General features: G+C 30.6%; 119 protein-coding genes. 22 read left to right on the top strand and 97 right to left on the bottom strand.

Annotated elements, in window-relative coordinates; genetic code table 11:
- Both CAMP5121_RS05610 and CAMP5121_RS05605 read right to left on the bottom strand, forming a co-directional pair.
- The coding region (locus tag CAMP5121_RS05610) for a cache domain-containing protein (RefSeq protein WP_337215016.1) at positions 1-1022 on the bottom strand (1022 nt) is incomplete at its 3' end.
- A 173-nt stretch (positions 1023-1195) separates the two neighbouring features.
- A complete protein-coding gene (locus CAMP5121_RS05605) occupies positions 1196-1792 on the bottom strand; it encodes a peroxiredoxin (RefSeq protein ID WP_263725135.1) in 597 nt (198 codons plus the stop codon).
- A 184-nt stretch (positions 1793-1976) separates the two neighbouring features.
- Between CAMP5121_RS05605 and CAMP5121_RS05600 the strand changes: the two genes are divergently transcribed.
- From CAMP5121_RS05600 to CAMP5121_RS05575, 6 genes are all read left to right on the top strand, one after another.
- Entirely contained in the window at positions 1977-2261 is a 285-nt protein-coding gene (locus CAMP5121_RS05600) for a DUF362 domain-containing protein (RefSeq protein ID WP_173786825.1), read from the top strand.
- 141 nt (positions 2262-2402) lie between these two features.
- Complete coding sequence (gene ndk / locus CAMP5121_RS05595) at positions 2403-2816, top strand: nucleoside-diphosphate kinase (protein ID WP_173786824.1); 414 nt, start codon at positions 2403-2405, stop codon at positions 2814-2816.
- The gene (locus tag CAMP5121_RS05590) at positions 2816-3169 is read left to right on the top strand and encodes a hypothetical protein (protein ID WP_173786823.1); all 354 of its coding nucleotides are present in this window, start codon (positions 2816-2818) and stop codon (positions 3167-3169) included. The genes ndk and CAMP5121_RS05590 overlap by 1 nt, the downstream gene beginning before the upstream one ends.
- A 14-nt stretch (positions 3170-3183) precedes the next feature.
- Positions 3184-3330, top strand: coding sequence for a 50S ribosomal protein L32 (rpmF, locus tag CAMP5121_RS05585; RefSeq protein ID WP_012662034.1), 147 nt, complete (start codon positions 3184-3186; stop codon positions 3328-3330).
- A 5-nt stretch (positions 3331-3335) separates the two neighbouring features.
- Entirely contained in the window at positions 3336-4325 is a 990-nt protein-coding gene (plsX, locus tag CAMP5121_RS05580) for a phosphate acyltransferase PlsX (RefSeq protein ID WP_173786822.1), read from the top strand.
- On the top strand, positions 4312-5295 hold the full coding sequence (locus tag CAMP5121_RS05575; RefSeq protein WP_337215015.1) for a beta-ketoacyl-ACP synthase III: 984 nt from the start codon (positions 4312-4314) through the stop codon (positions 5293-5295). The genes plsX and CAMP5121_RS05575 overlap by 14 nt, the downstream gene beginning before the upstream one ends.
- Positions 5296-5303: 8 nt before the next feature.
- Here CAMP5121_RS05575 and motB read toward each other — a convergent pair whose 3' ends face one another.
- The 3 genes from motB to polA are packed head-to-tail and all read right to left on the bottom strand — an operon-like array spanning position 5304 to position 9480.
- Entirely contained in the window at positions 5304-6044 is a 741-nt protein-coding gene (motB, locus tag CAMP5121_RS05570; protein WP_263679464.1) for a flagellar motor protein MotB, read from the bottom strand.
- Positions 6045-6054: 10 nt separating this feature from the next.
- Positions 6055-6828, bottom strand: a complete 774-nt coding sequence (gene motA / locus CAMP5121_RS05565) for a flagellar motor stator protein MotA (RefSeq protein ID WP_039619177.1) — start codon at positions 6826-6828, stop codon at positions 6055-6057.
- 12 nt (positions 6829-6840) lie between these two features.
- Positions 6841-9480 carry a DNA polymerase I gene (gene polA / locus CAMP5121_RS05560; RefSeq protein WP_337215014.1) on the bottom strand — a complete coding sequence of 880 codons (2640 nt, stop codon included), beginning with the start codon at positions 9478-9480 and terminating at the stop codon, positions 6841-6843.
- Between the two features lie 136 nt (positions 9481-9616).
- Here polA and CAMP5121_RS05555 point away from each other — a divergent pair, with 136 nt between their 5' ends.
- Together CAMP5121_RS05555 and CAMP5121_RS05550 are read left to right on the top strand one after the other, a co-directional pair.
- Positions 9617-10969, top strand: a complete 1353-nt coding sequence (locus tag CAMP5121_RS05555; protein WP_263702346.1) for an MFS transporter — start codon at positions 9617-9619, stop codon at positions 10967-10969.
- The gene (locus CAMP5121_RS05550) at positions 10969-11973 is read left to right on the top strand and encodes a nucleoside hydrolase (protein WP_337215019.1); all 1005 of its coding nucleotides are present in this window, start codon (positions 10969-10971) and stop codon (positions 11971-11973) included. The genes CAMP5121_RS05555 and CAMP5121_RS05550 overlap by 1 nt, the downstream gene beginning before the upstream one ends.
- Here the strand turns inward: CAMP5121_RS05550 and CAMP5121_RS05545 are convergent.
- Positions 11929-12372 carry a YqaA family protein gene (locus CAMP5121_RS05545; protein WP_263727662.1) on the bottom strand — a complete coding sequence of 148 codons (444 nt, stop codon included), beginning with the start codon at positions 12370-12372 and terminating at the stop codon, positions 11929-11931. The two genes, CAMP5121_RS05550 and CAMP5121_RS05545, sit on opposite strands and share 45 nt — an antisense overlap.
- Before the next feature lie 275 nt (positions 12373-12647).
- Here CAMP5121_RS05545 and trpB point away from each other — a divergent pair, with 275 nt between their 5' ends.
- Entirely contained in the window at positions 12648-13823 is a 1176-nt protein-coding gene (gene trpB, locus CAMP5121_RS05540; RefSeq protein ID WP_337215013.1) for a tryptophan synthase subunit beta, read from the top strand.
- A gap of 18 nt (positions 13824-13841) precedes the next feature.
- Here the strand turns inward: trpB and uvrA are convergent, their stop codons facing one another.
- The 28 genes from uvrA to CAMP5121_RS05400 form a co-directional block, all read right to left on the bottom strand.
- The gene (gene uvrA / locus CAMP5121_RS05535) at positions 13842-16667 is read right to left on the bottom strand and encodes an excinuclease ABC subunit UvrA (RefSeq protein WP_337215012.1); all 2826 of its coding nucleotides are present in this window, start codon (positions 16665-16667) and stop codon (positions 13842-13844) included.
- Between the two features lie 21 nt (positions 16668-16688).
- Positions 16689-17765 carry a phosphoserine transaminase gene (gene serC, locus CAMP5121_RS05530; protein ID WP_337215011.1) on the bottom strand — a complete coding sequence of 359 codons (1077 nt, stop codon included), beginning with the start codon at positions 17763-17765 and terminating at the stop codon, positions 16689-16691.
- 12 nt (positions 17766-17777) lie between these two features.
- Complete coding sequence (xseA, locus tag CAMP5121_RS05525) at positions 17778-18941, bottom strand: exodeoxyribonuclease VII large subunit (protein WP_337215010.1); 1164 nt, start codon at positions 18939-18941, stop codon at positions 17778-17780.
- On the bottom strand, positions 18938-19639 hold the full coding sequence (ubiE, locus tag CAMP5121_RS05520) for a bifunctional demethylmenaquinone methyltransferase/2-methoxy-6-polyprenyl-1,4-benzoquinol methylase UbiE (protein ID WP_337215009.1): 702 nt from the start codon (positions 19637-19639) through the stop codon (positions 18938-18940). The genes xseA and ubiE overlap by 4 nt, the downstream gene beginning before the upstream one ends.
- Positions 19640-19646: 7 nt before the next feature.
- Positions 19647-20855, bottom strand: coding sequence for a hypothetical protein (locus tag CAMP5121_RS05515; protein ID WP_337215008.1), 1209 nt, complete (start codon positions 20853-20855; stop codon positions 19647-19649).
- Positions 20833-21243: a peroxide-responsive transcriptional repressor PerR gene (perR, locus tag CAMP5121_RS05510; RefSeq protein ID WP_263663926.1), complete on the bottom strand. Its 411-nt coding sequence runs from the start codon at positions 21241-21243 to the stop codon at positions 20833-20835. The genes CAMP5121_RS05515 and perR overlap by 23 nt, the downstream gene beginning before the upstream one ends.
- A gap of 83 nt (positions 21244-21326) precedes the next feature.
- Positions 21327-23156 (bottom strand): 1-deoxy-D-xylulose-5-phosphate synthase, encoded by a 1830-nt coding sequence (gene dxs / locus CAMP5121_RS05505; protein ID WP_337215007.1) that lies wholly within the window; start codon positions 23154-23156, stop codon positions 21327-21329.
- On the bottom strand, positions 23153-23971 hold the full coding sequence (gene fliH / locus CAMP5121_RS05500; RefSeq protein ID WP_337215006.1) for a flagellar assembly protein FliH: 819 nt from the start codon (positions 23969-23971) through the stop codon (positions 23153-23155). The genes dxs and fliH overlap by 4 nt, the downstream gene beginning before the upstream one ends.
- Positions 23972-23975: 4 nt before the next feature.
- Positions 23976-25004, bottom strand: coding sequence for a flagellar motor switch protein FliG (fliG, locus tag CAMP5121_RS05495; RefSeq protein WP_012662055.1), 1029 nt, complete (start codon positions 25002-25004; stop codon positions 23976-23978).
- Positions 25004-26689: a flagellar basal-body MS-ring/collar protein FliF gene (gene fliF / locus CAMP5121_RS05490; protein ID WP_337215005.1), complete on the bottom strand. Its 1686-nt coding sequence runs from the start codon at positions 26687-26689 to the stop codon at positions 25004-25006. The genes fliG and fliF overlap by 1 nt, the downstream gene beginning before the upstream one ends.
- 14 nt (positions 26690-26703) lie before the next feature.
- Entirely contained in the window at positions 26704-27795 is a 1092-nt protein-coding gene (gene hisC / locus CAMP5121_RS05485) for a histidinol-phosphate transaminase (RefSeq protein ID WP_337215004.1), read from the bottom strand.
- Positions 27785-28858, bottom strand: coding sequence for a prephenate dehydratase (gene pheA / locus CAMP5121_RS05480; protein WP_070255253.1), 1074 nt, complete (start codon positions 28856-28858; stop codon positions 27785-27787). Before pheA ends, hisC begins: the two co-directional genes overlap by 11 nt.
- Positions 28855-29616 (bottom strand): HAD-IIA family hydrolase, encoded by a 762-nt coding sequence (locus CAMP5121_RS05475; RefSeq protein ID WP_337215003.1) that lies wholly within the window; start codon positions 29614-29616, stop codon positions 28855-28857. The genes pheA and CAMP5121_RS05475 overlap by 4 nt, the downstream gene beginning before the upstream one ends.
- 1 nt (position 29617) lies before the next feature.
- Positions 29618-30823, bottom strand: coding sequence for a diaminopimelate decarboxylase (gene lysA, locus CAMP5121_RS05470; RefSeq protein ID WP_337215002.1), 1206 nt, complete (start codon positions 30821-30823; stop codon positions 29618-29620).
- 17 nt (positions 30824-30840) lie between these two features.
- Positions 30841-31902 carry an LptF/LptG family permease gene (locus tag CAMP5121_RS05465; protein WP_337215001.1) on the bottom strand — a complete coding sequence of 354 codons (1062 nt, stop codon included), beginning with the start codon at positions 31900-31902 and terminating at the stop codon, positions 30841-30843.
- Between the two features lie 3 nt (positions 31903-31905).
- On the bottom strand, positions 31906-32445 hold the full coding sequence (pth, locus tag CAMP5121_RS05460) for an aminoacyl-tRNA hydrolase (protein ID WP_263736585.1): 540 nt from the start codon (positions 32443-32445) through the stop codon (positions 31906-31908).
- 1 nt (position 32446) lies between these two features.
- On the bottom strand, positions 32447-32983 hold the full coding sequence (locus tag CAMP5121_RS05455; RefSeq protein ID WP_133319540.1) for a 50S ribosomal protein L25/general stress protein Ctc: 537 nt from the start codon (positions 32981-32983) through the stop codon (positions 32447-32449).
- Between the two features lie 46 nt (positions 32984-33029).
- Positions 33030-34001: a transaldolase gene (locus CAMP5121_RS05450; protein WP_337215000.1), complete on the bottom strand. Its 972-nt coding sequence runs from the start codon at positions 33999-34001 to the stop codon at positions 33030-33032.
- Positions 33998-34624 (bottom strand): phosphoserine phosphatase SerB, encoded by a 627-nt coding sequence (serB, locus tag CAMP5121_RS05445; protein WP_263706718.1) that lies wholly within the window; start codon positions 34622-34624, stop codon positions 33998-34000. Before serB ends, CAMP5121_RS05450 begins: the two co-directional genes overlap by 4 nt.
- Positions 34624-35142, bottom strand: coding sequence for a chemotaxis protein CheW (locus CAMP5121_RS05440; protein ID WP_039668837.1), 519 nt, complete (start codon positions 35140-35142; stop codon positions 34624-34626). Before CAMP5121_RS05440 ends, serB begins: the two co-directional genes overlap by 1 nt.
- A gap of 4 nt (positions 35143-35146) precedes the next feature.
- Positions 35147-37453, bottom strand: a complete 2307-nt coding sequence (locus tag CAMP5121_RS05435) for a hybrid sensor histidine kinase/response regulator (protein WP_337214999.1) — start codon at positions 37451-37453, stop codon at positions 35147-35149.
- Between the two features lie 2 nt (positions 37454-37455).
- Positions 37456-38409: a chemotaxis protein gene (locus tag CAMP5121_RS05430; RefSeq protein ID WP_337214998.1), complete on the bottom strand. Its 954-nt coding sequence runs from the start codon at positions 38407-38409 to the stop codon at positions 37456-37458.
- Positions 38409-39137 carry a UDP-2,3-diacylglucosamine diphosphatase gene (locus CAMP5121_RS05425; protein WP_337214997.1) on the bottom strand — a complete coding sequence of 243 codons (729 nt, stop codon included), beginning with the start codon at positions 39135-39137 and terminating at the stop codon, positions 38409-38411. The genes CAMP5121_RS05430 and CAMP5121_RS05425 overlap by 1 nt, the downstream gene beginning before the upstream one ends.
- 3 nt (positions 39138-39140) lie before the next feature.
- Positions 39141-39626, bottom strand: coding sequence for a transcription elongation factor GreA (greA, locus tag CAMP5121_RS05420; protein ID WP_039619215.1), 486 nt, complete (start codon positions 39624-39626; stop codon positions 39141-39143).
- Positions 39627-39635: 9 nt separating this feature from the next.
- On the bottom strand, positions 39636-40733 hold the full coding sequence (gene lpxB / locus CAMP5121_RS05415) for a lipid-A-disaccharide synthase (protein ID WP_337214996.1): 1098 nt from the start codon (positions 40731-40733) through the stop codon (positions 39636-39638).
- Positions 40734-40812: 79 nt separating this feature from the next.
- Positions 40813-41385, bottom strand: coding sequence for a cytolethal distending toxin subunit A (locus CAMP5121_RS05410; protein ID WP_337214995.1), 573 nt, complete (start codon positions 41383-41385; stop codon positions 40813-40815).
- A 9-nt stretch (positions 41386-41394) separates the two neighbouring features.
- On the bottom strand, positions 41395-42198 hold the full coding sequence (locus tag CAMP5121_RS05405) for a cytolethal distending toxin subunit B family protein (protein ID WP_337214994.1): 804 nt from the start codon (positions 42196-42198) through the stop codon (positions 41395-41397).
- Positions 42195-43007 carry a cytolethal distending toxin subunit A/C gene (locus CAMP5121_RS05400; RefSeq protein ID WP_337214993.1) on the bottom strand — a complete coding sequence of 271 codons (813 nt, stop codon included), beginning with the start codon at positions 43005-43007 and terminating at the stop codon, positions 42195-42197. The genes CAMP5121_RS05405 and CAMP5121_RS05400 overlap by 4 nt, the downstream gene beginning before the upstream one ends.
- A 135-nt stretch (positions 43008-43142) precedes the next feature.
- Between CAMP5121_RS05400 and surE the strand changes: the two genes are divergently transcribed.
- Genes surE through blaOXA form a run of 4 tightly spaced genes read left to right on the top strand, consistent with a single transcriptional unit; the run spans position 43143 to position 45759 of the window.
- A complete protein-coding gene (gene surE / locus CAMP5121_RS05395; RefSeq protein ID WP_047208632.1) occupies positions 43143-43916 on the top strand; it encodes a 5'/3'-nucleotidase SurE in 774 nt (257 codons plus the stop codon).
- A complete protein-coding gene (locus CAMP5121_RS05390; protein ID WP_214099256.1) occupies positions 43909-44562 on the top strand; it encodes a ThiF family adenylyltransferase in 654 nt (217 codons plus the stop codon). The genes surE and CAMP5121_RS05390 overlap by 8 nt, the downstream gene beginning before the upstream one ends.
- Positions 44546-44995 carry a GNAT family N-acetyltransferase gene (locus CAMP5121_RS05385; RefSeq protein WP_263725155.1) on the top strand — a complete coding sequence of 150 codons (450 nt, stop codon included), beginning with the start codon at positions 44546-44548 and terminating at the stop codon, positions 44993-44995. Before CAMP5121_RS05390 ends, CAMP5121_RS05385 begins: the two co-directional genes overlap by 17 nt.
- Positions 44992-45759: an OXA-493 family class D beta-lactamase gene (gene blaOXA / locus CAMP5121_RS05380; protein WP_337214992.1), complete on the top strand. Its 768-nt coding sequence runs from the start codon at positions 44992-44994 to the stop codon at positions 45757-45759. The genes CAMP5121_RS05385 and blaOXA overlap by 4 nt, the downstream gene beginning before the upstream one ends.
- On the opposite strand, the gene bioC is transcribed toward blaOXA, so the two are convergent.
- The 4 genes from bioC to CAMP5121_RS05360 are packed head-to-tail and all read right to left on the bottom strand — an operon-like array spanning position 45733 to position 48783.
- Positions 45733-46431, bottom strand: a complete 699-nt coding sequence (gene bioC, locus CAMP5121_RS05375) for a malonyl-ACP O-methyltransferase BioC (RefSeq protein WP_337214991.1) — start codon at positions 46429-46431, stop codon at positions 45733-45735. The genes blaOXA and bioC overlap by 27 nt on opposite strands.
- A complete protein-coding gene (locus CAMP5121_RS05370; RefSeq protein WP_337214990.1) occupies positions 46416-47042 on the bottom strand; it encodes a pimeloyl-ACP methyl esterase BioG family protein in 627 nt (208 codons plus the stop codon). The genes bioC and CAMP5121_RS05370 overlap by 16 nt, the downstream gene beginning before the upstream one ends.
- Entirely contained in the window at positions 47039-48163 is a 1125-nt protein-coding gene (locus tag CAMP5121_RS05365; RefSeq protein WP_337214989.1) for an aminotransferase class I/II-fold pyridoxal phosphate-dependent enzyme, read from the bottom strand. Before CAMP5121_RS05365 ends, CAMP5121_RS05370 begins: the two co-directional genes overlap by 4 nt.
- Positions 48163-48783 (bottom strand): tetratricopeptide repeat protein, encoded by a 621-nt coding sequence (locus CAMP5121_RS05360; RefSeq protein ID WP_337214988.1) that lies wholly within the window; start codon positions 48781-48783, stop codon positions 48163-48165. Before CAMP5121_RS05360 ends, CAMP5121_RS05365 begins: the two co-directional genes overlap by 1 nt.
- A 128-nt stretch (positions 48784-48911) precedes the next feature.
- On the opposite strand from CAMP5121_RS05360, the gene CAMP5121_RS05355 reads away from it, so the two are divergent.
- The gene (locus CAMP5121_RS05355) at positions 48912-50180 is read left to right on the top strand and encodes an adenosylmethionine--8-amino-7-oxononanoate transaminase (RefSeq protein WP_337214987.1); all 1269 of its coding nucleotides are present in this window, start codon (positions 48912-48914) and stop codon (positions 50178-50180) included.
- On the opposite strand, the gene bioD is transcribed toward CAMP5121_RS05355, so the two are convergent.
- From bioD to CAMP5121_RS05340, 3 genes are read right to left on the bottom strand one after another with little or no spacing between them, the layout of a single operon-like run.
- A complete protein-coding gene (gene bioD, locus CAMP5121_RS05350) occupies positions 50154-50726 on the bottom strand; it encodes a dethiobiotin synthase (RefSeq protein ID WP_337214986.1) in 573 nt (190 codons plus the stop codon). The genes CAMP5121_RS05355 and bioD overlap by 27 nt on opposite strands.
- Before the next feature lie 7 nt (positions 50727-50733).
- Positions 50734-51048: a DMT family transporter gene (locus CAMP5121_RS05345; RefSeq protein WP_039619256.1), complete on the bottom strand. Its 315-nt coding sequence runs from the start codon at positions 51046-51048 to the stop codon at positions 50734-50736.
- The gene (locus CAMP5121_RS05340; RefSeq protein WP_087699708.1) at positions 51048-51395 is read right to left on the bottom strand and encodes a DMT family transporter; all 348 of its coding nucleotides are present in this window, start codon (positions 51393-51395) and stop codon (positions 51048-51050) included. The genes CAMP5121_RS05345 and CAMP5121_RS05340 overlap by 1 nt, the downstream gene beginning before the upstream one ends.
- Positions 51396-51569: 174 nt before the next feature.
- Between CAMP5121_RS05340 and CAMP5121_RS05335 the strand changes: the two genes are divergently transcribed.
- Positions 51570-52604 (top strand): isoaspartyl peptidase/L-asparaginase family protein, encoded by a 1035-nt coding sequence (locus tag CAMP5121_RS05335; RefSeq protein ID WP_263736597.1) that lies wholly within the window; start codon positions 51570-51572, stop codon positions 52602-52604.
- On the opposite strand, the gene CAMP5121_RS05330 is transcribed toward CAMP5121_RS05335, so the two are convergent.
- The 11 genes from CAMP5121_RS05330 to CAMP5121_RS05280 all read right to left on the bottom strand — a co-directional run bounded on the left by CAMP5121_RS05330 (position 52605) and on the right by CAMP5121_RS05280 (position 63469).
- Complete coding sequence (locus CAMP5121_RS05330; RefSeq protein ID WP_337214985.1) at positions 52605-53027, bottom strand: Sua5 YciO YrdC YwlC family protein; 423 nt, start codon at positions 53025-53027, stop codon at positions 52605-52607. It abuts the gene before it with no gap.
- The gene (carB, locus tag CAMP5121_RS05325; protein ID WP_337214984.1) at positions 53024-56287 is read right to left on the bottom strand and encodes a carbamoyl-phosphate synthase large subunit; all 3264 of its coding nucleotides are present in this window, start codon (positions 56285-56287) and stop codon (positions 53024-53026) included. Before carB ends, CAMP5121_RS05330 begins: the two co-directional genes overlap by 4 nt.
- 97 nt (positions 56288-56384) lie before the next feature.
- On the bottom strand, positions 56385-57356 hold the full coding sequence (locus CAMP5121_RS05320) for a catalase (RefSeq protein ID WP_337214983.1): 972 nt from the start codon (positions 57354-57356) through the stop codon (positions 56385-56387).
- A gap of 86 nt (positions 57357-57442) precedes the next feature.
- A complete protein-coding gene (gene mreC, locus CAMP5121_RS05315) occupies positions 57443-58186 on the bottom strand; it encodes a rod shape-determining protein MreC (protein ID WP_337214982.1) in 744 nt (247 codons plus the stop codon).
- Positions 58176-59213, bottom strand: coding sequence for a rod shape-determining protein (locus tag CAMP5121_RS05310; protein ID WP_012662095.1), 1038 nt, complete (start codon positions 59211-59213; stop codon positions 58176-58178). The genes mreC and CAMP5121_RS05310 overlap by 11 nt, the downstream gene beginning before the upstream one ends.
- Positions 59214-59215: 2 nt before the next feature.
- Positions 59216-60445: an ATP-dependent Clp protease ATP-binding subunit ClpX gene (gene clpX / locus CAMP5121_RS05305; RefSeq protein ID WP_039619273.1), complete on the bottom strand. Its 1230-nt coding sequence runs from the start codon at positions 60443-60445 to the stop codon at positions 59216-59218.
- Positions 60438-61229, bottom strand: coding sequence for an acyl-ACP--UDP-N-acetylglucosamine O-acyltransferase (gene lpxA, locus CAMP5121_RS05300; protein ID WP_337215018.1), 792 nt, complete (start codon positions 61227-61229; stop codon positions 60438-60440). The genes clpX and lpxA overlap by 8 nt, the downstream gene beginning before the upstream one ends.
- Positions 61229-61669, bottom strand: coding sequence for a 3-hydroxyacyl-ACP dehydratase FabZ (fabZ, locus tag CAMP5121_RS05295; RefSeq protein ID WP_039619275.1), 441 nt, complete (start codon positions 61667-61669; stop codon positions 61229-61231). Before fabZ ends, lpxA begins: the two co-directional genes overlap by 1 nt.
- Positions 61670-61737: 68 nt before the next feature.
- Positions 61738-62811 (bottom strand): epoxyqueuosine reductase QueH, encoded by a 1074-nt coding sequence (locus CAMP5121_RS05290; RefSeq protein ID WP_337214981.1) that lies wholly within the window; start codon positions 62809-62811, stop codon positions 61738-61740.
- Positions 62805-63266 carry a thioredoxin-dependent thiol peroxidase gene (gene bcp, locus CAMP5121_RS05285; RefSeq protein WP_337214980.1) on the bottom strand — a complete coding sequence of 154 codons (462 nt, stop codon included), beginning with the start codon at positions 63264-63266 and terminating at the stop codon, positions 62805-62807. Before bcp ends, CAMP5121_RS05290 begins: the two co-directional genes overlap by 7 nt.
- Positions 63263-63469, bottom strand: a complete 207-nt coding sequence (locus tag CAMP5121_RS05280; RefSeq protein WP_263679503.1) for a tautomerase family protein — start codon at positions 63467-63469, stop codon at positions 63263-63265. The genes bcp and CAMP5121_RS05280 overlap by 4 nt, the downstream gene beginning before the upstream one ends.
- A 97-nt stretch (positions 63470-63566) precedes the next feature.
- Between CAMP5121_RS05280 and ilvE the strand changes: the two genes are divergently transcribed.
- Genes ilvE through CAMP5121_RS05260 form a run of 4 tightly spaced genes read left to right on the top strand, consistent with a single transcriptional unit; the run spans position 63567 to position 66648 of the window.
- Entirely contained in the window at positions 63567-64481 is a 915-nt protein-coding gene (gene ilvE / locus CAMP5121_RS05275; RefSeq protein WP_337214979.1) for a branched-chain-amino-acid transaminase, read from the top strand.
- 12 nt (positions 64482-64493) lie between these two features.
- The gene (locus tag CAMP5121_RS05270) at positions 64494-65564 is read left to right on the top strand and encodes a prohibitin family protein (protein ID WP_263663891.1); all 1071 of its coding nucleotides are present in this window, start codon (positions 64494-64496) and stop codon (positions 65562-65564) included.
- 17 nt (positions 65565-65581) lie between these two features.
- On the top strand, positions 65582-66118 hold the full coding sequence (locus tag CAMP5121_RS05265; protein WP_263663890.1) for a DUF2393 domain-containing protein: 537 nt from the start codon (positions 65582-65584) through the stop codon (positions 66116-66118).
- The gene (locus CAMP5121_RS05260) at positions 66118-66648 is read left to right on the top strand and encodes a DUF2393 domain-containing protein (RefSeq protein ID WP_263663889.1); all 531 of its coding nucleotides are present in this window, start codon (positions 66118-66120) and stop codon (positions 66646-66648) included. Before CAMP5121_RS05265 ends, CAMP5121_RS05260 begins: the two co-directional genes overlap by 1 nt.
- 3 nt (positions 66649-66651) lie before the next feature.
- On the opposite strand, the gene purF is transcribed toward CAMP5121_RS05260, so the two are convergent.
- The 22 genes from purF to mqnP form a co-directional block, all read right to left on the bottom strand.
- A complete protein-coding gene (gene purF / locus CAMP5121_RS05255; protein WP_337214978.1) occupies positions 66652-67992 on the bottom strand; it encodes an amidophosphoribosyltransferase in 1341 nt (446 codons plus the stop codon).
- Positions 67993-68721: a 4-hydroxy-tetrahydrodipicolinate reductase gene (gene dapB, locus CAMP5121_RS05250; protein WP_263706762.1), complete on the bottom strand. Its 729-nt coding sequence runs from the start codon at positions 68719-68721 to the stop codon at positions 67993-67995.
- A 70-nt stretch (positions 68722-68791) separates the two neighbouring features.
- Complete coding sequence (locus tag CAMP5121_RS05245) at positions 68792-69091, bottom strand: PepSY-like domain-containing protein (RefSeq protein WP_070255351.1); 300 nt, start codon at positions 69089-69091, stop codon at positions 68792-68794.
- Positions 69092-69155: 64 nt separating this feature from the next.
- Entirely contained in the window at positions 69156-70094 is a 939-nt protein-coding gene (gene trxB, locus CAMP5121_RS05240) for a thioredoxin-disulfide reductase (RefSeq protein WP_149062791.1), read from the bottom strand.
- A gap of 118 nt (positions 70095-70212) precedes the next feature.
- The gene (gene trxA / locus CAMP5121_RS05235) at positions 70213-70527 is read right to left on the bottom strand and encodes a thioredoxin (RefSeq protein WP_012662110.1); all 315 of its coding nucleotides are present in this window, start codon (positions 70525-70527) and stop codon (positions 70213-70215) included.
- Between the two features lie 51 nt (positions 70528-70578).
- Positions 70579-70917 carry a YraN family protein gene (locus CAMP5121_RS05230; RefSeq protein ID WP_263702305.1) on the bottom strand — a complete coding sequence of 113 codons (339 nt, stop codon included), beginning with the start codon at positions 70915-70917 and terminating at the stop codon, positions 70579-70581.
- Complete coding sequence (locus CAMP5121_RS05225; protein WP_263725171.1) at positions 70918-72171, bottom strand: homoserine dehydrogenase; 1254 nt, start codon at positions 72169-72171, stop codon at positions 70918-70920.
- 1 nt (position 72172) lies between these two features.
- The gene (locus tag CAMP5121_RS05220) at positions 72173-73375 is read right to left on the bottom strand and encodes an LL-diaminopimelate aminotransferase (protein WP_337214977.1); all 1203 of its coding nucleotides are present in this window, start codon (positions 73373-73375) and stop codon (positions 72173-72175) included.
- A 12-nt stretch (positions 73376-73387) separates the two neighbouring features.
- Positions 73388-74194: a hypothetical protein gene (locus tag CAMP5121_RS05215; protein ID WP_263663884.1), complete on the bottom strand. Its 807-nt coding sequence runs from the start codon at positions 74192-74194 to the stop codon at positions 73388-73390.
- A complete protein-coding gene (locus tag CAMP5121_RS05210) occupies positions 74188-75066 on the bottom strand; it encodes a hypothetical protein (RefSeq protein ID WP_263727632.1) in 879 nt (292 codons plus the stop codon). Before CAMP5121_RS05210 ends, CAMP5121_RS05215 begins: the two co-directional genes overlap by 7 nt.
- Complete coding sequence (rlmB, locus tag CAMP5121_RS05205; RefSeq protein WP_263727631.1) at positions 75059-75739, bottom strand: 23S rRNA (guanosine(2251)-2'-O)-methyltransferase RlmB; 681 nt, start codon at positions 75737-75739, stop codon at positions 75059-75061. The genes CAMP5121_RS05210 and rlmB overlap by 8 nt, the downstream gene beginning before the upstream one ends.
- Positions 75740-75758: 19 nt before the next feature.
- The gene (rsmI, locus tag CAMP5121_RS05200; protein ID WP_263679514.1) at positions 75759-76577 is read right to left on the bottom strand and encodes a 16S rRNA (cytidine(1402)-2'-O)-methyltransferase; all 819 of its coding nucleotides are present in this window, start codon (positions 76575-76577) and stop codon (positions 75759-75761) included.
- Positions 76577-76777, bottom strand: coding sequence for a 50S ribosomal protein L31 (gene rpmE, locus CAMP5121_RS05195; protein WP_012662118.1), 201 nt, complete (start codon positions 76775-76777; stop codon positions 76577-76579). The genes rsmI and rpmE overlap by 1 nt, the downstream gene beginning before the upstream one ends.
- Positions 76778-76854: 77 nt before the next feature.
- Positions 76855-77517 carry a 16S rRNA (uracil(1498)-N(3))-methyltransferase gene (locus tag CAMP5121_RS05190; RefSeq protein WP_337206015.1) on the bottom strand — a complete coding sequence of 221 codons (663 nt, stop codon included), beginning with the start codon at positions 77515-77517 and terminating at the stop codon, positions 76855-76857.
- A complete protein-coding gene (locus CAMP5121_RS05185; RefSeq protein WP_263679516.1) occupies positions 77517-77927 on the bottom strand; it encodes a hypothetical protein in 411 nt (136 codons plus the stop codon). The genes CAMP5121_RS05190 and CAMP5121_RS05185 overlap by 1 nt, the downstream gene beginning before the upstream one ends.
- Positions 77927-78127, bottom strand: a complete 201-nt coding sequence (locus tag CAMP5121_RS05180; protein WP_039668882.1) for a hypothetical protein — start codon at positions 78125-78127, stop codon at positions 77927-77929. Before CAMP5121_RS05180 ends, CAMP5121_RS05185 begins: the two co-directional genes overlap by 1 nt.
- The gene (locus tag CAMP5121_RS05175; RefSeq protein WP_337214976.1) at positions 78127-78711 is read right to left on the bottom strand and encodes a 6-pyruvoyl trahydropterin synthase family protein; all 585 of its coding nucleotides are present in this window, start codon (positions 78709-78711) and stop codon (positions 78127-78129) included. Before CAMP5121_RS05175 ends, CAMP5121_RS05180 begins: the two co-directional genes overlap by 1 nt.
- Positions 78708-79457: a 7-carboxy-7-deazaguanine synthase QueE gene (locus tag CAMP5121_RS05170; RefSeq protein WP_337214975.1), complete on the bottom strand. Its 750-nt coding sequence runs from the start codon at positions 79455-79457 to the stop codon at positions 78708-78710. Before CAMP5121_RS05170 ends, CAMP5121_RS05175 begins: the two co-directional genes overlap by 4 nt.
- Positions 79457-80425 (bottom strand): GTP 3',8-cyclase MoaA, encoded by a 969-nt coding sequence (gene moaA, locus CAMP5121_RS05165; RefSeq protein WP_337214974.1) that lies wholly within the window; start codon positions 80423-80425, stop codon positions 79457-79459. Before moaA ends, CAMP5121_RS05170 begins: the two co-directional genes overlap by 1 nt.
- A gap of 9 nt (positions 80426-80434) precedes the next feature.
- Complete coding sequence (locus CAMP5121_RS05160; RefSeq protein ID WP_263663878.1) at positions 80435-80956, bottom strand: hypothetical protein; 522 nt, start codon at positions 80954-80956, stop codon at positions 80435-80437.
- Positions 80949-81452: a hypothetical protein gene (locus CAMP5121_RS05155; protein WP_263663877.1), complete on the bottom strand. Its 504-nt coding sequence runs from the start codon at positions 81450-81452 to the stop codon at positions 80949-80951. Before CAMP5121_RS05155 ends, CAMP5121_RS05160 begins: the two co-directional genes overlap by 8 nt.
- Complete coding sequence (gene mqnP / locus CAMP5121_RS05150) at positions 81443-82318, bottom strand: menaquinone biosynthesis prenyltransferase MqnP (RefSeq protein ID WP_263663876.1); 876 nt, start codon at positions 82316-82318, stop codon at positions 81443-81445. Before mqnP ends, CAMP5121_RS05155 begins: the two co-directional genes overlap by 10 nt.
- Before the next feature lie 69 nt (positions 82319-82387).
- On the opposite strand from mqnP, the gene miaA reads away from it, so the two are divergent.
- Positions 82388-83263 carry a tRNA (adenosine(37)-N6)-dimethylallyltransferase MiaA gene (miaA, locus tag CAMP5121_RS05145; protein ID WP_263679521.1) on the top strand — a complete coding sequence of 292 codons (876 nt, stop codon included), beginning with the start codon at positions 82388-82390 and terminating at the stop codon, positions 83261-83263.
- Here the strand turns inward: miaA and CAMP5121_RS05140 are convergent.
- From CAMP5121_RS05140 to CAMP5121_RS05030, 23 genes are all read right to left on the bottom strand, one after another.
- On the bottom strand, positions 83254-85617 hold the full coding sequence (locus CAMP5121_RS05140; RefSeq protein ID WP_337214973.1) for a tetratricopeptide repeat protein: 2364 nt from the start codon (positions 85615-85617) through the stop codon (positions 83254-83256). The two genes, miaA and CAMP5121_RS05140, sit on opposite strands and share 10 nt — an antisense overlap.
- A 24-nt stretch (positions 85618-85641) precedes the next feature.
- On the bottom strand, positions 85642-87039 hold the full coding sequence (locus tag CAMP5121_RS05135) for an NADH-quinone oxidoreductase subunit N (RefSeq protein ID WP_337214972.1): 1398 nt from the start codon (positions 87037-87039) through the stop codon (positions 85642-85644).
- A complete protein-coding gene (locus CAMP5121_RS05130) occupies positions 87039-88508 on the bottom strand; it encodes a complex I subunit 4 family protein (protein ID WP_337214971.1) in 1470 nt (489 codons plus the stop codon). Before CAMP5121_RS05130 ends, CAMP5121_RS05135 begins: the two co-directional genes overlap by 1 nt.
- A gap of 1 nt (position 88509) precedes the next feature.
- Positions 88510-90312, bottom strand: coding sequence for an NADH-quinone oxidoreductase subunit L (gene nuoL / locus CAMP5121_RS05125; protein WP_337214970.1), 1803 nt, complete (start codon positions 90310-90312; stop codon positions 88510-88512).
- Complete coding sequence (gene nuoK, locus CAMP5121_RS05120) at positions 90300-90611, bottom strand: NADH-quinone oxidoreductase subunit NuoK (protein WP_039667768.1); 312 nt, start codon at positions 90609-90611, stop codon at positions 90300-90302. Before nuoK ends, nuoL begins: the two co-directional genes overlap by 13 nt.
- Positions 90611-91117: an NADH-quinone oxidoreductase subunit J gene (locus CAMP5121_RS05115; protein WP_337214969.1), complete on the bottom strand. Its 507-nt coding sequence runs from the start codon at positions 91115-91117 to the stop codon at positions 90611-90613. The genes nuoK and CAMP5121_RS05115 overlap by 1 nt, the downstream gene beginning before the upstream one ends.
- Positions 91110-91742, bottom strand: coding sequence for an NADH-quinone oxidoreductase subunit NuoI (gene nuoI, locus CAMP5121_RS05110; protein WP_039629100.1), 633 nt, complete (start codon positions 91740-91742; stop codon positions 91110-91112). Before nuoI ends, CAMP5121_RS05115 begins: the two co-directional genes overlap by 8 nt.
- 8 nt (positions 91743-91750) lie before the next feature.
- Positions 91751-92749, bottom strand: a complete 999-nt coding sequence (gene nuoH, locus CAMP5121_RS05105) for an NADH-quinone oxidoreductase subunit NuoH (protein ID WP_039619340.1) — start codon at positions 92747-92749, stop codon at positions 91751-91753.
- The gene (locus tag CAMP5121_RS05100) at positions 92746-95199 is read right to left on the bottom strand and encodes an NADH-quinone oxidoreductase subunit G (protein WP_337214968.1); all 2454 of its coding nucleotides are present in this window, start codon (positions 95197-95199) and stop codon (positions 92746-92748) included. Before CAMP5121_RS05100 ends, nuoH begins: the two co-directional genes overlap by 4 nt.
- The gene (locus CAMP5121_RS05095; protein WP_337214967.1) at positions 95196-95912 is read right to left on the bottom strand and encodes a hypothetical protein; all 717 of its coding nucleotides are present in this window, start codon (positions 95910-95912) and stop codon (positions 95196-95198) included. The genes CAMP5121_RS05100 and CAMP5121_RS05095 overlap by 4 nt, the downstream gene beginning before the upstream one ends.
- Positions 95909-96136 carry an NADH-ubiquinone oxidoreductase subunit E family protein gene (locus CAMP5121_RS05090; RefSeq protein WP_263702290.1) on the bottom strand — a complete coding sequence of 76 codons (228 nt, stop codon included), beginning with the start codon at positions 96134-96136 and terminating at the stop codon, positions 95909-95911. The genes CAMP5121_RS05095 and CAMP5121_RS05090 overlap by 4 nt, the downstream gene beginning before the upstream one ends.
- The gene (gene nuoD, locus CAMP5121_RS05085; protein WP_039619347.1) at positions 96133-97359 is read right to left on the bottom strand and encodes an NADH dehydrogenase (quinone) subunit D; all 1227 of its coding nucleotides are present in this window, start codon (positions 97357-97359) and stop codon (positions 96133-96135) included. The genes CAMP5121_RS05090 and nuoD overlap by 4 nt, the downstream gene beginning before the upstream one ends.
- 1 nt (position 97360) lies before the next feature.
- Positions 97361-98152: an NADH-quinone oxidoreductase subunit C gene (locus CAMP5121_RS05080; RefSeq protein ID WP_337214966.1), complete on the bottom strand. Its 792-nt coding sequence runs from the start codon at positions 98150-98152 to the stop codon at positions 97361-97363.
- On the bottom strand, positions 98152-98649 hold the full coding sequence (locus CAMP5121_RS05075; protein ID WP_039619352.1) for a NuoB/complex I 20 kDa subunit family protein: 498 nt from the start codon (positions 98647-98649) through the stop codon (positions 98152-98154). Before CAMP5121_RS05075 ends, CAMP5121_RS05080 begins: the two co-directional genes overlap by 1 nt.
- Positions 98628-99047: an NAD(P)H-quinone oxidoreductase subunit 3 gene (locus CAMP5121_RS05070; RefSeq protein ID WP_263725186.1), complete on the bottom strand. Its 420-nt coding sequence runs from the start codon at positions 99045-99047 to the stop codon at positions 98628-98630. The genes CAMP5121_RS05075 and CAMP5121_RS05070 overlap by 22 nt, the downstream gene beginning before the upstream one ends.
- A 119-nt stretch (positions 99048-99166) precedes the next feature.
- Complete coding sequence (locus CAMP5121_RS05065) at positions 99167-99835, bottom strand: ATP-binding cassette domain-containing protein (RefSeq protein ID WP_337214965.1); 669 nt, start codon at positions 99833-99835, stop codon at positions 99167-99169.
- Positions 99819-100592, bottom strand: a complete 774-nt coding sequence (locus CAMP5121_RS05060; RefSeq protein WP_337214964.1) for an ATP-binding cassette domain-containing protein — start codon at positions 100590-100592, stop codon at positions 99819-99821. The genes CAMP5121_RS05065 and CAMP5121_RS05060 overlap by 17 nt, the downstream gene beginning before the upstream one ends.
- Positions 100589-101365 (bottom strand): ABC transporter permease, encoded by a 777-nt coding sequence (locus CAMP5121_RS05055; protein ID WP_337214963.1) that lies wholly within the window; start codon positions 101363-101365, stop codon positions 100589-100591. Before CAMP5121_RS05055 ends, CAMP5121_RS05060 begins: the two co-directional genes overlap by 4 nt.
- Entirely contained in the window at positions 101358-102296 is a 939-nt protein-coding gene (locus CAMP5121_RS05050; protein ID WP_337215017.1) for an ABC transporter permease, read from the bottom strand. The genes CAMP5121_RS05055 and CAMP5121_RS05050 overlap by 8 nt, the downstream gene beginning before the upstream one ends.
- Positions 102297-102307: 11 nt before the next feature.
- Positions 102308-103843, bottom strand: coding sequence for an ABC transporter substrate-binding protein (locus CAMP5121_RS05045; protein ID WP_337214962.1), 1536 nt, complete (start codon positions 103841-103843; stop codon positions 102308-102310).
- Between the two features lie 42 nt (positions 103844-103885).
- Positions 103886-105829, bottom strand: a complete 1944-nt coding sequence (locus tag CAMP5121_RS05040) for a BCCT family transporter (RefSeq protein ID WP_337214961.1) — start codon at positions 105827-105829, stop codon at positions 103886-103888.
- 98 nt (positions 105830-105927) lie between these two features.
- On the bottom strand, positions 105928-107499 hold the full coding sequence (locus tag CAMP5121_RS05035; RefSeq protein ID WP_337214960.1) for a hypothetical protein: 1572 nt from the start codon (positions 107497-107499) through the stop codon (positions 105928-105930).
- Positions 107499-111293 carry a type IIG restriction enzyme/methyltransferase gene (locus CAMP5121_RS05030; protein ID WP_337214959.1) on the bottom strand — a complete coding sequence of 1265 codons (3795 nt, stop codon included), beginning with the start codon at positions 111291-111293 and terminating at the stop codon, positions 107499-107501. Before CAMP5121_RS05030 ends, CAMP5121_RS05035 begins: the two co-directional genes overlap by 1 nt.
- Before the next feature lie 206 nt (positions 111294-111499).
- Between CAMP5121_RS05030 and CAMP5121_RS05025 the strand changes: the two genes are divergently transcribed.
- Positions 111500-112078, top strand: a complete 579-nt coding sequence (locus tag CAMP5121_RS05025; protein ID WP_337214958.1) for a cytochrome C — start codon at positions 111500-111502, stop codon at positions 112076-112078.
- A gap of 1 nt (position 112079) precedes the next feature.
- The gene (locus tag CAMP5121_RS05020; protein WP_337214957.1) at positions 112080-114599 is read left to right on the top strand and encodes a molybdopterin guanine dinucleotide-containing S/N-oxide reductase; all 2520 of its coding nucleotides are present in this window, start codon (positions 112080-112082) and stop codon (positions 114597-114599) included.
- The last annotated feature ends 593 nt before the right edge of the window (positions 114600-115192 follow it).

Genomic DNA, 115192 nt, shown 5'->3' with positions numbered 1-115192 from the left:
TTTTGTATAGCTTGTAAAGGTGATAACAATCTTGATGAAATAAAATAAACAATAAGACATGATAAAATTAAAATCACAATAGATGTTATAATTTGATCAAATACATCTTCAATAACTAATTTATCTAAATCATCTTGTTTTTGAATTGCACACGCTACATAGTTAACATGAGCATTTGAATTATTAATATTTGCACAAACTCCAAATCTTTTTTCTCTACTATTTATCCCAGTATATTCAAAAGTCTTATAATCACCTACTATTTTATGGTGATTTTTAATCTCATCGATGTTTGGGTATGATTTTAATATTAAAGACTTATCGTTAGATGCAAAAGGTATTGAACTAGTATTGTCAAAAACAAATACACTTCCTGGTAATTTTTCAAATGTTTTTTGTAGAGATGTTAAAAGTAAATCAACACCCAAAACAGCTATAAGTTTTCCATTTTTTTCAATAGGTACAGAATAAGTAAAACTAGGGAATTTTGTTACTGAATCTTCGTACACATCACTTACAAAAACACCTTTATTTTTTAATGCTCCCTTGTACCAATCTCGCGTAGTCGCATTATATTGAGGATCATCATAATAACTTATACCACCACCTCTTTTTCTAAAAGGTATTCCTTTCTTATCTGATTCTGCATCACTAACAAGCATGGTTCCATCAGGAAAACCAAGATATACTGCTAAAGTATTTGAACCGTCTTTAAATACTTTCAAATCCTTAGCAAAATATTCCCCTAATTTATCAAAATTTTCTGTCTGATATTTTGGTAATGAATCTATATATTTTTTTATAGATAATAGAATTTCAACATAACTTTCAATATAAGTTTCCACTTGAGCAGTAGTTACTAATAAATAATCTTTATTTGCATTTTTACTATTTATAATAAGATTTTCTCTACTTGAATAAAAAGCCATTGCCGTTACTATAAACAAAGCTAAAGCAACTATAATCCCTGTAGTATAAGAAAGTTTATTTTTTACACTAATAAAACTATTTTTAAAAAGCATTTATTTTCCTTGAATTTTATTATCATTATATTAATAATTCTATCAAAAAATTATAATAATAATTTTAAAAATTCATAAAAAAACAAAATATTTTTTAAAAATGTAAAATAAAGTGATAGATGTAGAAATTTTTTAGTAAAATAGCAGTGAAGTAAGACTTCACTGCTATAAAATTATAGTTTACTTTCGTTTTTGCTTAGATAATCAGCAACACCTTTAGGGTCAGCTTTCATACCTTCATCACCTTTGTTCCAGCCAGCTGGGCAAACTTCACCATGTTCATTAGTAAATAACATAGTATCAACCATTCTAATCATCTCATCAATGTTTCTTCCAAGTGGTAAGTCATTGATCACTGCATGACGAATTGTTCCATCAGCATCAAGTAAGAAAGAACCTCTTAAAGCAACTGCCTCTTCAAATAAAACATCAAAATTTCTAGCAATTTGTTTAGTTAAATCAGCTACTAAAGGAAATTTAACTTGACCTATACCACCTTGATTTACTGGCATATTTTTCCATGCAAAGTGAGAAAATTCATTATCGCAAGATACGCCGATTACTTCAATACCTCTATCTTTAAAATCTTGATATCTTTTATCAAAAGCAATGATTTCAGACGGGCAAACAAAAGTAAAGTCTTTTGGATAGAAAAATACTACCGCGCCTTTTGGTCCTATATTTTTATAAAGATTAAAATCTTCAACTATTTGGTTATTTCCTAATACAGCTGGTGCTGTAAAATCAATAGCTTTTTTAGTAACTATCATTTTTTATCTCCTAATTAATAAATTTTATTTGTAACAAAATAATATCATTTGTAAATTTAAAAATTTATTAATTGTGTAAAATTATCCATAATTTAATTTTATTATCAAAATTAATAGATTTTAAGAATAAAATTAACACAATTTTGATAATCTTGCATTCAACATTAATATTAAGGAGTAAAAAATGGCAGTTAAAATTACTGATATTTGTATAGCATGTGGTTCTTGTATAGATGAATGCCCAGTAAGTGCGATCGTAGATGATGCAAATAATCCTGAGGGCGAAGACAGATATTATGTTTATGCAGATAAATGTGTTGAGTGTGTAGGACACAATGATCAACCAGCCTGTGCAAGTGCTTGCCCAACCGATGGTTGTATTGTATGGAGTGATGTAGTAGGTGGTCAACCAAGTCGTGATAACATCGGTAGTGATTTAAGAGACGGTTCAACTCCAGTATTTGCTTAATAAATTTTAATGTAAGTATCTTGATTTCAAGTTACTTACAAACCCTTCAATAACTCTAAACTTTTATATAAATTTAAAGCATTTTTTGGTATAATTAGCTCTTTTATAAATATAAAACTTATTTAAATTAAGGGGACGATTTTGGAAAAAACACTTTCTATTATTAAACCTGATGCAGTAAAAAAAGGTGTTATTGGTCAAATTTTAACACGCTTTGAAAACAATGGTCTAAGAATAGCAGCAACAAAAAAAATACAGCTTTCAGAAAAAGAAGCGCAAGAATTTTATGCTGTACACAAAGACAGACCTTTTTTTAAAGATTTAGTTGAATTTATGATCAGCGGTCCGGTTGTGGTTTCTGTTTTAGAAGGCGAAAATGCAGTATTAAAAAACAGAGAATTAATGGGTGCTACAAATCCAAAAGAAGCAGCTCCTGGTACTATTAGAGCAGATTTTGCAGATAGTATTGATGCAAATGCAGTTCATGGAAGTGATAGCTTAGAAAATGCAAAAATTGAAATAGAATTTTTCTTTTCAAAAACTGAAATTTTATAATGAAAATTGCCTTTGCAAAACTTAGCTCTGTGGCTTATCCTTTTAAGCTAGATCTTGATAATATAGTTTTTGAAGGAACTATTACAAAAGTTAATCCAAAATTAGCAAAAATAAAAGCTAATTTCAAAGGATTTACTTATAGAAACTGTGATCGATGTGGCGATGAAATGGAGCTTGAAATCGATCAAAATATAGAGCTTTTTGCAAGCGATGGAATTTTTAAAGATGAAAATAATACTTTAAGTGATACTATGGAGTTTTTTGACTCTCATATAGATTTAATAGAACTTGCCACAAGTGAGTTACAATCTTATTTAAGTGATTATTTTTATTGTAATAAATGTTTAAATTAATAAAGGAGTAAAAAATGGCAGTACCTAAGAGAAGAGTAAGTAAAACTCGTGCAGCAAAACGCAGAACTCATTATAAAGTTACCTTACCTATGCCTATAAAAGACAAAGATGGTAGCTATAAAATGCCTCACCGTGTAAATCCAGTAACTAAGGAATATTAATAACGATGACAAGCATTGCTATTGATGCAATGGGTGGTGATTTTGGGGAAAAACCTATTATAGAAGGTGTGATTCAAGCTCTAAAAGAGCGTGAATTTAAAGCTATCTTGGTAGGGGATCCTCAAAAACTAAAAACCTTGATTCCTCAAGAATTAAACTCATACATAGAATACGAAGAAGCTTTTGATGTGTTTGCTATGGATGAAAATTCCACAGATGCACTAAAAAGAAAAGATAGTACTATTTACAAAGCCATTGATTTAGTAAGAAATCAAAAAGCAAAAGCTGTTGTTTCTGCTGGGCATAGTGGAGCTACTATGAGTTTAGCTACATTAAGGCTTGGAAGATTAGCAAATATTGCTAGACCTGCAATTGCTACTTTAATGCCAAATATCCATTCAAGAACACTTGTACTAGATGTTGGAGCAAATGTTGATTGTAAAAGTGAGCATTTATTTCAATTTGCTATTATGGGTGAAGCCTATGCTAAAGAGATTTTAAAAATTACCAAACCTAGAGTTGCTTTGCTATCAAATGGCGAAGAAGAATGTAAGGGAAATGAGCTTACCAAAGAAACTCATCAACTCTTAAAGCAACTTCCAAATTTTGTCGGGAATGCCGAAGGTAGAGATATCTTTAATGGTACTATAGATGTATTAGTATGTGATGGATTTAATGGGAATATTTTACTTAAAACCGGCGAAGGTGTAGCAAGTGTTATCACAAAGCTTCTAAAACAAGAAATTCAAAAATCTTTTTTAGCAAAACTAGGCTATCTTTTAGCAAAACCAGCTTTTAATGAACTAAAAACTCATATTGACTATGAAGAATACGGTGGAGCTCCGCTTTTGGGTGTAAAAGAATGTGTCATTATAAGTCATGGAAAAAGTGGTCCAAAAGCTATAAAAAATGCTATTTTTCAAGCATTAAATTTCACACAATCAAATATAAATCAAACTATAGAAAAAGAACTTTCTAATTATGAAATCAACTAAAGCTTCCTTAAAAAGTATAGCTTCTTATATCCCTACAAAAACTCTGAGTAATTTTGACTTAGAAAAAATGGTTCAAACTAGTAATGAATGGATATTAAGAAGAACTGGTATAGAACAAAGACACATAGCAAATGATGATGAGAATACAAGCGATCTTGGTACTAAAGCAGCTATTAAAGCCATACAAAGAGCTAATTTAAATCCTCAAGATATAGATGCGATCATCGTAGCTACTTTAAGCCCTGATTATTTTACCATGCCATCAACTGCATGTAAAATCGCTCATAATTTGGGCTTAAAAAATATCACCGCTTTTGATATTTCTGCCGCATGCTCGGGATTTATTTATCTTTTAGAGCTTGCAAAATCTATGGTTGAAAGTGGTACTAAAAAAAATGTATTAATCATAGGGGCTGAAAAAATTAGTTCTATTATGGATTATACTGATAGAAGCATTTGCGTGCTATTTGGTGATGGAGCTGGGGCTGGAGTTGTGTCATTAGATGATAATTTTCCTATTATAGATACTCATACTGCAAGTGATGGGGAATTTGGAGATTTATTAATGACTCAAAGAGCTCAAAAAAGTAGTATCTGCTCTCCACTTTCCATGCAAATGAAAGGAAATGAAGTATTTAAAATCGCGGTGAATACTCTAAGTAATGATGTTATTGAAATTCTTGCAAAAAATAATATAAAAAGCAAAGAAATTGATCTTTTTATACCTCATCAAGCTAATTTAAGAATTATCAAGGCTGTACAAGAAAAATTAAATTTTACAGATGAACAATGCGTAGTTACTGTCCAAAAATATGGCAATACCTCAGCTGCTTCAATTCCTATGGCAATGAATGATGCTTACGAGCAAGGTCGCTTAAAACAAGGCTCACTAATATTGCTTGATGCTTTTGGCGGAGGCTTTACTTGGGGTTCAGTATTACTTCGTTTTGGTGGAGAAAATAACAAATAAGTAAAAACTTATTTGTTATTAAAAGCTCCAATTTGATCTAACACTGACTTTCTAGTTTGATTATCTGAAGAATCTACGCGGATATAAAATTCAACTCTATTGTTTATTTCATCTTCTTTGTTTGCACTCAAAGGATAATTTTCACCAAAACTAACCACTATAAGTTGAGCTGGATTAATTCCTCTAGCAATCAAATAATCAGCCACAACTTGAGCTCTTTTACTTGCTAAATCAAAATTTCTTTTAGGATCTTTATCACTTGCATCAGTATAACCTCTAAGTTCTATTTGAGCTTGTTTTGGCATTCTTTTTAAAACTTCGCTAATACGTTTTAGAAAATCTTGCACATCAGCTGAATCAATTTGTGTACTACCCCTAGCAAATTCAACCCTTGCAGGCAAATTTAAAACTATATTATTTTCTCTTTGATCTAATGCTGCTTTTAATTTTTCTATATTTTCTTGTTGGGTGATACTTAATTTTTTAAGCTTTTCAAGCTCTTCAACATTTGCATTAGATGGCGCACTATATTTATTATGCACTTCACTTTCTTTTTCCAAAGGATTTGAAGCAGTAAATTCAAAAATTTTAACAAATTCAGTTTTTAAAGCCTCAGTTTTAGCGGGGTTACTTTCAGAAATCGCCCAAAGAGCAATAAAAAGCGCCAAAAGCAAACTTAAAAAGTCTGCATAAGGCACAGCCCATTTTTCACCTGCTGGACATTCTGGACATTTATGTTTTTTTCCCATTTTTTAACTCTTACTTATCAAATTGAGAAATTCTAGGCTCACCTTGTCCAAGGTAATTAAACAATTTAGCCTCTAAATCTCTAGGGTTAGCTCCCTCTGCAATACTTACTATAGCATGCGAGATAACTATCCTTTCTTTAATGAGCTCATGAGCATTAGCTTTGATTTTATGACCCCAAGGTCCAAATAAAGCATAAGCACCAAAAATTCCAGTTACCGTTGCAGTAAATGCTCCTGCAATACCTGCTGCCATAGCTTGAGGATCATCTAAAAGTTGCAAAGCAAGCATAAGCCCCATAACCGCACCAACAAGACCCATAGTAGGACAAGTCTCACCAAAGCGTATCCAATATTCAGCAGTTTCTTTATAGTATTCTTCCATTTCTTCTATTTGGATTTCCATGCTTTCTTTAATCTCTTCTACACTCTTACCATCAACCATCATCATCATGGTTTCTTTTAAAAACTCATTATCAATTTCATTAGTTTTTGATTCTAAAGCCAAAAGCCCATCTCTTCTTGCTATGATAGAGTATTCTACAAGCTCAGCTATCCTTTGACTTAAATTTACCCCTGCACCTTTAAAGGCAAGTTTTAATTCTTTATAAGCTGCTTTAACAAATTTTTTATGCGTTGCTGTCATCGCACAAAAAGCCGCAGTTGGAACCACGATCAAAAACGAACTTAAGTGCAAAACATGTAAAGGGTTACCACCCTCTAAAATATCCCCCACAGAAATACTAACAACAGCTAATACCATCCCAAGTATGGTTGAAAGATCCATTAATTATTCTCCTTATTTTAATGCGCCCCAATTTTTGGCAATACTTGATGAAGTTTTTAATTTAACTTTTAATTTTACAATATTTTCCATAATATCACTAGCATTTTTTGCAAATTCCTCACAAAGTTCATCTTTTACTTCAAAAATAAGCTCATCATGGATTTGTAAAATCAAGCGTTTATTTTCATCTAAATCTTTTGCAATTTCTATCATTGCAAGTTTTATTATATCGGCAGCAGAACCTTGAAGTGTAGAGTTAATGCTCTCTCTTTCATACATTGCCACATGCATAGGCTTTGCATTTTCAAAGTCAAAATAACGCTTACGGCCTAGTAAAGTCTTTATAAAACCATTTTGCTTAGCTTCATTTTTTACCTTTTCAAAATAAGTTTTTATACTAGTAAAATTCTCAAAATATTTTTCAATATATTCTTTAGCTAACTTTGCTTCTATTTTTAAATTTTGACTCAAAGTCTTATAACCCATACCATAAATAAGACCAAAATTTATGCTTTTCGCAATACTTCTTGTCTCATAATCACTACGGTTAAAAATCATAATAGCAGTTTTTGCATGAATATCCTCATTGTTTGAAAACGCTTCTAATAATTTCTCATCTTCACTAAAATGCGCTAGCATTCTAAGCTCAATTTGTGAATAATCAAGTGAGATAAAACTAAATCCTTCTTTTGCTACAAAACAGGATTTATAATCTTTAGCATATTGACCATGTGCAGGGATATTTTGCAAATTTGGATCTTTTGATGAAAGGCGTCCCGTGGCTGTTCCTGTTTGTAAAAAGCTAGAATAAATTCTTGAGTTTTCATCTTTTTTAGCTAATTTTAACAAAGGTTCGCAATAAGTAGAAACTAATTTTGCAAGCTCTCTATAAGCTAAAATTTCTTTCACAATCGGATGTTCATCTAAAATAGCATTTAAAACCTTTTCATCAGTAGAATACCCTGTTTTGCTTTTTTTACCACTTGGTAGCTTTAGTTTTTCAAATAAAATATCCCCTACTTGTTTAGGAGAGTTAATATTAAATTTTTCACCCGCTAAATCATATATTTTTTCACTAAGTATTTTTATATCTTGATTAAAACTTTGCATTAGGCTTTCAAGCTTTTGAGTATCAAGTTTAATGCCATTATTTTCCATCATAATAAGCACTTTGATAAATTCAAACTCACTTTTTTGCGCAAGCTCAAACAAAGGCTTTTCTAAATTTTTTAAAAAATACAAATAAAATCTTAAAGTAACATAAGCATCCTCGGCTGCATATTTACAAGCTTTTTCTACATCCACTCCTGCAAAGCTTTCTCCTTTTTTTACCAAGTCTTCAAAATGCAAAGTCTCATAATCAAACAATCTTTTTGCTAAATCATCCATATTTACACGCAAACTTGGCTCTTTAAGCCATGCAAGTATCATAGTATCAGCATAGTTTTTTGGAGGAAGTAAATTAAAATTGTTTTTTATAATCTCAAAATCATATTTAAGATTATGACCTATAACCATGCTTTGATAGATTTTTTCTATACCCTTTTTAGCCACTTGCATAGAAATTTGCTTACAAACACCTAAATAATCATGTGCAAGTGGTACATAAAAGGCTTCACTTTCATGAAAACAAAAACTAAACCCTACTATCTTAGCTTCTTTAGTATCTAAGCCCGTAGTTTCAGTGTCAAAAGCAACAATGCTTTGATCATCAATTTTTTCTAAAATTTCAAATAATTCTTTCTCATCTAAAATTAATCTTGCATTAAATCCTAAATTTTTATCTTTATTAGTAGGATTAGTGCGTAGTTTTTTTAACAAAGCATTTAATTCATAATACTCTAAAATATCCATAATCTTAAGCAAAGGTTCATCTTTTGGATACTCACAGTTTAAAAGCATATTTTTCACATCTAAATCTTCGTACAAAGAAGCAAGTTTTTTGCTCAAAAAGGCATTTTCTTTACCTTCAAGAAGCAAATTTCTGTTTCTTTCATTACGCACTAGTGTTAAGTTTTCATAAATTCCTTCAATACTTTCAAACTCATCAAGTAAATTCTTAGCACCCTTAGCACCAATTCCTTTTACACCTGGGATATTATCTGAGCTATCTCCACATAGAGCTAAAAAATCTCTTATTTGGCTAGGTTTTACCCCATATTTTTCTAAACACCCTGCTTCATTATAATCATTTTTTGAAATAGGACTATAAATACTAACTTTATCATCTTTTATAAGTTGATATAAATCTTTATCTTGAGTAATAATTCTTATAAAAATATCCTTATTTTCACACTCTTTAACCAAAGATGCGATGATATCATCAGCCTCATATCCTTCGCAAGAAAAACTTGAAAAACCCATTTTTTCTATCATTTGAATGCAAATTGGAATTTGAGCTAATAAATCAGGTGGAGGTGGAGTGCGGTTGATTTTATAATTTGGATCAATTTCACTTCTAAAAGTTTTTCCTTTACTATCAAGAGCAAAAATAATCATATCACTAGGATGATCATTTTTCAAACTATAAATAAAATTAGCAAAACCGCTTATCATATTACTAGGTTCGCCTTTTGAATTTTTCAAACCCTTTAAAGCATAAAAAAGCCTAAAGAAAAAGCCAAAAGTATCAATTATGGTTAAAGTTTTCATTTTTTTCCTATATTAAAAAATAATAATAATAATTATCGCCCAAAATTATTTAAAAGTCGGTAAAAAGTATTAAATTTCCATTTTAAGCATTTTAGATAAAATTATCATTTTGAAATTTCAAAATAAAGGTTTAATCTTGCAAACAAAATCAATCGCGGATGAAAATTTTCAAACTCCACAAGGAAAAAAGGCCTTTAAAAAGGCTGTGTTTTCATGTTGGCTAGGAACTGCTATGGAATATGCAGATTTTGCACTTTATGGCTTAGCTGCAGCTACTGTTTTTTCAGAAGTTTTCTTTCCTGAGCAAACTCCTGTTATAGCATTATTGCTTAGTTTTGTTACTTATGGTATAGGTTTTATTGCTAGACCTATTGGAGCTTTATTTTTTGGATATTTAGGAGATAAATACGGAAGAAAAAATGTATTGATGAGCACCATTGCATTAATGGGTATTTCAACTACTTTAATTGGTTTTATACCAAGTTATGCAGTAATTGGAATTTGGGCTCCTATATGTTTGGTTATTTTGCGTTTTATGCAAGGCTTTGGCGCAGGCGCTGAGCTTTCAGGTGGAACTGTCATGCTTGGAGAATATGCTCCTAGTAAGCATAGAGGTTTAATCTCTTCTATCATCGCTCTTGGATCAAATAGTGGAACCTTACTTGCAGCTTTTGTATGGCTTTTAGTTACAAGCATGGATGATGATAGTTTTAAAGAATGGGGATGGAGAATTCCTTTTATAGGAAGTATCTTCATAGCACTTTTTGCTGTTTATATGCGTTTAAATGTAAAAGAAACTCCTGTTTTTGAAAAACAAAAAGAATTAATGCTAAAAATTCGTCATGAAAATGAAGTACATATGAAAAAAGATGAAAGAACTTTTTGGCAAAAAAGTCGCGCATTTTGGACTATGGTGGGTATAAGGATAGGAGAAAATGGGCCATCTTATCTTGCACAAGGCTTTATAGTAGGCTATGTAACTAAAATTTTACTTCTTGATAAATCAGTAGCCACAACTGCTGTTGTTATCGCTTCTTTGGTGGGATTTTTAGTTATACCTTTAGCAGGATATTTAAGTGATAAATTTGGAAGACGTATTACTTATAGAACCTTTTGCTTACTTTTAATGCTTTATGCCTTCCCTGCTTTTATGTTACTTGATAGTAAAAATGAAATTATCGTGATTTTAACTATCATCGTAGGTATGTCTTTGGCATCTTTAGGAATTTTTGGTGTGCAAGCTGCGTGGGGTGTAGAACTTTTTGGAGCAAAAAATCGCTATACCAAAATGGCACTAGCAAAAGAATTTGGCTCTATACTTTCAGGAGGAACTGCTCCCATGATAGCTTCAGCTTTGCTTGCTTATTATGGCACTTGGTGGCCAATAGCCTTGTATTTTGTTATCACCGCAGGAATTGGTTTTATCACAACTTTCTTTGCACCAGAAACTAGAGGTAGGGATTTAAATTTAATAGAAGATGCGATATGATACGCCTTATTTTAGATACTGATATAGGTAATGGAATAGCAGGGGCTAATACCGATGATGGTTTAGCCCTTGGGCTTATTTTAGCCTCTAAAGAAATCAAACTTGAAATGATTAGCACTTTAAGTGGTAATGTACAAGCTTTAACCGCTTATAGCGTTGCTAAAGATTTATTAAATAAGCTTAATCTAGACATACCTTTGTATCTAGGTGCTCATGAAGCTTTATGTGAAGATAGTCATTTTTGGAGACAAAGGCTAGATAAAAGCGTAGAAGAGTTTAAGCTTACTCATCTTTGGGATCATATAAAACCTATAAAAATCTTAGAAAACATAAGCCCAAATGCTTGTATGAAAATGGGCGAACTTGTTATGCAAAACCCAGGTGAAATTTCAATTTGCGCTATAGGACCTTTAACAAATATAGCCATAGCGATGAAGCTTTTTAAAGACTTTGATAAAAATGTGAAAGAAATTTTTATCATGGGTGGAAGTTTTGATATGCCTTATCATATCAAAGATACAAATTTTGGTTTTGATCCTGAAGCTGCTAGTATAGTTTTAAACTCAAGAGCTAAAATCACACTTGTTCCTTATAATGCAACAATGCAAACTATGCTCACACATGAAGATTTAAATGCTTTAGAAAATCAAAATCCTCTTTGTGATTTTTTAGTACAGACTTTAAGAGTTTGGATTGATTATGCAAGCAAAACAAGAGGTACAAATGGCACATGGATACATGATGCATTAACTATTGCTTATATGCTTGATCCTAATTTAGCAAATTTTGATGAGTATTTAGTAGATGTCATTTGTGATAGTACTTTTGCTAGAGGAAGCACGATAAGGTGTTTTAAAGATGCTAAAATGCCTATGAAAAATCATGAATTAAAAAACACTATAAAAGTTTTAAAAGATATTGATAATGCTAGACTTTTAAATCTTTTAAAATCAAGACTTTTAAATGGAATTTGCTATGAAAATTACAAAAGCATAACGGCTTAATTTACCCAAGGCTATAAAAATACTTGCTTTTAAAAAAGAATACTTAGCAAATCCAAGCCCTAGCGCAAAAATATCTCCCGCTATGGGTAAAAAAGTAAAAAAAGCATACAAAGAGCCAAATTTTTTAAAGTTTGCATTGATTTTTTCTAATTTACGCAAAGAGCCTTTAAAATATTTTTCTAAAATTTGACTCTCTCCAAAATAAGCTAATGCATAAGTACTTAAACTACCCAAAGTATTTCCCAAACTTGCGACAAATAAAACCATATAAGCATTAAAATCTAATTTCACAAAAGCAAGCACAAAAGCCTCACTTGCCATAGGCAAAAGTGTGCTAGAGAGAAAACATACTATAAAAAGCCCTATATAGCTTATGTCATTATATAAAAAATCAAACATTACAAATTTTCTTAGTATTTATTTTCCAAATTATCATTTTAAAGAATTTTTAATAATAATTATCTTAGAATGTAAAGTCATTTGGCAATTTTTTAAAAGGAAAAACTATGGAAAGGAAAAAATTTTCTAAACTAAATTTAGAATACTCATTTAACAAAGCTTCTTTTTCTTGGCGTTAAGCCTACTACTACATTTTCAATCATTTTTTATTTTACATTTTTAGTTTTAGTTGATCATTTTTGATTTTATATTATTAATTATTTTAAGGAAATACTATGAAAAAATATTATGGAAAATTTGGTGGGCAATTTGTACCAAATGAAGTAAAAATAGCATTAGATGAAGTAGAAAAAGCTTTTTTAAAACTCAAAAAAGATAAAGATTTTAACACAGAATTAAAAGAACTCTTAGTTAATTATGTAGGAAGACCTACACCTTTATACCATGCTAAAAATTTAAGCAAGCTTTATAATCATGAAATTTATTTAAAAAGAGAAGACTTAACTCACACAGGAGCTCATAAGATCAACAATGCCATAGCTCAAGCCTTAATGGCAAAGAAAATGAATAAGAAAAAAATTATTGCAGAAACCGGAGCAGGACAACACGGGCTTGCAACCGCTACTGCAGCAGCACTTTTAGGACTTGAATGTGAGATATTTATGGGAGCTATTGATGTAAAAAGACAAGCCTTAAATGTCTATAAAATGGAGCTTTTAGGAGCAAAAGTTCACGCAGTAGAAAGTGGAAGTAAAACTTTAAGTGATGCGGTAGATGAGGCTTTAAATTTTTGGGTTAAAAATACTAAAGAAGTATTTTATGTAGTAGGAAGTGCAGTGGGGCCTTATCCTTATCCGCAAATTGTTACGCATTTTCAAAGTATTATAGGTAAAGAATGCAAAATGCAACTTAGAAAATTAAATAAAAAAGTAGATTACATCATAGCAGCAGCTGGAGGTGGTAGCAATGCTGCTGGAATTTTTCATGCATTTTTAAAAGATGAAAAAGTTAAGCTCATAGGTGTTGAAGCAGCAGGTTTAGGAAAAGATACACCTTATCATGCAGCTACACTTACTAAAGGTAAAGAGGGTATTATCCATGGTATGAAAACTAAGGTTTTACAAGATGATAAAGGCAATATTGCTCATACTTTTAGCATCTCTGCTGGGCTTGATTACCCTGGCATAGGTCCTTTGCACGCATATTTACAAGAAAGTAAAAGAGCAAGTTATCATGCTATTAGCGATGATGAGTGTATTAATGCTTTAAAATTATTATGTAAAGAAGAAGGTATTATACCCGCTATTGAAAGCTCACATGCATTAGCTTATCTAGAAAAACTTTGCCCTACTTTAAAGAAAAAAAGTGTGATAGTTGTAAATCTTTCAGGAAGAGGCGATAAAGATATGCAAAGTATTTATGAGTATAAAAAAGGTGAAATTTATGGTTGAAGGATAACTTCAACCAATTTATTTTTTTGTGCTTTTTAGCTCTAAATTTAGATAATACCCCGTATAAGAACCACTTTTTTCATGATTCTTAGCAAGCTCTTCAACGCTACCTTTAGCTATAACCTTACCACCTTTAACTCCACCTTCAGGTCCCATATCGATGATATAATCAGCATTTTTAATCACATCTAAATTATGCTCTATCACAAACACACTATTTCCAAGATCAACTAAATGTTGCAAAACTAAAATAAGCTTATTAACATCTTCAAAATGAAGTCCTGTTGTAGGCTCATCTAAAATATAAAGAGTTTTTCCTGTATCGCTTCTGCTTAATTCTTTAGCTAGCTTAATACGCTGAGCCTCCCCACCACTTAAAGTAGTTGCATTTTGTCCTAAGGTAAGATAATCAAGCCCAACTTTTACCAAAGTATCAAGCTTTTGCTTTATCTTTGGCACAGAAGTAAAAAACTCGCTTGCCTCAATAATACTCATATTTAAAACATCGGCTATGCTTTTACCTTTATATTTAATCTCTAAAGTTGCATCATTGTATCTTTTGCCATTACAAACATCACAAGTTACCATCACATCAGGCAAAAAGTGCATTTCGATTTTAATCTCACCATCGCCGCTACACTTTTCACATCTTCCACCTTTAACATTAAAAGAAAAACGTCCTGCTTTATAACCTCGTATTTTAGCTTCTTTAGTAGCTGCAAAAAGATTACGAATTTCATCCATAGCGCCTGTATAAGTAGCAGGATTTGAACGCGGGGTACGACCTATAGGACTTTGATCAAGATAAATCACCTTATCAAGTTTTTCTAAACCTTCTATTTTAGCCCCGCTTAGTTTTTTAACTTTTTTAGCACGGTTAAGCTCTTCTTTTGCAAATGGAAGCAAAGTTTGTAAAATTAATGAGCTTTTACCACTTCCTGAAACGCCTGTAATTGCCACAAGGTTACGTAATGGAAAATCTACACTTAAATTTTGAATATTATTAATACTCACATCTTTTAAACTAATAAAATCTTTTTGTTCTCTATTTTTTTGATGAGCAATTTGCTTTTTGCCACTCATATAAAGGGCGGTTTGGCTTTTGCTTTTTAACAATTCTTTATAAGTTCCACTAAATACAACCTCACCACCAAATTTACCAGCATTTGGACCAATATCTACGATAAAATCTGCTTCTTCTATAGTCATTTTATCATGCTCAACTACGATTAAAGTATTACCCTTTTGCTGAAGATTTCTTAAAGTTTTAATGAGTTTTGCCGTATCTCGCTCATGTAAACCAATGCTAGGCTCGTCCAAAACATACATCACTCCACTTAAACCACTACCAATTTGAGATGCTATACGAATTCTTTGAGCCTCACCCCCACTAATGGTTCTTGCATCACGCCCTAAAGATAAATACCCAAGTCCTACATCATAAAGAAAAAATAATCTTTCATTAATTTCTTTAAAAATAGGTTTAGCTATCAATCTTTCTTGCTCACTTAAATACGCAAAATTAGCTTCTTTTGAAAAAAATGCAGTGGTATTTTCTATGCTCATATCTAAAATTTCACCCAAATTTTTTTCAGCTACTTTTACAGCTAAACTTTCAGCTCTTAAACGATGACCATTGCAATCTTTGCAAGTTTTTTCGCTCATATACTCGCTTAAATCTTTTTCATCTTTTAGCATTTCATAGGCATATTTAACCGCACCTTCAAATTTGCGATTTAAACGATGTCTTTTCCATAAAAAGTTAATTTCCTTGGCATTACCATAAAGCACTAGACGCTTTTCTTCTTCACTTAACTCATTATATGGAATTTTTACCCTGATATCATTTTGCTCGCAAAAGGCCATTAAAAACTTATAATAATAACTTTTATTAAACCCATATAAAAGCTTTATAGCTCCTGCTTCTAAGCTTAATTCTTCATTGATAAGCTTTTTCATATCAAGTGTGTATCTTATACCAAGACCATCACAACTTGGACAAGCGCCTTTTGGAGAATTAAAAGAAAAACTCAAAGGCTCAAGCAAAGGAAAAGAAATTTTACAATCAAAACAAGCATTATGCTCACTATAATGAAAATGTTTTGCTATGTTTAATTCTTCATTATTTAAAACTTCGATTTCCACCTCACCAAAGCTCTCGCTAAGCCCTTTTTCTATATCGCTTGCAAGTCTTGCTAGCATATCATCTTGCACTTGGAGTCTATCTATTACAAGTTTTATTGTATGTTTTTTGGTTTTAGCAAGCTCAATATCCTCATCAAGACGCGTTAAAACCCCATCAATTTGTGCTCTAACATAGCCTTTTGCGACTAAATTTTCCAAAAGATCTGCAAAAGTTCCTTTTTTTTCTTTAATCAACGGCGCATAAATGATGATTTTTGCCCCTTTTGGAAGCTTTAAGATTTCACCTACGATATCTGCTGCACTCATAGATGAAATTTTTTGACCACATTGATGACAGTGTTGTGAGCCAATCCTTGCATATAAAAGTCTTAAATAATCATAAATTTCAGTAATAGTCCCAACAGTTGATCGAGGATTTTTAGAAGTTGTTTTTTGATCAATAGCAATAGCAGGAGTTAAACCTTCTATTTTATCAACATTTGGTTTACCCACTTTATCTAAAAACTGCCTTGCATAAGCACTTAAACTCTCAATATAGCGACGTTGTCCTTCTGCATAAAGCGTACCAAAAGCTAAAGTGGATTTACCACTTCCACTAAGTCCTGTAAAAACTATGAGTTTATTTTTAGGAATTTCTAGGTTGATATTTTTAAGGTTATTCTCTTTAGCACCAATGATACTTATTTTGTCATTATTCATAAAAATCCTCTTTTTACCTAATCAAGCATGTTTTTTAGCAAAATCTTTCATGAATTCACTTAACTTTTGAACCTTTTCAATGCTGATAGAATTATAAATACTAGCGCGAATTCCACCTAAAATTTTATGCCCCTTAAGACCTATCATACCATTTTCTTCAGCTTCTTTTACAAAAACTGGTTCTAAGTTTTTATCACAAGCTATATTAAAACTGACATTCATTAACGATCTATCTTCTTTTTTAGCATGACCTTTATAAAAACCATTACTCTCATCAATCACATCGTATAAAATTTTAGCCTTTTGTATGTTTTGCTCATTGATTTTATCTAAGCCACCTTGATTTAAAAGCCATTTCATTTCAAGATTAAACATATATATAGCAAAGGTTGCTGGAGTATTAAATAAAGAATTATTTTCAGCATAAACACTGTATTTTAACATACTAGGTATATTTTTGTTTTTACTACGCTCTATCATATCTTTGCGGATAAATGCACAAGCAAGTCCGGAAATTCCTGCATTTTTTTGCACTCCACCAAAAAGCATAGCAACATTAGAAAAATCTATCTTTTTAGAGAAAAAATCACTAGAAGCATCAATTATCAAAGGACTTTTAGTCTTTGGATAGCTTTTATACTGAGTTCCATAAATGGTATTATTAGAGCATATATAAGCATAATCTGCATTATCACTAAATTCAAATTGTGGGATATGATCAAACTCACTTTCTTGGCTACTTGCTACTATTTTTGTATTTACTCCTAAAATTTCAGCCTCTTTAATAGCTTTTTTAGTCCAAACACCAGTATTAGCAAATTCACAAACTCCACCCATATATAAATTCATAGGTATCATAGCAAATTGCAAACTAGCCCCACCTTGCATTAAAAGCACTTCATAATCATCATTTACACCATAAAGCTCTTTTGCCATTTTAATAGCTTCAAAATGCACTTCTTCAAAAACCTTTCCACGATGAGAAACTTCCATAATAGAAAAGCCTTTACCATGATAATCAAACAAATGCTCCTGTGCTTCTTTTAAAACCTCATCAGGCAGATTTGAAGGACCTGCACTAAAATTCATTACTCTCATTTTGTCTCCTTTTTATAGTATTTGGGCTTCTTTACTCTCATTTATTGAGCAAAGTTTTATAATATCTCCTTTTTTTAGTTTTTCAAGAGAGATATTTTTGCCATCTTTTTGTAAATTTATCAAATTTTTACTTTTATCAAAGAAATTTTTATGCTGAGTTAAAAGCTCTTCAAAATTATTAAGTTTGTTTTCATAATTTAATAATTTTAAATTTAAAACGCTCTTTAGTTGACTTTGTAAAAAATCAAGCTTTTGTTTTCTAAGAAAAAAAGCATTTTCTAAAGATTTCGCTTTGGCTAAATTTTGTAAATGATCGATTTTATTTTGATAAAACTTAAGATGATTTAACATTTGGTTTTTAAAACGCATAGCAAGTTCATCAAGTCCTTGTTCTAAGCTTAGTTTATTTGGAAAAATCATATCAATAGCCGCACTTGGAGTTGGTGCTCTTAAATCTGCTACAAAGTCACTAATAACATAATCAATCTCATGTCCAATAGCAGAAACAATAGGCGTTTTTAAAGAAAAAATACATCTTGCAAGTTCTTCATCATTAAAACAAAACAAATCTTCTCTGCTTCCACCACCTCTTGCTAAAATAATCGCATCTAAATTAAACTCATCAGCTTTTTTTAAAGCATTTATCAAAGAATTTGGAGCGCTTTGTCCTTGAGTGAGGGCATTAAAAATAGTTATTTTGCAAAGATTGTATTCTTTTTGTGAAATTAACTTTAACATATCTTGCAAAGCAGCTGAAGTAAAAGAAGTGATTATGCCTATTTTTTTAGGAAATTTAACAATGCTTTTTTTAGCATTTGTATCAAACAAACCTTCTTTTTCAAGCTTTTCTTTTAGGGCTAAAAATTTAGCTTCTAAATCCCCAAGGCTTGTTTTTTGCATACTTTTAGCGATAAATTGATACCTACCACTTGCTTCATACAAACTCACATAACCTCTTAGATCAAGCATATCGCCAACCTTAGGTTTAGCTTGAACAAATTGATTAAAGCCTTTAAACATCACGCAAGCTATGCTTGATTTTTCATCTTTTAAATCAAAATACCAATGTCCTGAACTATGAATGGTAATTTTAGAAATTTCTCCACTAAGCTCTATATCATCAAGATGAAATTCTAATAAGCTTTTAGCTTTTAGATTAAGTTCTGAAACTTTCATTTTTTTCTTGCAATAAACATAGAACAAACACCAAAGCTAAAGCTTTTATACTCTAACATTTCAAAGTGCACACTCAATTCTTTAATAAATTCTTCTTTGCTTAAAAAATCTTCTATAGAATTTGGTAAATACTCATAAGCACTATAATTTTTACTAATAAATCCACCCACTTTTGGCAAAATATTTTTTAAGTAAAAATCTCTACAAGCAGCTATAAAACCACCCTGCTCTCTTTTGGTAAATTCAAGCACAAGTAAAATCCCATCCTTTTTTAACACTCTTGCAAATTCTTTTATAGCTTCTTTCCTATCTACCACATTGCGTATGCCATAACTTATACTTATGATGTCTGCACTTTCATTTTCGAGTGGAAGTACTTGTGCTTTTGCTTGTACAAAAGTCGCATCAGGAATTTTTTTCCTAGCCACTTCAAGCATGCCCGCACTTGGATCAACCCCTTTTATACTAATGATATTTTTATTTGCTCTTAAGGCTTGATTTTGCCATTCTACAATCATATCGCCCGTACCACAAGCTACATCGATAATATCAAGTTCATCATTAGAAAATTTAAAAACATCCAAACAAGCTTTTTTTCTCCAACTCACATCACTTCCAAAACTTAAAATTCTATTAGCCTTATCATAAGTTGGTGCTATATCATCAAACATTTTAACTATTTTTTCTTGTTTTTGCATGTTTTTCCTAACTATATATTTTTAATTTTTTGATGCTTTTTTCAATTTGTTTTATTATATTTTCATCATAAGAATTTTGATCTAAATGCTTATACTTAAAATAATTTTTCAACTTTTTAATGCTTTTTTCTTCAAACATAGTTGCAAAATAGCATAATAAAAATTTTATTTTTTCTAATTCTTCTTCAAGATTTGTTTGAGATTTTACAATTTTTTTCTTTAAAAAAACTAATTCTTTTCTTAGTTTAAAAGCTATTAAAGACTTTAAAATTTGATTTTTTCCTTGATAAAATTCATAATCATTTTTTAAAATAAAATCCATATCAAGAAAAATATCATTAATTTTTTCATCGCTTAAAATAAAAATATATTTTTCTAATTCAAACTCATGGTATTTTTTCATATTAATTTGATTTATCAAAAATGAAAATTGTTGTTTTAGCTTATTTTGAATATTTTTTTCAAAAAGAGAATCAAAAACATCAAGACAAAAACAAATTTGTTTAAGGCTTATAAAACATTGTTCCAAGTTTTTTTCACTTGAATTTTTTAAAAAATTTAATCTGTCATTTTTTAAGTTTTTTAAAAGAACAAAAAGTAAAATTTTACCAGCTGAAAAACTTTGAATTTGATTTGGAAAATGCAAGTTGATATCTTTTTGTTTATCTAAAATTTTAATACATCTAGCACTATCAAAAATTTTAGAAAGATCCCCATATAATGCTAAATTTTTACTATAAAAATTCTCATCATCTGTAATTTCTTTATAATTTTTAAAAAAATGAGGTAAATTAAACTGCTTTGCTTCTTCAACGGTGGAAAAAATCACTTTTAAAATGACCAAATTTTTTAAATTGTTTTTAAATTTATAAAGGAAAAATTGGGTATTATCAATCTCAAAACTAATTCTTGTTTTTTTTATTATATTGGCTATAGCATTTTTACTTTTTTGATGTTTAAATTCTTTTTTAGATATTTTATGAGTTTTTTTATCTAAAATATCATGTAATTTATAAAATGTAAATTGATAATAATCTTGATTGATTTTTTTATATTTGATATCACAAAAAGGATTTATACGTGTAAAAAATACACGTATTTTATCCTTAGAATAAGCAAGTTTTTCTTCTTTTAAAATTTTGATAAAATCATCGTTTTCAATTAAAAAGCGTCTTTGTACTGCACAAATCATTTTACTTGCAAAATTTACAACCATTCACATAAGCAAACACGCCAAGATAGTCAATAATATTACCAATCTTTTTCTCAAGATCTTCTTGGTATTTGTTAATCCCGCTATCTTCATAGCGCACATCTTCTATGTGATTGCATTTACTACAAATTACATGAATATGTGGATATTCATAAATATCATAACAAGTTTTTTGATTTGGAGTATTAATTTCTACTACCAAACCTTGTTCTTTTAAGGTATTTAAATTTTTATATACCGTAGCTAATGAGATAGAAGGATATTCTTCTTTAATACTTTCATACAAAGATTCTATATTAGGATGCTCGTGGCGTTTTAAAATTTTTAAAATACAAAGTCTTTGTGGAGTAGCTTTTAAATCACAGTTTTTAAGCATTTGAATAAGTTCCATAGTCTATTCTCCAAATATTTTTACTTATAGTATAACTCTTTTTTTATAAAAAAATGATTATATTAAAAGATATTTTTTATCTTTTAATAAATTTTAACTTTTTGACACAATGAATCAATATCAAGCTCTAAAAATTTTTCCACTTCACTTGTTTTGCCATGGGCTATAAATTGATCTTCAAATTCAAAACTTACTAGTTTTATATGATAAAGATTTTCTTTTTGTAAAAAATTTGCAATCAAACTTCCCACTCCACCTATTTTAGCACTATCTGAAAAAACAAACCAAGTTTTTGTATCTTTTGCCAACTCTTTTAAAAGCTCTTCATCTAAAGGCTTTGCAAAAATCAAATCTATTAAGCTCGCATAATCTAGTCCAAGTTTATCTAAAGCTAATTTTGCCTTAGCCACACCTTGACCAAAACCTAAAAATACTTTATCGCTTTGTACTTTAGATAAAATTTGAGCTTTAGCAAGTTTTATCTCACATGGATTAAAATCATCATTTAATAAAAAATTACCCCTAGGATAGCGAAAAGCAAAAACTCCTTGATGAAAATATGCATATTCCATAATATTTTCCATCATAGCCTCATCTCTTGGAGCTGCTAGAGTAATATTTGGTATAGCACTTAAAAAGCTAACATCAAAAACACCTTGATGAGTTTCTCCATCTTCTCCTACAATTCCTGCTCTATCCATAGCTATAACTACATTTAAATTCATAATAGCACAATCATGAATTACTTGATCATAAGCTCTTTGCATAAAAGTGCTATAAATTGCTATAAAAGGTTTAAAACCTTCTTTTGCCATAGCAGCCATAGAAGTAACTGCATGTTGTTCTGCAATTGCGACATCCCAAAAACGTTCAGGATATTTTTCTATTAATTTATCAAGTCCAGTACCACTTGGCATAGCAGCAGTTACACCCACTATATTTTCATATTTTTGAGCTAAATTCAATAGGGTATTTGAAAAAATTTCTGTGGCGCTTTTTTTGCTTATATTTGCCTTTAAACTCTCCCCGCTACTTCTATCAAAAGCACCTACTCCATGCCATTTAGCATTTTTTCCCTCGGCTAATGTATAACCTTTACCTTTGATAGTTTGCGCATGCACAACGCAAGGTTTTTTCATAGCTTTTGCTTGATTGAGCGCATTAATAACCTCATTTAAATTATGTCCATCAATGGGACCAATATACTCAAGCCCTAATTCCTCAAACAAAAGTCCAGGTGTGATAAGCCTTAAACCCTCTTCAAAACGCTTTGCCATATAAGAAGCGCCTTGAGGAAAGTATTCTAAAAGATTTTCTATGCGTTTTTTAAATTTTTGATAAAACTGCGTTGCCATTGCCTGAGAAAGGTATTTTGAAATAGCTCCAATTGGCCTTGATATACTCATTTCATTATCATTTAAAATGATCACACAAGGGTATTCTCTATCACCAAGTTCATTTAAAGCTTCATAAGCCATACCTGCACTTAGCGCTCCATCGCCTATTAATACAACAGGTAAACGATCTTCGTTTTTTAATCTTATAGCCTTGCAAGCTCCAACTGCTAAAGATATAGAAGTGCTTGAATGTCCTGCTACAAAATAATCTCCCTCATCAGGCTTTGTATAACCACTTAAACCATTAAATTGCCTTAGAGTTTGAAAATTATTTATTTTACCACTTAAAAGCTTGTGTGGATAAGATTGGTGTGAAACATCAAAAATAAAAGGATCTTTTTTTACATCAAAAACATAATGCATGGCTATACTAAGCTCAACTACACCTAAATTTGAACTTAAATGTCCACCATTTTTACTCACTGTGTCTATAATAACTTCACGCAAATTGTTAGCTAAATTTTCTAACTCTTTAATTTGCATATTTTTAATATTTAAGTTATTTAAGTCTATCATTCATTAACCATATTTTTGATTTTTTGCAAACGATTATTAAGGTTTGATTCTATATTGCCTGCATCACTTAATATTAAAATACTCCCCTTATTAATCGCATCATCAAGACTAAATTTGATATTACTTTGCTCTTGTTCTAAATGTGATTTTACATATTCAAAATCATCAGGGCTAAGTTTTAATTCTATTTTAGTAGCATTTTTAAGCTCATTCATAAGCTCTTTTGCTAAATTTAATGCTATAAGTGAGGAATTTTCCTCAAGTTCTTTTGCAATCACTTCTTTTGCGATAATTACAGCTGTATCGGCTAATTCTTTTTCATTTTTAGATAAAAACTCATTTAAATTTTGCACTGTATTTTCAAGTTTTTCTACACTTTTTAAGTATTTTTCTTTTAAAGCTTCTAATTCACTTTCAAAATTTTTTTGAGCTTGCTCATAACCTTCTTTGGTAAATTTTTCTTTTGCATGTTCTAATTCTGTATTTAAGCGATTGTTAAATTCAGCCTCTTGGCTTTCTATTTGCATTTGTAATTTAATAATATTTCCTGACATTTCATCAGTTTTTTTAAGCAAATCTTCTACAAAGTCAGGTTGGATTTGTGGTTGTGGGACTTGTGGGGTAGTTTCTACTGTTTGATTTTCCACTGCTTGCTGAGTAGCATTTTGAGCCAGAGGAGTTTGATTTATAGTTTGAGTTTCTTCTTGTTTTTGCTCTTCATTAGAAAACATTTCACTCATAACTTTAAAATGATATCCCTCAACTACATGAGCAGAAATGTTTTCAGGTGAAATTACATTAGTTAATTTAGCCATAATCTTACTCTATCATCTCATCGGCCTCACCCACTTGGATAAGACCTTGTTCTGCAAGTTTTTGCACCACTTCTACAACTTTTCTTTGAGCCTCTTCAACATCTTTTACACGTACAGCACCCAAAAAGCCCATTTCTTCTACAAAAGCTTCAGCAGCACGCGTTGACATATTTGCCATAAATTTTTGTTTTAAATCCTCACTTGCACCCTTTAAACCTATCATCAAATCACGTTTATCAGCAGCTTTTAAAACTTCTCTAATCGCATTAGTACTAAGCTGAGAAATATCATCAAAAGTAAACATTAAATCTTTAATGGTTGTAGCAAGTTTTTCATCACTTTGCTCAATATAAGAAAGTGTTGTTTTGGATGCTTTTTGACCCAAGCGATTAAGCACTTCAGCAACCGCTCTTGGACCACCCACTTCAACTTTATAAGAAGTAAGACTTTCAAGTTTACTTTCAAGTACAGCAGATACTCTTTTGATAATTGAAGGTGAAATATCCCCAAGATTTGCCATTCTTATTACAACCTCAGCCCTTAATTCATCACTAAAATACTCCAAAGTTTCAGCAGCTTGAGTAGTATCCATATGAGCTAAAATCAAAGCTATAGTTTGAGGGTGCTCTTTAATGATAAAGTCAGCAAGCTGTTGTGGTTTGATTTGAGAAAGATAAGCAAAATTTTGGTTATTTTCCATACTTTTGGTAAGTTTTTCCAAAATTTTATTGGCAATTTCAGGACCAAAAGTTCTAAATAAAATTTCTTTTGCATATTCCAAACCGCCACTTTTTAGATATTGGTTTGATTGTAATAAAGTATAAAATTCTTCTAAAACTGCAGTAGCAACTGGTTTGTCAACATTTTTTGCTAAAGCGATATAGCGAGAAATTTCAGTGATGACATTAATATCCATATGAGAAAATAAAACTGTCGTTACATCTTCTCCAAGTTGAATTAAAAAAATTGCGACCTTTTCTGGCATAGAAAGGTCATCATAGACCATTTTTTGTTCTTCACTAAGCTTTATCATCAGATATCCTTCTCACCAAATTCAGCTTCATTTTCAACAAGTTTTTGTAACAATAATGCCACTTCTTCACCTTTTTCATTAGCCACTGCTCTTAATTTTTCGAGCAAGACATCATATTGAAGCGCATCTTCATCAAAATTATCCCCAAAGCCAAGTTGTTCTTCAACTTTCTTACGTGCTGCGTTGAATTTTTCAATAGCATCTTCAGCCTCGTCAATGATTTGCCCGTCTTTTCCTTCCATCTCTTCTTCAAGCTTAATATCTGCAAGCATTTTTTGAGAAAATGGCACAATAACTTTTTTGTAAAAGATAAAAAGCAAAATCGCGGCAAATACATACTTAACAGGTGGAATAAAAGGCTCAACAAATCTTGAATAAAAAGTTTGAACCTTATTTTCAACTTTAGCTGTTCTATGAAATTCCAAATTATTTACTTCAACCGCATCACCTCTAGCAAGATTAAATCCTATGGCACCTTTAGTAAGATTTTCAATCGCTTTAATTTCTTTATCACTCAAAGGAATATATTCATTAGTAATATTTCCCTGATCATCAGTAATTACTTTATACTTTCCATCTACCACAACAGCTGCAGAAATTCTTTTAATGGTTGCAAATTGCTTAGTGGTGTTGGTAATTTTTTTAGAAATTTCATTATTAGTTGTAGTTTGATTTTTAGTATAAACCTCGCGCGCACCTTTATCATCCAAACCTTCCACAGGACCGATGTTTGAAACAGCACCTGGTACACCTTGAATTTCTTTATCTTTATAGCCTTCTCTATGCTCTTCCAAGGTTTGCTCACTACGCACAACGGTATTTGGATCATATACTTCACTTTGTGATTCTTCTTTAGAAAAATCATAATCAATACTAACCTTTGCTACTACCCTATCATAGCCACCTGCAAATGGAGCAATAGAAGCAACAATTTTTTGCTCTAATTCATATTCTTGATCTCTTTTATATTTAATTTGAGCAGCAATTAAATCACTTTCAAAAGCACCCTCATCATCTAAAGGAATACCTTTTTGATCCATGATTTTTACATTTTCAGGGGTAAGTTTTGTCACTGAAGAAGCAATTAAGTTTTTAATCCCCATAATTTGCTTTTTATTAAGCTTTAAGCCTTCTTTTATCGTCAAAGCTACTGAAGCAGTTGGTGGGACTTGTTGTTGAGTAAAAAGTGTATCTTTAGCAAAAGCAATATGCACTGTGGCGCTATGAATAGGCTCTAAACTTTCAATTGTTCTAGCAAGTTCACCTTCTAATGCTCTTTGGTATTTTACCTTTTGCTCAGCTTCTGTTGCGCCAAATTCTTGTTTATCAAAAAGCTCAAAACCTACTTTATTATCTTTTGGCAATAACCCTGCAGAAGCAATAGCCAAACGCTGTTTATACACTTGTTCATTAGGTACTAAAATAGTTCCCTCATCACGCAAAATATAAGGAACCCCGCTTTTTTCAAGTTGCGTTACTATCATCGCTGAATCACTAGTATTAGCATTTTCAAACAATACTGAATATCCAGCCTCACTAGCTACTGTAGAACCACTTCTAAAAAGGGTTAAAAATACTAAAAATCCAACTACAACAACAATAGAAGCAGCAATGATAATACGCTGTCTTAAACTTAAATTTTGATAAAGCTGACCTACTTGGTGCAGTATAGTTTTATAATCCATTTATTTCCTACAAACTAAAAATTTTTAGAAAACTCTTCAAAAAACCTTGAATTTTCATACTCTGTACCTATACTTATACGCACAGCATTTAAACCATAACTTTGTAAATTTCTTATTATTATACCGTTTTTAAGCAATTTTTCAGATAAATCTGTGCTATTTTTTTCATCAAAAAAATAAGTAATAAAATTTGTATAGCTTGGAATGTATCGAATTTTATAATTTTTAGCAAAATCTTCATAAAGTTTCATTTGTGAAAAATTATTTTCCAAAGTTTTTTGCACAAACTCATCATCATCTAATGCAGCAACAGCAGCTTTTAAACTCAAATTAGTCACATTAAAAGGTGCTCTTAATTTATAAAACGCATTGATAATTTCCTTGCAAGCTATACCATAACCTACTCTCATGCCACCCAAACCATAAAGCTTAGAAAAGGTTCCTAGATATACTGTATTTTGAAATTTATGGATTAATTCCTTAGGATTGATATGTTTTTTGCTATCTTTAAATGAAGCAAATTCATTATAAGCTCCATCAATGGCTACCAAACAATCCTCATCAATTTTTTCTAAAAACTCAAAAACCTCACTTGCGTCTAAACACTCACCTAAAGGATTATTAGGCAAGCATAAAAAAATTACTTTGATTTTATTTTTATGCTTTTGATATAACTCATACAACTCATTTAAATCATGGGTTAAGCTTGGGGTTTTATAAACCTTAACTCCTAGTTGTTTTGCATAAATTTCATACATAGCAAAGCTAACCCCGCATTGCAAATAAGCCTTAGAATGATCAAGTTTTGCATGCACTATATATTCTATGATTTGATCACTCCCACTACCTATGATGAGATTTTCTTTTAAGATATCATATTTTTGTGCTAAAGCTTGTTTTAATTCACTCATAGTATCATCAGGATACAAATGAGCTAAATGCGCATTATTTATAATGGCTTCTTTAGCTTTTTTGCTTGTACCATAAGGATTTTCATTACTCGCTAGTTTAATAACTTCTTTTAAACCATATTCTTTAGCAATTAAATCCATATCCTTGCCACTTTCATAAGTTTTAATAGCTTCTAAAAAAGGATTAAATTTCATTACTTTCTCCTGATAAATACGATCCAAGCCATTTTATATGCTCAGCTTTTTTTAATACTCTTTGGACATTTTCATCATCAATATGTCCTTCAAAATCTATATAAAAACTATGTACAAATTCTCTTGTTTTTATAGGGCGTGATTCAAGTTTTGTTAAATTTATCCCCTCTTTTTTAAACTCATATAATAAATCACTAAGCCCACCTGGTTTATGTGCAGCAAGTGCTAAAATAGAAGTTTTACAATGAGGCATTTGAGGTATTTTTATATCACTTAAAATCAAAAACCTAGTGCGATTTGCCAAATTATCCTCAATCGTTTCAAATAATATAGGCACATTATAAAGTTTTGCTGCAATCTTAGAGCAAATCGCAGCTGAAGTAACATCTTGCGAAGCTAAATAAGCTGCATGAGCTGTGGATTTGCTTGCTACAAATTCTACTTCACTTAAATCATGACTTTCTAAAAAATTTCTACATTGATTATAGCCTTGTGGATGAGAATATATGCGTTTAATATCTTTTAAATTTTCACTCATACTTACAAAAGAATGATGAATATCCATATAAATTTCAGCAAAAATCTTTACATCTTCATATTTTCCAAGACAATCAAGCGTCACACCCACTGCACCTGCTGTATTATTTTCTATAGGTACTACTCCATATTTTGCTTCTTTGTGAGCTAATTCTTTAAAAACATCTTCTATATTTGCAAGTGGAGTATAACGACTCATAGCACCAAAACGCGTTCTTGCTACTTGATGCGTATAGCTTCCCTCAGGTCCTAAATAAGCTATACTTTGAGGCATTTCTAAATTTCTTGATACAGCAAAAATTTCTTGATAAATTGCTTCGATTGCATTTTGATCTAATAAACCATGATTATAATTTTTAAGTCTATTTATAATAGCTCTTTCACGCTCAGGTCTATAAATACTTCCACCTAAATTTTGCTTAATAACTCCTATATCTTTAACATGAAGCATTCTTTCATTAAGCAAAGCCAAAATTTTATCATCGATAGTATCGATTTTATTGCGTAATTTTTCTATCTCTTTCATTTAAACCTCGATATGTAGTAATCCTTAATGCTATCATATACAAAATTAAGTTTAGTTGTATCAAGACCTTGAGTGTTAGAAATTTTACCGCTTAAAACTAAGGCTGTTTGCATGCCAAGCTCATAAGCACCAAGCAAATCGCCTTTAAAATCATCACTAATGATTAAAGTCTTTTCAAAACTTACATTACAATCTTGCTGTTTTAATAAATTTAAAGCACTTTCATAAAAAGCCTTACTAGGTTTTCCTATTACTTTATAATCAAACTCGCATGCATTTTTAAGCATAGACATAATACTTCCAACACCTGGGTAAAGCCTTGAGTTTTTCTTATAAATACTACTTTCATGCATTGCTATAGCTTGCACACCATTTTTAAGATACTCTATCATACTAGCAAAATCTTGAAATTTAAAATCATCATAACTTGCTAGTAAAAATGCTTTTGGGTTTTTATAATCAAGCTCATAGCCTAACTCTTGAAGTGAATCTAAAAATTCTTTTGCTCCAAAAGCTACTATTTTACAAGGCTTTAAATGATCTTTTAAAACACAAAAAGGATCAATATAAACTTTTTCATTAATTTCAAAACCCAAATTTTGCAAATAATTTAAAAAATCTAATTTTTTGGTATTATTGGTAATAATCACATAAGGAATTTTTTCTTTATTTAAAGATTTAATGAGTTCTAAAGCACCATCTATAGGACTTTTATCATGATCTGAAATCAAAGTCCCTTGTACATCTAAAAATAACATTTCAATCCTTTAAAAAATCAAGCTCTAAAGCAATTTGATCCTCATAACTTTCTCTTTTTCTAATCATTCTTACTGTGCCGTTTTCACAAGCTAGCTCACATACTCTATTGCGAGTATTATAATTGCTACTCATGCTAAAACCATACGCACCTGCACTTTTAACTATGATCAAATCTCCTGCTTTTGTCTTAGCTAGTTTTCTATCTTTAGCTAAAAAATCTCCACTCTCACAAACCCCACCAACAATATCACAAAGGCTCTCTTCTTTATTTTCACCCAAAAGCTTAATTTCATGATAAGCACTATATAAACTTGGACGTAATAAATCATTCATCGCCCCATCAACAATCACAAAACGCTTTTTATCATTAAATTTTTCATATAAAACTTTAGTAACAAACTCACCTGCATTTGCCACTAAAAATCTACCAGGTTCCATACCTATACACACATCAAGACCTTGTAAACTTGCTAAAATTCCTTGAGCATAATCATATAAATTTGGTTCTTGCTCATCTTTATAACAAACCCCTAAACCCCCACCTATATCAAAGAATTTAATATTAATTTTTAAAGCCAAAAGTTCTTTTACTAATTTTGCAACAATCGCAGAAGCTTCATGAATACTGCTTATATCAAGAATTTGCGAGCCTATGTGAAAATGCACACCAACTGGCTCTAAAAATTGTGAGTTTTTAGCATAAAGATACATTTTTTTAGCACTTTCTATATCTACGCCAAATTTATTTTCATGCAAACCTGTAGAAATGTAAGGATGTGTTTTAGCGTCTACATTTGGATTTACTCTTATGCTTATACGAGCTATCTTTTGACTTTCTTTAGCAATTTGTTCTAAAAGAAGCATTTCTTCATAGCTTTCTAAATTTACATAAAGTATGTTTTGCTCTAAAGCATATTTTAACTCATCAGCACTTTTACCTACCCCACTAAAAATAATTTTATAATTTTTAGCCCCTGCTTTTAAAGCTCTATAAATCTCACCCGCACTAACACAATCAAACCCACTATCTAAAGAAGCTAAAAGTTTTAAAACACTTAAATTAGAATTTGCTTTAACTGCATAAAAAATTTGTGATTTTCTTGCTTTAAAAGCATCTTTTAACATTGTAAAGCGTTCTTTGATTTTATCAAAATCATAAATATAAAATGGTGTGTTATATTCTTTTGCTAGTTTTAAATAATCCATAAAAACCTCACTTGTAGTTATTTGTGTTTAAAATAATAAAAACTTCCTATACTCATTAAAATAAATACTGGTAACATTATACCAAGCTCTGGAAGTAAAATTTCATTTTCACTCAATCTTGTTAATAAAAACAACAAGCCCCAAACCAAAAGTATGCACACAAAAAATACAAAAGCTAAAAGTGCGAGATTAAAAAATCTTGCTGTTAAAGGGAAATAATAATACACAATAAGCATTAAAAATGGTGCAAAAAATGGTGTAAGAACTAAAGAATACAAGCTTGTTCTAAGTGTATTAGTAGAAATATTTTGTTTTGCAAAAATTACCATACTTTCTAGTGCGTCTAAAATAGAATAAGAAGGATTGCTCTCTACTAAAGAAATTCTTTTTAAAATTTTTGGAGAAAAGTCTTCTAAACCTTTAATATTTTTAAATTCTTCTATACTTAAACCCTCTTTTGAAACAATCAAATTTTGTGGTACATTAGTAGCTTTAGCATCATTTAAATCCCAAGAATCTCCATTAAATTTAGCAGTTTTTGCATGGATTATGCTTTGAATGTCTAAATTTTTTACATCAAAGATTTTTACATTATATAGGGTTTGAGAACTTGTTTTTTGTATATAAATAAATTTATCATTATATTTAATCAAAACTTCCCCACCCTCTCTATCTACAACGCCACGCTTAAGAATATTACTTTTATATTCATCTGCATAAGCAAAGGAGCTAAAATTAAGTCCAACATAAACACAACAAAAAAACATAGCCCATAAAAAAGGATAAAAAATCACTTGATTTTTACTTAAACCCAAAGCATATAAGCTAACAAATTCATTCGAGCGTATCATATTAAAAATACATAAAACCAAAGCAAGGACTATAGCTAAAGGTAGTATATAAGAAGCCGCTGAGCATGTTAAGAAAAATATATATAAAAGCTCTAAATTTGCACTTTTTGGTAGCCTATTGAAATTGAGCAAAAAATCAATCGCTACAAAGAAAAAAGTCAAAGAAAAAAATAAAATAAAAAATGATTTTAAATACAAAGATGAAATATAGCGAAAAAATATACTCATCGTTTAACTTTTTAAAGAATATTTTGAAGCGATTTTTTCTATATCAGAATTTAAAAGCTCAAATAAGGCTTTTTTACTATGTTCTAAAACCTTAGTTAAACTTTCTTGCTCTTCTTGCTTAAATTTCCCCAAAACATGAGAAATTACATCTTGTCCTTTTCCTACTCCTATACGTACTCTCTCATAAGCATTACCACAAAGATTATCTATACTTTTAAGTCCATTATGCCCACCACTTGATCCACCTATTTTAAATTTCAAAGCACCTAAATTTAAATCTATATCATCATGGATTACAATAATTCTATCGCATTTATAGTATTCACTAACAGCTTTTACGCTTTCTCCGGATAAATTCATATAAGTGGAAGGTTTTAAAAAAAGAGTAGAAGAGCTTTTAAAAAGCTCTCCTTTAAATTTAGTATTTGAAAGCTTTGTTGTTTGCAAGTCTTTCAAAATTAAGTCAATTAGCATAAACCCTACATTATGACGGGTTTGGGCGTATTGTTCTCCTATATTACCAAGTCCTACGACTAAGGTCATTTTATCTTGCTTTTTCTACGCCAACTACAGCTACTCTATCAGCATCAACCATAGTTACACCCTCGGGTACAACTACATCGCGGATTAAAAGTGCATCACCAACATCAAGTTTGGTTACATCTAATTCAAAATAATTTGGTAAGTTTTCAGCTGCACATTTTACTTTTAATCTTCTTTTTGATTGGATTAAAACACCTTTATTTTTAAGACCCATAGCTGTTCCTACGATTTTTACAGGAACCATATATTTAGAAATAACACCTTTTTGTGCTACTTTTAAATCTACGTGTTTTAATTCTGCAGTTACAGGATCTTTTTGATAATCAACTACCACAACATTTAATACTTTATCTGCTACTTTTACATCAAAAGCTAAAGTAGTTTTTTTGCGTACTTCTTTAATAAATTCATTTACTTTAAAAGCAGCATTGATGTTTTCTAATCCTTTTCCGTAGATGTTTGCGATTAGATAACCATCTCTTTTTAAAGCTTTAGCAGCTTTTCTACCGATACTCTCTCTAACGATACCTTCTAACATCTGTTTCCTTTCTAAAAAAATAAACGCTAATTATAGCTAAATAAGTTTATAAAGATTTTAAAATATCTTCATAAGCTATGCAAAATTGCTCTAAACCATCATCAAGCAAATCTTTACAAGCTTTACTTAAAGCATCTTTTGAAATATTTGCATTCAATTTTTTCTCTATACACTCATCTTTTAAAGGCTCTTTAAATACGATTTGCTTACCTTTAAAAGCCTTAATAGCATCTAGTGGTGCAGTATTAATAGCTTTATCATAGAGTAATTCTTTAATATAATAATCTTTTTCTAAATCATCACCCTTAACACCCGTACTTGCAAATAAAGCTCTAATATTTGCTTCATTTTGTTTAATGATATAATTATAAGCCTTTGTTGCAGTAAGAATTCCTATATAATTTTTATCTAAAACTTGATTATTTAATAATCTATCAAAACGGCTTACAAAAATACTAATAACTGCTCGAGGCTCTTTTTTGACTGCGGTATTATTTTTTCTAAATTCTTTTAAACCTAAATTTAAAGCTTCAAAGCATTTTTTAGTTTGCTCAAAATCAAAAATCAAAGTAGCATTTACACTAATACCATTTTTCATTAATTCTTGCATTACTTCATAAGAAGCTTCTGTGGCAGGAATTTTCATCATCACATTTTCTTTTGCAATTTGCGTGTATAATCTTTTTGCCTCAGCCAAAGATAAGCTAGTATTATCTTTTAATCTTGGGTCAATTTCAATACTAATAAAACCATCATTATTTTCATAATAATTAATAGCTAATTTATCTGCGGCCTTAGCTATATCTTCTATCGCAAGATACTCATATAAGGCTTTTTTATCTTTGAGATTTGATTTTTTGATTTTTTCTTTATAGATAGCTGAGTTTAAAATCGCATTTTTAAAAATAGCAGGATTTGAAGTAGCACCATTGATTATTCTTGAGTATATTAAATCCAAAAATTCATGATCTAAAAATTCATTTTCTATAAAATCACACCATAGTGAAAATTTTTTCATTGTATTACCTTTATTATTTCTTTTAAATCTTTTTTATCTACACAAATATCTGCATGAGATCTTAAAATTTCTTTGGCACAAAAAGCTATTTTTAATCCACATTCTTTAAACATAGAAATATCATTAGCTCCATCGCCCACACACATAATTTCTTCTGTTTTTAAATTTAAAAATTTCTTAAGTCTTTGTAGTATAATACCTTTTGAGTTGTTAAACATAATTTCTCCACCAACTTTTCCCGTTAAAACACCGTTTTTACTATGCAAAAAGTTAGCAAAACCGAAATCAAAATGAAGTTTATTTTGTATTAAGTCAATTCCCTCATGAAATCCACCGCTAAAAACAATAATTTTTATATTTTTATTTTTTAAATACTCGCATAATTCTTTAGCACCATTCATCAAAGGTAAATTTTCACAGCACTTTCTTACTTGATCAACTGGCATTCCCTCAAGCAAGGCTACTCTAGCACTCAAGCTTTCAAAAAAATCAAGCTCACCATTCATTGCTTTATCGGTGATACTTTTAACAGCATCACCGACATTATACTCTTGTGCTAAAATATCGATGGTTTCCCCATCCATTAGCGTAGAGTCAAAGTCAAAGGCACAAAGCTTTATCATTAAAACTCACGCTTTAATAAAGCTTCGGCTTTTAATATAGTTAAAATATTTTCCTCTCTTTTACCTATACCAAAAATCATACCTTTTTCTTTTAGTAAAGTTTCAGGTGGCGGATCAATTCTGCTTCTGTGAATTTTGATGGCCTCTGTTAATCTATCTATCACAAAACCCGCATTACCTGCAGGAGTTTGATTTCCATTTGCTACGCCTTTTAAAACAATATATCTAGTTTGAGGTGTCATTTTAGAACTACCTTGATTAAATCTTTTTGCAAGATCTATCAAAGGCATAACATTACCCCTCATATTAAACACACCTAAAACATAATCAGGTACACTTGGAACCCTAGTATATTCTATAGGTTTAATAATTTCTTGAATATTAAGAATAGGAATAGCATATTCCTCATCTCCTACCACAAAACCAACAAGCTGAATAATATCCTCTTCTTTATCCACATCTGGTTCTGCAATTTGCGCTTGTTGTTTTTGCAAAACCTGGCTTAATTTATCATTCATCTTCTTATCCTAGTTTTAAATTTTTTCTAACTACATTTTCTAAGTACTCTGGAGAGTAAGGCTTAGTAATATACTCAGTCATTCCTACTTCCACACCTCTTAGACGGTCTGATTTACTAGTTCTTGAAGTTACCGCAACAAGTGGAAGGTTTTTGTATTTAGAATATTTTCTAATTTCACCTGCTAAGGTATAACCATCCATTCTTGGCATTTCAATATCAATCAACACTGCATCAATATCATGCTCACCTGATTTAATTGTATTTAATGCCTCAACGCCGTTAGTTGCTTCTATAATACTCACACCTAGTGGTTCTAGCGATTTTTGCATGATATTTCTATCCATCTTAGAATCATCCACTATAAGTACTGTATAATCGCTTGGTTTTTCTTTCACAACTTTTTTAGCTTGCGCTTCAATTTGTGCTTTAATATCTACTTTGATCTCTTTAGCTATATCCATCATAGCAGCAACATCAATAATCAAAGTAACTCTACCATCACCACGAATCGTCGCTCCTGCTATACCTTGGATGTTTTGTAAATATTCACCCATAGACTTAATAACGATTTCTTCTTGACCTACTAAAGTATCTACTATAATACCAAGCTTACTTTCTGCTACACCTATAACAACTACATAAGTTTGATCAGTATTTTCAAGCACTTGTTTTACACCAAATACATCTGAAAGTCTTACTAAAGATAAAACCTCATCTCTTAAGCGAAGTACGTTTTTACCTTCAATGGTATAAATATCATCAATTGGCACTCTAACCGTCTCAAGAACACTTGCAAGAGGAATAGCATAAAACTCTTCTTGTGTACCTACAAGCAATGATTGAATAATTGCTAAAGTAAGTGGGATTTTAAGCTTCATCACAGTGCCTTTACCAAGTTCACTGTCAATCTCAATCACACCATTTAGTTTTTCAATATTAGTTTTAACAACGTCCATTCCAACACCACGACCTGAAACATTAGTGATTTTAGCAGCAGTTGAAAAACCTGGTTTGAAAATCAATGCAAACGCTTCTTTATCGCTCATTTGATCAGCTTCGCGCTCTGTGATTAAGTTTTTCTCTATAGCTTTTGATTTTAAAGCATCCGCATCAAGCCCTTTACCATCATCAGCAATTTCCACTACAATGTGGTTTCCTTCATTGTATGCTTTAAGATTAACGGTTCCTTTTTCTGGTTTACCATTAGCCACACGTGTTGCTGGATCTTCTATACCATGATCACACGAGTTTCTAATCATATGCATAATAGGATCGCCAATTTCTTCCACAATAGACTTATCAAGTTCAGTTTCTTCCCCTGAAATTTCAAGCTCCATTTGCTTGCCAAGTTCACGACCCAAATCACGTACAACTCTTGGGAATTTGTTGAAAACTTTTGCAATAGGCTGCATTCTTGTTTTCATAACTGCTAATTGAATATCTGTAGTAACAATGCTAAGTTGCGATACTACTTGGTTTAATTCTTCTAAGAATTTTTCCCCATCATATCTTTCTTCAACATCATCATAAATTTTTAATAAGCGGTTTTTACCAAGAACAAGCTCACCAATTAAGTTCATCAAATGATCAAGTCTTTTTACTTCAACCCTAATGGTTTGATCCATATTTGCACCACTACTTCCACCACCTGCTGCAGGAACTTTTTTCTCAGTAGTTGCATTTTGTGCTTGAACAGCTGGTTTACTTGGAGCTGGATTAGCTTCTTGTGTTTTTTTCTTTTCAGCACGTCTTGCTTGGTCTTCAGCTTTTCTTACTTTTAAAAGTCTTTCAATTTCAGCCTCAACCTCATCATCACTGAGTTTATTTACATCAACTTCAGGTTCTTCAGCCTTTGGCTCTTCTTTTACTTCTTCTTTTGGCTCTTCAGTTTTAGCCGGTGCAACAGACTCTAAACTTTCACCCTCTGAAATAGCGGTTAATCTTGTACAAATTGGAGCTATATCAAGCCCTATTGCTGTATCATTTCCATTATCTCTAATAGAATTTAATAAGGTTTTCATCATATCAATAGACTCTAAAACCACATCCATTACTTCAGGAGTAATTTTAAGCTCATTGTGTCTTGCTTTATTTAAAACATCTTCCATGTGATGAGTAAGTTTTGTTAAAACATCAAAATTTAAAAAGCTTGATGAACCTTTAACAGTATGTGCGACACGGAAAATTCTATTTAATAGTTCTAAGTCTTCAGGATTTGCTTCTAATTCAACCAGATCATGGTCAATTTGCTCAACTAGTTCAAAGGCTTCAACTAAAAAATCCTCAAGTATTTCTTGAATATCTTCCATTTTTACTCCTCACCTTTTTCATGTTTTTTAATAACACGAGAAATTTCAGCAAAGAAATCACTTGCGTTAAATTTAACCAAATATCCCTCACCACCTGCTTCTTTAACACCTTTATCGCTCATAAACTCATTTGATAAAGAAGAGTTAAACACGATAGGAATATTTTTAAATCTCTCATCATCTCTTACTTTAGCTGCAAAATGGAATCCATCCATTTGAGGCATTTCAACATCACTTACAATGATTTTTAGATGTTTATTTAAATCATCACCATATGCCCCATATAGTTCTTGAAGTTTTTGTAAACCTTCAACCCCATCTTTTGCTTCTACAACTTTTAAGCCGATTTTATTAAGTAAATCTTTAACAAGTTTTCTTGCAGTAGAACTATCATCAAGTGCTAAAGCTATACCTTCAATTTTTTGAATCTTATCATCTTCAATATCAGTTTGTGGAGTATAAATTCCAAGCTCTTGCACTATACTTTCTAAATCTAGGATAAGTAAAACCTCATCACCCTCGATTCTAGTTACACCTGTTATTTTACTTTTATCCAAGCTACCTGCACTTGTAGCAAAATTAGCTGGCTCGATATTTTTCCAATTAATTCTACGAATTCTTTTTGCCTCATGTACGATAAAACCGATTAATACATTACTAAATTCAGTAATAATAACTCTAGGTTTTATATTTGTCATTTCTGGCTCTTGAATTTGCATCCATTTAGCTAGATTAATCACAGGAATCACCACACCACGAAGATCAAAAATACCTTCAACATACTCAGGCACCCCTGGAATTTCAGTCAAAAAAGGAATTTTTATGATTTCTCTAACCTTAGAAACATTTACACCATAAATTCCCTCATAGACTTTATCTTGGCCTTGCTTAAAGATGCGAAAATCAACAAGCTCCATTTCATTTGAACCTGTTTTAACGACATTCTCATCAAACATTATGCCTCCTTAAGTTCTATTTTGTGAAATCTGATTTCTGGTTCATATTTTACTACAAAAAAACTTTCCTTGTATGCAAAAGTAGGTAAATTTAAATATTTTGTATCCTCAAATTCTAAAAATACATCTTGATGATAATGTCCTTCTATTATAAATTTTACATTGTAGTGCTTTATACGCTCTTTTACTAAAGTAGCAAATTGAGGAATTTTTCTAATAAGTTGTTTTTTATTTTGATTTTTTAAAATTTTTTGAGTAATTTTTTCTTTACTAGTAACATTTAAAAAATTTAAAAAAAGTAGTAAATAATGATTTCTCAAACTTTTTAAGCAAAATTGCAAAAAAGGTTTTAAAAAAATATCTCCATGGGCTAATTTTACCAAGGTTTTATCTTGAAATTCGCAAAGCAAAGGCTGTTGTTTTATACTAAAAACCTTCACTTTTTTAAAAAATTTAGCTAAATTAAAATCATGATTACCTTCTAAATAAATGATTTCAATCTCATCAGTAAGCTCTTCAAGTAAGTCTATATAAGCTTTTGCAAAACCATGAGTAGCTTTTACTTCATAAATTAAAAGATCAAAAATATCACCCATTAAAAAAAGCTGTGGGGCTTGAATTTTTTTATCTTTTAAGGCTTGTAAAAACTCCCAAAAACCACGCCTATTTTTATTTTCATGCGCATCGGCAATAAAAATAGCATTTTCTTTTATAATTATTTTTTGCAAAAATTAAAATTCCAAAGCTTTGTATTCTATAGAAATGATTTCAAATTCACTCTCGCCTTTTGGTAAACGCACTTTAAAATCATCACCCTCTTTTTTACCAAGCATTGCTTTAGCAATAGGCGAACTAATGGAAATATAGCCTTTTTCTAAATTTCCCTCATTTACCCCTACCAAAGTATAAGTGCTTTGCTTTTCACTTTCTAAATCCTCTACAACAACAGTTGAGCCAAATTTCACGCTATCATGCTCATAAGAAGATGGATCGATGATTTGCGCTCTTGAGATCAAATCCCCAAGTTCAGCTATCTTACCTTCTATAAAAGCTTGTTTTTCTCTAGCCGCGTGATATTCTGCATTTTCTTTTAAATCTCCATGGCTTCTTGCTATATCTATTTCTTCTACTACTTTTGGGCGTTCAACTTTTTTTAAATGTTCTAATTCTTTTTCTAATTTCTCATAGCCATATTTACTCATAGGTTCTTTTTGCATGATTTATCCTTATTTGATTTCATAAAGTATTTTAGCCAAATTTTTTGCACTTGCAAATTGCAAATATTCTTTTAAAAAATCTACTTTATCAAAAAATGCCTTATAATCGTATTTAAGATAAGCTTGATACAAATTTTCCACATTCACTTGCTCTTGTAAAAATTCAGGATTAAGCTCGCTTTTTCCTGCAAAGTCCAAAAAGATATTTGCAAGGCCTATATGTTTGAGTTTTACAAAACATCTTGCGATAAATACATCAATAGCTTTAGCCTTATAAGCAAGCACAAAAGGCGTGCCGACCAAAGCTGCTTCAAGTGTAGCTGTGCCACTACAAATAAAAGCAAAATCAGCATTTTTAAGCACTTTTGGGGTGTTAGTTTGAATTTCAAAATTACTCACATCCCCGTAAATTTCTAGTCTTTTTAAATTAAACTCAGGCACACAAAGGATTTTTTTACCTTTAAATTTAGTGCTTAATTCTCTAAAAATAGGCATTAAACGCTTTATTTCACTTTTTCTTGAACCTGGCAAGAAAGCGATTGCTTTTTCATTATCATTTTTTGAAAGTATAGAATTTATATCTTCTTGATTTTTAAATTCTTTTATCTCATCTAAAAGCGGATGACCTACATAAGTGCTTTTGCTAAAAAACTCACTATCAAAAGGCAAGATAGAAGCTAACACATCAAAATGACTTTCTATGATGGGTATGCGACCTTTTTTCCATGCCCAAACTTGAGGTAAAATATAATAAATTCTTTTTTCTTTGGAATTTGCTTTTTTTAAAGCCTTTGCAAAAGGTATGTTAAAAGCAGGTGAATCTATACATAAAATCGCATCAATTTTTTGAGTAAGACTTAAATTTACTAGCTCTTTTATAGCTTTTTTGGCTTTTAAAATGAGTGGCAAAACCTCTATAAAACCCATAGCGCTAAACTCATGTGAGCTATAAAGTGGCTTGGAATTTAGACTAAATTCTTCACATAAATTCTCATCATAAATTCCCACTAAATCAAATTCTTTATATTCATTTTTATAAGCTTTTAAAACTTCTTTTAAATGCAAATTTGCTGAAGGCTCTAAAGCACAAACTAAAAAGGTTTTCATTAACCTACCTTATATCAATTTTCAAAGACATTTTAACAAATTTTAACTTAGAGTTTAAACCTGCAAAAGCAGGTTTAATTTAATAAAGCGGAGTTGCTTCAACGATAGCAGGAGTGAAGAAAAATAATTCTTTTAATTCTATAGGTACAGAAGGATTTACAGTACAATCATCTAAGCCAAAGCGATTTTCTATAGGCACGCGTGCTTCATAAAAAGTACTCATACATTTTACCCCACCATGCGTTAAAGACCTAATTTGCACAGCAGAACTTGTAGTAGGCATGATAGAAAAAACCGTTTGCATTTGTCCATCTTGTAAATCTTGCTTGCAAGATTTTGTTCCAAAAGTTTTTTCATCCAAAGCAGCCAAACACACATCAGCACCTCTAGGGTTTATAAACTGCACATAACCAAAAGGGCGTTGCACAGCATACCTGTCTTTTTCCTTTAACTCATCGCTAAGTATTATTTCTTTTAAAAACCAATTTTGCTCTTCTAATATTTCAGAACTATACCTAAAAGGACTTAGTGAGATTCCTGTTTCTAAAGATCTTATGGCAAACATGGGTGTAAAATCTTCTAATTCATCTAAACTAACCTCAGCTCTTAAAAAACTCAAAACCATAAAAAATAAAATACAAATTTTTTTCATCATTTACTCCTAAGGTCTTCTAAAATTCACAGGAAAATGATCAGAAGCTAAAAAAGTCCTAAGTCCTGCTACAGCCAAAAGAGCAATGATTGGCGGTGGATTGTACAAAGAAGCTGTATTGGAATTTCCTGTGATAGCATAATCAATAATCCTTCCGCTAGTTTGAGTATTAGTATTTGGAGGGATCACTCGTGTACGTGCTATTAAATCTGGATCAAGCAAAGAAACCAAAGCTCCTGATTCTCTATTAAAATCACCCAAAATCATCCAATTAATCTCTGGTCTATTTCTAAAAAATTGATCCACAGCACTCACAATAGCTCCACCATCATTACCCCCACTTGCTAAAGCATGTATGCTAAAAAACGCGTCATTTCCTATGCGAATTCCTATAATAGGTCTTGAGGCAACAGTTGGAGGTGGTAAAACAAAAACCTCATCAGCTTGCACTCTACTTACTATAGCCATATTCACACGGTTTGCTCCAACATCAACTCTTGAATAATATATAAAAACAGAATTTGGACGGCTTGATGAGCCCAAATTCCACTCATACTCATGAATTGGAATTCCAACTCCCACAGGCTGAACTTGTCTTGGAGTCATTATAGCTGTGCTTGGTAAAACTCCTGCTTCTTGAACAGCTAATATATCCATAGGATTAGCACCCGTTACAAGCTGTCTAATACTAATATTCCATTTACTTTCAGTAGAAGCTGATGAGCCTTGTAAATTCCAAGTGCCGCTATTATAATTTTCTAAAGCTCCAAACAATAAATTAAAACCTAAAATTAAAAATATTATCTTTTTCAAAATACCCCTCCTTCAACATAAGGTGATCTTGTTTGAAAAGCAGGCGCACTTATACTCCATTGTCTATCTAAATTTTTTTCTTTTGATTTCAAACAAGGTGTCAAATAAATACTATAATAGTTAAAATAAAACTCCTCCATTACATTTCCAACCGTTGTTTGTATGCATTGTTGGGTAGCATAATTTTGAATTTGATAAGCACCATTACTCATAGGAAAAAGACCCCAATATTGTGCAAAATTACTTTGATCACAAGGATAATGCACAATGCCATTTCCATAAGCATTTAAACAAGTGTTAGTTTTTGCGTTTTTAATCATGACTTTATTATTAGGAAATTCAATGAGTTGCCACACTCTTGCATCACCAAAAGGTTTGCTATCAAATAAATTATAACCCCATATCCAATTGCCTGGATTTAACGCCCAAACAGTTAGCGCAGCACCATTTGGATTCATGATAGTTACAAAATCACTCGCAATGCTTGAATTTTCATACAAAGCATTTGAAGTAAATTTATTATCCGAAGTTAACCTTGGCAAGGGTCCTTTTATGGGATTATCCCCTTTAAAAGTATTTGTAGTAACTATTGGTGGTACAAGCGGTATAGCAGGAAAATGCTTACCTTCTATTAAAGCTGGTGTTTTTTGCTTAGCAGGTGGCGTTGGATTTTTACCTATTTTTAAAGGATCAATATCATTTACATCACCCAAAGAACGTCCTAAAGGGTTTAATTGCTCTTTAGAAGAACATCCAATAAAAAAAGCTACAAATGCACTAAATATCATTATGAATTTAATTTTTTGCATTTTTCCTCCTTGAATTAAATTTAAATATACTATCATAATTATAAATAAATTATAATACAAAACACCACTAATAATTTTTCTTTATTTTAAAAAATATTTTATCACTTGTGTTAAAATTTAAAAAAAGGAAAAAATATGAAAGAAATTTTAATAACAAACGATGATGGCTATGAAAGCGAAGGCTTAAAAAAGCTTATTAAAATGCTAAGAAAGCATTTTAAAGCTAAAATCACCATAGTAGCTCCTGCTAGTGAAAAATCAGCATGCTCGCACTCCATAACACTAACCAAACCTTTAAGATTTCACAAGGTTGGAAAAAGATTTTATAAACTTGATGATGGCACACCTGCAGATTGTGTTTATCTTGCTTTGCATGCTTTATACAAAAAGCGTTTGCCTGATCTTGTCATAAGTGGGATTAACAAAGGTGCTAATGTAGGCGAGGATATAACCTACTCAGGAACTTGCGCAGGTGCTATGGAAGCAGTGCTTCATGGAATTCCTGCAATTGCTTTATCACAATTTTACAAAGATAGCCAAAAAGAGCTTGATTATAAACTTGCTTTAAAGCTTACTAAAAAAATAGTCAAAAATATCTTTGAAAAGGGCTTTCCTTTAGATAAAAAAGAATTTTTAAATATCAACTTTCCTTCTAGTAAAACAGCCTTTCAAGGCTTAAAAATTTGCAAAGCAGGTAAAAGAATTTATAGTTATGAAGCACACTCAAATACAAATCCAAGAGGTGTAGAATACTACTGGCTAGCTGCTGCTAATCTTGATCATGAAAATGAAAAAGACTCAGACATAGCACTTTTAAAACAAGGCTATGCCACAATAACACCTATAATGCTTGATCTAACAGCTTATAATCAAATGAAAAATCTCAAAAAATGGATGAAAAATGGATAGATACACGCGTATAAAATGGCTTGTTAATGAAGAAAATTTTATTAAATTTCAAAATACCAAAGTTTTAGTTTGCGGACTTGGTGGAGTTGGTGGAATTTGTGTTGATGCGCTTTTTAGAAGTGGCTTTAGCAATCTAACTTTAATCGATGCAGATAAATTTGAAACTACTAATCAAAACCGCCAACTTCATAGTGAAAATATAGGCGTAGAAAAAGCTAAGGTTTTTGAACGCATTTACAATGCCAAAGGCATAGTTAGTAAAATCGATGATGAGTTTTTAAAAAGTTTTGATCTAAGTGAGTTTGATTTAATCATCGATGCGATTGATGATATACCTGCTAAGGTTGCTTTGGCTAATTTAGTTGATTTAAAAAAGCAAATTTTTATCTCATCAACTGGTGGAGCTAGAAAGCTTGATCCGACGCGTATTAAAACGACAAGTATATTTAAAACACATGGCGATGCCCTAGCTAAAAAATTCCGTTATGAGCTTAGAAAATCAGGCTTTAAAGGGGATTTTGATGTGGTATTTTCAGATGAAGAAGCTCATTGTAAAGATCTTGGCTCATTTATGGGTGTGACAGCCTCTTTTGGACTTGCTTTAGCTTCTTTGGCTTTAAGGAAAGTGCTTGATAAGAAAGCTTGATATAAAAGACTTAACTTCTTGCATCAAGCTTTTTAAGCAAAGCGTATCCACTCTTTGTAAAAATGATTACACAAAAGAACAAATTCATGCATGGATTAATATAGACCAAAAAGCTTGGGAAAGAAAATTTCAAAATCAACTAGGTTTTGTTTATGAAGAAAAAGGCCAAATCATATCTTTTATAAGTATAAATTTAGAAGAAAAAACACTCGATCTTTGCTTTACTCATGCAAACTATGCTCATCAAGGTTATGGCAAAGCTTTATTGGAATTTGCTCTTAAAAACTATCCTTATAGTGAAATTTATACTTTTGCTAGCCTTAGTGCTAAAAATTTCTTTTTAAAAGCAGGATTTAAAATCATCAAAGAAAACATTGCTATAAGAGATCAACAAGAATTGAAAAATTTTTTAATGAAAAAGGAAATAAATTGAAAAAATTACTTTTACTTTTTAGTCTTTTTTGCTCTTTTACTTTGGCAAATGAAAATTTAAAAGATCTTTTTAAAGATTACAACAAAAGTGGGACTTTTATAGCTTATGATGGCAAGGATTATTATAGTAATGATTTTAAAAAAGCAAACAAACGCATTTTACCTGCCTCCACTTTTAAAATTTTCAACACCCTAATCGCACTTAATGAAGGTATTGTGAAAAATACTAATGAGATTTTTTATCATTACAAAGGCGAAAAGGTATTTTTACCCTTTTGGAAAAATGACGCAAATTTAGCCCTAGCTATGCAAAGATCACAACTACCTGCCTATAAAGAACTAGCTAGAAAAATCGGCTTAGAAAAAATGCAAAAAAACCTAAATAAACTCAACTATGGCAACCAAAAAATAAGTAAAATCGATGAATTTTGGATAGATGATTCTTTACAAATTAGTCTTAAAGAACAAGCAAACTTACTTTTTGAACTAGCAAATCTAAAATTAGATTATCCTAAAAATATACAAAAAGAAATTATAAATATAATAAAACTTAGTGAAAACGACCATTATGAGTTTTTTGCAAAAACAGGCTGGGGTAAAGAAAAATACGGACAAATCGTAGGTTTTATAAAAGATAAAAAAACTCATCAAATTTATGCTTTTGCTTTATGTATGGATATAAGTGATTTTAACAAACTTTATCTAAGAGAAGAATTAGCAAAAAAATATCTATCAAATTTAATAAACTTGGCACATAAAAAATAAAGGATGATAAGTCAAGGTATTTTGAAATTCTTTTTCATAGTTTTTTAAAAATGCCTTGCCTATGAAAAATTTTTCACTCAAAGCATTTACCCCGCTTAATTTCAAATGCCTAAAAAGCTCTAAAGTATCATCAAATCTTAGCTCTTTTAATTCTTCTTTTGCTTTTATAATCTTAAAATTTTTAGAAAGCTTTTGTGCAATTTGCTCTAAAGTTAAATATTTAAGTGATAAATTAGTGCTTTGCTTTATTTGAGTGAAATTTTTTTCTCCAAAAGTAGAAAAAAGCAAAATCCCATTTTTATTTAGCATGCTTGCAAGATTTTCTAAAAGCTCATCTATCTTTAGCCACTGCATACAAGCATTGGAAGCTATAAGATCAAATTTTTTCGTATAAAAATGATGATTTTTAAGCTCATTCATATCAAAAACACCAAATTCATCAAACTTACAAGGATTTTCAAAAGGATAAATATCATTTAAAAAATAATGCTTAAATTTAATACACTCTTGCAAAGCCTTGCTAAAAATCCCTACTCCACAGCCAAATTCAAACACCGCTTCAAAATCGCTCAAATCATTCTCAACAAGCATTTTACAAAGCTCTTTAGCCATTTCTTTTTGCACAGGTGTATTTGCGCTATAAGTGTCTTTTGCTCTTATGAAAGTTTGCAAAGTGCTTCCCAAGTGTGGTATTTAAAAAATATAAAATGTGGCTCATCAACAAACATTGCCTTTTCTTTGAAAAAATTCAAAACATGCTTTGGTGGAAAGATTTTATCCTCTTTGCTAATTATGGCTTTATCCCAAGTGAAATTTTCGTTTAAATCTTTAGTGCAAAACTCATATAAGCTTAGAAGTTCTGCTTTTAAATGCTCGTTTTTTTCAAAATAAAATCCATCACTTAAATTCATTCTTTTTTCAAGCAAATTTACTTTAAAATCTTCCAAAGCAAATCTTTTCATAGTAAGTTTAAAAATGGCTTTTTTAATCCCAAATTCATCATCTATAGGTAAATTTGTGCCATTTATGGCTATTTTTTTATCAAATTTCATATCTTTTAAAATTTTACTCGCCACGCAAACTCCCATAGAAAAGCTAATAAGAGTGATTTTTTCAAATTTATGAAGATTAATTTCCCAACCAAAACTCGTATAATCATACACCATTAAAACATTTACATCACTTTTTAAATGCGCAAAATGGCTAAAATGTGAGCAAAACCCTGAAAAAAATAAAATCAACTCAGATGAATTTGCATTTTTATGTAAAAAATGAGTTTTCAAAGTACCTCCAAAACCTTTTCTAAGTCTTTTTTCACTAAACCAGCATGCAAAGAAAAGCGAATTCTAGCTGTATTTTTAGCCACGGTTGGCTCTTTAATAGCAGGTGCGAAAATACCATTTTCTAAAAGCTTTTGTGAAATTTCACTAGCTAGCGCATTTTGCCCTAAAATAAAAGATATCACATAAGCCTCGCCTAAAACCACACCTTTACTTGCTAAAGCATTTTTAAACCAAGCGCTTAACTCTAAAAGCTCTTTTCTTTGAGCATTAAATTCATGCAAATGCTTAAAAACATGCAAAGTCCAAGCTATATTGATAGGTGCAATAGCAGTTGAGTATATAAAAGCTCTTGCTTTATTGATAAAAAAATCTTTTTCATTACTTATCATGCAAGCCCCCATAGAAGCTATAGCCTTACCAAAGGTAAAAACTAAAAAATCCACTTCCTTTTCTAAGCCCAAAAATCTCACATAACCCAAACCATCATCATTAAAACACCCTATGCTATGAGCTTCATCAATATAAATTTTGATATTTTTAAACTCTTTTTTTAAATTTATGAATTCTTTTATAGGTGCAAAATCTCCATCCATACTAAATAACGCTTCACTTACGATGATGATATTTTCAAATTCTTTATAATGCTTTTGCACTAAGCTTTGTAAATGCTTTATATCATTGTGCTTAAATCTTATAAATTTAGCCCCGCCAAGCCTTAAACCATCGATGATACTTGCATGCACTTGTTTATCTGCTAAAAACAAAGTATTTTTAATGCTTGCTAAAGCTTGCAAACAGCTAACATTTAAGGCATAGCCGTTGTTAAAATGCAAAATTTTTTTGCCTAATTTAGCTTCTAAAAAGCTTTCAAATTCATCAAAAATCGCATAATTTCCACTCAAGCTTCTTGAACTTGAACTAGAAAATTCAAATTCTTTTAAATGCGTTAAAAAATCTTGCTTTAATGCTTTTTCATTACTTAAATTTAGATAATCATTGCTCGCTAAATTCAGCAATTTTTGCCCATTATAAACGACATATTTTCCCTCATGTTTTAATGAGCGTAGAATTCTAAAATTATTTTGTTGTTTTAACTCATCTAAAATTTGTGCAATTTGCATTATTGTTTAAGCCTTGCGTAAGCTTGACAACCTAAATCATTTTTTAAATCACAAGCCTTGCCAAAATATTCTAAAGCTTTAGAAAGATCCTTTCTAATACCTTTGCCATTTTCATACATAATAGCAAGATTAAAGCAACCCAAGTTATCATTTAAATCACAAGCATTTTGATAAAACTCTACCGCTTTGAAATTATCTTTTTTTACACCATATCCATTTGCATACATAACACCAGTAGCACTACAACCAAAACCATTGTTTAAATCACAAGCCTTTTGAAAAAAACTAATTGCTTTAAAATTATCTTTTTTTACACCATATCCATTTGCATACATATACCCAAGGTGAGAGCAACCTACATTATCATTCAATTTGCAAGCTTTTTGATAAAATTCCACTGCTTTGAAATTATCTTTTTCAACACCTTTTCCATCTTCATACATGACACCAAGATTAGAACAGCCGTCCCCGTTATTTAAATCACACGCTTGTTTGTAATACTTCATAGCTTTTATATAATCACCACTCTCATAAGCTTCAAGTCCTTTTAAAAACAAATCCTCTTGTGAGTATGCAAAATTTGAAAATAAAATCGTTAGGATAATCAATACTTTTTTCATACTTTACCTCTAAATTTAAGATAAAAGCTAATTATATAAATATTTTCTAAATAATCCTTTTTCATTTTAAAGCATAAATTTGAGTAAAAATTGTAGTATCATTAGTAATAAAAATCAAAGAAGTAAAAATGAATTTAAAAGAACTAGACTTAAAACACATTTGGCACCCTTGCACACAAATGAGCGATCATGAGTTTTTACCTTTAATACCTATAAAAAAGGCTAAGGGGGTGTATTTGTATGATTTTGATGAAAAATCCTACATAGACTGCATTAGCTCTTGGTGGGTAAATATCTTTGGTCATTGTAATGAATACATCAATGAAAAAATCAAAGATCAACTTCAAAATTTAGAGCATGTCTTGCTTGCTGGTTTTTCACATGAGCCTATCATAAAGCTTTCGCAAAGACTTTGTGAGCTTTTACCTTTTAATAAATGCTTTTTTGCAGATAATGGTAGTTCAGCCATAGAAGTGGCTTTAAAAATGAGTTTTCAATACCACTTAAACAATGGCTCTAAAAAGGATAAATTCTTATCACTTAGCAATTCTTACCACGGAGAAACCTTAGGTGCATTAAGCGTTGGCGACGTAGCTCTTTATAAAAAAACCTATGAGCCTTTACTTTTAAAAAGTATCACAACACCTGTGCCAACAAGCAAAGACTATACAAAAGAACTCGAAATTTTAGAAAGTATTTTAAAAAATCATCATCATGAAATTTGTGCTTTTATACTTGAGCCTTTGCTTCAATGTGCGGGCAATATGCACATGTATGAGCTTGGGTATTTAGATGAGGCGATTAAACTTGCTAAAGATTATGGTGTGCAAGTGGTATTTGATGAGATAGCCACAGGTTTTGGACGCACAGGAGAAATGTTTACGCTTGATTATTGCTCGCAAAGCATTGATTATATATGTCTTTCTAAAGCTATCACGGGTGGGTATTTACCACTTTCAGTGGTGCTTACTAAAGATGAAATTTATGAGAAATTTTATGATAGTTATGAGAGCCAAAAGGCCTTTTTACACTCTCACTCTTACACGGGTAATGCCCTAGCTTGTGCAGCGGCTAATGCGACTTTGGATATTTTTGAAAAAGAAAACATCATCGCAAAAAATAAAATCAAAAGTGCTTTTATAAAAACTCAATGGGATAGTTTAAAAGAATTTGACTTTTTAGGAAATTTTAGAAATTTAGGTATGGTAAGTGCATTTGATATACAAAAAAGCAAATACCAAAGAGCAGGACTTGAAGTCTTTCAAAGAGCCTTAGAAAAAGGCTTACTTTTAAGACCACTTGGAAATACAATTTATTTCATGCCACCATATGTTATAAATGAAGATGAGATTGCTTATGTAGTGCAGTCTTTAAGAGAGATTTTCAAGGATTTTTGAAAGCTTTTCGCACACTTTATCATCAAATTCTATGATAGGAATTTTAGCGTAATTGCCTATAAAATCCTTGCTAAAATTATCTTGGGTTTTTAAGATTAAAGCAAGGATTTTAATATCTCTTTGTTTTAGTGCTTCTATACTTAAAAGCGTGTGATTGATACTTCCTAGATAGTCTTTTGCCACTAAAATCGTAGGGTGCTTAAACGCACTCATATAATCAATCATCGTTTTTTCATCATCAAGAGGAGAAAAAAGCCCACCAGCTAGCTCGATAATGAGTTTTTCACTTTGTGGAATTTGTATATCAAAAGCTTTATAGCTTAAATTTTCTAAAATCCTGCCTTTGTGCGGGGAAGCAGGAGTTTGTAAAAACACACCTTCTTTAAAAATCTTAGTTTTTGGACTAAACTCAGCTACTACCTCACTATCTTTTGGCGCGCCTGCTTGGATAAGCTTAAAATAATCAAAACCCAATTCTTTACAAAGTCTAGCACTTAGATAAGTTTTGCCAACATCTGTGTCTATGCCGCTAATATATATTTTCATTTTAAACCTATGAAAGTATTTTTAAACCCACAGTACAAGCAATGATAAGAGCAATTAAAAAAAGCTTTAAAAAGCTTTTACTTTCTTTATAAAAAAGCACTCCAATGATAACCCCACCTGCAGTTCCAGCTCCTGTCCATATAGAATAAGCCACACTCATAGCAATACTTTGCATGCTAAGACTTAAAAATCCAAAAGAAAAACCAAAACACACTATCAAAGCTAAAAGATAAAGCTTATTTTTAGTGCTTACAAGTTGTTTCATGATAATCACACCAAAAATTTCAAAAGCAGTCGCTAAAAACAAAAAGAACCATTCCATTATTTAGCTTCCTTGCTAATGATTTTAAGGCCTATGATACTTAAAAGTAAAATAGCTATTAAAGTAAGTTTGGTAATAGAACTTGGCTCATTGAAAATAAACATCTCATTAAGCACCACCCCAACCGTGCCAATACCTACAAAAACACTATAAGCAATGCTTACTTCAAGTCTTTCACAAGCTTTTAAAAAACATGTAAAAGATATGCAAACCCCAATGGCTGTTAAAGCATAATGCCAAATTTCAGTAGAGTATTTTAAACCACTCACCCAAAAACACTCAACCAAACCACCTAAAATCACCATAAACCAACCAAAATTAGAGCTTATTTTTGTTCTTTCTATCATAATCTACCTTTTTTCAAAAGCGCAAATTATAGCTAAAATTACAAAAATAAAACTTTAATCAAAAACTAAACATATAATAATAAAAAATATCATTATTATAAATATTTTTATAATATTAATTTATATTTAATTTTTATTATTATAGAATCAAAAGCTTGTAAAAAGGAGATAAAAATGAGTTTTTTAACAAATAGTAAAAAGGCTTTATTAATATTAGCTAGTTTAGCATTTTTAACAAGTAATAATACTTTTGCAAAAGATTTTGAACCTATCATCGTGATACACGGTGGTACAAGTGGCTTAGGACTTACTAAAGAAGAATTTGCTAAAAGAGAAAAGGTAATGAAAGAATCTTTAAAAGCGGGCCAAAGCATACTTGAAAAAGGTGGAAGCTCTGTTGATGCAGTTATAGCTGCCATTAAAGTAATGGAAGATAGTCCTGAATTTAACGCTGGAAAAGGTGCTGTTTTTACTTCCGATGGATTTAACGAACTTGATGCATCTATAATGGATGGAAAAAATTTAAGAGCAGGTGCAATTGCTATGGCTAGGACGATTAAAAATCCTATAGAGGCAGCAAGACTTGTTATGGAAAAAACACCTCATACTTTAATAGCAGGAGAAGGTGCTGATAAATTAGCCAAAAAACATGGTTTAGAAATAGTAGGACAAAAATATTTTTTCACAGAGCACAGATACAAACAACTTCAAGAAGCTAAAAAAAGCAAAGAAGTATTACTAGATAGTGATAAAGCAAAGGCTCATCTTGGTGTAAGCACAGAGCCATATTTAGGCACAGTAGGTGCGATAGCTTTAGATAAAAATGGCAATCTTGCAGCGGGCACAAGCACAGGTGGCACTACAAATAAAATGACAGGACGCATTGGAGATTCTCCTATCATAGGGGCAGGAAATTATGCAAATAATGACTCAGTTGCGATTTCTTGCACAGGAACAGGTGATATTTATATAAGAGTGGCTGTGGCTCATGAAGTTGCGTCTTTGTATAAATACAAAAAACTTTCAGTACAAAAAGCAGCCGAAGAAACTATCAAACAAGTAGCTAAACTTGGTGGCACAGGTGGAATCATCTCTATAGATAAAAATGGAAAAGTTGGCTATGCTTGGACTAAAGATAAACTTGGAATGTATCATGGACAAGCAAAAATCGGTGAAGAACCAAAAGTATTTTGGCCACTTGGAAAATAATTAGCGCAACTTAACTTTTTTAATGCCTCGAAGTTTAAAAATCTTTGAGGCTCCGCTTTCAAAAAACTTTTCATCTACTATTTGATCTGCATTTTGCATAGCCCAATTTAGATCAAATTTTTTTCCATGAAGATTTGCAGAAGTAGAATAAAGCCAATCAAACTCTTTTAAAAATTCCTCATGAGCACAATCTTTCACGACGCGTATTGCTTTAGAATTAGGATATAAAAAAGTAGTTTTTTTGGATTTTCTAATAGTGTTTTTAAAATGACTTGGTACTCTTGTAAGTTTTTTAAGCTCACTAAATTTAGCCGTAGTAATTAAACAATCTTGCTTTAAAGGTCTTTTCTTTAAAGTATTAAGGGTTTTTAAGTCCTTGCTTAAAAACCCTGCTGTTGTATCAGTTTGAGCAAGATAAATCATGCTTTTAAGTATTCTTGTAAGCTCTTTACTTCAAGGCATGATTTATTTTGTATAGCTTTAATCGCTTTAGCACCTGCATACGCTGCTCTTAGGTTGGTAAAATATGGGGTTTTAAAGCGTAAAATATTTGCTCTAATTTTTTTAGTATCACCTTTAAAACTATGCTCATCGCTAGTATTAATAGCAAGTTGAATTTGAGAATTTTTTAACTTATCCTCTACATTTGGGCGCCCTTCAGAAATTTTATGCACAAATTCACACTCCAAACCTGCTTCTTGTAAAATTTTATAAGTTCCACTTGTAGCAATGATTTTAAATCCTAGCTTAATGTATTCATTAGCTAAATCTACTGCGTATTTTTTATCTTGTTCTCTTAGTGATAAAAATACATTGCCACTTTCTGGTAAGAAATTTGAAGAAGCAAGTTGGCTTTTTGCATAAGAGTTTTCAAAGTCTTTGCTTACACCCATAACTTCGCCGGTTGAGCGCATTTCAGGCCCAAGCTCAAGGTCACTTCCGCTAAGTTTAGCAAAAGGAAATACCACTGATTTTACACTAATATGTTTTGGTTTTTTAGCTCTTAAAATTCCATTTTTTTCCTCTACCACTTTAAAAGTATCATAAAATTTCAAACTTTCTCTTAAATTTCCTTGCCACATCACGCGCGTTGCAACCTTAGCTAAAGGAATTCCTGTAGCTTTACTCACAAAAGGCACAGTTCTACTAGCTCTTGGATTTACTTCTATCATATAAAGTTTATTATCATGGATAGCAAATTGTATATTTAAAAGCCCTACTACACCTAAATTTAAAGCAATATCTTTTGTTTTTTGCTCAATCATTTCAAGCATAGCTTCATCAATATTTACAGCAGGTAAAGAACAAGCACTATCACCTGAGTGAATTCCTGCTTCTTCAATATGCTCCATAATACCTGCTACATAAACTTCTTTTCCATCGCTTATCGCATCTACATCAAGCTCAGTTGCATTGTCTAAAAATTGATCGATTAATACCGGAGATTTATCACTCACATCCACTGCTTCTTGCATATAAAGTCTAAGCTCGCTCTCATCATGCACCACACGCATTGCACGACCACCCAAAACATAGCTTGGTCTAACAAGCACAGGATAACCTATCTCATTTGCTTTTATAATCGCTTCTTCAACGCTTATAGCTGTGCCATTTTTAGGTTGATTTATGCCTAAATCTTCAATAAATTTCGCAAATTTCTTTCTATCTTCAGCTAAATCTATCACCCTTGCACTTGTTCCAATAATCTTTGCTCCAAAAGCACTAAGACGTTTTGCAAATTTAAGCGGAGTTTGACCACCAAAATGCACTATCACTCCATCTGGTCTTTCTCTATCAATAACCGCTCTTAAATGCTCAAAATCAATCGGCTCAAAATATAAAATATCACTTGTATCATAATCTGTTGAAACCGTTTCTGGGTTACAATTATACATTATAGTTTTTACGCCCATATCTTTTAGAGCAAAAGAAGCATGCACACAAGCATAATCAAACTCAATACCTTGTCCTATGCGATTTGGTCCACCACCTATAATCATCACTTTTTTATCTTTTTTATCTTTACTTTCTTTTACTTGTGTAGCTTCATTTGCATTAATACTTGAGTATAAATATGGGGTTAGTGCTTCAAATTCGCCTGCACAAGTATCTACTTCGCTATATTGAGCAATGATTTTATGTTTAATTCTTGCATAATAAATATCATTTTGGCTTAGCTCAAGATTATCTTTTTGATTAATTAAGCTAGCGATTTTTTTATCTGAAAAACCTAAGGTTTTGGCTTTTCTTAATAGTTGTTTATTGCTTAAAATATCCATATCTATTTGGTTTTCAAATTCCACTATTTCTTTGATTTGATTTAAAAACCAAGGATCTATTTTGCAAAGCTCAAAAAGCTCTTGTGTGCTAAAACCTTCTCTAAAAGCTTGTGCTATATAAAGCAAGCGTTTTTCATTAGCTTGGCGAATTTTTGCTAAAAGCTCATTTTTATCACATTCTATAGTATCAAACCCGCTTAAATTTCTCTCAAGTGAGCAAAGTGCTTTTTGAATGCTTTCTTTAAAAGTTCTCCCTATAGCCATAACCTCACCCACGCTTTTCATAGCAGTACCTAGCTCTGTGTTTGCATTTGGGAATTTTTCAAAAGTAAAACGAGGAATTTTGGTTACGATATAATCAATTACTGGTTCAAATGAAGCAGGAGTTCCTGTGATATCATTTTTAATCTCATCTAAACTAAATCCAACCGCTAAAAGCGTAGCTACCTTAGCTATAGGATAACCCGTTGCTTTGCTAGCTAGGGCTGAAGATCTTGAAACCCTAGGATTCATTTCAATAACTATCATTCTACCATTAGTTGGATTGATAGCAAATTGCACATTTGATCCGCCTGTATCCACTCCGATTTCTCTTAAAATAGCAAAAGAAGCATTACGCATTGCTTGGTATTCTTTATCAGTCAAAGTTAAAGCAGGAGCTATAGTAATAGAATCGCCCGTATGAACCCCCATAGGATCAATATTTTCAATAGAGCAAACGATAATACAATTATCATTTTTATCTCTAATGACTTCCATTTCGTATTCTTTCCAACCAAGCAAGCTTTCTTCAATTAAAATTTCATGGATAGGGCTTAGTGCCAAAGCAGTATTTGCAAGTTCTGCAAACTCATCCATATTATACACCACGCCACTTCCTGCACCACCTAAGGTAAAAGAAGCTCTAATCATCAAAGGAAAACCAATCTCATCAACAGCTTTTAAAGCCTCTTCATAATTATACGCATACATAGATTTTGGCAAATCCATGCCAATTTTTTTCATACATTCTTTAAAAACTTGTCTATCTTCACCTTTTTTTATCGCTTCAGGATTTGCACCTAAAAATTTTACATCTGCAAGCTCGCCACTTTCATAAACTTCCATAGCAACATTCAAAGCAACTTGGCCACCCATAGTAGGTAAAATCGCATCGATTTTTTCTTTTGTGATTATACTTAGAATACTTTCTTTGGTAATTGGTTCTATATAAGTTGCATCAGCAAATTCAGGATCTGTCATAATAGTAGCTGGATTAGAATTGATCAAAACCACTCTATAACCTAGCTCTTTTAAGGTTTTTGCTGCTTGAGTTCCTGAGTAATCAAACTCGCAAGCTTGACCTATAACGATAGGCCCACTGCCTATTAATAATATATTTTTTATATCTGTTCTTTTTGGCATGTATTTTCCTAAGCTGAATTTTTAGCAAAATTATAACAAATATAAGTTTTTTAGAAGTTGAAATTAATAAAGAATTTAGCTCTTAAAGAGCTAAATTTTATTGACGCTTACCAAAAGTTATAGCATAAGCTTCATTTCTTACATCAAATAAAGGATCTTGTGGTGGATTAACCCCTTGAGGTACATCTGAAGGAAAATATACATCAAAATTACAATCTTCCTTGCTCAAAGCATTAACTTTAAAAGTCCCAACTAAACTTTCTTTGTGTTTACCACTCCACAAAGCCGTTGTATCATTGGTAATATCATTTTTATTTGCATATACTAAATACATCTTATACTCAACTGGCTTATTAGTCTCTATACGATTTTGAAAATCTTCTTTTAAAAAATCACTACTTGCACTTTTCATTTGTGCCTCATTTAAATACGCCACACCTTCGCTTGGAACTAATTTCCATCTTGCTGGTAGATAATTTTCTCCATTTGCTTGTTTAAAATAAAAAGTATGGATACTAAAAAATGGAGTATTTGCTACGCTTTTACTGATACCAATTTTATCCGTATATGCAGCAAAATTTCTATAAGAATCAACCTCTTTCAACATCTTGCTTATTTTTTCTTGATCGACTTTACCATTTACAGGAAGTCTCATTTCAAAAAACTGACCAAACTCTTTAGGATTTTTTGCAAAATTTATTTCTGTATTTAGCATAACCATAGTCCAAGAGGCAGAATCTTTAGGATCAATAATTCTAATAGCCATACCCCTTGTTTTACTTTTATCATCTTTAAAAGCGCCGCCCAAAGAATATCTTACTTGAATCGGCAAGCTTTTTTGTGTTAATAAAGGCACATCAACTTCTTTATTGATAGACAAAGCTGGCTCAAAAGTTCCCATAGCACAAAAGCCCTTTGCATGATTAACTTTTGCTTTTGGATTTTTAGGGTCTGCATTAAGTTGATAAAAAATATCTGCTATTTTTTGCGCATCATATTCTCCTTCGTTTGCATAAATAGCACCACTTAAACAACAAATAGCCAAACAACTGCTGATATATTTTTTCATTAAAGCTCCTAGTTTTAAACTTAGAAGCTATTGTAATATTTAATTATAAATAATAATTTATATTAATTAAAATAAATAATTTTTTACTATAAATTTTCTACCATATAAAAATAGCTTGGTACTTTCATCTTAGCATAGGGTTTAACATAAGCATTTTGATAAGCACCCTCTTCTTCTATTTTAAAAATTTCTCCCACTGGAATTCCTGAAAAGAAAATCTCATCCAAACCACTTGTATAAACCTTATCGCCCATTTTAAGCTCAAGCCATTTAGGAATATACTTAACTAAAATATAATCATTTCTTCCATGAGCTATACCTGGTGCTTGTTCTTTACCTATGTAAACAGAAAAAATACATTCTTCATCACCTTGCAAAAGCCCCAAAGCTCTACCATTTTTTTCTATGACTATGCCTGCTGTATAGCCATTATAAATTAAACCTTTGATTTTTCCTTTATAATCAACATCAAGCCAAACCTTATGATAATCACTAATTTGCGCATAAGAAGTTGCCTTAACTAAACTCACATTAGGATAATAAAAACTTGAGTTTTTATCGCTTAAAATATTATTTAGCTCATTAGCAAAGTTTTTCATGTAGATATTATTTTTTTCAAGCTCGGCATTTCTTTCTCTTAAAGTTCTAATTTCTTCAGCTTGGTTAAAATGTTCGTTGAATTTGTTTTTTAAAAGATCAATACTTTGAGAAAATTGATTAACAATAGCAATATTTAAATCTAAAACATTTCGTTTTATTATATCTCCATAATAAAACGAAATAAATACTAAAAAAGATAATATTAAAACGCTAAGAATTTTACTCTTCATTCGTTAGCTGGTGTAATAATGAAATTTCTTCTAAAGCTTTACCTGTACCTTTTGCAACTGCTAAAAGTGGCTCATCAGCTACATATACTGGAAGTTTTACAATTTCAGATAAATATTTATCAAGCCCGCGTATTAAAGCTCCGCCTCCTGTTAAAACAACACCATTTTCAACAATATCAGCTGCAAGATCAGGCGGCATCATTTCAAGAACGATTTTTAAAGCATCAGCGATTTCTTTTAAATGTTCGCGCATAGCTTCTCTTACATCTTCACTTGTTAGTTCGATTCTATTTAACAAGCCTGTTACTTGATCGCGCCCTTTAACCACCATAGAAAGCTCTTTTGGAAGCTGAACTGCTGAACCAATAGCAATTTTAATTTCCTCACCCGTTCTTTCACCTATGACAAGATTGTATTTTTCTTTTACATAATTTACTATACTAGTATCAAGTTTATCGCCGGCTGTGCGGATAGATTTTGAAATCACAAGTCCACCTAAAGAAGTAACGCCAATCTCAGTTGTACCACCACCAATATCTACCACCAAGCTCCCTTGAGGCTCTCTAATAGGTAAATTTGCACCAATAGCTGCTGCCATAGGCTCTTCTATCAAAAATACTTCTCTAGCGCCCGCACTTAAAGCACTTTCTCTAACTGCTTTTCTTTCAACTTGAGTTAAACCATAAGGTACTGAAATGATAATTCTAGGTCTTAAAAAAGATTTTCTTCTATGAGTTTTTTCTATAAAATAACGGATCATTTTTTCAGTCATATCAAAATCAGCAATCACACCATCTTTCATAGGACGGATTGCTTCGATATTACCTGGGGTTTTTCCTACCATTTCCTTAGCTTCTTTTCCAACAGCTAAAATTTTAACCCTACCATATCTTTCACGCTCTACTGCAACAACTGAAGGTTCATCAATCACTATACCTTTATCTTTTACTAAAACTAAAGTATTTGCAGTACCTAAATCAATCCCCATATCACTTGAAAAAAATCCAATTATTTGATCTAAAATCATTCTCAGCCTTTAACTTTTTTATTTTTTATAAATAAAGGTTTTGCACCTTCTTTGATCACTTCTTTAGTAATTACTATGCTATATCCATTATACTCTGGCAAATCAAACATCAAATCTACCATCATCTCTTCAATAATACTTCTTAAACCCCTAGCTCCCGTTTTACGCTCTAATGAAAGCTTAGCAATCTCTCTTAGTGCCTCATCTTCAAATTTTAACTCCACATTATCAATAGCAAAAAGTTTTTGATATTGTTTAATAATGGCATTTTTTGGCTCAGTTAAAATACGCACCATGCTTTCTTCATCAAGCTCTTCTAAAGAAGCAAGTACATGCAGTCTTCCTATGAGTTCAGGGATAAGCCCAAAATGCACTAAATCATCAGGCTCTAATCTTTGAAGCAAGGCCTCTTTTTCATCTTTTTTATCATCAGTAAAAAAGCCCATGACATTATCGCCTAGTTTTCTTTTAATGATATCACTAATACCATCAAAAGCTCCACCACACACAAACAAAATATTAGTCGTATCTATTTGTATAAAATCTTGATTTGGGTGTTTTCTACCACCTTTTGGTGGGATATTTACCAAAGATCCTTCAATGATTTTAAGCAAAGCTTGTTGCACGCCCTCACCACTCACATCTCTTGTAATAGAGCGATTTTCGCCCATTCTTGCGATTTTGTCTATCTCATCGATAAATATAATCCCTTTTTGGGCTCTTTGCACATCTCCATCAGCAGCTTGTAAAAGACGAGTAAGGATATTTTCAACATCTTCTCCCACATAACCTGCTTCAGTTAAAGAAGTCGCATCGCAAATTGCAATAGGCACATCTAAAAATCTAGCTAAAGTTTGTGCTAACAAAGTTTTTCCACTTCCTGTTGGACCTACTAATAAAATATTTGATTTTGCTAATTCTGTATCATCATCTTCTAAGTCAGATCTAAAAAGTCTTTTGTAGTGATTATACACACCTACGCTAAAGATTTTTTTAGCCCTATCTTGCCCGATGACATATTTATCTAAATATGCTTTTAATTCTTTAGGGGTTATGTCTTTAAAATTTTCTTTATCAACTTCTTTATTTTTTAGCTCTTTTTCCTCTCCAAAGAAAATATTACAAGCACTTTCAGCACAATACTCACATATAAAGGCATTATTATAATCATTTACTAAAATTCTTCTTTCACTTGTTTCTATTTCATTGCAAAAACTACATCTTTTAACCATGGTTTTTTTCCTTATATATAGGAATTCCTCTTTTTGTTTCTAAGATAAAATTACACATTTTTTTAACATTTTCACTAGAAGTACTTTCTAATAAATTCAAAGCATTATCTTTTAAATTTCCTTGTCTGAATAAAAATTTAAAAGCCTTGCTTAAAACATCCACTTCTTCTTTATCAAAGCGTCTTCTAATGCCTACTAAATTCAAACTTCTAATGCTTGCACGATTTCCCTCAGCCAAGCAAAATGGCACCACATCTTGAGAAAGTGCGCTAGCACCTGCTATCATACACCCTTCTCCTACTTTTACAAATTGATGTATTGGAGTAAGCCCACCTACTACGGTATAATCTCCAAGCTCTACATGACCTGCTAAAGTAGCATTGTTTGCTAAAATGATGTGATCTCCTAAAGTACAATCATGTGCAATATGAGAATAAGCCATGATAAAAGCATTATCGCCTATCCTTGTGAAGCCATCGCCTTTAGCTGTACCTGAGTTAATAGTAACAAATTCTCTAATAACCGCATTCTTTCCTATGATAACACCTGAGCTTATCTCATCTTTATAAGATATATCTTGCGGGATATCTCCAACTATAGCATAAGAAAACACTTTCGAATTCTCACCTATAGTTACATTAGGTAAAATTCTTGCACCTTGTTTGATGATGGTATTTGCGCCTATGTTAGCATTTTTACCAATATAAGTATAAGCTTCTACTACAACATCGTCTGCTATAATAGCTCCATCTTCTATAACTGCACTTGGATGAATTTTACTCATCATTTATCTACTATCATGGCTTTAAGTTCAGCTTCTGCAACTAATTGCCCATCTACAAAAGCTTTTCCTTGGAAAATCCACATATTTCCACGATTTTTTACTACACTCATCTCATAATCAAGTCTATCACCAGGACGCACTGGATTTCTAAATTTTGCATTATCAATACCCGTAAAATACACTACCTTAGTGCTTGGATCTACTTTATCATCCATACTTTCAAATGCTAAAACCCCTCCGGTTTGTGCCATACCTTCTAAAATTAACACACCCGGATAAATTGGATGATCTGGAAAATGTCCCATAAAAACATGATCGCTTATACTAATATTTTTATAACCTCTAACAACTTCTTTGTTTTTTAATTCTACGATTTTATCTACAAGTAAAAATGGATACCTATGTGGTAAAATTTTTTGAATTTGCATTACATCTATCATAAATTTAGCCTTAAAATATATTCAAAATTCAGATTTTACAAAAAAAATATTAATAAATTAATTAAGTTTTATAACTTCACAATCTTTTCTTTGCTATCAAAATAAATTTCACTTTTTGCCATAAATTCATAAGCACCTTTAATAATATTTTCAACAATAATCACCGGTGAAAGATCATAAGCACCAAAATGCTTTTGTCTTATTTTGATTTCTTGCTCTATTTTTAAAGGATTTTGTAAAAAATCTTCGTAATTTTTAAATCGCATTTTACATAAGCTATTAAAATAATCAAAACTCCATAAATTAATCTCATCCTTTGCACTTTTATAATGCTTTAAACCCTCATCTAAAACACTAAATTTAGTGTAAGAATTTTTAAAATGTGAGTAAAATAAAACATGAGTTCTTATAGCTTGCTTGTTTTGTTTTATCAAAGCCCTTAACAAGCGATAATTTAAAAATTTCTCTCTTTGAATTTCAAATTTAATGCCCTTTTTTTCTAAATTTTTTACTTGGTTGTAGAATTTAATTTTCTCTTCTATACTTGAAGGCAATATTTGTTTATTAATAGGACTCATCAGCTCATCTATAAAGGCTTTTTGACCTTTTTGTTTAGAAAGTGCATAAATACAACCACAATAATTTTGATGATAAAGCATATCTTGCTTTGCTAGGGCAAATTGTCTTTGCGTACCTCCATTTTTTCTAAAATCGGGCGCTAAAAACTCTATGCCAAATTTATCACATTCTTTTTGCAAAGCTAATTTTAGTTGCTCTAGGTCTTTTTTAGGAGATGTTAAAAGAGTTGTTGTAAGTTTTTTTTCTCCTATTTTTTGAGCAAATTCAACACTTTTGTACATTCTAAAATCAAAACAAATTTGACATCTTGCACCTTTTTCAGGCTCATCCTCATAACCCTTTACACTCTCAAGCCATTTTTCATACTCATATTCACCCTTATAAAGTTTAATACCCAGCTTATCACAACTGCGTTTAACATCTAAAAATCTAAGTTCATGCTCACTATATGGATGAATATTTGGGTCATAAAAATACCCGATGATTTTTTCTTCAGGATAGGCTTTGCTTAATTCTTGTATAAAATAATGACTATCCACACTACAACAAATATGTACTAGCATAATTCTTTTAACACCTTAAAAGCATGATCTTTAGCTTTTACATTTTTATAAATTTTTGCGATATTTCCTTCCTCATCAACTACAAAAGTAGATCTTATAAGCCCTTCATACTCTTTTCCATAATTTTTCTTTAAACCCCAAGCGCCATAAAGTTTGCAAATTTCTTTTTCACTATCACTTAATAAAGTGTGTTTCAAATCATATTTTTTAATGAAATTTTCATGTGATTTCACACTATCTGGACTAATACCTATAACCACAGCATTTTGCCCTAAAAAATCTTCATAATTTTGACTAAATTCACAAGCTTGTGTAGTACAACCTGGGGTATTATCTTTTGGATAAAAATACAAAATAATTTTTTTACCCAAAAAATCACTTAGAGAAATTTTAACCCTATCTTGATTTAAAAGTTCAAAAACTGGGGCTTTATCGCCAATTTGCAATTCTTTCATTTTTTACCTTTCAATCTTAATTTTTCTACACTTTCACCACCAAAAGCAATATTATATGGCTCAATATCTTCTAGCATTATGACTATATTTTGCTTTGGTTTATTATATTTTGTATACAAAAGCTCTGTAATATCTGCTATTAACTCTTCTTTTTGTACTTTGCTAAATTCTGGTTTAGCGAGTTTGATACTAATAATAGGCATTGTTTTTCCTTGCTTTAAATAAAGAATTTTACTATATTCTAGCAATTATTAGTATATTTTTGATAAAATTAGTTTTATTTTCAATAAAGGCTTACTCATGATTAGGGCAAAAAAAATTTGGATGGATGGAAAAATCATTGATTTTGATGATGCAAAAATTCATGTTTTAACACATTCATTACATTATGCAAATGCAGTTTTTGAAGGAACAAGAGCTTATAAAACACAAAATGGTTTAGCAATTTTTAGATTAAAAGAACACACCAAAAGACTTTTAGAGTCTGCAAAAATCACTTTAATCAACTCACCTTTTTCTCAAGAAGAACTTGAAAATGCGCAAGTTGAACTTTTAAGAGCAAATGATTTTCAAAATAACACTTATTTGCGCCCATTGATCTTTTTAGGTGATGGCACTATGGGAGTTTATCATGCTAAAGCTCCTGTTAGAGCAGCTATTGCTGCTTGGGAATGGGGTGCTTATTTGGGCGAAGAAGGCTTAGAAAAAGGTATTAAGGTTAAAATTTCTTCTTTTGCTAGAAATAGCGTAAAATCTAGCCTAGGTAAAGCCAAAGCAAGTGCAAATTATTTAAATTCTCAAATGGCTAAATATGAAGCTATAGAAGCAGGATATGAAGAAGCTTTAATGCTTGATGAAGAAGGTTTTGTAGCAGAAGGGACAGGCGAGTGCTTTTTTATGGTTAAAGACGGGAAATTAATCACCCCGCCAAATGATTTTTCATTAAAAAGTATTACCCAAGATACTGTTTTAAAAATTGCACATGATTTGGGCATAAGCGTAGTGCGCCAAAGAATTTCAAGAGATGAAGTTTATGTGGCTGATGAGGCATTTTTCACAGGAACTGCAGCAGAAATAACCCCAATAAATAATATTGACGCAAGAATCATAGGAAATGGAAAAAGAGGTGAGCTAACAACAAAGCTCCAAAATGCGTATTTTGATATAGTTTATGGACGCAATGAAAAATACGCTTCTATGCTAACTTATATTTAACAAAGGAACTAAATGCCAGCTGATTTGAATGATTATTTTAATAAAAAAAACAATCAAAACAACAATAAGCAAAATTTAAATTTCAAAGCCCCAGAATTTAATTTCAAAGGTTTTGGAAAATTTTCTCCATTAATTTATAGTGCGATTGCAATTGTTTTAGTCTTTGCACTTTTTAAACCTTTTGCAATAGTTAATTCAGGGGAAATGGGGATCAAGTCTACCACGGGTAAATACAGCCCTACTCCGCTTGAGCCAGGACTTCATTTTTTTATGCCAGTATTACAAAAAATCACTATAGTAGATACTAGAGTAAGACAAATTAATTATGCTTCTATTGAAGGCGTAAATGAAAATTTACAAATAGGTTCAGGGGTTGTAAATAAAAATAGTATTTCGGTGCTTGATTCAAGAGGTTTGCCTGTGTCTATTGATGTAACTGTTCAATATAGATTAAATCCTTTACAGGTTCCTCAAACCATAGCTACTTGGGGGCTTAATTGGGAAAATAAAATTATTGATCCGGTTGTAAGAGATGTAGTAAGAAATGTGGTAGGTCAATATACTGCAGAAGAGCTTCCGACCAATCGCAACACCATAGCAGTGCAAATTGATCAAGGCATTAGAAAAACCATAGAAAGCCAACCAAATGAGCCTGCTGAGCTTCAAGCAGTTCAACTTAGAGAGATTATCTTGCCTATAAAAGTAAAAGAGCAAATTGAAAGAGTACAAATTGCTAAACAAGAAGCTGAAAGAACCAAATACGAAGTAGAAAGAGCTAATCAAGAAGCACTTAAAAAAGCAGCTTTAGCTGAAGGGGAAGCAAATGCAACCATAATTAGTGCTAAAGGTAGAGCAAGTGCGGTTAAAATAGAAGCTGATGCACAAGCGTATTCAAATAGAGAAATAGCAAAAAGTTTAAATAACCCTTTGCTTGATTTAAAACAAATTGAAACTCAAAAGCAGTTTAACGAAGCACTTAAGGTTAATAAAGATGCCAAAATTTTCTTAACACCTGGTGGAGCTGTGCCAAATATTTGGGTTGATAGCAAAGATAGTAAAAGAACAAGCTCAGTAGCAAATTAAAAACTAAAGAAGTGATAATGAATGCCCAACACATTCGAGAGCAAATGATTTTTTATACTACTCATTTACACTTAATAGATTTTTTATTAATGGCCTTGGTTGTATTTTTTTTCATTATCACTTTATTTTTAGCTTTAATCATCAGAAATAAGCCTGCTTTTGCCTTTATGGTGATTTTTTTAGGAATTTTATGTTCAGCAGGTATCGCTTATTTAGGATATTTTTTAATTGATACTAAAGTCAGATCAAGAATAACCAGCTTAGATAATGCTCAATTTTTTGTATACGATAACTCACTCAGCGTTGATTATAGCTTAACAAATACTTCCAAAAAAAGCTTTAGATACTGCAAATTAAAAGTAGAAGTTTTTAAGAAAAGTGATGATAATAGTACTTTTAAAAATTTAATACATACTATAAAACCTCTAAGAAGCAAATCAACCATGATAGAAAAAACAATAAATCCACAACAAACTATTAATTTAAAAACCAAATTTTCCGATTTTAAAGAAGGTCAAAATTTTGACATTGAGATTAGTTCAAAGTGTTTTTAATGGGATATTTTACATTTTTTCATATTTTAATCATTGTTATTATGTTAGCTTCTACAGGTTTAACTTGGGTTTTGCTTTACTTAAAAGTTCAAAATAAAAAATATATGATTATTTTTTGCATAGTGAGTTTTATACTAGCATTAATTTTAACCATTTCATTACTATTAACTATAGATCAATATACCAAAAAAGCAAGTTTGAGTAATTTTTCAACCTACAGACGCTTAGCAACAGAAAGTATTATTGTAAAAGGTAGAGTAACTAATGATACTAATTTTAAAATTTCTGAATGCTTTTTAGAACTTAGGATAATTGATGATAACAAAAAACATGAGGTAAGTGGTGAAATCTTTAATCAACAAAATTTTGATAGCATAAAAAGAGCAAATCAAGAACAAAGAGATGCTTCATATAATATCAATATTGCAAAAAATTTACCAGGGCATACTTATAAAGATTTTTCATTTGAAGTGGGATTACCGCCTCATTTTCAAAGCTATAAGGTATTTAAACAATTAAAATGCAGATAAGGATTATTTAATAAAATAATCCCCATCAAAACTAATTAAAGAGTATTTTCTTTCATCGCCTATACTTGAAACTAGTTCATTAATATCCAAAAAAGTCAAACTATCTGCACCTGTATACTCTCTAACCTCTTCAACGCTTTTATTAGCTGAGATTAATTCTTCAAAGGTAGGTGTATCTATACCATAAATATCAGGAAATTTAATTTCTGGACATGCAATCGCTAAATGGATTTTCCTTGCACCTGCTTGTTTTAAAAGAGCAATAATTTTTTTAGAAGTTGTTCCTCTTACCACACTATCATCAATCACCACTATATCTTTGCCTTCTAAGACTTTTTTCATAGGATTGAGTTTTAATTTTACCTTCAAATTTCTCATTTCTTGAGTTGGCTCTATGAAAGTTCTTCCAACATAGTGATTTCTCACTATTGCCATTTCAAGTGGGATTTTTAAATATTGCGCAAAACCTATAGCAGCACTTACACCACTATCTGGAACTGGCACTACAAAATCCACTTTTTCTTTAAATTTTTTAGCCAAGGCTTCACCCATTTTTTTACGCACTTCATATACGCTTTTACCTTCTATAATACTATCAGGTCTAGCAAAATAAATATACTCAAATGCACAAATTCTTGGGTCTGTCTTATCAAATACTTGAATGCTTTCAAACTCATCACTACCTTGAGTAAAAATCAACATCTCACCTGGTTTTACATCGCGGATAAATTCAGCCTCTATCAAATCAAAAGCGCAAGTTTCACTCGCTACAATATACCCACCATCTTTTAATCTACCCAAAGATAAAGGTCTAACCCCATAAGGATCTCTTACTACAAAAAGTTGATTTTTACTAGCAAGCATAAAGCAATACGCTCCCTTGCTTTGAGTCAAGCTTTCTATAAATCTATCTTTTAAAGTTTCTTTTTTGCTTTTTGCTATTAAATGTACCACATTTTCTGTATCCATATTAGAATGAAAAATAGCCCCGTTGTTAATCAGTTCTTTTCTAACTTCTTCTTTATTAATCAAATTTCCATTATGCACTAAAGAAATATCACCCAAAGAACAAGTAGCTGCAACAGGTTGGGCATCATGCAAAGAAGAATTTCCTGCAGTAGAATAACGATTATGTCCTATGGCTATCTCGCCTTTTAATCCTGCTAGAATTTGTGTATTAAAAATTTGCCCTACTTCACCTTTAGCTTTGTGTGTTTTGATACCCAAACCATCACTTACGCTAATCCCACTTGCTTCTTGTCCGCGATGTTGCATAGCAAATAAAGCATAATAAGCCACCGTACTTGCATTTTTTGAATTAATTACTCCAACTACTGCACACATTTAAATTCCTAAACAATCATCTATATCATATAAGCCATTTTCTTGAGAAGCTAACCATTTTGCACATTTTATCGCACCTTTTGCAAAAGTAGCTCTTGAAGTAGCCGTATGATTTAATTCTATAAATTCACCTTCATTGTAAAAACCAACCCTATGTGAACCTACTATATCACCACCTCTTAAACTCATCACTGCGATTTCATCTTTACTTCTTTGTCCAATAATCCCATCTCTACCGCTTACTCTGACCTTTTCTAAGTCTAAATTTCTAGCCTTAGCAACATTTTGTGCTAAAGTCATTGCGGTACCACTTGGAGCATCTTTTTTCTTATTATGATGCATTTCAAGTATTTCTATATCAAAATCTCTCAAAGTCTCACTAGCTAAATAAGAAAGCTTTTTTAAAATCGCCACACCCAAAGACATATTAGTTGCATAAAGAATAGGCATAGTAATACTTGCGCTTTGCATTAATTCATTTTGTTTAGCATCTAAGCCTGTAGTACCTATTACCAAAGGCTTGGGATTACTTCTTGCATATAAAAGTAAATCCTCACAACCCTTTGGAGTAGAAAAATCAATAATTACATCACATTTATTAAAAAAATCTTCATAATTTGATCCTTGATCAAAAAACGCACTAGCCTTTGCCTGCTCATCATCTTCTAGGCAAAGTCTTATTTGAGTACCCATACGCCCACTACTTCCATGGATTCCAATATTAATCATTTTAAATCTGCCTTTTTAGAATTTGGAAAATTGTAGCGTTTATTTATTTAAAAGCAAATAACGCTTTTAATTAATCATCCCATTTTTGCCCTAAAAAATTTCCATTTCTATCAAAAAACATTTCCATATTATTACTTAGTTTAATTTCATAACCAAATTCTTCCCAATCCACATCTACAATAAAAGCTCCAGGAAAAGAACTTTGAATTTTATCCATAATAGGTTTAGAAAGCCCATAATAATTTTGCGCATAAGGATTATGCTGAGGCATATGAGGCATATTTTGTTGATATGAATTAGTATTTTGTTGTGTAATATTTGCACTAGCCATTAGCGCTAAAGTTGTACTTAGAATTAGTATTTTTTTCATTTTAGATTCTCCTTGATTTTTTATAGGAGAATCTTAATTAATTTTTGTGAAATTTATGTGAAGATTAATGCAAATTTTCAATATATGCTAAAGCACTAAGTGCTGCTACTGCTCCATCACCTGCTGCACATATTACTTGTTTTGGAGCATCTTTTCTTAAATCACCTGCTGCAAACAACCCTGCTATATTAGTTTGCATTTTAAGATCAACACTCACTTGACCACCTTCTTCCATAGCACATAAAAACTCACCATTTTCTTGTTTTAAGATTTCATTTCTCACATTCAATCCAACAAAGGTAAAAATTCCAGGCACATCAAGATCTCTTTTAGAGCCATCATTAAATGCTATTTTTACCTTATTAACACCCATATTATCACCACAAACCTCATCAACCACTGCATTTGTGATTAATTCTATTTTATCATTATTTCTTACTTTTTCTACCGTTGAAGGCGCTGCTCTAAACTCATCTCTTCTATGGATTAAATATACTTTTGAGCAAATATTAGCTAGATACAATGCCTCTTCTAAGGCTGTATCTCCTCCACCCAAAACAGCTACTTCTTTATTTTTATAAAAAAATCCATCGCAAGTTGCACAAGTACTTACACCTTTGCCAAAAAATTCATCCTCGCCTTTAAAACCTGCACGACGTGGAGTAGAACCTGTACAAACAATAACAGCCTTTGCTTGTTCGACTTTACCATTTTCTAATTTGATATTAAAACTACCATCAGTATTTTTGCTAATTTGTTCTACACCTATCATTTCATGTTTTAAACCAAAACGCATACATTGTTCATTCCATGGAGCCATAAAAGAAATTCCATCTAAAACTTGTGCAACTCCAGGATAATTTTCAATTTCTGAACTTGAAGTTATTTGCCCACCTGGTGTACCTTTTTCAAACATTACAACATTTTTTAATCCGCCTCTAGTAGCATATAATCCCGCACTTAAACCAGCAGGGCCACCGCCTATAATAGCTAAATCTAACATCATTATTTTCCTTGTGATTTATTTCAGAGATATTATACAAATTTTTCTTTAATTATAAATAATAAAAATTATTAAATAGTAAAAAATATGAAGAAAAGCCACTAAAAGTGGCTTGAGATTATAAAAGTGAGTTTAGTTTATCTGCTAAAACTTGTTTTGATTGAGCGCCAACCAATTGATCAACCACTTCACCATCTTTAAAGAAAAAGATAGTTGGAATAGATCTTACACCAAATTGCGCAGCTAAATCACCTTGCTCTTCTGTATTTACTTTGCAAATTTTAGCCTTGCCATCAAAATCATTTGCAAGCTCATCAATTACCGGTGCAAGCATTCTACAAGGTCCGCACCATGGAGCCCAAAAATCTACTAAAGCTACGCCTTCTTTTGCTTGTGCAAAATTTTCTGCAGTTAAATCAATATATTTTCCCATGTTATCTCCTTTAATTTTTTAAGATTTTATTAGATTAAAATAAACATTCTCTTAATAACTAATGTTTTCTAAAAGTTTTATATCATCTTTATGCACGCAAAGTAAATCTAATTGAAAATTTTCATTACTTTTGTGTTTCATAAAGTAATACTCTATGGTTTTAATAATTTTGTTATATTTTTTACCATCTAGTCTATAGGCTACTTCATAATTTCCTTGTGTACTTTTAACTTCAATAAAATGTAAAATTTTATCTTTTTTAGCAATAATATCAATTTCTCCAAATTTAGAATGAAAATTTCTTTCTAAAATTTCAAAATCTTTATTTTTAAGATATTCACATGCTATATCTTCACCTTTTATACCAAAAAGATACTGTGATAAAGCCATTTAATCTTCTATTCTCATCATAAAAACATCATCTTTAACAAATTCTTGTTCTTTAAGTTTTTGAGTTAAAATTTGTATATTTTTTTCATAAGTTTGATGAGTAATAAAAAATAAAGTACTACAATCTTGCTTTTCTTTTTTTGGCTTTTGCAAAAAAGTATCGATTGAAATTTGATGTTCACTCATTAATTGCGTAATTTTTGATAAAACACCTATTTTATCTAATACTTTTAATCTTAGATAGTATCTTGTATAAATTTCATCCTTATTTAAAAGCTTATAAGAAGTATCATTTAAATATCCAAAAATAGCACTATTTTTTTCTTTTCTTGCTATATCGATTAAATCTGCTACAACAGCACTTGCAGTTGCCTTACCACCTGCTCCTGGACCATAGTATAAACTTTCGCCCAAAATATCCCCATCTATACTGATAGCATTCATCACCCCATCAACTTTTGCTAACATTTTATCTTTATTTAACATAACAGGATGAACCCTTAATTCTATTTTTTCATCTTTTATTTTAGCAATACCTAAATGTTTTATGGTGTACTCAAATTCCTTTGCAAAATAAATATCCTCATCGCTTACCTTACTAATACCCTCAATCAAGATATCCTCAGGTTTTACTCTTAGTCCATAAGCAATATTTGCTAAAATTAAAAGCTTGTGCGCAGCATCAAATCCTTCTATATCAAAAGTAGGATCAGCTTCAGCATATCCTAAATCTTGGGCTTTTTTTAATACCTCTTGAAATTTGGCATTATCTTCTGCCATCTTGCTTAAAATATAATTACTTGTGCCATTTAAAATGCCTTTGATAGAAACGATATTATTGGCACTCAAACCCTCTTTTAAAATTTTAATAATAGGAATTCCACCCGCTACACTTGCCTCATAACCAAAAGCTGTATCTTGTGCTAATTTTTCAAGCTCATAACGATGATAAGCAAGTAAAGCTTTATTAGCAGTTACTACTGATTTTTTTCTTTTTAAAATTTTTGAAATTATCTCAAAGGGTAAATCAATACCACCCATTAACTCCACAAATACATCAATATCTTCACGCTCTAAAACCTCATCAATATCATTAACCACAGGAATCAATGCATTTGGCTTTGCACTTCTTGCTAAAGCAATTACCGGAATAATTTCTTCATCACATCTTGCTTTAATTAAATCTTGATTTTTTAACAAAGTTTCTACAACAGCACTTCCTACCGTGCCATAGCCTAAAATCGCTATTTTCATTTTATTCTCTTAAGTATTTTTTGATATTTCTTGCTGCTTGACGAATACGGTTTTCATTTTCTATTAAAGCTATTCTAACATACTCATTACCCGCTTCACCAAAGCCAACTCCAGGACTTACTGCTACATTTGCTTTTTGTAAAAGCTGCTTAGAAAATTCCATACTACCAAGATGGGCCTTGCTTTGAGGGGGTTTTGCCCAAACAAACATACTTGCATTAGGCTTTTTTAATTCCCATCCTGCTTGGTAAAATGATTCCAGTAAGACTTCCAATCTTTTTGCATAAGTTGCCTTAATCTCTTCAACACAAGTTTGATCTCCATCTAAAGCTACAGTAGCAGCAACTTGTATAGGCGTATACATACCATAATCAAACCAAGATTTGATCTTTTTCAAAGCCGCAATTAAGCGTTTATTACCTACCACAAAACCTACACGCCAACCTGCCATGTTGTAAGATTTTGAAAGTGTATAGGTTTCTACTGCTACATCTTTAGCACCTTCAACTTCAAAAATCGAAGGAGTTTTATAAGAGCCAAAAGTTAAGTCCGCATAAGCAATATCAGAAATAATATAAAATCTTTCTTTTTTTGCCATAGCAACCAATCTCTCATAAAAACTTTTTTCCACTGTAACTGTTGTAGGATTATGCGGAAAATTTACCACTACATATTTTGGACGCGGAATACTTTCATGCAGTGTTTTTTGTAAATTTTCAAAAAAAGTATTTTCGTTTAATTCATAATTTTCATTAAAATCAAAATTCATAGTTGCTACATTACCACCTGCTATGATAAAAGCTTGAGTATGTATAGGATAAGCAGGCGTAGGCACAATAGCTACATCTCCTGGGTTAATAACAGCTCTTGCTAAATTTACAAAGCCTTCTTTAGAGCCCATCGTTGCAACTACTTCACTTTCAGGATCTAAATCAACATCATATTTTCTTTTATACCAATTACAAATTGCAAGTCTTAGTTTATAAATTCCACTCGAAGCAGAATACCCTGAAGTTTTGTCTTTATTTGCACTTTCGCAAAGCTTGTCTATAATATGTTGAGGAGTTTTGCCATCAGGATTTCCCATAGAAAAATCTATTATATCCTCTCCTGCTCTTCTTGCTGCCATTTTAATCGCATTAACTTCAGCAAAAACATAATTTGGAAGTCTTTCTATGGTATTAAAATGAATTTCTTCAAACATCGTCCGTCCTTTTTAGCGTCTTAAGTAAATTTTTAAACCCCTTTTTATATTATCAAGGCTAAACATATCTCCTATAATAGCATATTTTGCGCCCAATGGTATATTTACATTTACTTCATTTTGCTTATGTGTATTTTCTACACCTTGTATAAAATTCAAGTTTTTATCTAAAAATTGAATTTTGCAAAACCAAGAATCAAGATTGTGCGCACTAAGCTCCATACTTTTTGCACCTTGCAAATCAATAATATATTCTCTTAAAGGTTTGTTTAATTGAGTAATAGTATTTAATGGAATTTGAGTATTGACTTTAGGTTTTGCTTTTGAAAAATCTAGCTCATATTCATAATTTAACTCTGAAATTTTATAAATATCTTTAATAAAAACAGAACTACCCAACAAAGCCTTATAAAAAACTCCTGGATCAAGCATATACTGAGAATCTACGGCTAACTTATATGTGATATAGTTTTCCCTTAAAGTTAATTCAGTTGGTATAAAATAAATATAACCTAGTTCATTTAAAGTATCATTGATTGTTTTAAAAAACAAAACAGAATCAGCTTGGGCTTTAAAACTAAAAGTTAAAGTTTTTGGCTCATTTAATATAAAATTTGCCAAAGAATTGGTTTTTAAAATTTGAGAAATAGTGTAAATATCTACGTTTCCGCGCTCATCTTTATAATCATTTCTTGCAAACAAAAGTTCCAATTGTGCATCTTTAGAATTATCATTAACAATATGCTTAGCAACTTCTAAAGCACTTAGCGCAAAAGCATTAAGAGCAAAAAAAATGGAAAATATTAAAATCCTTACCATAATTTTCCTCTATTTTCTTTTATAAACTCAGCTTTTGTAATTTGTTTGATTTTACCATCTTTAATCATTAAAAACTTAGACACGCCATTTTTAAACTCTAAAGTATTATTATTCTCATCATTTAAACTAAAAGCAGCATGACCTGTAGTAATAAGCATATCTTTATCTAAAGATAAAATATAATCATTTTTAATAGTCAAAGAACTTTTTCTAAAAGTTTTTAAATCCACCATACCAAGCCAAAGTTCTGCACTTGGTTTTATAATACTTTCTTTAAGCAAAACCATATTTTCTTCGGACATATTTAAACTAGTATTACCCTCTAATGTTTCTTCTATAGTATTATTACTCTCATCTATTGGTTCTAAAATAGCACTTGTGTTTGTTTCATTATTTTCTGTGGTTTCATCAGCAAAAAAATTAAGAACCGGAGTTTCATTCTCATCAACTTTTTCTTCTAAGATAATTTGTTCTTGATTTAGCACATTAGTAGTATTTTCATCTAGTGTGGAACTTTGGAAAAATCTTGAAACACCCCAAGCTAAAGCCACTATCAAAAGCACTACTACTATAATTACAATATACCATACACTTGAGCTTTCTTTGGTATATGAGTTCATTCTAGGAGCAATATGCACATGATTTTTTTTCTCAATACCATTTTCTTCTAAATAGGCATGATATTCTTCTAAAAAGCTAGAAAAATCAAGCTCATATTCTCTTTGTAAAATTTTGATAAAACCATTTATATTAAAACGAGATAAAGACTTAAAATCTTTTTTAATAATATATTCAAGACAAGTTATTTCTATTTGTGTTCTTTTTTGAACTTCTAATAAATTTAAATCTTCTAATTTTTTCCAACTATCCATTTTTCATCCTATCGCAAAGTATTGCAAATGCTGCACTAACATTTAAACTATCAAAATCATTGTGCATTTTTATCCCTACACATTCATCGCATTTTTTAAGCACCTTTGGTGCTATACCAAAACCCTCACTTCCCATAATCAAAACTTTTTTATTTTTGGCCTTGATAGTATGTATATCACTACCTCCGCTTGCGCTAGCATAGATATAAAAACCTTTTTGTTTTAATTCATTTATCATGCTTAAAATATCATCATTTAAAACTATTTTCATATCTAAAGCCGCGCCACTACTTGCACGAATAACTCCATCCATAGCCACGCTTTTAGCTACCAAAATAATCCCATCAGCACCCAAAGCATAAGCACTACGCACGATAGCGCCTATATTTCCAACATCGCTAATATTATATAAAATAACTATAAAATCTTTTTCTTTTAAACCCTCAAAAGAGCTAAATTCAAACTCATCAATTTCCATTAAAAAACCTTGATGATTTCCACCTCTTGCTAAACTTTGCGCGGCCTTAAAATCAAGTTTTTTAATTTTTTTTGATGCCTTTGCTATTTTTGAAAAATCAGCTTTTTCACATTCTTTTGCTAAATAAATTTCTTTAATTTTTTCTTTGTGCTTTTCTAAGATATAAAAAAACACTTGCTTACCATAAACTATCATTTTTAAATAATAACCAAATTCAACTTAAAAGCAGTTTTTGATAATTTTCTTTTGGAGATTTTGCATTGATTTTTGAAAGAAGCTTTGCCTTTGTTTTTAAAGGCAAATCAAGTTCATAAATATCTTGCTCACACAAGGTATTTTGGTGAAATTGCTTTTCTTTAGCACTTACGACTACACACCATTCACCACGCAAGTCCATTGTTTTTAATTTTTCTAAAGCTTCTAAGGCATTTGCTCTAAATTTGGCTTCAAATTTCTTTGTTGCTTCTTTTATGATAAAAATTTCTCTTAAAGGATCAATTTTACTAATTTCTTCTACTAAATTAAGTATCCTAGTAGGTGCTTCATAGACTATACTAGGATAAGGATTAAGCATTAAATTTTCAATATCTTTTTGTCTTTGAGGATTTTTATTAGCCAAAAAACCCATAAAAATAAATTCTTTTTTACAAAATGCACTTGAAACTAATGCAAGTAAAGCAGCATTTGACCCTGCCAAGACTTCATAATCAATATTATTTTTAATGGCATATTCAATTAAAAATTGCCCCGGATCACTAATACCTGGCATACCCGCATCACTCAAATATGCAACATCTTGTTTAAAAAAATCATCATCTATTTTTGCTAAAAAATCTTTTTCATTATGAGTATGTAAGGCTAAATATTTATCAGGTTTTATTTCTAAATTAAATTTTTCATTAAGGAGATGAACTAAGGATTTGCAAACTCTCGTATCTTCGCATAAAAAGAGTTTGCATTTTTGTAAAATTTCTAAAGAATGAAAAGAAATATCGTTTAAATTTCCTATGGGCGTAGGAATAAAATATAACATTATTGCATTGCGTATTTTTTCTTAAATTTCTCTACACGACCCGCAGCATCTACGATTTTTTCACTACCTGTAAAAAATGGATGACAACTTGAGCAAATATCAACTTTAATTTCTGGTTTATTTGACTTAGTAGTAAAAGAATTTCCACAAGCACAACTAACTTTGCATTCTACATATTCTGGGTGAATTTCTTTTTTCATTGTTTATCCTTTTTCAAAACATTAAGGCGTAATTATATAAATTTTTATATAAAAAATAGCTAAATTTAAGCATGTTTTTAAATTATGAATTTTGAAGCAACCCCTATTAAAGCTGTTTGCGCTTTAAGTATAAAACCAGCCTGTAATTTTGCTTTTTTTACATTCTCCTCTCTTTCTTTTTGCGAAAATCCACCTTCAGCTCCAATTAAAAATACATGTTTACTAGGTTCAAATCTCATCAAATCTTCACCTTCAAAGTCTATTAAAACAATATTTTCATAAGCTTGCTGAAATTTTTTAAAATCATCAAAGCTTTCAAGCTCCATTAAAGAGGCGCGACCGCATTGCTGGGATGATTCTATAAGAATCTTTTCCATTCTTTTAAAATCTAATTTAAAATTCTTTTGTGAATAATCCATATACACAAAAGAAAGCTTAGCTACTCCAAGTTCATTTAAAAAAGGTAAGGTTTTTTCTATAATCTTTGGATCAATCACCGCTAAAGCTAGGTGTAAATGCGTTTTTAATTCTTGTTTTTCTTCTTTTTTATCAAGTAAATTTAATGCACATGAGCGTCTAGAAAACTCTATGCATTCATAAGTATAAGCAAAAAAATCTTTTAAATTTTTTAATATGATTTTATCGCCTACTTTAATTCTTCTAGCTTTTAAATGCAAGAAAGCTTCATTTTCTAACTCTAAATTTAAAGCACCGCTTTGTGGGTGATACAAAAATCGCATTAAAAATAAAACCTTTGAAGCAAATAAGGCACAAAAAGTAAAAATATTCCTAAACACAAAATAAAAAAGCTTAAAAATCTAAATTTAGCATAACGTTTGAACAATCTTGCTTTTTTAAATAAAACAAATTGATAAATAGCCAAGGCAAAGATAAAAATCCAACAAAACCACATAGAAAGCATGTATAAATTTAGCTCAAAATGCTTTAAAGCCCAAAGCAAACTTCCTGTAAAAAGTGTAATTGCTAAAAATAAATAATAAATTGGCAAAAATAGGCGAATTCTTTTTATAAAAATAAACTCTTGCGAAAAACTACTTTGAGTTAAATACAAATAAAATAACATTAAAAAGCCATTTGCGTATAAACTATATACATGTAATGCTAAAAAAAACTCATAACTTTGATCCATCACTGTCCTTGTGTGTTATTTTCATCTTTGATATCATCATCTACAGGTATAGGAAGCGTATCATCATCTATAATCACATTAGAATCACTTTGCTCAATTTGAACTTGCTCAGTCTGCACCTCTTTTTTTACGCTTGTATCTTCTTGACTTGAGCAAGCAATAAAAAACAATAATGGCACAATCAATAAAATCTTTTTCATTACACCTCCTTTTGATTAATAAAAACAAAATTTGCATCTTGAAGTTTTTTAAAAAAATCTTTATCTTTCCATTCATCGCTTATAGATTGTGAAAATTCAATATCTGCCAAATTTATCTTTGGTAAAAACTCACTATAAGCATCTTCTCTAAAACCTTGTGCATAGCCTGTTCTTGTTTCATGCACAATAATACTTTTTAAGCTAACACCTTGCTCGCCATTGACCATCTTAGTCTTTAAAAGCAAAGTATCTATCAGTACAAAAAATATGCGTACAAAATTTTCTGCACTTACATTCATAGGTAAACTTACCCATCTCTGTGAGTGTTTTTTCATATCTTCTAAATAAACTTTATCATCATCTTTAAAAAGCGTAATAGCATGGTCAAAACTATCAATAATTTGTTTTATCTCATCTTTTAACAAACCAAAATCATATACCATTCCCGCATTGTCAAGGTATTTACTCTCAAGTAAAATTTCTACCTTATAAGAGTGTCCATGTATGCTTGTTTTACATCGCTTGGAGCTACAAAATCTAACAATATGAGCATTTTCAAATTCAAACATTTTTCTAATAATCATACGCCTTCTTTATCTCCCCAAATTCTAATATGCAATCTATCGGAGTAATTATATCCATTTTTTATACAAAATTCAGCAATACTTAAGGCATTTTTAGAAATTTCTTCTTCACTTGACCCCATAGGCATACAAAATACCTCATTTTCACAAATTTGTAAAATTTCATTAATTTCGCCTAAGGCTTTACTTTCTTGTAAAAAATCCTTATCTAAAACAAATTTATAAAAACTATCTTTAGCATAATATTTAAAAGCTTTCAATGCTTTTTCATTAATCCTTTTTTCTTTTTTTACACCACTATTGCTAAGCTTTACTCCTAAAGCAAAATAACATTTTTTATACAAAGGATATTTTTCAAAATCAATTTCAATACTTGCATTGGTTTCAAAATGCACTTTAAAGTCATTTTCTAAAAGCAAATTAATAAAACACAAAAAATCTTTATTTTGATAATTTAATAAAGGCTCACCACCTGTAATAACAACCATAGCTTTGTGTGAATTTGCTAGTTTTAAAACCTCATCAAAAAGCTTTACTGAAGTATATGTTTTATAACAAGTTTTAAATTCTTTGGTAAAAACAGATCTTATAGTATCACAACCCAAAAGTATTTTAGAATCTTTTTCTTTTTTTACTCCAAAGCCTATACAGTTAAAATTACACCCAGCAAACCTTACAAATACAGCTAAATTTCCACTATATTTTCCCTCACCTTGCAAGCTTAAAAAAGTTTCAACAACTTCCATTATCCACCTGTTTGATAAAAGGCTCTTGTAGAACTTTGATTAGCCTCATTTTCAGCCCATCTATTTTTTTCTGATTTATTTTTTATCACGGTTTTTAAAACCTCACAAGCACCTGTTATGTCTTTATTGCGTATAGCTTTTTTAATGCTTAAAGCCTCATCATAGTACAAACAAGGTATCAAAAGACCCTCAGCTGAAAGTCTTATACGGTTACAACTATCACAAAAATCATGGCTATGTGGATCAATAATGCCAAACTCATACCCATCTTCAAGCTCATAAATAGTCGCAGGTGCATTTGGACTTTTTTGTCCTTGTTTAAAAGAATATTTTTGAGCAATAATATTTAAAATTTCTGCTGATTTTAAGCCTTTTAAATCTCCATAAGCATGATAATTTTCCATAAATTCTATAAAGCGAATTTGGCTTTTGCGTGCTTTGGCAAATTCTAAAAGATCGATAAATTCACTATCATTAATCCCTTTAAGAGCTACGGTGTTAAATTTAATATTAAAGCCTAATTCTAAGGCCTCATTAATACCATTTAACACATCTTTAAGTATATTTTTTTGGGCTAACTTAAAAGCCACTTCTTCTTTTAAGGTATCTAAAGAGATATTAATTCTTTTTAAACCTGCCTGTCTTAAATCCTTTGCTTGTTGTTTTAATAAAGAAGCATTAGTAGTAAGTGCTAAGTCTATATCCTGCTTATACTCACTAATCATAGTAATAAATTTATGCAAATCTTTTCTTACTAAAGGCTCACCACCTGTAATACGAATTTTCTTAACTCCTTCATCAATGCAAACTTTAACAAACATAAAAAGTTCTTCAAATGATAAAAGATTTTCCTTAGCACTCCATTCAAATGGAGTTTTTGGCATACAATAAAGGCAACGAAAATTACATCTTTGTGTTACTGAAATTCTTAAATAATCAATCACTCTTCCATAACTATCTACCAACATCAAAGGCCTTTATAATAATTTATTAAATTTCAAAATAAGCTCAACCCTGCCCATACCTATACGCAAATCTTTGGCAATTTGCTCAATGGATTTTTTTTGATTAAAAAGCTCTATTACCTTTTGTTCTTCATTATCATAGCTTGGGCTTAATTTTGTAATACTTTGGGTTTTTTGTTCTAAATTTAATAAACGATTTTTTTGCTCACTTTGAAATTCTTCAATCACCTCTTCTACTTCTTTTAAAGCACTTAAAATAGGAAGGATATTTTGATTAATTTTTTGTTCTAATACCTGCAAAAGTTCTTCTTTTAGCTCTTCTTTAATGGCTTCAGTATCTATTTCCTCTTTTTCTTGCTCTTGTTCATCTAAACTTTCTTTTTTTAAATAATGATATTGCTTATTTAAATCTTCTATCATCTTACCAAGCTCGTTAATCTTAGCAATACTTTCTTTTTCTTTTATCATCATATAAGCAAACATAGCAAAAATTAATAAAGCTACCACAAGCCACAATAATAAATCACTACCCATTTTCTTGCTCCTTTAAAATCTTAATCATCGCTCTTTGCATATTTGCCACAAAATTATCATACACAAGCTCATCTTCTGCTTTTATTTGTGTGATTTTTGCCTCATTTTCATTTAAAGCTTTAAAAAAAATACTAATTTTTTGACCATTTAACTCAAATCTTGCATAATATTCCTCATCTTGAGTCAAACACTTTTCTTTAAATTGAATGTGTGCAAAATTTACACCTACCACAAAAGCTTTATATTTTAAATCTGTAAATAATTTTGTTTTATTGATATCATTTTTTATCAAATACAATTCTTGTTTTAAATCCATAAGCAAATCAAAAATAATTTGCTCACCTTCGCTAAATTCCACTCTTGAGGCAAGCTTTTTCCATTTGTTTAAATTGACATAATTATTACTTGAAAGATATTCTTGTAAAAATTCTTCATATCTTTCTTTACTCTCTTCAAACTCAAGCTCTAACGAACTTTTAAAAAAATTTATCTCCATAAAAGATCAACCCAAATAAATATAAAAAACACTATACTTAAATACCCATTTAAAGTAAAAAATGCTTTATCGATTTTTGCAAAATTCTTTCTAACTATGCGGTGTTCAAAAAATAAAATAATCGCACTAATTATCACGCCTAAAAAGGCAATATTTCCCGTTGGAGCCACCCAAACAAATAAAAGCCAAAAAAGCACTGCTAAAACATGACAAAACGCTGAGATAAATAAGGTTGCCTCAAGCCCAAATTTAGCAGGTATAGAATACAAGCCTGTTTTTTTATCATATTCCATATCTTGCAAAGCATAAAGCAAATCAAAACCAGCTGTCCAAAAAGTAACACCCAAACACAAAATCACACTATAAATTTCAATACTTCCCAAAACTACAATGCTACCTGCAATAGGAGCAAGCCCTAGGCAAAATCCTAATACTAAATGCGCTAAGGATGAAAATCTTTTAAAAGCTGAATAAATAGCTAAAATAAATAATACCGGCAAGGAAAGAGCAAAAGCTAGCTTATTAATAAAATAACTTGCCAAAACAAAAACAATAGCATTTAAAATAATAAAAAGTAAAATACTAGTTTTACCTATACGCCCATCGATATTAGGTCTATTTGCACACCTTGGATTATTTTTGTCAATATCCTCATCCATCAAACGATTAATCGCCATTGCAAAATTTCTTGCACTCACTGCACAAATAACACCTAAAAATAAAGCCTTAAAGCCAAACCAAGTGCTATCATTTAAAATAACAGAAGCCACAATCATTGAAGTAAATAAAAAGGGCAAAGCAAAAATAGAATGCTTAAAAACTATCAAGTCTAAAATATCTTTCAATTTTTCTTTTAATATAGGCATTTTTTCTCTTTATAATATATTTTTGTTATGATTTTACTAAAATAATTTTAAATTTAGGATATTTTTACGATGTTTTTTGAATTTGCACTCATTGGAACCACTGCAAGTGGCAAAACAGAACTTGCTAATAAACTAGCTTATGAATTTAACGCAAGCATTTTAAGCCTTGATAGTCTTTGCGTGTATAAACAAATCAACATCGCTTCAGCAAAAACAGAGCAAAAAACCCTAGATGAGCTTGATTATTTTGGTATAAATTTGTTAAATGTCAATGAGCATTTTAACATTGCTTTGTTTTTTGAAGAATACAAAAAAGCAAAAGCCTTTGCTCAAAAAAACAATCAAATGCTTATCATCACAGGTGGAACTAGTTTTTATCTAAAAGCCTTAATGGACGGTTTGAGTGAAAATTTCAAAGAAAGCCAAAGCACACTAAGTAATGATGAAATTTATCATTTAATGATAAAAATTGATCCACAAGCAAAAATAGAAAAAAACGATACTTATCGTTTGAAAAAATGGCTTGGAATTTATGAGCAAACCAATAAAATTCCAAGTGAAGTTTTAAAAGAAACCAAACAAGAAGCTTTGATTAAAAAACTTGATATTTTTGAAATTTCTTGGCAAAAAGATCTTTTAGAAAAACGCATTATCAAGCGCACTAAAAATATGCTAAATGAGGGCTTAATAGATGAAGCTAAAATGTTATTTGATAATTATGATCATCATTTAAAAGCACTAAATTCCATAGGTTTAAAAGAATGCAAAGAGTTTTTAGATAAAAAAATAAATTTAAATGAGCTTGAAGAGCTCATCATCATCCATACAAGACAACTTGCCAAAAGACAAAGAACTTTTAATAAAAAATTCAATAAAGAAATTTTAGATTTTCAAAGTGCTTATGAGAATTTAAAAGCTTATATTTTAAAAAAATATCAAGGCTGAGTATTTAAGACATTTAATTTATCTTTACATAAATTTTGCCAATTGCTTGTTGTGTTAATATCTATACAATTTTGCAAACTTTGTTTTTGATTTTGCACATCTTTTAAATCTTCATAAATATTGCTTTGCACATAAAAAACTCTTGCGCGCTCATCATCTTTTAAAGGATTAGCAAGTAAGTCTTTAAACAAAGTTAAGGCTTTTTGAGCTTGATTGCTTTGTTTTAAAGCTTTGATATAGATAAATTCTAAATCGGGACTAAAAAGATTTACTCCCTTTAAGTTTTGATAATCAATAGCCTTTGGAGCATAGTTTAAAATACTTGTTAGAAAATTATTTTTTTCACAATAACGCAAAAACTCATAATATAATTCCACCATACGATAATTCATAGGAAATTGCTCTAGTTTTTGTAAAGTTCTTATCATGGCATTATAATCTTGCAATCTAAGTTCGGCAAAAAATTTAATATAATTTGCTTCAAATTTTTCATTATCACTAATAATCGTTCTTGTGTTTAAAATATCGCTAATTGTTTTTATAACAAAGTTATAGCGTTTATCTTTAAGAGCTAAATCAGCACTTTGAAGCTTATAAAAGATAATATCATCGTTTTCATTTTCCACTATGTATTTTTTAGCTTCTTCTATGCGCGTTGTGCGTTTAAAACATTCAAGCATTTGCTTTTTATTTTGTATTTTGCCTCCTATATTATAAGCTTTAAAATCATCATATATTTTAATAGCAGCCAAACACTCATCATTTTTTAATCTTTGCTCTAAAACCAAAATAGCAGCTTGTTCTAAAAGATTTTTTACTTCTTTATTGGAGTATTTTTCAATGTCTTTTTGATAACTTATAACCTTTTCATAATTTTTTTCTTGAAAATATAATTTGACATTATCAAACAGCGCCTTACTAGAAATTTCTCCAGCGTATTTTTTCATAATTTCTTCATATTTTTGATGCAAAAAACTTGCATTAGCATCTTTTAAATATAAAAAGTTTTTATCTTGTGCTTCTTTAATTAAACTCACATATTCACCCAAAGGAAAATCTTCTGCATAAAGATCTAAATATTTTTGAGCTTTAATATGCTCATTTGCATTTAATAAAGACAAGGCAAGATCTTTTAATACTCTTTCATATTCTTTATCTACCTTGGTTAAATGCGTAAAAATATACTCATAAATTTTAGAACTTAAATCATAAACCCTATTATTAGCAAAAGCTTTTGCTAATAATAAAGAATTTTCTAAATCGCTCATGAAAAATTCAGGGTTTGATTCTAAAATTTTATTTGCTAATTCTTTGGCTTCTTTTATATTTTTTGCCTCTAGATGATTTTTTGATAAAAATAAAGCAGCTCTACTGGCTAAATCTGCATTTGGAGTAGAATAATACACATCTTGATAAATATTATTTGCGGTATTTTTTTTACCCAAATGATACAAATAATCTGCATAATCAAGTAAAGCCATTATAGTATATTTATCGCCTTTGTGTTCAGTATTTAAAGTATCTATAATATATTCAACATTAGATCTTTGCGATAAACCCATATAAACTCTCATCATAATATACATCACTTCTGTATAATCTTTATCGTTAATATAAGTTCTTACCCATCTTTTAGCATCATCTAACATTTGCTCTAAAATTACTTGGTCTTTATCAAGTTCATAGGTGTATAGTTTATTTTGAGCTCTTAATTTATAAAGCTCAAATTCATTCATAAATACACTACCCTGATAACGCTTAATAGCGCTAGTTGCATCCCTTAAAACCTGATCATATTTTTTTGCTTCATATTCTTGTTTTATACTAAAATAAGCGTTAAAATCTGCACTTTTTGAAGTTTCCATAGGATTAGAATTTAAATCTAACGCTCCAATATAAGGCATTAATGCATCATCAAAATAAATATCAAAATCAAGCCCATCACTAGGTTTATAATATCTTAAATCTTTAGTAAAAATAAATACAAAATGCTTAGAAGCATCTTCACTTTGACTTTGAATTTCTTTAGCATTAAAAATATCTTGAGAATAATTAAACATCTTAGCTAAAATTTTAGGATAGATTTTGATTGTCAAAAAAGTTTGGTGCTTTTCAAAATAAATCGTAAAATCATCAAATTCTTTATTTTGAAACTGCATATTGCTAACACCTAAAACATTGCACTCAAAATGGGTTTTTTCAAATTCAAAAACACTTTTGCAAGTAAAATCCTTATCATCTTTTAAATGCAAAAGCGTAAAAGGGCGTTTATGCTCTTCCCCTTTATTAACAATAATTTCAAAAGAAAATGTATAAGTTATACTTAATAAAAATAAAAATAAAACCCTTATCATAAGCGTGATTATAGCAATATTATTTTACAAAAGCAAAAACACGCAAGAAACACTTCCAATCAAACACAAGCATAAAATAATCTTTTGTTTTACATCTAAGTTTGCACTTTCTATGATTTGAGCTTTTTTGAAAAAAACATAAATTAAAATTTTTAAATAAGCATAAAGCATAATCATAGAACTTAAAGCTATAGCAAATACAAGTACATAATAGCCTGAGTTTAAAATAGAAGCTAAAATTAAAATTTTACCCCAAAAAATCCCAAAAGGCGGAATACCTGCTATACACAAAATGAATATAGCTAGCGTTATAGACAATACTGGTCTTTGATCAAACAAGCCTGAAAAACTCTCAAATGAACTTTTTTGAAATAAACTCAATATCAAAAAAATTCCATAATTTGCAAAAGCAAAAGAAATCCAATACACAAATAAAGCAAAAATTGAAAGCAAATAAGAAGTCTCATCTCCTTGAGAACTCACACTCATACTAGAAACAATAACTGCTAATATAAAAGAAGAATGAGTAATAGAACTATATGCTAGCATTTTTTTCACATCTTTTTGGATTAAAGCTACAATACTTACAACAAGCATAGAAAAAATCGCCAGCAATGCTACTATGTATTCAAATTTTACCCCACCACCCAAAGCAGAAAAAATTCTTAAAACTACTATTATCATAGCTATTTTTGGAACAATTGATATAAATGCTATAAAATTTGTATGTACACCACAATACACATCTTTTAACCAAAAATGAAAAGGTGCAATAGAAAGTTTTACTCCAACAATAACTAAAAACATTACTCCAGCACAAAGCAAGATAGGATCTGAAATATATTCAGAATGCAATAAATTATCTAAATCCAAAGACTTAATTTTTAAATACACAAAAGCACAAGCAAAGACAAAAAACCCAGCGCCTACCGCAGCTAAAGTAAAGTACTTTATACTAGAGCTAATAGCATTATGAGTTCCTCTTAGTGCTATTAACGTATAAAGAGCTAAAGAAGAACCTTCTAAGGCTAGGAAAATTACAATTAAATTAGTACTTGATATCATCAATATCAAAGAAGCAATCATAAATAAAAACAAAGAAAAAAACTCTGCCTTTTGCTCATCTTTATCCATTAATAAATAAAGCATTGAAAAAACTAAAATAACTATTTGAGCAAAAATTGCATAATTATCACTTACAAATAAACCAAAAAAGGCATGAGAATTATCTAAAACAAAGCCATTATAAAGCAATAAAAAACACAAAGCGCTAAATAAAGCTATAACACTTGCTCCTATATAAAAATTTCTAGAAAGCTTTTTAAATGCATCCAATAAAAGCAAAACAATAGCCCAAAAAAGCAATGACAACACAGGAAATAATAATACAAAATTGAATTTTTCTAAACTAAAGCCACTCATTAAAAACCTCTTATATCATCTATGATTTTTTGATTTTCTATTGCAATATTTCTTGTTTGCATAACTTCAAGAATGCTATTTACATTCAAAGCAATTTGATCGAGCATAGCGCTTGGAGCTATCCCTAAATAAATTACCAAGGCACTTAAAATACTCAACACAAAAATTTCGCCTTTTTTTAATATTAATTTCTCCATTTTTTCTTCACTAGTGGCAAAAAACATATTTCTATAAATATTTAGCATATAAATAGCCCCTAAAATAATCACACCACCTGCAAATAATGCATACCACAAATTCACACTTGCTATGCCTTGTAAAATTAAAAACTCACCTACAAAAGAAATAGTCAAAGGCAGTGAAATAGATGAAAATAATAACACCGCAAAGAAAAAACTAAACAATGGAGTTGTTTTAGCTAAATTTTTATAAAAGTCTAAATCAAAAGTATGATATCTTTTATAAAGCATATAAGCAGCCAAAAACAAACCACCTGTTACTATACCATGTGCAAACATGTAAAATACAGAACCACTTACCCCATTATAAGTAAAAGTCACAATACCCAAAATCACCACACCCAAATGCGAAATTGAGCTATAAGCAATTAATTCTTTTAAATCTTTAGTTTTAAAAGCAATTAAAGCTGCATATAAAATTCCAACTATACATAAAATAGCAAGTAAAGAATAATAATGATTTAAAGTATCAGGTGTTAAAGGCAAAATAAATCTTAAAAATCCAAAAGGAGCCATTTTAAAACTAACAAGCATTACAGATACTAAAGTCGGACTTTTTGCATAAACTTTTGGTGCCCAAGTATGGAAAGGAAACAAAGGGCTTTTAATTGCAAAAGCGATAAAAAATCCTATAAAGATTAAGTTTTGCACACTTTCAGGTATGAAAAATTCACTCTTATACCAAGCAAGTAAATCAAAACTCCAATACCCAAAACTTTGATAATACAAAAATCCTACATAAATAATCGCTAAAAGCATGAGCATAGAACCACAAAATGCATAAATAAAAAATTTAATCCCTGCTTTATAATTATCTGAATACCTACCTATTAAATAAATAAGTGGTATAAGAGAAAACTCCCAAAATACATAAAATAATAAAGCATCTAATGAAGCAAAAAGCCCTATAATACAAAATTGCAATAAAAATATACTTACTACAACACTTTTATCTTGAATATCCAAACATACAAAAGATAAAAAAATCATAATAGAACAAAGCAGCATTAAATAAAGTGCTATAGCATCTACACCTATATGAAAATTAACTATCAAAGAATTTAAGCTAAACTCATAAGCTATACCATTATGATAATTAAACAATAAAAAAACATTAAAAACTAAAATCAAAAAGCTAATTAAAATAGCAAAAGTTTTAAAATCTTCTTTTTGTAAAAACAAAGCTATAAAAGCTGCAAAAAATGGAAATAACATTAATAAACTAAGCATTCTACACCGCCAACGCTAAACAAAATAAACATACAAAAGCCAACACTGTAATTCTTAAAACCAAAGAATAATCCCTACCTATGCTAAGAGTTCTAGCAAAAGTTTTAAGGAAAAATGCAACACTATCTACCAAAGTATCTAAAATTTCTTTATCAGCTTTTCTTAAAAATTCACAAAATAAAGCATATTTACTAACAATAAATTGATGATAAAACCTTGGTATATAGTATTCATTAAACAAAAGCTTATAAATACTTGTTTTAGAAAGTGAAGGTTTAAACCAATTTTTCCAATAAGCTACAATAGCTAAAAATACCCCAAGCACTGCAGCAGCACTTGCAAGCGCCATAACTAAAGAATTTTGTCCATCAATAAAAGCTAAGTTTTGACTTACAAACTCCATAAAACTATGCTCAAAAAATCCTGCAATAATAGCAAGTAAAGCCAAGGGACTCATCGCAAGCAAGGCTATTTTACTAGCTTCATGAGGATGTTCTTCATGTCTTTTTGGAGTAAAAAATACAAGCATTAAAAGTCTAAAACTATAAAAAGCTGTCATAAAAGCTGCTATTAAAAGCACCAAGAAAATTCCATGATGATGACTTATAAAAGAAAATCCTAAAATTAAATCTTTAGAGAAAAATCCTGCAAAAGGATAAATTCCTGCCAAAGCCAAAGAGCCTATAAGCATTAAAATAGCACTAAAACGCATACTTTTATAAAGTCCACCCATCTTGCTAATATCAAGCTTATCATTCATCGCATGCATAACATTACCTGCACCTAAGAACAATAAAGATTTAAAAAATGCATGGGTTGCTAGATGAAATAAAGCTATAGCATAAGCCCCAAGACCTGCTGCTACAAACATATACCCAAGTTGAGAAAGCGTTGAATAAGCAATAATTCTCTTTAAGTCTTTAGCCACCATAGCCATAGAAGCGGCAAAAAGTGCTACAAAAGCTCCAAGTATAGCAATAAAATATCCTACTTCAGGAACTTGTAAATAAAGCTCTCCAGCACGAATCACCAAATAAACTCCAGCAGTAACCATAGTCGCAGCATGGATTAGTGCTGAAACTGGTGTAGGTCCTGCCATAGCATCAGCAAGCCAAGTATGGAAAGGAAATTGTGCTGATTTACCCATAGCGCCCACAAAAAGTAAAAGTGCTATTAAAATCAAAATCATATCATTTTCATGCCCTAAAGATAAAAGGGTAAAAAACTCATCGTATTTTAAAGAATTGAACTCTATATAAATTAAGAAAATTCCTAAAAGCAAAGCCAAATCTGCAATTCTATTCATGATAAATGCTTCATTAGCAGCAAAGGTATATTTTTCATTATGATACCAAAAACCTATCAAAAGCCATGAGCAAAGTCCAACGCCCTCCCAACCTATGAAAAGTCCTAAGAAATTATCACTCATAATCAAGAACATCATAGAAAAAACAAAAAGCCCTAAATAACTAAAATAGCGATTAAACCCTTCATCATGCTCCATATAAAATATACTATATAAATGCACAAAAGTAGCAACTATACTTACTACATTCATCATAATTAAAGTAATGGAGTCTATTTTAAAACCAAAACTAACATCTACCAAAGATATCCAAGTACCAAGTTCAAAATTAAAATGCACTCCATTGCTTAATAAAATAATTGAAGCAAGTGCTGAAAAAGCTATAAGCAAAGAAGCTAAATAACCTAAAATAATTTTCTTAGCACTAAAAGCAAAAATACCTAAAACAATAGCTGAAACTAAAGGAGAAAAAAGTGCAATTAAAGCTAAATTTTGCATTTTAACTCTCCTTTTTCAGCTAAAGAACTAAGCTCTAGTGTTCCTGTTTTTCTATACCATAAAACACAAAGTGCTATCCCAACAGCTACCTCACAAGCTGCAACCCCCATTACAAATAAAGCAAAAATTTGTCCTTCAATATCTTTATGAGAAGCTCCTGCTGTAACTAAAGCTAAATTAGCAGCGTTTAATAAAATTTCACTTGAAATAAAAAGCATAATTAAATTTTGGCGTTTTATAATACCTATTAGACCAATGATAAACATCAAAATAGCCACAATGTAGTATTTTTCTAACATCATTGCTCATCCTTTTTTATATTTTTTTGAGTAAGTGCTATAGCGCAAATTAAAGCTATTAAAAGTAAAATTGCCATAAATTCAAAAGCAAGCATGTATTTTGTAAATAAAATAAAACCTATTTGCTGAGTTGAATCAAGATCATAAACTTCACTAGTTTCATTTAAACCAAAGTTATAGCCCATAATAATACTAATTAACAAAATAGCACTAAAAATCACAGCAAAAATAAATACTCTTTTACCTTTTAGACTTTCCTTTACTTTTATCGAAGCATCAAAAAACATCATAGCAAAACTATAAAGACCTAAAATAGCCCCGCTATAAACGATAATTTGAATCGCTCCAATAAATTCAGCATTAAGTAAAAAATAAAATCCGCTCAAAAACACCATAGCTGCAGCCAAAGAACTAATAGCATAAAGTACACTAGTACTTAAAACGCTAATTAGAAAAAATCCCAATACCAAAACACTTAACAAACAAAAAGCTATCGTTTCAAACATTTTCTTCCTTTGGGGTATCTTGCTGTCTTTGCAAATCTATCTCATAATAATTTGGAGTTTTCTTTACTAAATCATCAGCATCTTTTCTTAAACTACCACTTCCTTCAAATACCACTTGATTTTTAAGCTCATCGATAGGAGTTAAAAAATCTTGCTTTTGACCAAAATACGATCTTTGCTCTGCTGCATTTTCATACTCTTTACCATGTACAATAGCAAGTTCAGGACAAACATCAGCACAAAAGCCACAATAAATACAACGTCCTAAATTGATACTATAATTTTCAACCTTTTTGCGTCCATCTTCGCTTAAACTTGTTTCCATTCTTATGCAATTACTAATGCAAATTTTTTCGCACAAGCCACAACCAATACAACATTCATTTTCACTTTCAATAAAACGCATCAAACGATGTACCGCACGGTAGCGATTATCTAAAGCAACTTTTTCCATAGGGTATTTAATCGTTGCACTATTATTTTTTTTAAACATTTCTCTTAATACGACAAATAAACCTACAAAAAGTTCTGTATTTAAAGAACGCTTGATTACTTGTATGAATTTTTCATAAGCATTTTGAGGATTTTTACGCTCAAAATCTACTTTAAAATAACCTTTTTTCATTGTTTTTCCTATATCACAAGTACTAAAGCACTAATTAATAAATTTAAAACCGCTAAAGGAATTAAAATCAAATAACACATTCTCATTACTTGATCAGGACGCAGTTGCGGAAAAGCCCCTCTAGCCCAAAAATACCAAAAGAACACAAAAGACACTTTCAAAAGCATCATAATAGCCCCTGGTATAATCCAAAAATCATTAAATCCACCCAAAAATAAAAGCGATATCATAATCGCTCCTGTTATCATGGCTGTATATTCTCCGATAAAAAACATACCCCATCTAAGCCCACTATATTCAGTGCCATAACCTGAAACAAGTTCAGTTTCGTTTTCACTTAAACAAAGTGGAGTTCTATTAGTTTCTATAAAAATAGCTATCACAAACAAAATAAAAGCCAAAGGTTGTTTAAAAATAAGCCAAGAAAGTATGCCTTCACTTTGATAGTTATTAATATCTACTAAAGACAAAGAGCCAACAAGCATTACAACACATACCAAAGAAAGACCTGCAACACTCTCATAAGAAATGATAGAAACAAGCCCTCTTGCCCCACCTAACAATGACCATTTATTATTACTAGCCAAGCCTCCTAAAAAAATCGCATAAAAACTAACCCCGCCCATACCTATGACAAATAATAAAGCCACATTAATATCAGCAATAATAGGACGAATCACTCTACCAAATAAAGTAAATTCAGGAAAAATAGGTATAGCTGCAATTGCCACAAAAGCACAAATTGCTGCAATCAATGGAGCGATTAAAAACACCACTTTTTGAGCATAAGTTGGCACTATATCTTCTTTAGTAAAAAGCTTAATCATATCAGCAACTACTTGAAGCAATCCAAAAGGACCTACCATATCAGGCCCTAAACGACGATGAAATAAAGCCAAAGCCTTTCTTTCAAGATAAGTTGCCAAGCCTGCTAAAGTTGCAAAAATAGCTATAACAAGCACGCATTTGATAATTGTTTCTATAATAAAAAAAGTAATATCACTCATATTTTAGCTCCTACTTTTTCAAGCCAAACTTTTGCATATCGAGTATTATTAAATAAAGATTTAAAATCAATCTTACTATCATAATCCCCCAAATACGCTCCATTTTCTAAAGATTCATCGCATTTTACACTTATAGCAATTTGAGTTTTTTCATTTTTTAAAATAACACTATCATCTTGGTTTAAATCAAATTTTTGCATTAAATCAGACGATAAAAATAAAGCTCCAACCTCATTAAAAGCTCTATTGCTAAGCTTTGAAAACTGATGAATGCTATTTGCATGATATAAGGTTAAATTTCCTTCATTTTGCTCTTTGACTTCTTGAGTGCTTAATGTTTTTTCAAACTCAAAATGAGAAAAATCAAGCTCATAGCCTCTATGATTTGCCCCACCATTATCATAATGATTTTCCAACTCATCAAAATCAATTGCCATAAAGCCTTTATTTTGTGGTAAAAATTTAGTATAGTTGATTGTAAATTCCTCATCAAAACCTAAAGCATTTGCTAAATCATTTAAAAAATAACCTTTAAATTCTAAAGCTGCATTTGTAGGAACTAATCTTTTGTCATAATTTACAAAGCTACCTTCTTGTTGATTTAAACTAGAACTTGCAAGATCAAAATGCCCATCATAAGAAAAAGTAAAATCGCCTTTTTCGTTATAACCTAGTGTTTTTCCCGCTTGAAAATCTTGACTTAAATCACAAATTAAACTCACGCCTAAAGTATTGGTACAAGTTGGATTTAAAAAGACTTTAAAATCAGTATATTTTTGCACCAAAGCACAAAGTTTTGCTAGCTTTACACTTTGCTCGTCATAGTAAAAATCACTTCCTATAACAAGTGTAAATTTTTGCTTTTTTGCGAGCAAAGTTTCTAAAATATCCTCATCTATGCCAAGATTTTTCGCATAATTTGATCTTTGCACCTCTATGCTTTTTTTAATTTTTTTAGGCACAAGCTTTTTAACTTCTTCTATAATAGTTTCGCCATTTTCATTTTGCTTTTCTATCTTTTCAATAACTTCTTCATTAATAGTTTCTTCTATTTCTTTAGTGCCTTGATAATACGCATTTTCTAATGTATTTTTAAATTCTTGTGGAAACTCTTTAGCAAATTTTTGCAAGATAAACAATAAAATATTTTCATTATCTTTAATATCATGATTAATCTGCAAGAAATTTTTAGAATATTTATCCACACCCTTATCTTTTATAGGGTGAAAATATAGTCCCGCACCTTTATTCATCACTAAAGCGTTATTAACTTTATATCCTAGCGTTGGCGCATCATAGCGTAAAAATGAACCTACGATGATTAAAAAATCACTTTGAGTAATATCATCTGTATTTGCATTATACATTGCATTTGCATTTTGATAAAAACAAGCTAGGAAATCTTGGAATTTTTTAGCTTCATGATTTATAAGATTAAGATTAAATTTTTTACTTAAATTTTGCAAGATTAAAGCTTCTTCATTGGTAATAAAACTATTAAATAAAATATTTTTTATTTCATCATTTTTTATCATATTTACTAGTTTTTCAAAAGCTTTTTCATCTTTACCTTGAACTTCATTTTGGGTATTAAAACCATATCTTGCAGCTTTATTTAGCGTAGCAAAAGCAAAATCATTACTCACTCTATAAATTTTTTCTTTTTGATTATTAATACTAGTTTGTTTAATATCATAATACATCAACTCACAATCACTAGAATGTGGATTACTAGCTGGAATTTTCTTTAATTCCCAAGCATTAGAAGTATATTGAAAAGCTGCACCTACCAAAGCTCCTGTTGGACATACGCTAGTACATTCTCCACAAAATGAACAATCAAGCATATCACCACTACTTGGCGCAATTAAACTCTTTTGAAATTTAGTCCAAATCGCTAGTGCGTCTTTACTCATACTCTCTTTAAAACTTGCATCGGGCGCGTTTGCTCCTCTTGGAGTAGTTTTTAAAGCGCTTTCACCTATTTTATCTTTACAAACTGTGATACATCTTTCACACACTATACATAAAGCTGGATCATAATTAATCTCGCCCCATTTTTTATGCTCTTTATGGGTATCTTTAATCCAATAATTTTGCACATTTACTCTTGCTTTGTGTGTAAAGTTTTGAAGCTCACATTCGCCAGATTTATCACATACCCCACATTGTAAAGGGTGGTTGATACAATATGCTTGCATGATAGCATTGCGCTCATCCCATAAATTTGGCAAATCACTCTCTACCACCATACCTTCTTTAACTTTAGTATTACAAGAATAAACCTTTTTACCATCAGCTTCTACCATACACATACGACATGCAAGTGTTGGAGAACAACCATTTAAATAACAAATTGCAGGAATGAAAATATCATTTTTTCTTGCGACATTTAAGATATACTCACCCTCATTTGCCTCACATTCTATACCATTAATGATAACTTTCATTTTATAACCTTAACTTGAGCTTTTGAAAAAGCAAAACCAGCGCTTTCATAATCAAACAAAGCCACCGTGCCTTTTAAATCATGATTGATTTTTACTATAGTTGTAAATTCTTGAGTGTTTATTTTTAAATTAATTTTATCCTCATCCTTAACCTTGGCAATCAAAGCAAAAGATGAAGAACAATGCAAATTTTTATCCCCTAAAGGTGCTTGCATGATGATAGTTCCATCAAAATTATCAAGTTCTAAAAGTTCACTAAAAGAATTTTGTACTGACAAATTTTCTTCATTTTCATTAGAGCAAATTAGCAAAAGATTAAATTTATGACAAAGTTTTTCTAAAAAATACTTAATATTTTCAAAGTCTTTATGTTGGTGTAAATTTTCATCAAAAATAATACACTTTGCTTCTTTTAAAAACTCCAAAATCTCTAAAGCCTCTTCTTCACCAAAGCAAGATTCAGCACTTAAATAACCCTCATCAAGCTCATTAAATTCAGTATCCAAACTTATCTTACAAAGTAATGCAAGCACAAAAGGCACACTTGCAATCTCACATTTATAAAAGCTTGCTTTTAAATTTTTATCTTCTAAACAGGAAATATTGTAATTTTTACTTTTGTTAAGCTTAGCACAAAGTGAAGGATTTTTTAAAGAAAGTAAATCCACAAAACACAAAGCATTTAAGCCTTCTTGATATTTTGCTAATTTCATTGTCCTACCTTTTTAAAAACTATAGTCCAATCTACTTGATTAAATTTTAAAGAATTTAAAAGTTCACAATTTTGCTCTTTTATGAAAGCAAAACTTTTTTCTACATTGGAAAAATCTCCTATTTCAAACAAAACCACTAAAACTTCATCCATATAGGCTTTTTGAATGATTTGTTCTAAATCCTTAAATAAATCTTGACTTTTTCTTAAATCCACGCGTCTCATCGGTCTATCTCACCTAAAACTATATTAATACTTCCTAAAATCGCCACCGCATCAGCCAAATATGACCCCACAAGCATTTCTTCTAAAAACGCACAGTGAAAAAAACTTGGAGTTCTAGCTCTTAATCTATATGGTCTACCGCTACCATCTGAGTGGATAAAAAATCCAAGCTCTCCTTTTGGACTTTCAGTTGGCACATACACCTCTCCTTTTGGTGGTTTTAAGCCTTGAGTTACTAGGACAAAATGTTGCATAAGCGAATAATTTTGTGTCATAATTTGCTCTTTTGAAGCACTTACATACTCAGGATGATTGCATAAAATTTCAGGTGGAGTATCTTGATAAAGCTTAGCACATTGAACTAAAATTTTCAAACTTTCTCTAAATTCTTGCATATAAACCTTATATCTTGCATAAGAATCACCCATTTTAGCCACAGGCACGCCAAAATCTACCTCATCATAAAGCAAATAAGGCTCTTCTTTTCTAACATCATAAGCAATCCCGCTTCCTCTTAGCATAACCCCGCTACAACCCCAACTTAGCGCTTGTTCTTTACTTACCACTCCTACATTTTCAGTTCTTGCACGCCAAATTCTATTATCATCAAGCAAAGCTTCATAATCTTTTATATCATTTGGAAATTTATTGCAAAATGCTAAAAGTTCATCTAAAAAACCTTCAGGTAAATCAAGCATTACCCCGCCTATTCTCATAGATGAATGTGTAAGTCTTGCCCCGCAATATTTTTCTATTAGATCAAGCACATATTCACGCTCTCTAAAGCAGTATAAAAATACTGTCATCGCACCAATATCAAGAGCATGTGTAGCAAGCCATAACAAATGCGAAGCAATGCGGTTTAACTCAAGCAAAATCATCCTTATCACACTTGCTCTGCGTGGAATTTCCAAACCACAAAGTTTTTCTACAGCAGCTACATAGGCATAATTATTTGCACTAGCTGCGATATAATCCATTCTATCAGTAGTTGGGATAAACTCTTGATAGATCATATTTTCAGCCATTTTTTCCATACCACGATGCATATAGCCTATACAAGGAGCAGCCTTGGTGATTTCTTCTCCATCAAGTTCTAAAATAAGGCGTAAATTTCCATGAGCACTTGGATGTTGGGGACCAAGATTTACTATCATAGTACCATCTTCACGCTCAAAGCTTATATTTTCATAATAAGGTTTTAATTTAGTAGAAATTTGCATTTTATCTTCTCTTGTCTAAAATTTTTACTTGCGTTCTTTTGGCTTTTTTCACAAAAGGTACGCCGCCTTCTTCTTGATATTCTTGTAGATATTTATCTTCTCTTGGAGCTTCGCCTTTACCAACCTCATGATAAATTCTGCTAAAGTTTAGCGTGTCCTTTTCATCTACAAAACCTGGATCTCTATTTTCCTCACCTACTACCTCGCGGTATTCTTTTCCAAAAATTTTATCTATCTCATACCATTTAGCAAATTCATCACCATGCAAAGGATAGCTTTTTAAAAAAGGATGTCCATACCAATCATCAGGCATTAAAAGTCTTTTTAAATTCGGATGATTGATGATGAAAATTCCAAACATATCATATATTTCTCTCTCACACCAATTAGCACCCTTAAAAACACTCATAACACTTTGAAGTCTTTCTTTTAAACCAACGAAAGTCTTTACTCTCACTCTTAAATTTTTCTCCATATTTAAAAGCTGATAATATACTTCAAAACCTTGTTTTTGAGCAACAAAATCAATCGCACTTGCGTCAGTAAAACAACTATAACCTAAATTTTTAAGCTTGCTAAGAATAGCAACATTATCATCTTTATTTATTTCAATCACCCAAAAATCAAGCTCTATAAAAGAATTTTTTAATTCAAATTCTTGGCTTAAAATTTGATGATCACTCTCAAAAGCACTACCCTCTGTGCTTAGCTTTTTAGTTGCAGGTGCATGGTAAAATCTATCTTCATAATAATTTTTTAGCTGAGCATTTTTCTTATCGCTATATTTTCTCATCATATAAGCCTTTTTGGAGCTATTTTTCTGCTTGCTTTTTCTTTACGAATTCTTTTTTGCAAAATCATCAAAGCAAATTGAAAAGTTTCAGGGCGTGGGGCACAGCCTGGTACATAAATATCAACAGGAATAATCCTATCTACCCCTTGAACAGTAGAATAAGTATTAAACATACCACCGGTATTTGCACAAGAACCCATAGAAATAACCCATTTAGGATCAGGCATTTGATCATAAAGTCTTCTTGTAAATTCAGCATGTTTTTTACTTAAAGTACCCGCTATAATCATTACTTCAGATTGTCTTGGACTTGCTCTAAAAATCGTTCCAAATCTATCAAAATCATATCTTGCACCACCTGCTGCCATCATTTCAATAGCACAACAGGCAAGCCCATAAGATAGTGCCCATAAAGAATTACTCCTACCCCATTGCACTAACTTATCAACCGTAGTTAAAACAACTGGCGCATTGCTCATTTTTTGATACTCTGCCATGCGAATGCTCCTTTTTTATAAGCGTATAAAAAACCTATTGCAAGCAATAAAATAAAAACAAATACTTCCACCAAGGCAAATAAAGATAGGCCGTAATTTGAAAGCTCTGTGGTTAAATCTTTAAAAATCACCGCCCAAGGAAATAAAAATACTACTTCAATATCAAGCAAAATAAAAATCAAAGCAAAAACAAAAAATTGAGAATTAATTTTGTTTGCTTGCTTAGAAGCCATAGGCCCACACTCATAAATCCCAAGTCCTAGTTTTTTTCTATTATGAGAGGCGAGTTTGGATCCTATTTTAGAAGAAATGTACACCAAAGTAAAAAATATAACACTTGCAATAACAAGCATTGCAAAGATGCCAAAGTATTGATGCTCTATAGTTGCGTGCGTCATAATAAACCTTTTATTCAAGCATAATTAAAATTTATTTTACTTTAACTTAGCTATATAAAAACTTATTATCAAAAAAATAATTTTTTAGGTATTTCAAAATGAAACAATTTTTATCTTTATTATAAAAACACTTTTTTATGGCATATATCTTGCAAGATTTTTTCTTGATGAGAAATAAATATATAAGTAATATCATGCATTTTTTGAAAAGTGTGCAAGTAGTTTAAAATTTTATAAGCAGTTACTACATCAAGCGCTGCTGTGATTTCATCTAAAATAAGTAGTTTTGGTCTTAAAAGCAAAGCTCTAATTAAACCTAATCTTTGGCTTTGACCACCACTTAGCTTAGAGGGTTTTAAATTTAAAATATCTTTTTCAAGTTCAAAAGCATCAAAAAGTTTAAAAAGCTCTTCAAAATCAGGCTTAAGTTTAAAATTTTCATATACATCAAGTAAAAGTCTTTTAGTGCTTTTATAAGGATTTAAAGCTAGCTTTTGATCTTGGAAAACATATTGAATTTTTTGGCGTAATTTTCTTTGAGTATTAAAATCTAAATTTAATATATTTTCATTTTCAAATAAAACTTTTCCAGTATTTGCTTGTTCAAGCATACAAAGAATTTTAGCTAGAGTGCTTTTACCACTGCCACTTTCCCCACAAAGCAATAAATTTTCATTTTGTTTTAAAGAAAAACTCACATCTTTAAAAACAAAAATTTCTTCTTCTTTTAAATACCAGTGTTTTTTAATTTTATAAGACTTGCTTAAATTTTTAACTTCTAAAAACATTTTCATTCTCATAAAGTTCTAGCAATTCTTTTGCAAAAGTTCCTTTTGGATTGCTTAAAAATTCTTTCATAGGCATTTGATAAAGTAAAGTTTTATCTTCTATGATAGCCACCTCATCGCAAAGTTCTTTAGCTAAATTTATATCATGCGTGATGAAAATGAGATTTTTAAATTGCGCTTTTAACTCTTTTAAAATAGTGATGATTTTTTCTTCATTAGTCCTATCAAGTGAGCTTGTAATCTCATCACACAATAAATACTTAGCCTCGCTTAGTAAAGCTAGCGCTATTTGAATGCGTCTTGCCATACCACCACTTAACTGATATATAAAAGAATGCCACAAAAGATCATGATTTTTAAGTCCCAAGCACTCAAAAAAATAAAAGGCCTTTTCTTTAATCTCTTTTGTGCTTAAATTAGTATGAGTTTTTAAAACTATATTAAAATAACTTCCTATATCAACAAGAGGATAAAAACTCCCATAAACATCTTGAAAAAGCAAATTTACCTTAGCTCTTAAGGCATTTAGTTCTTTTTCTTTTAAATTTAAAATATCTTTTTGGTCTATCTGAAATTTTTGTGCATTAAGCTTATAGTGTTTATCAAAAAGCTTAATCATACTTTTTAAAAGCAAACTTTTTCCAGCTCCACTTTTACCCATGATAGCCAAAGCTTTGCCATCTTCTAAATTAAGATTTACATCCTTTAGTAAGATTTTATCTTTAAAGCTAAGGTTAAGATTTGAAATTTCTATCATGCTTTAATCTCTTCTTGTAAATCATTACCCAAAGCAAGCAAAGGCAAAATAAGCATAAGTATAAAGGCTACTGGAAAAACTATCATCCACCAAAATCCTAAAAACACAGCCTTGCTTGCTTCATTTAGCATATTTCCTAAACTTGGAGTCCAAAGCTCTACACCCAAACCAAAAAAACTCAAAGTGGCTTCACTTGTAATAGCATGAGCAATATTTAAAACAAAAAGCACAAAAAGCAAATTCCAACAAGCAGGCAAAAGTTCACTAAATAAAGCTTTCATCTTGCTAGAACCTAAAATGATAGCATTTTGATAAAACTCAAGTTTTTGAAATTTATTCAGTTGGGTATCAAGCACCTTTGCCACAAAAGCAAAATGCCCCAAAGCGATGATAAAAATCATGCTCCACAAAGATCCTGCCAAAAAACTTTGAAAAAACATAATCACAAGCAAAGAAGGTAGTGCTAAAAGCATATCAATCACCCTAGCGAAAAAAGCATAGGCAAAAAATCTTGTTAAAAACACATAAACACAAGCAAAAAGCACACTAAAAAATGCCGCCATTACTCCTACAAATAAAGAAACACGCAAGGCATATAAAATACGCGTAAAAATATCTCTGCCAAGCAAATCTGTACCAAAAATATGACTTAAATTTGGGGCTATTTTAGCCTTACTTAAATCCACTAAATTAGGATCATAAGAACTTATTAAAGGTGCAAAAAGTGCTAAAACAAAACTTAGCAAAATCATCATCACGCAAAACTTACGCATTAGCAAACCTTGGATTAATCATCTTACAAATTATTTCTACGATCAAATTTACAAGCACCACTACTAAAATGCTAAAAATCACCACAGCTAGCACTACAGGATAATCTTTAAACAATATGCTTTTAATCACCAAATTTCCCACACCCTCATAAGAAAACACACTTTCTACTATATAAGTTCCCATTAAAAAACTCACAAAAGAAGCACCAAAGTACGCAAGTATAGAACCAAAAGCATCTTTTAACACAAAGTGCAAATAAATTCTTGTTTTGCTAAGCCCTCTTGCAAAAGCACTTTCTATAAAGCTTTGATTTAAACTATCAATCAAACTTGTCCTTATAAAACGCACAAAAACAGCTAAATGCGAAAGCACTAAAGCACATGCTGGTAAAAACAAATGCCACAAACGATTAAACACATCATCTTCAAAGCCAATATCAGCAATAGCCGAACTTGGAAAAAGCTTAAAAAATACAGCAAAAACCAAAATAAGCATTAGCGATAAAGAAAAAGCAGGCAATGCAAAAAAACTCATCGTTAAAAAAGTGATAAATTTATCCAAAAAACTATCTTTATAAAGAACACAAAAAAGTGCTAAAACCAAAGATAACACAAAAAGTATAAAAAAAGCTAAACTCCCAAGTATAAAAGTATAAGGAAGTTTTTCTTTTAAAATCTTACTAACCTTTTCTCCGCTGATTAAAGAGTAGGAAAAGTCGCCTTTCATAGCATTAAAAAGCCAATTTTCATACTGCTCTAATAAAGGTTTATCTAAATTTAAATTACGCTCGATTTCTTCTTTTATTTTAAGGCTAGTACCTTGAGGCACACTAGCAAAAACCACGCTTCCTTTAGCATGATAAATCATCACAAAACATAAAAAACTTGCAAAAATCATCAAAAAAAACGCCCATAAAAGGCGTTTAAAAATGAGTTTTAACACTAATTTTTGCTCCACTCATAAGCATTCCAAGTAAAACCTACCCCATGATGACCTAAAATATGAGGTTTTATACCTTGGATATTTTTAGCAAAAACTAAAGGATAATCAATATAAGCTATAAATAAAAACGCAGGATCTTTATATAAAGCATCGATAAATTCTTTATAGTGTTTTTTTCTTTCATTTACATCAAGTGAATTTCTAGCCTTTGTTAAAGCCTCATTAACTTTAGCATTTTGATAATGGCCAAAATTCCATCCACTAGAGTTTAAAGCACTATCTTGAGAGCTTGCAAAAACTCTAAAAGTGTGAAAATCAGGATCATAAGGACTACCCCAACCCACTAAAAAGCTATCAATTTTCGTATAATCAAAACTTCCACTTGGCTTAGCAACTGCTTTTGCTTTTATGCCAAGCTTTAAAAACTCACTTTGTAAGATATTTACCAAAGCCACTCTTAGTGGATCTTCACTCATAGCATACATTTCAAAGCTAAATTCTTTGCCATTTTTTTCTAAAATGCCATTTTTGTTTTTCACAAAGCCCGCTTTTGCTAAAAGCTCATTTGCTTTTTTTACATCATAAGCATAGCTTGCAAATTCTTTAGGATTTGCCCATGATTTTTCTAAAGGATGATTTGCTACCTTTCCAAAAGAATGCAAAAGTGAATTTATGATAGCTTGTTTATCGATAGCATAATTTAGCGCTAAACGCACATTTTGATCTTTTAAAAACTCATGATTAAGATTAAACATCAAAGCACGATAATCAGCCGAAGGCTCTATAAGCATTTTAAAGTTTTTATCATTTGCAAAATTTGAAGCTAGAGCAAAATCAACCAAAGCCACATCAATAGAACCATTTTTGAGCTCAATAGCACTTATACTTGGATCTTTAATGTGTTTTAGTATGAGTTTTGGTGTTTTTACTTTAGCTAAATGATAATTTTCATTTGCCTCTAAGATCATGTATTGACCTTGTTTCCATTGCTTTAGCTTATATGGTCCTGTTCCTATAGGCATTTGGTTAAATTTAGTGGTATTTAAATTTTCTTTTTCAAGTAAGTGTTTTGGTAAAATCCCCACACTCAAAGCATCTAAAAATACAGGAAAAGGCTTTGAAAGTGTGATAGACAAGTGATAATCATCGATGATTTTTACTTCCTTAACTGCGTCAAAATTTACTTTTGAAGGCGAATTTAACTTCTCATCTTTTAAAGCATTTATACTAAATTCCACATCTTTAGCGCTAAATTTAGCCCCATCATGCCACAATATATCATCTCTTAAAGTAAATTCATAAACAAGCCCATCCTTGCTAACTTTCCAAGAGCTAGCAAGATCAGGCGCTAATTTCATATTCTCATCAAAGCGTGTAAGCCCTGAAAACACAAGAGCAATTGCCACATCATGATCTTCACTAAAAAGCGGATTTATACGCTCTGGTTCATTTTCCACTGCTATAACAATCGTATCTTTTGGCGTAATAGCAAAAAGATTTAAAGCACAAAAAAGCATGATAAAAAATCTCAACATAAAAGACCTTTCTTATAAAATAAAGTGAAATTATAACGCTTTTTAATCATAAGCTTTGGTAAAAATTTCATTTTTATCATCAAATAAAAGTTGCAAATACCTCTCATACTGCTTTAGTATATCTACGATGATTTCTTGCTCGTTTAAATACTCTATATTATAACCATTACGCGAATCAGCAAAGAAAGTTTGTGGCTCAAAGATAAATTCTTTAGAATAAGTTGGCATAAATTTATCATCGATTATGCTTTGGCTTGCTTGTTTTTTTACTACTTGCACTCCATAGATAAAATCTTTTGCAAATTCTTTTTTTATAATCAAACTTATACTTGATTTTTCTTGAACGATCTGTGTTTTTAAGCCGTAATTTTTTAGACTTTGGCTGAGTGATTCCATAGCATTTTTGACTTTAGTATTTAAGAAATTTTGTATGTCTTGTTCTTTGCTTTGTTTTAAAATTCTAGCTAGTCTTTCTTGCCAAAATTCCCCTGAAAAATACACGCTACTTTGACTAAGTTTAGTTAAAGAGTAATTTACATCTACAATTAAACCTTTAAGCAGTGAAAAACACATCAAACAAAGCAAAAAGGCAAAAGGCAAAGCCACTATCATAGTGATACTTAAAATCGCTCCCAAACCACCTGAATACAACAAAGAAGTAGCTAAAAGCGCGAGTACAAAACCCCAAAGGATATTTTGCCATTTGTATGGCTCATGAGCCCCACCACTACTTAAAGAATTTAACACAAATATCCCACTATCTGCTGAAGTGATGAAAAACAAAGCTAAAACCAAAAGTGCAAGTAAAGAACTAAAATAAGAAAAAGAAAAATTTTGTAAAAAATAAAAAAGCAAACTTTCAGGTGCTGAAGTAAAAGGACTTAAGATATCATTAAAATTTAAAGCACTATTACCAAAAATGCTAAACCAAAGTATATTAAAACTAGTAGGAACTACAAGCACACCAAAGATAAATTCCCTTATCGTTCTACCGCGAGAAATTTTAGCGATGAAAAAGCCCACAAAAGGCGCCCAACTAAGCCACCAAGCCCAATAATAAATAGTCCAGTTATTAAACCACTCTATATGTTCTTTTTCATAATAATAAGTCTTAAAACTCAAATAAATTAAATTTTGCAAATAATTGCCAATATTAGAGCTAAATTGTGAAAGAATTTGAATGGTGTTGGTTGAAAAAAGCACAAAAAGCATTAAACACACTGCAAAAACCAAATTTGCCTCACTTAAAATTTTTAAACCCTTTGTCAAACCACTAATCGATGAAAGCGTAGCTAAAGAAATGATGATGATTATAATCACGCTTTGTTCTAAAAAACTTTGTTCGTTTAAAATGCCTAAATTTAAAAAGCCAGCATTAAGCTGAGATGCACTATAACCAAGCGTAGTGCTAATGCCAAAAACCGTGACAATCAAAGCTAGCATATCGACTAAATTTCCCCAAAAACCATAAATTTTGTCTTTAAGCAAAGGGTAAAAAGCGCTACGCAAACTAAGAGGCATTTTATATCTAAAACCAAAATACGCCATAGCCAAAGCACACACCCCATAAATAGCCCATGGGTGAATTCCCCAGTGAAAGATAGTATGTAACATAGCTTCTTCATCGCTTGTTTGTAAGGCTTTTTTATGTATGAGAGGTTCAGCCACACCAAAATACATAAGCCCCACGCCCATACCTGTAGCAAAAAGCATAGCAAGCCATGAAGTGAATTTAAAATGAGGTTTTTCATCATCATCGCCGAGCTTGATATCACCAAATTTTGAAAGAGCAAGTGCGAGCATAAAACACACAAAAAAACTTACGCTTAGTATATAAAACCATGAAAAATTTGCAAAAATCCCACTTTTGATATGATTGATAAAATCATTTGTAAGCTTAGGTAAGAAAATACAACTAAGACTTAAGATGATTATAATACTAATGCTTGGAATAAAAACTGATTTTTTAAAACTTGTCTTTAGCATGGTACTCCTTTTTTGGATGATTTTCATTATACCATAAGCTAAAAACGAACAAAATTTAAAAAGCAAAAAAACAAAAAGGCTTTAATAAGCCTTTTGATTTAGCTTGGCACTATGGAGTTTTTACGTGCAGTTTTTTGAAAAGAAAAAAGGGTTAGAATCATCAAGATAGTATATGCAAATGTTATATATATAAACATAGGATTTGTAAAATCTTGTTCGCTATTAAATATCTTTCCGATAAAAGGATTTAAGATAGATATACTAATCCCCAATACTATAATCACGATAATGTAGCTAGCAACTACAAACATTAATCTTAGTACTAATGATTTTAAATACACCAACCATAAATAAAAAATGATGAACGCAAAAAATATACCTATATTTGAAAGAACCTCAACACTATCTTGACTCTTTGGTATATAAATATTTAAATAAATCAAAACAACCAATAAACCTAAAAAATATGCAACTAAATTTAATACACAAAATATCATTTCTTTAATACAAATCTCATTCTTAATTACCTCATAAATCTTTTTGATATTTTTCAAAATATCCCAACAAATTATCAAAAGTCCAATTACACAAAAAAATATTAGAACATACAAAGAATATTCTTTAACAAACGATGATTGGATAATGGAATTTCCTATCTCTTTGAAAGTACTCGTTAAACTATTACTATCTGATGGATTGTAAGAATATTGATATAATTTGAGATTATCTTCATATCCCCCCATAAAAAGAAATACACTATACAAAGCAACTAATAATACAATATTATTAAAAACTTTTAAGAAATCAGTATGATGATCACTTAATTTTCTATAAAAACCCAAAAGCAAAGAATCTATAAAATATTTTAAGTGTAATGAATTTTTTCGTGTCTCTATCTTTATTTCTCTATTATTCCAAATTTCCTTCAATTCTATTTCTTTACAATAAAGCTCGTATTTATGAAAATTTGAAGCCTCTAAAAGATTGTTATCTTTTATTAATGCATTTTTAAAAACCCTAAAAGAATCTCTAAAATCATTTGCAAATTTATCTAAAGATTTTTGATATTGTTCGTTTTTATCTTTATTAAAATTTTCACATTCTTGCTTAATTTTTTCATGTAAATCATCAAAAGTAAAATTTAAATTTGTATTTACAACATTTAAACTTCCCTTAAAAATAGATTGAGAAAAATTAAACATATTAAAATCAGAATTATAAAACATAACATCGTTTAAAAATTGATTTTTTTCAAATTGAGCATTATTAAATAAGTTATCTTTAAAATTACAAAATTCAAAAAAAATATTCATATTAAAGCGACATTTTGCTTCAAAAACACAAAATGCTATATCCAATCTTTTTCTAAATGTTACATCGTTTATATCTACATCTTTTTTAAATATACATTTATGTATAAAAATATTATTTTGTATATCTAATATAATATCTTTTGAATTAAATACAAAACAATTGAAAATACAATTAACAAAAGATAATTTGTATAATTGAAATAATTTAAAATCAAATCTATATATATTTTCATTAGAAATTTCTATACAATCTAAATAGAAATTAAAACAAATATTTTTTGCATCTATTTCAAGAAAATTAATCAATTCTATCTTTCTTGTATCAAATTCATCAAAATAAGATTTATTTTCTTCCATTACTTGCCTTCAATGATTTTTATTTCTTCTTCGTTTAGGTTGTAAAGTTTATAAACGATAGAGTTTATTTTATCTTCTTGGGTTTTGGTGTTTGCATTTTTGTCTTGAACTTTAGCTTTTAAAATCTCATCGACTAAGCTTATAAGCTTATTTGCTAGTTTTTCATTTTTAGAATTTATTTTTGGTATGCAAAATTTTTCTATATAAGCTGGTTTAATCCTATAAAATCCGCCTCTCATCACAACGCTAGTTTTTTGCAAAAACCACCAAGTTAACGATGAATTTAAAATAGCTATTAAATACTTATAATCTAAATTTTTATATTCTTCATTTCTAACATAACCATAAATAGTAGTGGTGAAATAAAATTTTCCAAGATTATCAAAAGCAAAATGAGTATTATTACAAATATCTGGACAAAGTAATTTTTCTTTATCGAATAATGTTTGATTTTTTGGATAAATATATCTCCACCATAAATCATCATTAGACAATCTTCCATTTTCTCTTGCTCTTAAAACATTTTCACACTCTTTTAAATAACTCCAAGCTTTTGGAAATTTAGCTTTTAATTCCTTTTCATCATAAAGAGACATTTTTGCTTTAGCATTTGCATCATCTTGTTTATAATAAGGAAATAAAACCATTGAACTTGAAACAGGTTTTTCATATCTATGAAAATTATCACCCATTAAAAGTGGTTTTAAAATTTCTTTTTCTATCTCCACTTCCTTATTAAGCTCTTTAGAATATCCTTTAACTAGATTTTTATTTTCTTTGCAATCTTTTAAAAAATAAACACTATCTTTGCTTGTTTGCAAGCCTACAAAAACCCTAAATAAATCCTTTACCAATATATGTTGATTGATTTTTAAGAAAATTTCTTGATTTAAATTTTCTTCAAAACTCCAAAATGATGAAGATAATTTTTTATTGTCTATAATTTTAAAATCTTCTTCTTGTAAATTAAAAATAAAATTTGACATTTCTTCTTTTGAGTTGATATTTTTATCCGTTTGAATAAATTTCAAATGCGAAGAATTATTTTCAAACCATTGTAAAGCGGTATATGTTGAAGCATCAAAAACCTGAAATTCCCCAAAAGATATAATCTTGCTAATCTTATCTTTTGCAAATTCTCTTAAATTTAACCCAAAATCAGCATTAATCCATTTATGAGGCATTATAAAAGCAATTGCTCCTTTATTTTTTATAAGCTTAAAACATTGCTCTACAAACAAAATGTATATATCATAATTTTTACTTGCCACCTTAAAATGTTTTTTATAATACTGCGATAAATTTTTATCTAGCCCTTGTATTCTTATATAAGGTGGGTTACCGATGATGAGATCAAACCCTTGAAAGCTCCCGCCCTCATCAAGCACTTCGCTAAATTCAAAACGCCATTCAAAAGGATTTGCACTTTCTAAGTCAAATATACTCTCATAAAGCTTTTTAAGCTTTTTAAATTCTTTCTTAGCCTCACTTTCATCAAAGTCAAATTCAAACATATTTTTAGAGAAAAATGCTCTAAAATTCTCATCTTTTTCATCTTGTGCTAAAAAATCGCCGTATTTTTTAGAGTATTCATTAGCCCCGTTGGTAAGTTGCTTGATCTCTTTAGCAAATTTGTCTTTTAAGCAGAAATTTTTAAAAGACTCTTTGAGGTTTTTGATCTCTTTTGCGATGAGAGTTTTGTCGGTGTAAAAGCCTTCTTTGTAGTCTTTGACTATGCGTTTGTATTTATCCATGCGTTCTTTGATGTTGGGGTAGTGAGAAAGGCTTTTGTGAATTTCAAAATAACTTATAAGCGAATTCCCGCATTTTATGTTGATATCGATGTTTGGTAGGGTTTTAAGATCATGATAGTTTGTATCATCAAAGCTTTCATAAAAGCTGTGTTTTAAAAGCTCTATCCAAAGCCTTAGTTTAGTGATCTCACATGAGTTTGGGTTGATATCTACTCCAAAAAGATTGTTTTCTATGATGTCTTTTTTACGCTCAAAAAGTTCTTTTTGACAAAGGTGGGTTTTGTCTTTGTCAAAATTTGGGCGTTTATACTCTAAAAACTGACCTTTGTGATTTTGCACTAAAATTTCATCATTTTGCACGCTTAGGTAAAAGTCCTCTTCAAACAAACCAAGCTCATAATGCACCATAAGCATGGCATTTAAAGCTGAAACTAAAAAATGCCCACTTCCCACCGCAGGATCGCAAATGCGTATGGAATTTAGCAAGGCTAATTTTTGTTCTTGAGAGATTTTTTCTTGGCGAAGCTGGGTTCTTAGCTCGCTTAGCTTGGTGGCATTTAGCTTAAAAGTATGGTTAAATTTATCAAGCACGACTTTTTCTATGCTTGCTTTACACATATATGAAGTGATAAAGCTTGGGGTATAAAAACTACCTTCTTTGTAGCCATTTAGCTTTTCAAAGACATTTCCCAAAACACTTGAGTTGATGAGTTCTTTTTGTTTGATGAGTTCTTCGCTTTGCTCATCTGCTCCAAAGTCAAAGCTGTCTAAAAACTCAAACAAATACTCAAGCAAACCTACTTTGCCTTTTTTGCTTTTGCCTTTGTCATCTTTTAACTGCGTGTGTGGGTGGTACTCTAGCAAAGCGTCATTTTCTAAAGTGGCGATTTCTAGTGTGGTTTTTTCGATGGCTTGTTTTTCAAAAAGTGATGAATTTAAATAAGGCAAATAGCTAAATTTACTCTGCGCTCTTGTGTGCTTTTCTTTAGCTAAGATATCAAAGAAAAGGTGTGAAAGGGTGGTGAAATTTGGAATTTTTTCATAGTTTAAGAATTTTAGGGTTTTATCATCGTTGAATCTAACCAAATTAGACTCAATAAGCTTTAAAAATAAAATGCGGTTTAGCCAAAGTATGATGAATTTTAACACCTCTTCAAAGTCATGCTTTGGAAGCTTGCTCGCTATGAGATGATAAAGCGTGCCTTGGGCTTGTTTACTTTGCTCACTTTGTGTGATGATGAATTTAGAAAGCTGTTTGCTCTCGCTTAAACCTAGGATGTATAAAAGCTCTTTATAGAATGCGTTGTTTAGTGAGTTTGCGTCATTTGGGCTAAATTCATTTAGCAAAAAGTCTCTATGAAAGGTTTTGAAAATGCTTGCTAGGTTTTTGAAATTTGACTTTTGCTTGTCTTTTAAAAAAGCTAAATCGATGAAAAAGCCTTTTAAGCTTTCTTTGGAATTTTCTATAAGTTTGCTTGCTTCTTTGTAAAATTCATCGTTGTTGCCTTTAAAAAGTGAATTTGAGCTTTGAAATTCTTCAAAAAGCTTTTTAAAGCTTGTGTTTTTATAAAAAAGCTCTTCAAACTCACTAGCTTTGAAAATGTAAAATTTATAAAAGTCTGTGATGATGATAAATTTCAAGCTAAAGCTATGTTCTCTATTTCTAAAATAATACAAAATGGCTTCATGCAAGGCTTTAGAATTTAGCTTTGTGTGGGTGATGAATTCTTTTGAGTTGGGCTTTTTAGCTTCGATGAGAACTTCTAAGTCTTTGCTAAGCTCATCTTTAGCGATGGCTAAATCAATCTCACTTTTGCCTTTTTGCTTGGTTTTGATGTGGGTTTTGAAATTTAGCGTGGTTAAAAATGGACTAAGTGCATTAGCCACAAGATAGTCTTCATTTTCACTTTGTGAACTTTCAAGCCTTTTTATATACTGCGTTAAAGCCTTACAAAAAATGTCAAATTCATTTTGTGTGATTTGCTTTTTGCGATAGTAAGGGCTGAAAAAATCTTTTTCATTTAACAAAGTAAAGTGCATTTTTAACCTTTATAAAGAATATTTTGTATTTTACTAAAATTTACTTTAAAGGATTGAAAAGACTTTGTGAAAATATAAAAACAAATAAATTACAAATCAATAAAAAATTATTAAATAATATTTAATTTTATGATTTTTGTACTAAGAAATTTTTAATTTTATTGATATACAATAAGTTTATATCAAAAAAATGTCAAGGAGGCAAAATGGGAAAAATTTTGGTTTTCTGCTTAGCACTTGTTTCTTTTGTTTGTGCTAAAAATGAATTTTTTACAAGTGAAGTAAGCTCACTTTACTTAAGCAAAAATGACACAAAAGCTGTTGGTAGATTGCTACCTACAAATCCTTTTGAAGTATTAAAAACTGATGGAGATAAAGTTTTAGTCAAGATCACAGGCTATGTTAATCCTGCTTCGCCTTCTGTGCTTTATTACAACGATAGTCAAAGAATCATAGTTGCTGCATTTTCTAAAAATACAAAACTTGATTTTAAAACTTACACAAAAAGCAAAAATGGCAAATGGGATAAAGCTACCATAGAAGTTTGGACTGATAAGAAAGATTTTGCAAAAAACAATAAAGAAATGTTTATAAAAGCAAAAGAACTTTATATGAATAATTGCGGAATTTGTCATAGTGTTCATAAAGAAAGTGAATTTAGCGCTAATGGTTGGCCTGCTACTTTTAGATCAATGGTAAATAGAACAGGAATTGATAAAAAAGATCATTGGTTAGTGATACAGTATTTACAAAAAAATGCAAAAGATTTTAAGGAGGTAAAATAAAATGGGACTTGATAGAAGAAAATTTTTAAAAATTGGTGCTGGTTTAAGTGTATTACCTCTGGTTCCTAGTTTGGTTATGGGAAAAAGCGTTGAAGCTTCAACTATAAATTCAGGTTTAGTAAAAAATGGAAGCGTGATAACAGCAGCACATTGGGGAATTTTAAAGCTTACCATTAAAGATGGCATTGTGATCAAAAGTGAGCCATGGGAAAAAGTAACACAAATTGACAATCCCTTACAACACTATACAGCAGATATGATCTATAAATCACGTGTGAAATATCCTTATGTAAGAAAAAGTTATCTTGAAAATCCTGACAATCCAAAGCCTGAGCTTAGAGGAAAAGATGAATTTGTGCGTGTAAGTTATGATGAGGCTATAAAACTTATAGCAAAAGAACTTAAAAAAACAAGAGAGCAAAAAGGAACTCAAGCTATATTTGGTGGAAGTTATGGGTGGAAATCTAGCGGAAATATGCAAAATTGTAGAATATTACTTCATAGATTTTTAAATGTCACAGGTGGGTTTGTAGGGACTACTGGAGATTACTCAACCGGAGCTTCTCAAGTGATCATGCCTTATGTTGTAGGCTCCATTGAAGTTTATGAACAACAAACTTCATGGGAAAATATTTTAGAACATTCTAAAATAGTAGTTATTTGGGGTGCTAATCCTATCGCCACTTTAAGAATAGCTTGGACTTCAAACGACCAAAGGGGTTTGCAGTATTTTGAAAAATTAAAAAATAGCAAGATCAAGGTTATTTGTATAGATCCTATAAAAACTGAAACTGCTAAATTTTTAAATGCACAATGGATCTCCCCAAGACCAAATACAGATGTTGCTATGATGATAGGTATAGCTAGTCATCTGATCGAAAAAAATAAAGTCAATTATGAATTTTTAGAAAATTATACAAGTGGTTTTGATAAATTTAAAGCTTATTTAGATGGCAAGAATGATGGTATTAAAAAAGATGTAAAATGGGCAAGCAAAATTTGCGGGATTGATGAAAAAACCATTAAAACACTAGCTGAAAGCTTTTATGATAACCCTACCATGCTCATGAGTGGTTGGGGTATGCAAAGAGCTCATCATGGTGAACAACCTCATTGGATGTTAATAACCCTAGCTTCAATGATCGGACAAATTGGTACTAAAGGAGGTGGCTTTGGCTTAAGCTATCACTATAGTAATGGCGGGGTTCCATCATGCAAAGGTGGTGTTATAGGAGGTATTACAGCAGGAGCTGTGGGAATTTGGGAAAATGGAAAATTTAAGGGGTTACCAAAAGCAGGAGTTAGTCAAGGTGGTGCCGAATGGCTGCAAAATGCTGCTAGTTATTCTTTTCCAGTAGCTAGAATAGCTGATGCTTTGTTAAATCCTGGAAAAGTTATAGACAATAATGGTTCTAAGATAACCTATCCTGATATTGACTTTATTTATTGGGCGGGTGGAAATCCATTAGTTCATCATCAAGATACAAACAATAATGTAAAAGCATGGCAAAAACCAAGAACTATAGTTATAAATGAAATTTATTGGACTCCAACTGCCAAAATGGCAGATATTGTAATGCCTACCACAAGTTCTTACGAACGAGATGATATTACCATGAGTGGTGATTATTCTAATATGAATATAGTTCCAATGAAGCAAGCGGTATTACCAATAGGCGAGAGTAAAGATGACTATGAAATTTTTGCTGATATTTGTAAAGTGTATGGAGATGATGTATTTAATGCTTATACTGAAAACGGTAAAAATACAAAAGATTTTATCAAAGAATACTACAATAGCGCTTTAAAACAAACTCAAGCTTATGGGGATGTATTTGAACCAAAAATGCCAAGTTTTGAAGAATTTTGGGCGAAAAACGAGCCTATAACTTTTTCTCCAACTATAGAAAGCATGGAATGGGTTAGATTTTCTGAATTTATCGAAGATCCTATCTTAAATGCTCTAGGCACTGAATCAGGCTTGATAGAAATTTACTCAAAAACTATCGAAAAGTATAATTATAAAGACTGCAAAGCACATCCAATGTGGATGGAGCCGATAGAATGGCTAGGAAATGCTACCAAAGAAACACCTTTTCATCTACTAACCAATCACCCAACAAATAGACTCCACTCGCAAATGTGTCATACTTCACTGCGTGAAAAGTATGCGGTAAATGGTAGAGAGCCTATATTGATTAACCCAATTGATGCTAAAAAACTTGGAATCAAAAATGGCGATATTGTAAGAGTTTTCAATAAAAGAGGTCAAGTTCTCGCGGGTGCTGTTGTAACAAAAGACATTATGCCAAATGTTGTAAGATTATGCGAAGGTGGGTGGTATGACCCAAATGATGAAGGAATGTGCAAATACGGAAACGTAAATGTCTTGACTATTGATATGCCAACTTCTGAATTAGCAAACGGAAACATTTCCCATACAAGCTTAGTAAATATAGAAAAATACAAAGGATTACCGCCTGAAATAACAGCATTTACAGCTCCAAAACGTGCTGAATAAAACATTCTTTCTTAGAAGATAATTTCTTCTAAGAAAGCTAGATTTTAAAATACAAGAATTCAATATAATTTATTTCAAAAATCAATTTTAAACTAAAATTATTTTTCATGCAAATTTAATATTTAGAAATTAAACATTATAGTATCAAATAATCAAATTCAGTATTTAAAATCATAATATATCTACTATAATCTAAAATATAAAATCATATATCATAAACTTTCGAACAAATATAAAAATATCCTCCTCAACAACACTTTAACACAATCACTCCAACAAACCTACCTAAAATACTAAATTTTACAAAGATCTATTTTGCTTACTATTTCACTTAATTCTTAATTTTCAACCTATTTGCATATTAAAAACATCACAAACTCACTTACAAATACACTACTTATAAAACAAAATCTATACCATATTTTATCCACCCTAACACTAAAATAATTTATTTTACAAGCTGAATAATAAAAAACCTAAAACTAAATCAAACAACTAAAAATAAGAATTAAAGCCCATCTGTAGTCAATAACCAAGCTGACTAAACCACTAAATAAAAACAATAAAAAATCAAATAATAACACCCCCCCCCC

Origin of the sequence: Campylobacter sp. 2352 PW (assembly GCF_024723575.1) — a bacterium.
Taxonomy (GTDB): domain Bacteria; phylum Campylobacterota; class Campylobacteria; order Campylobacterales; family Campylobacteraceae; genus Campylobacter_D.
The sequence above is the reverse complement of the archived record's forward strand: the minus strand, read 5'-3'. Positions and strand labels throughout refer to the sequence as shown.

Excerpts from the sequence above, each read along its gene's own strand:
- CAMP5121_RS05605 (WP_263725135.1), bottom strand. The coding sequence starts at position 1,792 with ATGATAGTTACTAAAAAAGCTATTGATTTTACAGCACCAGCTGTATTA.
- CAMP5121_RS05600 (WP_173786825.1), top strand. The coding sequence starts at position 1,977 with ATGGCAGTTAAAATTACTGATATTTGTATAGCATGTGGTTCTTGTATA.
- CAMP5121_RS05590 (WP_173786823.1), top strand. The coding sequence starts at position 2,816 with ATGAAAATTGCCTTTGCAAAACTTAGCTCTGTGGCTTATCCTTTTAAG.
- rpmF (WP_012662034.1), top strand. The coding sequence starts at position 3,184 with ATGGCAGTACCTAAGAGAAGAGTAAGTAAAACTCGTGCAGCAAAACGC.
- plsX (WP_173786822.1), top strand. The coding sequence starts at position 3,336 with ATGACAAGCATTGCTATTGATGCAATGGGTGGTGATTTTGGGGAAAAA.
- CAMP5121_RS05575 (WP_337215015.1), top strand. The coding sequence starts at position 4,312 with ATGAAATCAACTAAAGCTTCCTTAAAAAGTATAGCTTCTTATATCCCT.
- motB (WP_263679464.1), bottom strand. The coding sequence starts at position 6,044 with ATGGGAAAAAAACATAAATGTCCAGAATGTCCAGCAGGTGAAAAATGG.
- motA (WP_039619177.1), bottom strand. The coding sequence starts at position 6,828 with ATGGATCTTTCAACCATACTTGGGATGGTATTAGCTGTTGTTAGTATT.
- polA (WP_337215014.1), bottom strand. The coding sequence starts at position 9,480 with ATGAAAACTTTAACCATAATTGATACTTTTGGCTTTTTCTTTAGGCTT.
- CAMP5121_RS05545 (WP_263727662.1), bottom strand. The coding sequence starts at position 12,372 with ATGTTTGATTTTTTATATAATGACATAAGCTATATAGGGCTTTTTATA.
- trpB (WP_337215013.1), top strand. The coding sequence starts at position 12,648 with ATGAAAAAATATTATGGAAAATTTGGTGGGCAATTTGTACCAAATGAA.
- uvrA (WP_337215012.1), bottom strand. The coding sequence starts at position 16,667 with ATGAATAATGACAAAATAAGTATCATTGGTGCTAAAGAGAATAACCTT.
- serC (WP_337215011.1), bottom strand. The coding sequence starts at position 17,765 with ATGAGAGTAATGAATTTTAGTGCAGGTCCTTCAAATCTGCCTGATGAG.
- xseA (WP_337215010.1), bottom strand. The coding sequence starts at position 18,941 with ATGAAAGTTTCAGAACTTAATCTAAAAGCTAAAAGCTTATTAGAATTT.
- ubiE (WP_337215009.1), bottom strand. The coding sequence starts at position 19,639 with ATGCAAAAACAAGAAAAAATAGTTAAAATGTTTGATGATATAGCACCA.
- CAMP5121_RS05515 (WP_337215008.1), bottom strand. The coding sequence starts at position 20,855 with ATGGTTGTAAATTTTGCAAGTAAAATGATTTGTGCAGTACAAAGACGC.
- perR (WP_263663926.1), bottom strand. The coding sequence starts at position 21,243 with ATGGAACTTATTCAAATGCTTAAAAACTGTGATTTAAAAGCTACTCCA.
- dxs (WP_337215007.1), bottom strand. The coding sequence starts at position 23,156 with ATGATAGACTTAAATAACTTAAATATTAAAAATATGCAAATTAAAGAG.
- fliH (WP_337215006.1), bottom strand. The coding sequence starts at position 23,971 with ATGGCTAAATTAACTAATGTAATTTCACCTGAAAACATTTCTGCTCAT.
- fliG (WP_012662055.1), bottom strand. The coding sequence starts at position 25,004 with ATGATAAAGCTTAGTGAAGAACAAAAAATGGTCTATGATGACCTTTCT.
- fliF (WP_337215005.1), bottom strand. The coding sequence starts at position 26,689 with ATGGATTATAAAACTATACTGCACCAAGTAGGTCAGCTTTATCAAAAT.
- hisC (WP_337215004.1), bottom strand. The coding sequence starts at position 27,795 with ATGAAATTTAATCCTTTTTTAGAAGCTATTAAAACTTATGAAAGTGGC.
- pheA (WP_070255253.1), bottom strand. The coding sequence starts at position 28,858 with ATGAAAGAGATAGAAAAATTACGCAATAAAATCGATACTATCGATGAT.
- CAMP5121_RS05475 (WP_337215003.1), bottom strand. The coding sequence starts at position 29,616 with ATGTTATTTTTAGATGTACAAGGGACTTTGATTTCAGATCATGATAAA.
- lysA (WP_337215002.1), bottom strand. The coding sequence starts at position 30,823 with ATGGATTATTTAAAACTAGCAAAAGAATATAACACACCATTTTATATT.
- CAMP5121_RS05465 (WP_337215001.1), bottom strand. The coding sequence starts at position 31,902 with ATGAGTATATTTTTTCGCTATATTTCATCTTTGTATTTAAAATCATTT.
- pth (WP_263736585.1), bottom strand. The coding sequence starts at position 32,445 with ATGACCTTAGTCGTAGGACTTGGTAATATAGGAGAACAATACGCCCAA.
- CAMP5121_RS05455 (WP_133319540.1), bottom strand. The coding sequence starts at position 32,983 with ATGTTAGAAGGTATCGTTAGAGAGAGTATCGGTAGAAAAGCTGCTAAA.
- CAMP5121_RS05450 (WP_337215000.1), bottom strand. The coding sequence starts at position 34,001 with ATGAAAAAATTTTCACTATGGTGTGATTTTATAGAAAATGAATTTTTA.
- serB (WP_263706718.1), bottom strand. The coding sequence starts at position 34,624 with ATGATAAAGCTTTGTGCCTTTGACTTTGACTCTACGCTAATGGATGGG.
- CAMP5121_RS05440 (WP_039668837.1), bottom strand. The coding sequence starts at position 35,142 with ATGAATGATAAATTAAGCCAGGTTTTGCAAAAACAACAAGCGCAAATT.
- CAMP5121_RS05435 (WP_337214999.1), bottom strand. The coding sequence starts at position 37,453 with ATGGAAGATATTCAAGAAATACTTGAGGATTTTTTAGTTGAAGCCTTT.
- CAMP5121_RS05430 (WP_337214998.1), bottom strand. The coding sequence starts at position 38,409 with ATGTTTGATGAGAATGTCGTTAAAACAGGTTCAAATGAAATGGAGCTT.
- greA (WP_039619215.1), bottom strand. The coding sequence starts at position 39,626 with ATGCAAAAAGAACCTATGAGTAAATATGGCTATGAGAAATTAGAAAAA.
- lpxB (WP_337214996.1), bottom strand. The coding sequence starts at position 40,733 with ATGAAAACCTTTTTAGTTTGTGCTTTAGAGCCTTCAGCAAATTTGCAT.
- CAMP5121_RS05410 (WP_337214995.1), bottom strand. The coding sequence starts at position 41,385 with ATGAAAAAAATTTGTATTTTATTTTTTATGGTTTTGAGTTTTTTAAGA.
- CAMP5121_RS05400 (WP_337214993.1), bottom strand. The coding sequence starts at position 43,007 with ATGCAAAAAATTAAATTCATAATGATATTTAGTGCATTTGTAGCTTTT.
- surE (WP_047208632.1), top strand. The coding sequence starts at position 43,143 with ATGAAAGAAATTTTAATAACAAACGATGATGGCTATGAAAGCGAAGGC.
- CAMP5121_RS05390 (WP_214099256.1), top strand. The coding sequence starts at position 43,909 with ATGGATAGATACACGCGTATAAAATGGCTTGTTAATGAAGAAAATTTT.
- CAMP5121_RS05365 (WP_337214989.1), bottom strand. The coding sequence starts at position 48,163 with ATGCAAATTGCACAAATTTTAGATGAGTTAAAACAACAAAATAATTTT.
- CAMP5121_RS05360 (WP_337214988.1), bottom strand. The coding sequence starts at position 48,783 with ATGAAAAAAGTATTGATTATCCTAACGATTTTATTTTCAAATTTTGCA.
- CAMP5121_RS05355 (WP_337214987.1), top strand. The coding sequence starts at position 48,912 with ATGAATTTAAAAGAACTAGACTTAAAACACATTTGGCACCCTTGCACA.
- bioD (WP_337214986.1), bottom strand. The coding sequence starts at position 50,726 with ATGAAAATATATATTAGCGGCATAGACACAGATGTTGGCAAAACTTAT.
- CAMP5121_RS05345 (WP_039619256.1), bottom strand. The coding sequence starts at position 51,048 with ATGGAATGGTTCTTTTTGTTTTTAGCGACTGCTTTTGAAATTTTTGGT.
- CAMP5121_RS05340 (WP_087699708.1), bottom strand. The coding sequence starts at position 51,395 with ATGATAGAAAGAACAAAAATAAGCTCTAATTTTGGTTGGTTTATGGTG.
- CAMP5121_RS05335 (WP_263736597.1), top strand. The coding sequence starts at position 51,570 with ATGAGTTTTTTAACAAATAGTAAAAAGGCTTTATTAATATTAGCTAGT.
- CAMP5121_RS05330 (WP_337214985.1), bottom strand. The coding sequence starts at position 53,027 with ATGATTTATCTTGCTCAAACTGATACAACAGCAGGGTTTTTAAGCAAG.
- carB (WP_337214984.1), bottom strand. The coding sequence starts at position 56,287 with ATGCCAAAAAGAACAGATATAAAAAATATATTATTAATAGGCAGTGGG.
- CAMP5121_RS05320 (WP_337214983.1), bottom strand. The coding sequence starts at position 57,356 with ATGAAAAAATATATCAGCAGTTGTTTGGCTATTTGTTGTTTAAGTGGT.
- mreC (WP_337214982.1), bottom strand. The coding sequence starts at position 58,186 with ATGAAGAGTAAAATTCTTAGCGTTTTAATATTATCTTTTTTAGTATTT.
- CAMP5121_RS05310 (WP_012662095.1), bottom strand. The coding sequence starts at position 59,213 with ATGATTTTAGATCAAATAATTGGATTTTTTTCAAGTGATATGGGGATT.
- clpX (WP_039619273.1), bottom strand. The coding sequence starts at position 60,445 with ATGGTTAAAAGATGTAGTTTTTGCAATGAAATAGAAACAAGTGAAAGA.
- lpxA (WP_337215018.1), bottom strand. The coding sequence starts at position 61,229 with ATGAGTAAAATTCATCCAAGTGCAGTTATAGAAGATGGAGCTATTATA.
- fabZ (WP_039619275.1), bottom strand. The coding sequence starts at position 61,669 with ATGATAGATGTAATGCAAATTCAAAAAATTTTACCACATAGGTATCCA.
- CAMP5121_RS05290 (WP_337214981.1), bottom strand. The coding sequence starts at position 62,811 with ATGCTAGTACATATTTGTTGTAGTGTGGATAGTCATTATTTTATACAA.
- bcp (WP_337214980.1), bottom strand. The coding sequence starts at position 63,266 with ATGAAAGAATTGCAAATTGGCGATAAAGCCCCAGTTTTTGAACTTTTA.
- CAMP5121_RS05280 (WP_263679503.1), bottom strand. The coding sequence starts at position 63,469 with ATGCCTATTATTAGTATCAAACTCGCTAAACCAGAATTTAGCAAAGTA.
- ilvE (WP_337214979.1), top strand. The coding sequence starts at position 63,567 with ATGATTAGGGCAAAAAAAATTTGGATGGATGGAAAAATCATTGATTTT.
- CAMP5121_RS05270 (WP_263663891.1), top strand. The coding sequence starts at position 64,494 with ATGCCAGCTGATTTGAATGATTATTTTAATAAAAAAAACAATCAAAAC.
- CAMP5121_RS05265 (WP_263663890.1), top strand. The coding sequence starts at position 65,582 with ATGAATGCCCAACACATTCGAGAGCAAATGATTTTTTATACTACTCAT.
- CAMP5121_RS05260 (WP_263663889.1), top strand. The coding sequence starts at position 66,118 with ATGGGATATTTTACATTTTTTCATATTTTAATCATTGTTATTATGTTA.
- purF (WP_337214978.1), bottom strand. The coding sequence starts at position 67,992 with ATGTGTGCAGTAGTTGGAGTAATTAATTCAAAAAATGCAAGTACGGTG.
- dapB (WP_263706762.1), bottom strand. The coding sequence starts at position 68,721 with ATGATTAATATTGGAATCCATGGAAGTAGTGGGCGTATGGGTACTCAA.
- CAMP5121_RS05245 (WP_070255351.1), bottom strand. The coding sequence starts at position 69,091 with ATGAAAAAAATACTAATTCTAAGTACAACTTTAGCGCTAATGGCTAGT.
- trxB (WP_149062791.1), bottom strand. The coding sequence starts at position 70,094 with ATGTTAGATTTAGCTATTATAGGCGGTGGCCCTGCTGGTTTAAGTGCG.
- trxA (WP_012662110.1), bottom strand. The coding sequence starts at position 70,527 with ATGGGAAAATATATTGATTTAACTGCAGAAAATTTTGCACAAGCAAAA.
- CAMP5121_RS05230 (WP_263702305.1), bottom strand. The coding sequence starts at position 70,917 with ATGGCTTTATCACAGTATCTTTTTGGTATAAAAGGTGAAGATATAGCA.
- CAMP5121_RS05225 (WP_263725171.1), bottom strand. The coding sequence starts at position 72,171 with ATGAAAATAGCGATTTTAGGCTATGGCACGGTAGGAAGTGCTGTTGTA.
- CAMP5121_RS05220 (WP_337214977.1), bottom strand. The coding sequence starts at position 73,375 with ATGTTTGAAGAAATTCATTTTAATACCATAGAAAGACTTCCAAATTAT.
- CAMP5121_RS05215 (WP_263663884.1), bottom strand. The coding sequence starts at position 74,194 with ATGGTAAGGATTTTAATATTTTCCATTTTTTTTGCTCTTAATGCTTTT.
- CAMP5121_RS05210 (WP_263727632.1), bottom strand. The coding sequence starts at position 75,066 with ATGGATAGTTGGAAAAAATTAGAAGATTTAAATTTATTAGAAGTTCAA.
- rlmB (WP_263727631.1), bottom strand. The coding sequence starts at position 75,739 with ATGATAGTTTATGGTAAGCAAGTGTTTTTTTATATCTTAGAAAAGCAC.
- rsmI (WP_263679514.1), bottom strand. The coding sequence starts at position 76,577 with ATGTTATATTTTATTCCTACGCCCATAGGAAATTTAAACGATATTTCT.
- rpmE (WP_012662118.1), bottom strand. The coding sequence starts at position 76,777 with ATGAAAAAAGAAATTCACCCAGAATATGTAGAATGCAAAGTTAGTTGT.
- CAMP5121_RS05190 (WP_337206015.1), bottom strand. The coding sequence starts at position 77,517 with ATGCGATTTTTGTATCACCCACAAAGCGGTGCTTTAAATTTAGAGTTA.
- CAMP5121_RS05185 (WP_263679516.1), bottom strand. The coding sequence starts at position 77,927 with ATGGATCAAAGTTATGAGTTTTTTTTAGCATTACATGTATATAGTTTA.
- CAMP5121_RS05180 (WP_039668882.1), bottom strand. The coding sequence starts at position 78,127 with ATGAAAAAGATTTTATTGATTGTGCCATTATTGTTTTTTATTGCTTGC.
- CAMP5121_RS05175 (WP_337214976.1), bottom strand. The coding sequence starts at position 78,711 with ATGATTATTAGAAAAATGTTTGAATTTGAAAATGCTCATATTGTTAGA.
- CAMP5121_RS05170 (WP_337214975.1), bottom strand. The coding sequence starts at position 79,457 with ATGGAAGTTGTTGAAACTTTTTTAAGCTTGCAAGGTGAGGGAAAATAT.
- moaA (WP_337214974.1), bottom strand. The coding sequence starts at position 80,425 with ATGTTGGTAGATAGTTATGGAAGAGTGATTGATTATTTAAGAATTTCA.
- CAMP5121_RS05160 (WP_263663878.1), bottom strand. The coding sequence starts at position 80,956 with ATGGGTAGTGATTTATTATTGTGGCTTGTGGTAGCTTTATTAATTTTT.
- CAMP5121_RS05155 (WP_263663877.1), bottom strand. The coding sequence starts at position 81,452 with ATGGAGATAAATTTTTTTAAAAGTTCGTTAGAGCTTGAGTTTGAAGAG.
- mqnP (WP_263663876.1), bottom strand. The coding sequence starts at position 82,318 with ATGCCTATATTAAAAGAAAAATTGAAAGATATTTTAGACTTGATAGTT.
- miaA (WP_263679521.1), top strand. The coding sequence starts at position 82,388 with ATGTTTTTTGAATTTGCACTCATTGGAACCACTGCAAGTGGCAAAACA.
- CAMP5121_RS05140 (WP_337214973.1), bottom strand. The coding sequence starts at position 85,617 with ATGATAAGGGTTTTATTTTTATTTTTATTAAGTATAACTTATACATTT.
- CAMP5121_RS05135 (WP_337214972.1), bottom strand. The coding sequence starts at position 87,039 with ATGAGTGGCTTTAGTTTAGAAAAATTCAATTTTGTATTATTATTTCCT.
- CAMP5121_RS05130 (WP_337214971.1), bottom strand. The coding sequence starts at position 88,508 with ATGCTTAGTTTATTAATGTTATTTCCATTTTTTGCAGCTTTTATAGCT.
- nuoL (WP_337214970.1), bottom strand. The coding sequence starts at position 90,312 with ATGCAAAATTTAGCTTTAATTGCACTTTTTTCTCCTTTAGTTTCAGCT.
- nuoK (WP_039667768.1), bottom strand. The coding sequence starts at position 90,611 with ATGTTAGAAAAATACTACATTGTGGCTATTTTGATGTTTATCATTGGT.
- CAMP5121_RS05115 (WP_337214969.1), bottom strand. The coding sequence starts at position 91,117 with ATGTTTGAAACGATAGCTTTTTGTTTGTTAAGTGTTTTGGTATTGGGA.
- nuoI (WP_039629100.1), bottom strand. The coding sequence starts at position 91,742 with ATGAAAAAAGGTTATTTTAAAGTAGATTTTGAGCGTAAAAATCCTCAA.
- nuoH (WP_039619340.1), bottom strand. The coding sequence starts at position 92,749 with ATGAGTGATATTACTTTTTTTATTATAGAAACAATTATCAAATGCGTG.
- CAMP5121_RS05100 (WP_337214968.1), bottom strand. The coding sequence starts at position 95,199 with ATGAAAGTTATCATTAATGGTATAGAATGTGAGGCAAATGAGGGTGAG.
- CAMP5121_RS05095 (WP_337214967.1), bottom strand. The coding sequence starts at position 95,912 with ATGAAATTAGCAAAATATCAAGAAGGCTTAAATGCTTTGTGTTTTGTG.
- CAMP5121_RS05090 (WP_263702290.1), bottom strand. The coding sequence starts at position 96,136 with ATGAGACGCGTGGATTTAAGAAAAAGTCAAGATTTATTTAAGGATTTA.
- nuoD (WP_039619347.1), bottom strand. The coding sequence starts at position 97,359 with ATGCAAATTTCTACTAAATTAAAACCTTATTATGAAAATATAAGCTTT.
- CAMP5121_RS05080 (WP_337214966.1), bottom strand. The coding sequence starts at position 98,152 with ATGAGAAAATATAGCGATAAGAAAAATGCTCAGCTAAAAAATTATTAT.
- CAMP5121_RS05075 (WP_039619352.1), bottom strand. The coding sequence starts at position 98,649 with ATGGCAGAGTATCAAAAAATGAGCAATGCGCCAGTTGTTTTAACTACG.
- CAMP5121_RS05070 (WP_263725186.1), bottom strand. The coding sequence starts at position 99,047 with ATGACGCACGCAACTATAGAGCATCAATACTTTGGCATCTTTGCAATG.
- CAMP5121_RS05065 (WP_337214965.1), bottom strand. The coding sequence starts at position 99,835 with ATGTTTTTAGAAGTTAAAAATTTAAGCAAGTCTTATAAAATTAAAAAA.
- CAMP5121_RS05060 (WP_337214964.1), bottom strand. The coding sequence starts at position 100,592 with ATGATAGAAATTTCAAATCTTAACCTTAGCTTTAAAGATAAAATCTTA.
- CAMP5121_RS05055 (WP_337214963.1), bottom strand. The coding sequence starts at position 101,365 with ATGCGTAAGTTTTGCGTGATGATGATTTTGCTAAGTTTTGTTTTAGCA.
- CAMP5121_RS05045 (WP_337214962.1), bottom strand. The coding sequence starts at position 103,843 with ATGTTGAGATTTTTTATCATGCTTTTTTGTGCTTTAAATCTTTTTGCT.
- CAMP5121_RS05040 (WP_337214961.1), bottom strand. The coding sequence starts at position 105,829 with ATGCTAAAGACAAGTTTTAAAAAATCAGTTTTTATTCCAAGCATTAGT.
- CAMP5121_RS05035 (WP_337214960.1), bottom strand. The coding sequence starts at position 107,499 with ATGGAAGAAAATAAATCTTATTTTGATGAATTTGATACAAGAAAGATA.
- CAMP5121_RS05030 (WP_337214959.1), bottom strand. The coding sequence starts at position 111,293 with ATGCACTTTACTTTGTTAAATGAAAAAGATTTTTTCAGCCCTTACTAT.
- CAMP5121_RS05025 (WP_337214958.1), top strand. The coding sequence starts at position 111,500 with ATGGGAAAAATTTTGGTTTTCTGCTTAGCACTTGTTTCTTTTGTTTGT.
- CAMP5121_RS05020 (WP_337214957.1), top strand. The coding sequence starts at position 112,080 with ATGGGACTTGATAGAAGAAAATTTTTAAAAATTGGTGCTGGTTTAAGT.